The 114,845-nt window shown below is 70.8% G+C and carries 111 protein-coding genes, 2 pseudogenes and 1 riboswitch (2 of these 114 cut by a window edge); of the genes and pseudogenes, 70 read left to right on the forward strand and 43 right to left on the reverse strand.

Annotation, left to right across the window (positions count from 1 at the left end; all coding sequences use genetic code 11):
* Together BLU81_RS10865 and BLU81_RS50480 are read left to right on the forward strand one after the other, a co-directional pair.
* On the forward strand, positions 1-766 hold the end of the coding sequence (locus BLU81_RS10865; RefSeq protein WP_172890524.1) for a sensor histidine kinase. It extends 1,448 nt beyond the left edge of the window; only the last 766 of its 2,214 coding nucleotides appear in the window; its start codon lies off the left edge, out of view; its stop codon occupies positions 764-766.
* A 244-nt stretch (positions 767-1,010) separates the two neighbouring features.
* Positions 1,011-1,852, forward strand: a pseudogene (locus BLU81_RS50480) (recombinase family protein).
* A gap of 40 nt (positions 1,853-1,892) precedes the next feature.
* Here the strand turns inward: BLU81_RS50480 and BLU81_RS10875 are convergent.
* The gene (locus tag BLU81_RS10875) at positions 1,893-2,225 is read right to left on the reverse strand and encodes an MDR/zinc-dependent alcohol dehydrogenase-like family protein (protein ID WP_092543965.1); all 333 of its coding nucleotides are present in this window, start codon (positions 2,223-2,225) and stop codon (positions 1,893-1,895) included.
* 106 nt (positions 2,226-2,331) lie between these two features.
* Here BLU81_RS10875 and BLU81_RS10880 point away from each other — a divergent pair, with 106 nt between their 5' ends.
* Entirely contained in the window at positions 2,332-2,814 is a 483-nt protein-coding gene (locus BLU81_RS10880) for a helix-turn-helix domain-containing protein (protein ID WP_092543967.1), read from the forward strand.
* Between the two features lie 238 nt (positions 2,815-3,052).
* Here BLU81_RS10880 and BLU81_RS10885 read toward each other — a convergent pair whose 3' ends face one another.
* Together BLU81_RS10885 and BLU81_RS10890 are read right to left on the reverse strand one after the other, a co-directional pair.
* Positions 3,053-4,123 carry a hypothetical protein gene (locus BLU81_RS10885; protein WP_092543969.1) on the reverse strand — a complete coding sequence of 357 codons (1,071 nt, stop codon included), beginning with the start codon at positions 4,121-4,123 and terminating at the stop codon, positions 3,053-3,055.
* A gap of 109 nt (positions 4,124-4,232) precedes the next feature.
* Positions 4,233-5,456 (reverse strand): MFS transporter, encoded by a 1,224-nt coding sequence (locus BLU81_RS10890; protein ID WP_157751463.1) that lies wholly within the window; start codon positions 5,454-5,456, stop codon positions 4,233-4,235.
* 67 nt (positions 5,457-5,523) lie between these two features.
* Here BLU81_RS10890 and BLU81_RS10895 point away from each other — a divergent pair, with 67 nt between their 5' ends.
* Positions 5,524-6,465: an ArsR/SmtB family transcription factor gene (locus BLU81_RS10895; RefSeq protein ID WP_157751464.1), complete on the forward strand. Its 942-nt coding sequence runs from the start codon at positions 5,524-5,526 to the stop codon at positions 6,463-6,465.
* A gap of 11 nt (positions 6,466-6,476) precedes the next feature.
* Positions 6,477-7,469, forward strand: coding sequence for a hypothetical protein (locus BLU81_RS10900; protein WP_092543973.1), 993 nt, complete (start codon positions 6,477-6,479; stop codon positions 7,467-7,469).
* Here the strand turns inward: BLU81_RS10900 and BLU81_RS10905 are convergent.
* Positions 7,456-8,316, reverse strand: coding sequence for a hypothetical protein (locus tag BLU81_RS10905; RefSeq protein WP_092543975.1), 861 nt, complete (start codon positions 8,314-8,316; stop codon positions 7,456-7,458). The genes BLU81_RS10900 and BLU81_RS10905 overlap by 14 nt on opposite strands.
* Before the next feature lie 55 nt (positions 8,317-8,371).
* Here BLU81_RS10905 and BLU81_RS10910 point away from each other — a divergent pair, with 55 nt between their 5' ends.
* A complete protein-coding gene (locus BLU81_RS10910; protein WP_092543977.1) occupies positions 8,372-8,731 on the forward strand; it encodes a DoxX family protein in 360 nt (119 codons plus the stop codon).
* A 31-nt stretch (positions 8,732-8,762) separates the two neighbouring features.
* Here the strand turns inward: BLU81_RS10910 and BLU81_RS49115 are convergent, their stop codons facing one another.
* Complete coding sequence (locus BLU81_RS49115; RefSeq protein ID WP_092543979.1) at positions 8,763-9,395, reverse strand: hypothetical protein; 633 nt, start codon at positions 9,393-9,395, stop codon at positions 8,763-8,765.
* An 89-nt stretch (positions 9,396-9,484) separates the two neighbouring features.
* On the opposite strand from BLU81_RS49115, the gene BLU81_RS10920 reads away from it, so the two are divergent.
* From BLU81_RS10920 to BLU81_RS10930, 3 genes are all read left to right on the forward strand, one after another.
* A complete protein-coding gene (locus BLU81_RS10920) occupies positions 9,485-10,240 on the forward strand; it encodes an intradiol ring-cleavage dioxygenase (protein ID WP_172890525.1) in 756 nt (251 codons plus the stop codon).
* Between the two features lie 94 nt (positions 10,241-10,334).
* On the forward strand, positions 10,335-11,939 hold the full coding sequence (locus BLU81_RS10925) for an IS1182 family transposase (protein ID WP_197686184.1): 1,605 nt from the start codon (positions 10,335-10,337) through the stop codon (positions 11,937-11,939).
* Between the two features lie 143 nt (positions 11,940-12,082).
* A complete protein-coding gene (locus BLU81_RS10930; RefSeq protein ID WP_092543981.1) occupies positions 12,083-12,631 on the forward strand; it encodes a GNAT family N-acetyltransferase in 549 nt (182 codons plus the stop codon).
* Here the strand turns inward: BLU81_RS10930 and BLU81_RS10935 are convergent.
* Entirely contained in the window at positions 12,592-13,359 is a 768-nt protein-coding gene (locus BLU81_RS10935; protein ID WP_092543983.1) for an SDR family NAD(P)-dependent oxidoreductase, read from the reverse strand. The two genes, BLU81_RS10930 and BLU81_RS10935, sit on opposite strands and share 40 nt — an antisense overlap.
* Positions 13,360-13,449: 90 nt before the next feature.
* Between BLU81_RS10935 and BLU81_RS10940 the strand changes: the two genes are divergently transcribed.
* From BLU81_RS10940 to BLU81_RS10980, 9 genes are all read left to right on the forward strand, one after another.
* Positions 13,450-14,307, forward strand: coding sequence for a helix-turn-helix transcriptional regulator (locus tag BLU81_RS10940; RefSeq protein WP_092543985.1), 858 nt, complete (start codon positions 13,450-13,452; stop codon positions 14,305-14,307).
* Positions 14,294-15,082, forward strand: a complete 789-nt coding sequence (locus BLU81_RS10945) for an inositol monophosphatase family protein (protein WP_092543987.1) — start codon at positions 14,294-14,296, stop codon at positions 15,080-15,082. The genes BLU81_RS10940 and BLU81_RS10945 overlap by 14 nt, the downstream gene beginning before the upstream one ends.
* A 240-nt stretch (positions 15,083-15,322) precedes the next feature.
* A complete protein-coding gene (locus tag BLU81_RS10950; protein WP_092543989.1) occupies positions 15,323-15,754 on the forward strand; it encodes a hypothetical protein in 432 nt (143 codons plus the stop codon).
* Between the two features lie 146 nt (positions 15,755-15,900).
* Complete coding sequence (locus tag BLU81_RS10955; protein WP_092543991.1) at positions 15,901-16,332, forward strand: VOC family protein; 432 nt, start codon at positions 15,901-15,903, stop codon at positions 16,330-16,332.
* A gap of 58 nt (positions 16,333-16,390) precedes the next feature.
* Positions 16,391-16,993 (forward strand): DUF6518 family protein, encoded by a 603-nt coding sequence (locus BLU81_RS10960; RefSeq protein WP_092543993.1) that lies wholly within the window; start codon positions 16,391-16,393, stop codon positions 16,991-16,993.
* A gap of 14 nt (positions 16,994-17,007) precedes the next feature.
* On the forward strand, positions 17,008-17,832 hold the full coding sequence (locus tag BLU81_RS10965) for an SDR family oxidoreductase (protein ID WP_092543995.1): 825 nt from the start codon (positions 17,008-17,010) through the stop codon (positions 17,830-17,832).
* The gene (locus BLU81_RS10970) at positions 17,813-18,958 is read left to right on the forward strand and encodes a molybdopterin molybdotransferase MoeA (protein ID WP_092543997.1); all 1,146 of its coding nucleotides are present in this window, start codon (positions 17,813-17,815) and stop codon (positions 18,956-18,958) included. Before BLU81_RS10965 ends, BLU81_RS10970 begins: the two co-directional genes overlap by 20 nt.
* Entirely contained in the window at positions 18,955-19,494 is a 540-nt protein-coding gene (locus tag BLU81_RS10975) for a uridine kinase family protein (RefSeq protein WP_092556899.1), read from the forward strand. The genes BLU81_RS10970 and BLU81_RS10975 overlap by 4 nt, the downstream gene beginning before the upstream one ends.
* Positions 19,495-19,604: 110 nt before the next feature.
* Complete coding sequence (locus BLU81_RS10980; protein ID WP_092543999.1) at positions 19,605-22,439, forward strand: MXAN_6230/SCO0854 family RING domain-containing protein; 2,835 nt, start codon at positions 19,605-19,607, stop codon at positions 22,437-22,439.
* 3 nt (positions 22,440-22,442) lie between these two features.
* Here BLU81_RS10980 and BLU81_RS49585 read toward each other — a convergent pair whose 3' ends face one another.
* The 4 genes from BLU81_RS49585 to BLU81_RS10995 are packed head-to-tail and all read right to left on the reverse strand — an operon-like array spanning position 22,443 to position 24,970.
* A complete protein-coding gene (locus BLU81_RS49585) occupies positions 22,443-23,192 on the reverse strand; it encodes a DUF4303 domain-containing protein (protein ID WP_197686185.1) in 750 nt (249 codons plus the stop codon).
* A gap of 17 nt (positions 23,193-23,209) precedes the next feature.
* Positions 23,210-23,824, reverse strand: coding sequence for a lipoprotein (locus tag BLU81_RS47870; RefSeq protein WP_157751466.1), 615 nt, complete (start codon positions 23,822-23,824; stop codon positions 23,210-23,212).
* A 24-nt stretch (positions 23,825-23,848) separates the two neighbouring features.
* Positions 23,849-24,331 carry a hypothetical protein gene (locus BLU81_RS10990; RefSeq protein WP_157751467.1) on the reverse strand — a complete coding sequence of 161 codons (483 nt, stop codon included), beginning with the start codon at positions 24,329-24,331 and terminating at the stop codon, positions 23,849-23,851.
* Between the two features lie 18 nt (positions 24,332-24,349).
* Positions 24,350-24,970 carry a histidine phosphatase family protein gene (locus BLU81_RS10995; protein ID WP_092544003.1) on the reverse strand — a complete coding sequence of 207 codons (621 nt, stop codon included), beginning with the start codon at positions 24,968-24,970 and terminating at the stop codon, positions 24,350-24,352.
* 181 nt (positions 24,971-25,151) lie between these two features.
* Here BLU81_RS10995 and BLU81_RS11000 point away from each other — a divergent pair, with 181 nt between their 5' ends.
* The 8 genes from BLU81_RS11000 to BLU81_RS11035 all read left to right on the forward strand — a co-directional run bounded on the left by BLU81_RS11000 (position 25,152) and on the right by BLU81_RS11035 (position 33,211).
* Positions 25,152-26,927 carry a serine/threonine-protein kinase gene (locus BLU81_RS11000; protein ID WP_157751468.1) on the forward strand — a complete coding sequence of 592 codons (1,776 nt, stop codon included), beginning with the start codon at positions 25,152-25,154 and terminating at the stop codon, positions 26,925-26,927.
* 73 nt (positions 26,928-27,000) lie between these two features.
* Positions 27,001-27,789, forward strand: a complete 789-nt coding sequence (locus BLU81_RS11005) for an FHA domain-containing protein (RefSeq protein WP_092544007.1) — start codon at positions 27,001-27,003, stop codon at positions 27,787-27,789.
* Between the two features lie 297 nt (positions 27,790-28,086).
* Positions 28,087-29,343, forward strand: coding sequence for a family 16 glycosylhydrolase (locus BLU81_RS11010; RefSeq protein ID WP_172890526.1), 1,257 nt, complete (start codon positions 28,087-28,089; stop codon positions 29,341-29,343).
* An 80-nt stretch (positions 29,344-29,423) separates the two neighbouring features.
* Complete coding sequence (locus BLU81_RS11015; protein ID WP_157751469.1) at positions 29,424-29,924, forward strand: RICIN domain-containing protein; 501 nt, start codon at positions 29,424-29,426, stop codon at positions 29,922-29,924.
* 380 nt (positions 29,925-30,304) lie between these two features.
* Positions 30,305-30,682 (forward strand): NUDIX hydrolase, encoded by a 378-nt coding sequence (locus tag BLU81_RS11020; protein ID WP_092544013.1) that lies wholly within the window; start codon positions 30,305-30,307, stop codon positions 30,680-30,682.
* A gap of 218 nt (positions 30,683-30,900) precedes the next feature.
* The gene (locus tag BLU81_RS11025) at positions 30,901-31,500 is read left to right on the forward strand and encodes an RNA polymerase sigma factor (RefSeq protein ID WP_197686186.1); all 600 of its coding nucleotides are present in this window, start codon (positions 30,901-30,903) and stop codon (positions 31,498-31,500) included.
* On the forward strand, positions 31,490-31,975 hold the full coding sequence (locus BLU81_RS11030; protein ID WP_092544015.1) for a hypothetical protein: 486 nt from the start codon (positions 31,490-31,492) through the stop codon (positions 31,973-31,975). Before BLU81_RS11025 ends, BLU81_RS11030 begins: the two co-directional genes overlap by 11 nt.
* 18 nt (positions 31,976-31,993) lie before the next feature.
* Complete coding sequence (locus BLU81_RS11035) at positions 31,994-33,211, forward strand: S8 family peptidase (protein ID WP_092544017.1); 1,218 nt, start codon at positions 31,994-31,996, stop codon at positions 33,209-33,211.
* On the opposite strand, the gene BLU81_RS11040 is transcribed toward BLU81_RS11035, so the two are convergent.
* Positions 33,196-35,784, reverse strand: coding sequence for a CHAT domain-containing protein (locus BLU81_RS11040; RefSeq protein ID WP_092544019.1), 2,589 nt, complete (start codon positions 35,782-35,784; stop codon positions 33,196-33,198). The genes BLU81_RS11035 and BLU81_RS11040 overlap by 16 nt on opposite strands.
* A gap of 45 nt (positions 35,785-35,829) precedes the next feature.
* Positions 35,830-36,711, reverse strand: coding sequence for an alpha/beta hydrolase fold domain-containing protein (locus BLU81_RS11045; protein ID WP_092544021.1), 882 nt, complete (start codon positions 36,709-36,711; stop codon positions 35,830-35,832).
* Between the two features lie 146 nt (positions 36,712-36,857).
* Here BLU81_RS11045 and BLU81_RS11050 point away from each other — a divergent pair, with 146 nt between their 5' ends.
* The 8 genes from BLU81_RS11050 to BLU81_RS11080 all read left to right on the forward strand — a co-directional run bounded on the left by BLU81_RS11050 (position 36,858) and on the right by BLU81_RS11080 (position 41,610).
* Complete coding sequence (locus tag BLU81_RS11050; protein ID WP_092544023.1) at positions 36,858-37,604, forward strand: SAM-dependent methyltransferase; 747 nt, start codon at positions 36,858-36,860, stop codon at positions 37,602-37,604.
* Positions 37,605-37,653: 49 nt separating this feature from the next.
* The gene (locus tag BLU81_RS11055; protein WP_092556905.1) at positions 37,654-38,127 is read left to right on the forward strand and encodes a macro domain-containing protein; all 474 of its coding nucleotides are present in this window, start codon (positions 37,654-37,656) and stop codon (positions 38,125-38,127) included.
* A 17-nt stretch (positions 38,128-38,144) separates the two neighbouring features.
* Positions 38,145-38,816 (forward strand): alpha/beta fold hydrolase, encoded by a 672-nt coding sequence (locus BLU81_RS11060; RefSeq protein WP_197686187.1) that lies wholly within the window; start codon positions 38,145-38,147, stop codon positions 38,814-38,816.
* Between the two features lie 39 nt (positions 38,817-38,855).
* Positions 38,856-39,485 (forward strand): DUF2332 family protein, encoded by a 630-nt coding sequence (locus tag BLU81_RS11065; RefSeq protein WP_092544027.1) that lies wholly within the window; start codon positions 38,856-38,858, stop codon positions 39,483-39,485.
* A complete protein-coding gene (locus BLU81_RS11070) occupies positions 39,482-40,126 on the forward strand; it encodes a maleylpyruvate isomerase family mycothiol-dependent enzyme (protein ID WP_092544029.1) in 645 nt (214 codons plus the stop codon). Before BLU81_RS11065 ends, BLU81_RS11070 begins: the two co-directional genes overlap by 4 nt.
* A gap of 7 nt (positions 40,127-40,133) precedes the next feature.
* Complete coding sequence (locus BLU81_RS11075) at positions 40,134-40,679, forward strand: NUDIX domain-containing protein (RefSeq protein ID WP_092544031.1); 546 nt, start codon at positions 40,134-40,136, stop codon at positions 40,677-40,679.
* On the forward strand, positions 40,676-40,843 hold the full coding sequence (locus tag BLU81_RS49120; RefSeq protein ID WP_172890527.1) for a hypothetical protein: 168 nt from the start codon (positions 40,676-40,678) through the stop codon (positions 40,841-40,843). Before BLU81_RS11075 ends, BLU81_RS49120 begins: the two co-directional genes overlap by 4 nt.
* A gap of 71 nt (positions 40,844-40,914) precedes the next feature.
* Positions 40,915-41,610: a GNAT family N-acetyltransferase gene (locus BLU81_RS11080; RefSeq protein WP_157751470.1), complete on the forward strand. Its 696-nt coding sequence runs from the start codon at positions 40,915-40,917 to the stop codon at positions 41,608-41,610.
* Between the two features lie 52 nt (positions 41,611-41,662).
* On the opposite strand, the gene BLU81_RS11085 is transcribed toward BLU81_RS11080, so the two are convergent.
* Together BLU81_RS11085 and BLU81_RS11090 are read right to left on the reverse strand one after the other, a co-directional pair.
* Positions 41,663-42,796, reverse strand: coding sequence for a hypothetical protein (locus BLU81_RS11085; protein WP_092544035.1), 1,134 nt, complete (start codon positions 42,794-42,796; stop codon positions 41,663-41,665).
* 3 nt (positions 42,797-42,799) lie between these two features.
* On the reverse strand, positions 42,800-43,840 hold the full coding sequence (locus tag BLU81_RS11090; protein WP_231954756.1) for an XRE family transcriptional regulator: 1,041 nt from the start codon (positions 43,838-43,840) through the stop codon (positions 42,800-42,802).
* Between the two features lie 367 nt (positions 43,841-44,207).
* On the opposite strand from BLU81_RS11090, the gene BLU81_RS47875 reads away from it, so the two are divergent.
* From BLU81_RS47875 to BLU81_RS47885, 9 genes are all read left to right on the forward strand, one after another.
* Positions 44,208-44,441 (forward strand): hypothetical protein, encoded by a 234-nt coding sequence (locus BLU81_RS47875; protein ID WP_157751471.1) that lies wholly within the window; start codon positions 44,208-44,210, stop codon positions 44,439-44,441.
* Positions 44,442-44,537: 96 nt separating this feature from the next.
* Positions 44,538-45,020 (forward strand): GNAT family N-acetyltransferase, encoded by a 483-nt coding sequence (locus BLU81_RS11095; protein ID WP_157751472.1) that lies wholly within the window; start codon positions 44,538-44,540, stop codon positions 45,018-45,020.
* A 16-nt stretch (positions 45,021-45,036) separates the two neighbouring features.
* Positions 45,037-46,194: a M50 family metallopeptidase gene (locus BLU81_RS11100; protein ID WP_092556907.1), complete on the forward strand. Its 1,158-nt coding sequence runs from the start codon at positions 45,037-45,039 to the stop codon at positions 46,192-46,194.
* Positions 46,191-46,715 (forward strand): GNAT family N-acetyltransferase, encoded by a 525-nt coding sequence (locus BLU81_RS11105; protein WP_092544041.1) that lies wholly within the window; start codon positions 46,191-46,193, stop codon positions 46,713-46,715. The genes BLU81_RS11100 and BLU81_RS11105 overlap by 4 nt, the downstream gene beginning before the upstream one ends.
* 8 nt (positions 46,716-46,723) lie before the next feature.
* Positions 46,724-47,302 (forward strand): IS607 family transposase, encoded by a 579-nt coding sequence (locus BLU81_RS11110; protein WP_092556909.1) that lies wholly within the window; start codon positions 46,724-46,726, stop codon positions 47,300-47,302.
* A complete protein-coding gene (gene tnpB / locus BLU81_RS11115; RefSeq protein WP_092544043.1) occupies positions 47,299-48,678 on the forward strand; it encodes an IS607 family element RNA-guided endonuclease TnpB in 1,380 nt (459 codons plus the stop codon). Before BLU81_RS11110 ends, tnpB begins: the two co-directional genes overlap by 4 nt.
* A gap of 9 nt (positions 48,679-48,687) precedes the next feature.
* On the forward strand, positions 48,688-48,870 hold the full coding sequence (locus BLU81_RS49590) for a hypothetical protein (protein ID WP_092544045.1): 183 nt from the start codon (positions 48,688-48,690) through the stop codon (positions 48,868-48,870).
* A 68-nt stretch (positions 48,871-48,938) separates the two neighbouring features.
* Positions 48,939-50,342 (forward strand): HEAT repeat domain-containing protein, encoded by a 1,404-nt coding sequence (locus BLU81_RS11125; protein WP_092544047.1) that lies wholly within the window; start codon positions 48,939-48,941, stop codon positions 50,340-50,342.
* Between the two features lie 348 nt (positions 50,343-50,690).
* A complete protein-coding gene (locus BLU81_RS47885; protein ID WP_172890528.1) occupies positions 50,691-51,569 on the forward strand; it encodes a hypothetical protein in 879 nt (292 codons plus the stop codon).
* Between the two features lie 3 nt (positions 51,570-51,572).
* Here the strand turns inward: BLU81_RS47885 and BLU81_RS11135 are convergent, their stop codons facing one another.
* Together BLU81_RS11135 and BLU81_RS52035 are read right to left on the reverse strand one after the other, a co-directional pair.
* On the reverse strand, positions 51,573-52,643 hold the full coding sequence (locus tag BLU81_RS11135) for an alkene reductase (protein WP_092544051.1): 1,071 nt from the start codon (positions 52,641-52,643) through the stop codon (positions 51,573-51,575).
* A 10-nt stretch (positions 52,644-52,653) separates the two neighbouring features.
* Positions 52,654-53,261: pseudogene (locus tag BLU81_RS52035) on the reverse strand (MmyB family transcriptional regulator).
* A 42-nt stretch (positions 53,262-53,303) separates the two neighbouring features.
* Between BLU81_RS52035 and BLU81_RS11145 the strand changes: the two are divergent.
* Together BLU81_RS11145 and BLU81_RS11150 are read left to right on the forward strand one after the other, a co-directional pair.
* Positions 53,304-54,098 (forward strand): NAD-dependent epimerase/dehydratase family protein, encoded by a 795-nt coding sequence (locus BLU81_RS11145; RefSeq protein ID WP_197686188.1) that lies wholly within the window; start codon positions 53,304-53,306, stop codon positions 54,096-54,098.
* A gap of 40 nt (positions 54,099-54,138) precedes the next feature.
* On the forward strand, positions 54,139-54,810 hold the full coding sequence (locus tag BLU81_RS11150) for a sensor domain-containing protein (RefSeq protein ID WP_092544055.1): 672 nt from the start codon (positions 54,139-54,141) through the stop codon (positions 54,808-54,810).
* Positions 54,811-54,814: 4 nt separating this feature from the next.
* Here BLU81_RS11150 and BLU81_RS11155 read toward each other — a convergent pair whose 3' ends face one another.
* The 3 genes from BLU81_RS11155 to BLU81_RS11165 all read right to left on the reverse strand — a co-directional run bounded on the left by BLU81_RS11155 (position 54,815) and on the right by BLU81_RS11165 (position 57,166).
* Entirely contained in the window at positions 54,815-55,255 is a 441-nt protein-coding gene (locus BLU81_RS11155) for a hypothetical protein (protein ID WP_092556911.1), read from the reverse strand.
* 9 nt (positions 55,256-55,264) lie between these two features.
* Positions 55,265-56,056 (reverse strand): class I SAM-dependent methyltransferase, encoded by a 792-nt coding sequence (locus BLU81_RS11160; RefSeq protein ID WP_231954405.1) that lies wholly within the window; start codon positions 56,054-56,056, stop codon positions 55,265-55,267.
* Positions 56,057-56,323: 267 nt separating this feature from the next.
* The gene (locus tag BLU81_RS11165) at positions 56,324-57,166 is read right to left on the reverse strand and encodes a transposase family protein (protein ID WP_172890509.1); all 843 of its coding nucleotides are present in this window, start codon (positions 57,164-57,166) and stop codon (positions 56,324-56,326) included.
* Positions 57,167-57,437: 271 nt separating this feature from the next.
* Between BLU81_RS11165 and BLU81_RS11170 the strand changes: the two genes are divergently transcribed.
* A complete protein-coding gene (locus BLU81_RS11170) occupies positions 57,438-58,001 on the forward strand; it encodes a DUF4760 domain-containing protein (protein WP_092544057.1) in 564 nt (187 codons plus the stop codon).
* A gap of 54 nt (positions 58,002-58,055) precedes the next feature.
* Positions 58,056-58,847, forward strand: a complete 792-nt coding sequence (locus tag BLU81_RS11175) for an aminoglycoside N(3)-acetyltransferase (protein ID WP_092544059.1) — start codon at positions 58,056-58,058, stop codon at positions 58,845-58,847.
* 3 nt (positions 58,848-58,850) lie between these two features.
* Here BLU81_RS11175 and BLU81_RS11180 read toward each other — a convergent pair whose 3' ends face one another.
* Together BLU81_RS11180 and BLU81_RS51490 are read right to left on the reverse strand one after the other, a co-directional pair.
* Positions 58,851-59,498, reverse strand: coding sequence for a response regulator (locus BLU81_RS11180; protein WP_092556915.1), 648 nt, complete (start codon positions 59,496-59,498; stop codon positions 58,851-58,853).
* A complete protein-coding gene (locus BLU81_RS51490; protein WP_092556917.1) occupies positions 59,495-60,700 on the reverse strand; it encodes a sensor histidine kinase in 1,206 nt (401 codons plus the stop codon). The genes BLU81_RS11180 and BLU81_RS51490 overlap by 4 nt, the downstream gene beginning before the upstream one ends.
* A gap of 90 nt (positions 60,701-60,790) precedes the next feature.
* Here BLU81_RS51490 and BLU81_RS11190 point away from each other — a divergent pair, with 90 nt between their 5' ends.
* Positions 60,791-61,894: a DUF418 domain-containing protein gene (locus tag BLU81_RS11190; RefSeq protein ID WP_197686189.1), complete on the forward strand. Its 1,104-nt coding sequence runs from the start codon at positions 60,791-60,793 to the stop codon at positions 61,892-61,894.
* On the opposite strand, the gene BLU81_RS11195 is transcribed toward BLU81_RS11190, so the two are convergent.
* Entirely contained in the window at positions 61,891-62,637 is a 747-nt protein-coding gene (locus BLU81_RS11195; protein WP_157751474.1) for a hypothetical protein, read from the reverse strand. The genes BLU81_RS11190 and BLU81_RS11195 overlap by 4 nt on opposite strands.
* A gap of 87 nt (positions 62,638-62,724) precedes the next feature.
* On the reverse strand, positions 62,725-62,901 hold the full coding sequence (locus BLU81_RS47890) for a hypothetical protein (RefSeq protein ID WP_157751475.1): 177 nt from the start codon (positions 62,899-62,901) through the stop codon (positions 62,725-62,727).
* A 239-nt stretch (positions 62,902-63,140) separates the two neighbouring features.
* Here BLU81_RS47890 and fxsT (BLU81_RS11200) point away from each other — a divergent pair, with 239 nt between their 5' ends.
* The 4 genes from fxsT (BLU81_RS11200) to BLU81_RS11215 all read left to right on the forward strand — a co-directional run bounded on the left by fxsT (BLU81_RS11200) (position 63,141) and on the right by BLU81_RS11215 (position 68,841).
* Positions 63,141-66,005, forward strand: a complete 2,865-nt coding sequence (fxsT, locus tag BLU81_RS11200; protein WP_092544065.1) for an FxSxx-COOH system tetratricopeptide repeat protein — start codon at positions 63,141-63,143, stop codon at positions 66,003-66,005.
* A gap of 203 nt (positions 66,006-66,208) precedes the next feature.
* A complete protein-coding gene (locus BLU81_RS11205; RefSeq protein WP_092544067.1) occupies positions 66,209-66,406 on the forward strand; it encodes a hypothetical protein in 198 nt (65 codons plus the stop codon).
* Between the two features lie 3 nt (positions 66,407-66,409).
* Complete coding sequence (locus BLU81_RS11210) at positions 66,410-67,618, forward strand: FxsB family cyclophane-forming radical SAM/SPASM peptide maturase (protein WP_092544069.1); 1,209 nt, start codon at positions 66,410-66,412, stop codon at positions 67,616-67,618.
* Positions 67,615-68,841 (forward strand): HEXXH motif domain-containing protein, encoded by a 1,227-nt coding sequence (locus BLU81_RS11215; RefSeq protein ID WP_092544071.1) that lies wholly within the window; start codon positions 67,615-67,617, stop codon positions 68,839-68,841. The genes BLU81_RS11210 and BLU81_RS11215 overlap by 4 nt, the downstream gene beginning before the upstream one ends.
* Here BLU81_RS11215 and fxsT (BLU81_RS11220) read toward each other — a convergent pair whose 3' ends face one another.
* Positions 68,842-71,706: an FxSxx-COOH system tetratricopeptide repeat protein gene (gene fxsT / locus BLU81_RS11220; RefSeq protein ID WP_269461031.1), complete on the reverse strand. Its 2,865-nt coding sequence runs from the start codon at positions 71,704-71,706 to the stop codon at positions 68,842-68,844.
* A 120-nt stretch (positions 71,707-71,826) separates the two neighbouring features.
* The gene (locus tag BLU81_RS11225; protein WP_092544075.1) at positions 71,827-72,480 is read right to left on the reverse strand and encodes a VOC family protein; all 654 of its coding nucleotides are present in this window, start codon (positions 72,478-72,480) and stop codon (positions 71,827-71,829) included.
* 56 nt (positions 72,481-72,536) lie between these two features.
* On the opposite strand from BLU81_RS11225, the gene BLU81_RS11230 reads away from it, so the two are divergent.
* The 3 genes from BLU81_RS11230 to BLU81_RS11240 all read left to right on the forward strand — a co-directional run bounded on the left by BLU81_RS11230 (position 72,537) and on the right by BLU81_RS11240 (position 74,445).
* Positions 72,537-72,830 carry a hypothetical protein gene (locus tag BLU81_RS11230; protein WP_092544077.1) on the forward strand — a complete coding sequence of 98 codons (294 nt, stop codon included), beginning with the start codon at positions 72,537-72,539 and terminating at the stop codon, positions 72,828-72,830.
* Positions 72,831-72,835: 5 nt separating this feature from the next.
* A complete protein-coding gene (locus BLU81_RS11235; protein ID WP_092556918.1) occupies positions 72,836-73,444 on the forward strand; it encodes a sugar O-acetyltransferase in 609 nt (202 codons plus the stop codon).
* A 44-nt stretch (positions 73,445-73,488) separates the two neighbouring features.
* Positions 73,489-73,565, forward strand: a riboswitch (ZMP/ZTP riboswitch).
* Positions 73,566-73,590: 25 nt separating this feature from the next.
* Positions 73,591-74,445: a metallophosphoesterase gene (locus BLU81_RS11240; RefSeq protein ID WP_092544079.1), complete on the forward strand. Its 855-nt coding sequence runs from the start codon at positions 73,591-73,593 to the stop codon at positions 74,443-74,445.
* A gap of 31 nt (positions 74,446-74,476) precedes the next feature.
* On the opposite strand, the gene BLU81_RS11245 is transcribed toward BLU81_RS11240, so the two are convergent.
* On the reverse strand, positions 74,477-74,863 hold the full coding sequence (locus BLU81_RS11245; RefSeq protein WP_092544081.1) for a VOC family protein: 387 nt from the start codon (positions 74,861-74,863) through the stop codon (positions 74,477-74,479).
* 164 nt (positions 74,864-75,027) lie between these two features.
* Here BLU81_RS11245 and BLU81_RS11250 point away from each other — a divergent pair, with 164 nt between their 5' ends.
* The 7 genes from BLU81_RS11250 (at position 75,028) to BLU81_RS11280 (ending at position 84,370) form a co-directional block, all read left to right on the forward strand.
* Complete coding sequence (locus BLU81_RS11250) at positions 75,028-76,002, forward strand: ABC transporter ATP-binding protein (RefSeq protein ID WP_092544083.1); 975 nt, start codon at positions 75,028-75,030, stop codon at positions 76,000-76,002.
* Between the two features lie 5 nt (positions 76,003-76,007).
* Positions 76,008-76,706 (forward strand): ABC transporter ATP-binding protein, encoded by a 699-nt coding sequence (locus tag BLU81_RS11255; protein WP_373873318.1) that lies wholly within the window; start codon positions 76,008-76,010, stop codon positions 76,704-76,706.
* Entirely contained in the window at positions 76,706-79,690 is a 2,985-nt protein-coding gene (locus BLU81_RS11260; RefSeq protein WP_197686190.1) for an ABC transporter permease, read from the forward strand. The genes BLU81_RS11255 and BLU81_RS11260 overlap by 1 nt, the downstream gene beginning before the upstream one ends.
* Positions 79,687-82,251: an FtsX-like permease family protein gene (locus BLU81_RS11265; protein ID WP_092544087.1), complete on the forward strand. Its 2,565-nt coding sequence runs from the start codon at positions 79,687-79,689 to the stop codon at positions 82,249-82,251. The genes BLU81_RS11260 and BLU81_RS11265 overlap by 4 nt, the downstream gene beginning before the upstream one ends.
* Before the next feature lie 259 nt (positions 82,252-82,510).
* Positions 82,511-82,870 (forward strand): hypothetical protein, encoded by a 360-nt coding sequence (locus BLU81_RS11270; protein ID WP_157751477.1) that lies wholly within the window; start codon positions 82,511-82,513, stop codon positions 82,868-82,870.
* A 312-nt stretch (positions 82,871-83,182) separates the two neighbouring features.
* Positions 83,183-83,833: a WD40 repeat domain-containing protein gene (locus tag BLU81_RS11275; RefSeq protein ID WP_092544091.1), complete on the forward strand. Its 651-nt coding sequence runs from the start codon at positions 83,183-83,185 to the stop codon at positions 83,831-83,833.
* Positions 83,834-83,848: 15 nt separating this feature from the next.
* Positions 83,849-84,370 (forward strand): hypothetical protein, encoded by a 522-nt coding sequence (locus BLU81_RS11280; RefSeq protein WP_157751478.1) that lies wholly within the window; start codon positions 83,849-83,851, stop codon positions 84,368-84,370.
* A 15-nt stretch (positions 84,371-84,385) separates the two neighbouring features.
* Here the strand turns inward: BLU81_RS11280 and BLU81_RS11285 are convergent, their stop codons facing one another.
* Positions 84,386-85,498, reverse strand: a complete 1,113-nt coding sequence (locus tag BLU81_RS11285) for an oxidoreductase (protein ID WP_092544095.1) — start codon at positions 85,496-85,498, stop codon at positions 84,386-84,388.
* Between the two features lie 122 nt (positions 85,499-85,620).
* Between BLU81_RS11285 and BLU81_RS11290 the strand changes: the two genes are divergently transcribed.
* Positions 85,621-87,231 carry a phospholipase D-like domain-containing protein gene (locus BLU81_RS11290; protein ID WP_092544097.1) on the forward strand — a complete coding sequence of 537 codons (1,611 nt, stop codon included), beginning with the start codon at positions 85,621-85,623 and terminating at the stop codon, positions 87,229-87,231.
* A 6-nt stretch (positions 87,232-87,237) separates the two neighbouring features.
* On the opposite strand, the gene BLU81_RS49125 is transcribed toward BLU81_RS11290, so the two are convergent.
* Positions 87,238-89,436 (reverse strand): ATP-binding protein, encoded by a 2,199-nt coding sequence (locus BLU81_RS49125; RefSeq protein ID WP_172890529.1) that lies wholly within the window; start codon positions 89,434-89,436, stop codon positions 87,238-87,240.
* A 147-nt stretch (positions 89,437-89,583) separates the two neighbouring features.
* Here BLU81_RS49125 and BLU81_RS11300 point away from each other — a divergent pair, with 147 nt between their 5' ends.
* Positions 89,584-93,159 carry a S8 family peptidase gene (locus BLU81_RS11300; protein ID WP_197686191.1) on the forward strand — a complete coding sequence of 1,192 codons (3,576 nt, stop codon included), beginning with the start codon at positions 89,584-89,586 and terminating at the stop codon, positions 93,157-93,159.
* Between the two features lie 297 nt (positions 93,160-93,456).
* Here BLU81_RS11300 and BLU81_RS11305 read toward each other — a convergent pair whose 3' ends face one another.
* Positions 93,457-94,185: an alpha/beta fold hydrolase gene (locus BLU81_RS11305; RefSeq protein ID WP_092544101.1), complete on the reverse strand. Its 729-nt coding sequence runs from the start codon at positions 94,183-94,185 to the stop codon at positions 93,457-93,459.
* A gap of 217 nt (positions 94,186-94,402) precedes the next feature.
* Here BLU81_RS11305 and BLU81_RS11310 point away from each other — a divergent pair, with 217 nt between their 5' ends.
* Positions 94,403-95,026 carry an alpha/beta fold hydrolase gene (locus tag BLU81_RS11310; RefSeq protein WP_157751479.1) on the forward strand — a complete coding sequence of 208 codons (624 nt, stop codon included), beginning with the start codon at positions 94,403-94,405 and terminating at the stop codon, positions 95,024-95,026.
* Positions 95,027-95,046: 20 nt separating this feature from the next.
* Here the strand turns inward: BLU81_RS11310 and BLU81_RS11315 are convergent, their stop codons facing one another.
* The 3 genes from BLU81_RS11315 to BLU81_RS47900 form a co-directional block, all read right to left on the reverse strand.
* The gene (locus BLU81_RS11315; protein WP_157751480.1) at positions 95,047-95,670 is read right to left on the reverse strand and encodes a helix-turn-helix transcriptional regulator; all 624 of its coding nucleotides are present in this window, start codon (positions 95,668-95,670) and stop codon (positions 95,047-95,049) included.
* A 127-nt stretch (positions 95,671-95,797) separates the two neighbouring features.
* Positions 95,798-97,321, reverse strand: a complete 1,524-nt coding sequence (locus BLU81_RS11320; protein WP_092544107.1) for a long-chain-fatty-acid--CoA ligase — start codon at positions 97,319-97,321, stop codon at positions 95,798-95,800.
* Between the two features lie 47 nt (positions 97,322-97,368).
* Complete coding sequence (locus BLU81_RS47900) at positions 97,369-97,506, reverse strand: hypothetical protein (protein ID WP_157751481.1); 138 nt, start codon at positions 97,504-97,506, stop codon at positions 97,369-97,371.
* A 357-nt stretch (positions 97,507-97,863) separates the two neighbouring features.
* Here BLU81_RS47900 and BLU81_RS51495 point away from each other — a divergent pair, with 357 nt between their 5' ends.
* The 3 genes from BLU81_RS51495 (at position 97,864) to BLU81_RS11330 (ending at position 100,301) form a co-directional block, all read left to right on the forward strand.
* Positions 97,864-97,995: a hypothetical protein gene (locus tag BLU81_RS51495; RefSeq protein ID WP_269461032.1), complete on the forward strand. Its 132-nt coding sequence runs from the start codon at positions 97,864-97,866 to the stop codon at positions 97,993-97,995.
* Between the two features lie 80 nt (positions 97,996-98,075).
* Positions 98,076-98,516 carry a cupin domain-containing protein gene (locus BLU81_RS11325; protein ID WP_231954407.1) on the forward strand — a complete coding sequence of 147 codons (441 nt, stop codon included), beginning with the start codon at positions 98,076-98,078 and terminating at the stop codon, positions 98,514-98,516.
* Between the two features lie 303 nt (positions 98,517-98,819).
* Positions 98,820-100,301 carry a hypothetical protein gene (locus BLU81_RS11330; RefSeq protein WP_197686192.1) on the forward strand — a complete coding sequence of 494 codons (1,482 nt, stop codon included), beginning with the start codon at positions 98,820-98,822 and terminating at the stop codon, positions 100,299-100,301.
* Positions 100,302-100,431: 130 nt separating this feature from the next.
* Here BLU81_RS11330 and BLU81_RS11335 read toward each other — a convergent pair whose 3' ends face one another.
* From BLU81_RS11335 to BLU81_RS11365, 8 genes are all read right to left on the reverse strand, one after another.
* On the reverse strand, positions 100,432-100,842 hold the full coding sequence (locus BLU81_RS11335) for a hypothetical protein (protein WP_092544109.1): 411 nt from the start codon (positions 100,840-100,842) through the stop codon (positions 100,432-100,434).
* Positions 100,843-100,935: 93 nt separating this feature from the next.
* Complete coding sequence (locus BLU81_RS11340) at positions 100,936-101,553, reverse strand: helix-turn-helix transcriptional regulator (protein ID WP_231954408.1); 618 nt, start codon at positions 101,551-101,553, stop codon at positions 100,936-100,938.
* A gap of 91 nt (positions 101,554-101,644) precedes the next feature.
* A complete protein-coding gene (locus tag BLU81_RS11345) occupies positions 101,645-102,016 on the reverse strand; it encodes a hypothetical protein (RefSeq protein WP_231954409.1) in 372 nt (123 codons plus the stop codon).
* A 49-nt stretch (positions 102,017-102,065) separates the two neighbouring features.
* Entirely contained in the window at positions 102,066-102,230 is a 165-nt protein-coding gene (locus BLU81_RS50500) for a hypothetical protein (RefSeq protein ID WP_231954410.1), read from the reverse strand.
* Complete coding sequence (locus BLU81_RS50505; protein WP_231954411.1) at positions 102,175-102,351, reverse strand: hypothetical protein; 177 nt, start codon at positions 102,349-102,351, stop codon at positions 102,175-102,177. Before BLU81_RS50505 ends, BLU81_RS50500 begins: the two co-directional genes overlap by 56 nt.
* Before the next feature lie 17 nt (positions 102,352-102,368).
* Positions 102,369-102,785 carry a hypothetical protein gene (locus tag BLU81_RS11355; RefSeq protein ID WP_092544114.1) on the reverse strand — a complete coding sequence of 139 codons (417 nt, stop codon included), beginning with the start codon at positions 102,783-102,785 and terminating at the stop codon, positions 102,369-102,371.
* A 139-nt stretch (positions 102,786-102,924) separates the two neighbouring features.
* On the reverse strand, positions 102,925-104,436 hold the full coding sequence (locus tag BLU81_RS11360; RefSeq protein WP_157751482.1) for an alpha/beta fold hydrolase: 1,512 nt from the start codon (positions 104,434-104,436) through the stop codon (positions 102,925-102,927).
* 59 nt (positions 104,437-104,495) lie between these two features.
* Positions 104,496-105,143 carry a pyridoxamine 5'-phosphate oxidase family protein gene (locus tag BLU81_RS11365; protein ID WP_092556930.1) on the reverse strand — a complete coding sequence of 216 codons (648 nt, stop codon included), beginning with the start codon at positions 105,141-105,143 and terminating at the stop codon, positions 104,496-104,498.
* Positions 105,144-105,301: 158 nt separating this feature from the next.
* Between BLU81_RS11365 and BLU81_RS11370 the strand changes: the two genes are divergently transcribed.
* Positions 105,302-105,694 carry a PPOX class F420-dependent oxidoreductase gene (locus tag BLU81_RS11370; RefSeq protein WP_092544118.1) on the forward strand — a complete coding sequence of 131 codons (393 nt, stop codon included), beginning with the start codon at positions 105,302-105,304 and terminating at the stop codon, positions 105,692-105,694.
* A 14-nt stretch (positions 105,695-105,708) separates the two neighbouring features.
* Here BLU81_RS11370 and BLU81_RS11375 read toward each other — a convergent pair whose 3' ends face one another.
* Both BLU81_RS11375 and BLU81_RS11380 read right to left on the reverse strand, forming a co-directional pair.
* A complete protein-coding gene (locus tag BLU81_RS11375; protein WP_231954414.1) occupies positions 105,709-108,576 on the reverse strand; it encodes an AfsR/SARP family transcriptional regulator in 2,868 nt (955 codons plus the stop codon).
* 136 nt (positions 108,577-108,712) lie between these two features.
* On the reverse strand, positions 108,713-111,874 hold the full coding sequence (locus BLU81_RS11380) for an ATP-binding protein (protein WP_231954416.1): 3,162 nt from the start codon (positions 111,872-111,874) through the stop codon (positions 108,713-108,715).
* Between the two features lie 242 nt (positions 111,875-112,116).
* On the opposite strand from BLU81_RS11380, the gene BLU81_RS11385 reads away from it, so the two are divergent.
* Positions 112,117-112,770, forward strand: coding sequence for a helix-turn-helix transcriptional regulator (locus tag BLU81_RS11385; RefSeq protein WP_092544124.1), 654 nt, complete (start codon positions 112,117-112,119; stop codon positions 112,768-112,770).
* A gap of 113 nt (positions 112,771-112,883) precedes the next feature.
* Here the strand turns inward: BLU81_RS11385 and BLU81_RS11390 are convergent, their stop codons facing one another.
* A protein-coding gene (locus BLU81_RS11390) for a BTAD domain-containing putative transcriptional regulator (RefSeq protein ID WP_172890530.1) crosses the window boundary here: on the reverse strand, positions 112,884-114,845 show its 3' portion. Its footprint extends 24 nt past the window's final position; the window shows 1,962 of its 1,986 coding nt (coding positions 25-1,986); its start codon lies off the right edge, out of view — the gene reads right to left on this strand; its stop codon occupies positions 112,884-112,886.

Genomic DNA, 114,845 nt, shown 5'->3' on the forward strand with positions numbered 1-114,845 from the left:
ATTCGCCTACGGCGTGGCCCACGATCTCAAGGGGCCGCTGGCCTCGATCAGCGGGTTCGCGGAGATCATCGGAACCGACCTCGCCGACGGCGTCACCGATCCCGGCGAACTGACGCCGAGCCTGGAACGGATACGCCAGGGTGTGGACCGGATGCAGCGATTCATCGACGACCTGCTCGCCTACGCCACCGCCAGGGACGCAACCCTCAACCTCGAACCGGTCGACCTGCAACCGCTGGTCGAACAGATCGTCGCCGAACGCACCGATCACCTCCGCACGAACCACACCGGCGAGAACCCGGCACGATTCCCCGACATCTACACCCGCCAACTCCCGACCGTGTACGCCGATCGCCTGCTCTGCCGGCAACTGCTGGACAACCTCATCGGCAACGCCCTCAAGTACACGGCGCCCGGACAGCCAGCGCACGTCGAGATCAGCGCGCAGGCGGGACCTCCGGGCTGGGCCGGGATCACCGTCGCGGACCGGGGCATCGGCATCCCCGCCGAACAACACCAGCAGATCTTCCACACCTTCCACCGCGCCACCAACGGCAGCAGCTACCAAGGCACCGGCCTCGGCCTAGCCATCTGCCAACGCGTCGTGGACCGGCACCACGGCACCATCACCGTCACCGACAACCCCGGCGGCGGTAGCCGCTTCACCGCCACACTCCCGCTCAGACCCCCCACACCGAACGACGACCGCACCGATCCGGATCCGACCAAGGACACCGACATCACGCCAGCGAGCGCCCTGGGCTGACGCCGCTTCACCTACATAAGATCCGGGGACCCTGCGATGTCGCATCCCCCGTTTCCCGGACAGAATCCTGCTCGCTTGCGGCGTCCACCTCCCGTGCGCTGTTTCATAGGTGTTCGCTTGTGAAACAGTCGGCGAGGCGCTTGCCGTCCAGGGCATCCTTCGTTTCATAGGTCGTTGCATACGGCCGAGGGAACGAAACGTCATATGAAACACTTTGCGGGTGAGCGACGACGATTTCCTGCGCGTGGAAGAGCGCGACTGCCCGATGTCCGCATGCGCCGCCCCGGCCGGCTCGCCCTGCCGGACCGGCAAGGGCAAGGTCGCCGTCCAGAACCACACCGCACGCTTCCGGCTCGTACCGCACCTGACCAAGACTCTTGGCGTCGCCACCCCCGCCGTCCGCAAACCAGGGCCGGCCTGGACCGAACTGCCCCGACCTCCCGCCCGTGACGCGGAGCCGGCAGGGCAGGTCCGGATCGGCTACGCCCGCGCGTCCACCGTCCGGCAGTCCCTGGACACCCAACTCGACTCGCTGCGCTCCGACGGCGTCACCCGAATCTTCTCCGAGAAGATCTCCACCCGCGCCACCCGCCGGCCCGAACCCGACAAGGCCGTCCACCTCGCCCAGGAGATCCGCGCCTCCGGCGCCGCGGTCACCCTCGTCATCCACGAACACAAACGACTCGGCCGGGCCTGGAACTGGCAGCCCTCGCCGAGCAACTGAAAGCGTCCGGCGTCGGCCTGGAGTTCCTCACCGGAGAACTCCAAGGCTCACACGACCCGTCCGGGATCGTATTCACCGTACTCGCGGCGCTGTCCGGGATGGAACGCGAATACATCCGCAACCGCACCCTGGAAGGCCACGAATCCGCCCGCAGCAGAGGCAAGAACATCGGCGGCGCCAGCGTCACCGACAGCGACATGCTCTCCATGGCCCTGCACCTGCGCAGCCAAGAGCTGAGCCTGCGCGACATCGCCACCCGGCTCGTCATCACCAAAGGCAGAAGAAAGGACAGCACCCATCTCCCGCGACGATCCTGCGCCTGCTCCGCGAGCACGAGGAAACGACCGCCGCGGCGGGGGTGAGCGCCCGACCAGGCGCCGAGGCCACTCACGGCTCTACCCATCAGTAACTTTGGGGCTGGTGACAGCTACTCAAGCGCGGGGCCAACTGGGCGCGGCTGCCGACAGCGATCGCCCGGACGGCCCCGGCGACACCGAACAGCAGGCGCGAGTCCACCGGCCGGGGAGCGCCGATGGATGGGCCCGCGAGTGAACCGACGAGCGCGACGACCGCGAGCGCACGCAGCGACTGTTCGAGGTCTCCGGCGGTGTCGACGATCCGGTCGGCACCCCGGCCACCGCTGACCGCACGGACCGCGGCGGACCAATCAGACCCCGCACGGACCGCGGTGTGCCGGTCCGGCATCGCGTGGACTTCGCCGGGCCGGTCCGGCATCACGGAGCGGTCGACGACGTGCCGGGCGCCCAGGCCCCGAAGCCGCCGCTCTGCGGCAGGTACTCGGCCCGCAACGGCCCGTCGCGCCAGCCGGGAAACAGAACCGATGAACACCGACGGATTCCCGGCCGCGTTGCGTCGGTGGCGTACCCGGCGGCGGGTCAGCCAGCTCGAACTGGCCACCCGGGCCGGGACCACGCAGCGGCACGTCAGCTTTCTGGAGAGCGGCCGGTCCACACCCGGCCGGGCGATGATCGTCCGGTTGGCGGAGTCCATCGAGGCGCCGCTCCAGGAACGCAACGAACTGCTGCTCACCGCCGGTTTCGCGCCGGCCTATCCGCAGACGGATCTGGACGATCCACGCTTGGGACCGATCAAGAGCGCATTGACCACCATCTTGTACGGCCACCAGCCCTACCCCGTCGTGGTCGTCGACCGGCACGGTGACCTGATCATGGCGAACGCCTCGTTCGGCACGCTCGTCGGTGGCGTCGGCACCGCCACCGATGTCGCCGTCGCCGAGTTGCGCCTGGAGGCGTTCCTGCCGGCCGACGAGGCGACCGCAGCAGCGCTGGCCGGGCTGCGCTGACCTCGACGGCTCAGCTCGGCCGACGGGCGGGAAGGGATCAACTTGGCCGGAGGGCGGGGAGCAGCACGCCGTCGAAGATCGCGGTGAAGAACTCCAGGTCGACGGGGCGGCGGCTGGCAGATCACCAACCGCCGGATCCGGGGCATCTGGAGCAACGGCGACCCCGCGGTCCCATCCGTCACGCTGGGGTGACACCTATCGGTCGTTCGCACTGGTCAGGGCGAACAGAAGATCAAACTCAGCCGATGGTACGACGGATGCCGCGTCGCACCCGGGCCAGCATGCCGGGGCGTCCCGCCGGGACCAGGCCCTGCAGGTCCTCAGCGTGACCGATCATGCCGATGATCGTCTCGATGGCCGCGTCCAGGATCTGCCGGTCGTCCAGTTCGTCGGGGCTGTGTGACTGCCGCATCCCGGCCGGGCGCAGTTCGCCCAGGTCACCGACGATGTGGCAGTCGTAGTCGCGCAGTTCGGTGATCTGCTGCTCGGCCAGGCCCATCACCCAGTCGGCACGGTCCAGCCCGACCCCGAAGCGCACCTCGTTGTCGCGTTTCTGCAGCACCGCCCGGACCAAATGCTGCTGCACCACCCGCTGGTACGGCATCCGGTGCGGATAACGGTCCCCGAGCGCGGCGTTGACGCGGCGCAGCACCTCGATCTCGGGCGCGCCGAGTGACGGGTTGGAGGTCGGCGCGGCCGGCTCGCACACGCCGCCGGGGATGCCGAGGACGCCGGCGAACCGCTGCCACAGCAGGTCGTGCGACACCCCGGCCGGTGGGACCGTGACCAGGTGCCGCTGGGCCGGCGGCACCAGGTCGGCCCAGCGCAGGAACATCCGGTTGGCCGTGTAGTGCTCCCAGAACTGCTCGAACTCGCCCTTCTCCACAGCGGCGAGGAAGTCCTCGAACCGCCAGGTGCTGCGGGCCCGGATGCTCTGCTGCCACATCGACGGCAGCGTCCGCCACAGGTCACGGGCGGCCACGACGATGTGCACCTCGGCCGGCTGCAGCGTCTCGACGGCACGTTTCGCCTGTTCAGCGCTGGCCGCGCCAAAACCCTCGCTGGTCAGGATCACGTCACCACCGAAGGCGGCGGCCTTCTCGGCGAGCAGATCCCACGTCCAGTACGCCTGCGGGTCCCGCCACGGCACGGCACGCAGATCGGTCATCGCCTGGTCGTGGGCGGCGAACGTCGCCGGGATCAGGATGCCGGCCTTCTCCAGGCGCTCGGCGTTGTCGAAGAGCACGTTCTGCACATAGGTGCTGCCGGTCTTGGGTGCCCCGATGTGCACGAACACACGCTTCGCCATGCCGTCCCCACTTCTTTCCCCGTTCACCGTCCGTTGAATGATCAACAAAGCAAGTGAAAAGTTGATGACACAGTCCCGTATCAGGTGTTTACGTCGGGTGACGGGTGGCCTACGAACGGCGCGCCTGGGTGCTGAGCAACGGCACCAGGGCCGCGATCACGTAGACCACACCGCACGCCAGCGCCACCGGGCCCGCACCCAGCGCGGCGGCCAGCGGTCCGGCAGCCAGCTGGGACAGCGGGATCGCGATGAACGAGAACAGGTCGTCGAAGGCCGACACCCGCGACAGCGCCTCCCGCGGCACCCGCGTCTGCAGGGCGGTGTTCCAGGTGATGGCCGAGATCGTGAAACCGAGGCCACCCACGAACGCCGCCACGGCCACGATCCACGGTTCACCGGAGAAACCCAGCGCCAGCAGTGGCAACGCCGGAAGGACCCCGAACAACCGGCCGGTACGCAACGGTCGCCGGAACACCAGCCGCACCGCCACGACGCTCATCAGCAGCAGCCCGGCCGCGCGGACCGACAGCACCGCACCCCAGCCGAGCGGGCCACCCCGATCCGACACCAGCATCGGGCCTAGCACGTTCCACGGGCCGACGTTGACCGCGTTGATCACCGCGAAGGACACGCTGGTCAGCACCAGCCAGTGCTGCGACCGGAAGATCCGCCAGCCGGCCACGAGGTCACGCCCCAGCCCGGCGGCGGCCGGCGTCCGGTCCCCGACAGGCGTCCGGATTCTGGGCGGCAGTCGCAGGAACAGCACCGCCGCCAGCAGGTAGCTGCCCGCGTCCACGGCCAGCGCCCAGCCCCCGCCGGCCGTGGCGGTGAGCAGGCCGGCCACGGTCGGCGCGATGATCCGTACGGCGTGGCCACTGCTGGCCAGCAGCGCGTTGGCCCGCTGCAGATCGGTGTCGGCGACGAGTTCGGGCACGATCCCGCGCAGCGCCGGCGACGCGAAGGCACCGGCGGCCCCGGCCACCAGCGCGAGCACCGCGATCGACGGAAGGTGGTAGCGGCCGGTGAGCAGCATGACCGCGACACCACCGATGGCGGCCGCGCTGACCGTGTTGGCGGCGATCAGCAGCAGACGGCGGCTCATCCGGTCGGCCAGCACTCCGCCTGCCAGCAGCAGCACGAGCATCGGCACGATGTTGGCGGCGAGCACGATGCCCAGGTCGGTGGCCTGACCGGAGGATTGAAGCACCGCCAGCGACAACGCGACAGTGGTCATCGAACTGCCGAACATGTCGATGGTACGGCCGGTGAGGAACCACCCGAACCGGCCGCGCAGGAGTCGCCGTACCGGGGTGGTGGAGAGATCGGTGGTCACGGCCGCCATCGTCGTCGCGTACCGCCGCGGGTTTGAACTCTTGCGGCAGATGCCGCAAGGTCGGCGCATGACCTTGATCCGGCTGGGCCCTGACGCCCTGCGCGCCAGTCGTTTCGCGCTCTCCCCACTGGCCGAGACGCTGAGCCGCCTGATCACTCTGCGCTGCGAGATCGACGGCGGCCGGCCCGGTCCGCAGGCCCGGGCGCTGGCGGACTGGCTCGACGGCGACCCGTTCGCCGCGGGCCTGCTACGGCTGGTGTCGGCCACGAAGTTCCTGCCCGACTTCGTGGCCATCCCACCGTCGTCGATGACGACCCGCATCGACGACGAGCTGGCGCAGATGCGTGCCGTCGGCGACATTGCGGCGCGGGCGACGATCGCCGAGGCCCGCCGGTTCGCCTGGAAGTCCGGCAGTTTCGCCTGGGCCGATACCGACGGGGTCGCCGCCTGTGCCGCGGCGGTGTTCGCCCGTGGCTGGCAGTGGTTCACCGAGCCGGACTGGCCGCGCCGGCGGGCGGTGATGGAACGTGACATCCGGCACCGGGCGGGCGTGCTCGCGGCCCACGGTTGGCGGCAGGCCATCAGCGGAATCGGCAAGATCCGGTGGGCGGGGCCGGACGCGATCCAGTTCTCCACCCAGACGCACGCGGACCTGCCCGTCGGTGATCAGGGGCTGGTGCTGGTGCCGCACACCGGGATCACCGGGCAGTGGATGTGTGAGGCGCCGCCCCGGTTCGCCCTGGTCTATCCGGCGCGGGGTGCCCTGGAGCAGGTGCCCGTCGCCGCCGAGGGCATCGCCAGGCTCATCGGGGAAGGCCGCGCGCGCGTCCTGGCCGCGCTGGCCGATCCGACGACGCCGTCTCAGCTCGCGGTGCTGCTCGGGGTGTCGCTCGGCACCGTGTCGGGGCACCTCGCGACGTTGCGTGACGCCGGGGCGGTCGTGGGGCGGCGCAGCGGCCGGGCGGTTTATTACGAGCGAACGGCGCTGGGTGATGCCCTGTCCCGCTGATTGTCATACCCGTGGCCGATGATGATCAGGTGATCTGTTTCGTCTACCGCTCCCCCTATCAGGGTCTGCTCGGCAAGCACGTGCGCTGGCTGCCCGACGCGTCGGTGCTCGACTGGTTCCGCCGGGCCTTCGACGAGTCCCGTCCCGACCCCGCCGCGTGGCTGCACGCCGAGCTGGGTGTCGAGGTCTACGGGCTCCACACGATCTTCGACAAGCCGCGGGCCAAGCCCGAGTCGATGCGTGAGCTGCGCAAACTACTGAAGAAGCATCTGTACGTGGAGGGCAAGGTGATCGTCGGTGACCACAGTGTCCGCGCGCTGACCGACGACGACGAGGTTCCCTTGGCGTATTTCTTCCTCGACCAGAGTGCCGTCGCCGAGCGGCCCGGCCGGCTCGCCTACGCGGTCCACGAACAGTGGCCGCTCCCGGCCGATTCCGCCCGTCCGAGTGACGGCGAGCCGGTGACGACGATCGTCACCTCCCAGATCGGTGACGTCGACTGGGACACCCAGGGCGCCTCGGTGCGGTTGCCCGGCGTGCGGGTCCCGGATCTGGCCGCCTGGTTGCGGCGGTCCGACGTGCACGGTGACTGGCCGTACGAAGTGGTGCTCCTGCGGGCCGCGGTCGGTCCCGATGACGACCTGGCCGCCGCGCTGGACCGGGTCAACCGCTGGGGTGCCTGGCACGACCAGTACCTCGACGTCGACGGCCTCGCCGGGGACCAGGCGAAAGCACACCAGGTCGTCCGGTCGGTGCTGGCGCGGACCGCGGGCCTCGACGAGATCCCCGGGCCGCTCGGCAGCCGCTCTCCGGCCAAGAGCCGGATCGAGGTCGGCGAGCATCTGGCGCAGGCCAGTCTCCACCTGGACGACAACTACGGTCACCAGCAGTTCTTCGTCTTCGACGACGTGTGGGCGGCCAGCCACCCGGCGCTGGCGAAATCGATGCGGCGCTGGTTCGTCAAATCCTGGGACCCGCTGAAGGGAACACTCAAGCCGTCGTAGCCCGCTCCCACAGGTCGTCGAGGACCGTCCCGGCCGGCACGTCGCGGCGTTCGGCCTCGGCGATGACGGCCCGGGTCAGGTGCTGGGCGGCGTAACCGATCAGGTGCGCCGGCTCCAGCTTCGCGGCGAAACCCTTGGCGATCGCGGCGGCCGTGTCGAGGTTCCCGGCAGCGACGTCGGCGGCCAGCGCGTCGAGCGCCGGGTTGCCGTCACCGGACTCGGTGCGGCCGTTCAGCCCGTGCACCAGCCCGAAGTACCAGACCAACAGGTCCGCCGGGTCACCGGTCTCGGCCAGCATCCGCAGCCACTGCCGTTGCGCGTCGGTGTCCCCGGCGACCTGTCCCCACACCAGCCGGAAGGGCGCTTCGGAGATCAGGATCAGTTGGTCGGCCCGGGCGCAGGCCAGCCGGATCATGTCGGTGTTGTTGTCGAACTGCGTCACCATCGCGGCCAGCGCCAGGACCGTGTCCATCGGCGCGTCCAGGGCCAGGTCACCGGCCGCCCCGAGGAGCCGGTGGGCAGCCCGCCGGCAGAGCAGCGCGAAGTTCGGTTCGCCGAACCGGCGCACCGTCTCCACCACCAGGGCGCGCAGCTCCGGCCGGGGCGCGTTCAACCGCCCGATCGACGCGAGCAGCGCCTCGACCAGTTCGTCGCTGGCGGCCTCCTGAACGATCTGCAACACCTGCCCGGAGGCGACCAGGGCGGTCTGCGTCAGGTCGACGGTCCGCTCATCGCCGTTCTGCTCCCGCACCAGCGCCCCGGCCCGCTCCGGATGCCCGGCCAGGAATTCGCCGGCGGCGGCCCGCACGACGGCGGAGGGGGTGAGTTCGTTACCGGTGTCGCTCATGATCGAACATTCTGCCTGATGTCACATTCCAGGGGCCTGCCCCGTCTTCTCGGCTATGAACCTCGCATACATGATCGTCACCGTCGTCGCCGCCTTCTTCACCGGCAGCGCCGCCGTCTTCTACCTGATCGGCCACGAGTACCCGAAGACGCAGGCGGACATGAAAGGCATCCCGCGCCGGTACGTGCCGGTGCTCGGCCTGCTGCTGGCCGCCGGTTCGGTGGGGCTGCTGACCGGTTTCGCCCTCCCCGCGGTGGGCACCGCCGCCGCGGTCGGCCTGGTGCTCTACTTCACCGGGGCCCTGATCGCCCACCTGCGGGTCGGCTCCCGCAACCTGGTCGGCTGGGCGATCTTCTACGTCACGGTCCTGGCGAACCTGGCTCTGAACCTGGCCGAGTCGACCACCTGGTGGTGACCGGCTCCGACCAGGGGCCGATGACCGGCTGTCAGGGGCCGACGACCGGCTCGAAGTCGGCCGGGGCCACCGCGTAACGGGCCGCCAGCGCCGCGTCCAGTCGCGAGGTGTCCGGGAACACCTCGTGGTAGGCGTCCGACAACCGGTCTTCCGCCTCGTCGTCGTCACGGTCACTCGCCGCGGCCGGCAGCTCGTCGATCACCGCGGCCAGGTCGTTCAGGCCGAAGTAGCGAGCACCGGCTGCGGCGGCGGCCAGTTGAGCGGGTTCGCAACTGTCCGCCGCGTGGTTCGGGCCGCCGTTCTGCACCACGTTGTCGACCAGGATCAGGGCGGCCAGGTGCCGGTCGCCGGGGCCGGTGCCCTCGTCGGCACAGGCCCGATTCCAGATGCCACGCAGTGTGTCGAGGTCGGTCATCCGATCATTGTCCGCTTTCGCGAACAGATGCCAGGCCAATGCGTACAGAATCAGGGCCGCACCGACCCCGGACATCGCGCCGATCACCACCGCGCGTAGCGAGGGTTCGGCCAGTTGCAGGCCCGCCCCGACGACGCCGCCGGCCGCCAGGACCAGTAGCGGCCACCAGCGCGCGGGCCGGGCGGGAGCGGCCGGAGGCCGACGGCACAGCGGCAGGATCGCCGCCGGATGACTCAGAGTGAACGGCATAGTCAAATGATCATGTCAGGCGCGCGCACCCGCCCCCGGGGTGGCTGCATTCGCCAGCGGGCCGGGGCTCGGGTGGGTTGAATGAGGCAGTGGCGGACACCGAGCACGATCATGACGGCGGGCTGGCCCGTGACCTTCCGATGCTGCGGCGCCGGCGACTGCTCGGGGTGGTGGGCGGCAGCGCGGTGGCGGCGCTGACCGGCGCCGGCCCGGCCTACGCCAGCATTCCGCGGATCCCCGAGGAGACGGCCGGACCCTATCCTGCCGACGGTTCGAACGGGCCGAACATTCTCACCACGTCGGGACTCGTGCGCCAGAACATCACCCGCAGTGTCGGCAAGGCCAAAGGGGTCGCCAAGGGCATCCCGCTGATCATCAAGTTGCGGCTGGTCCACGCCGCCACCGAGAAGGCCGCCACCGGACTGGCCGTCTACCTGTGGCACTGCAACCGTGACGGGCTGTACTCGCTCTACAGCAAAGGCCTCACCGGGGAGAACTACCTGCGCGGGGTCCAGGCGAGCAACAGCACCGGCTGGGTACGGTTCACCAGTATCTACCCCGCCTGCTATTCGGGCCGCTGGCCGCACATCCACTTCGAGGTCTACCCGAGTGTCGCCAAGGCCACCAGGGCGAAGAACAAGCTGCACACCTCCCAGCTCGCCCTGCCCGCCAAGACCAACGCGCTCGTCTACGCCACCAGCGGTTACGCCTCCAGCAAACGCAACGTGTCGCAGGTCAGTCTGGCCACCGACAACGTGTTCTCCGACGGCTACGCCCAGGAGCTGGCCACCGTCACCGGCTCGGTCACCAAAGGCTTCACCGCGGTCCTCACCATCGGGGTCTGAGCACCAGACGGGGTCTAGGTGACTGGTGTTAAATGGCGGCTTGTCACCCGTACGATGAATATAGCTTTGTTTCGATTTTGGTTATTTTGCTGGGATGACGTTGGGTAGGGCGTCGCAGCAGTCGGACCCCGCGGATCCGGTCAGGCGGTTCTGCGGGGCGGCTCTCGCCCCGAACTCGATCTTTGTGTTCCTCGACCAGCACCGGGACCGGCTGTTCCCCGATGATCTGTTCAGCGACCTGTTCGCGCTGGTAGGACGTCGGTCAGTGCCGCCATCACTGGTCGCGACGGTGATGGTCCTGCAACGCCTGGAAGGGCTGTCGGACCGCGAAGCCGTTGACCGGTTCACCTTCGATGTCCGCTGGCGGTACGCGGCCGGGGCCGGTGGCTTCGACGGCACCGGCCGGGCCGGGTTCGCCCACACGGTGCTGGTCGACATGCGCGAACGGCTGCGCCGCTCCGGCCGTCCGGACCGGATCTTCGAAGTCGCGTTGACCGCGGCGCGGCAGGCCGGGCTGATCGGCCGGCGCCGGGTCCTGGACTCCACACCCTTGTACGACGCGGTCGCCACCATGGACACGATCACCCTGATCCGGTCCGCGGTCCGCGGCCTGCTCACCACTGCCGGCACCGACCAGGCCGCCGCCCTTCGAGGGGTCCTGACCAGCGGAGATGACTACACCGGCACCGCGAAGCCGGTGGTGGACTGGGACGACAAGACCGCTCGCGAAGCGTTGATCGACTCCCGGGCCCGTGACGGCCACGCCCTGCTGGCCGCCCTCGAAGGGTGTGAGGACCTGCCCGAAACCGTCACGCAGGCGATGACGCTACTGGCGACCGTGCTGGGTCAGGACTTGGAGACCGGCGACGACGGAGTGTTACGGATCGCCAGGAAAGTCGCCGCCGACCGGGTGATCTCCACCGTCGACCCGCAGACCCGGCACGGCCACAAAACCCAGCACCGCGGCTTCGACGGCTACAAAGGCCACCTCGCCCTGGACCCGGACAGCGAGATCATCACCGCGGTCCAGGTCACCCCGGGCAACACCGGCGACGCCGCACCCGCCCCGGACCTGATCAGCGACCTCACCGGCCCGCCCGCCGACACCCACGACACCACACCGGCCGACGACCCGGCGGTCTACGGCGACTGCGCTTACGGCGCCGGCGAAGTCCTCGAACTGCTGCACGATGCCGGGATCGACATCAAGACCAAGGTCCAGGCCCCGGTCGCGCCCGGCGGCAGGTTCACCAAGGACCAGTTCACCATCGACCTCGCCGCCGGCACGGTGACCTGCCCGAACCAGGTGACCATCACGATCCGCCCGGTCGCCGGCCACGCCCGGCACGCCGGCCAGGCCGACTTTGGCACCGCCTGCACCACCTGCCCGCTCCGCACCCAGTGCACTACCTCCAAGACCGGGCGGCACATCACCATCAGCCGGTGGGAGACCCACCTCGTCACCGCCCGGACCCGGCAGACCGACCCCGGCTGGAAGGCCGACTACCGGGCCACCCGCCCCAAAGTCGAACACAAGATCGCCCACCTGATGCGCCGCCGCCACGGCGGACGCCGCGCCCGCATGCGCGGCCTGCAACGCATAGCCGCCGACTTCAGCCTCCTCGCAGCCGCCACCAACCTCGCCCGACTCGCCACCATCGGACGCACCCACCAACCCCAAGGATGGACCCTCACCTGACCGGCCGAAAACCCCTCCACCAGGCACTACCCAAATCAACGACCGCCACTATCCCTCACTGGCAGCAACCCTCAAAGCCCAACGCGGGCCGATCAAGGACTCTGATCAACCCGCGTTTAACACCAGTCATCTAGGGTGGCGCGGTGAGCGAACTGTGGACCACCCGCCTGCGTCTGCGACCCTTCCGTCCCGGGGACGTTCCGGCGGTCCACGGTTACGCCGGGGACCCCGAGGTGGTCCGGTACATGGACTGGGGACCGAACGAACTCGCCGACACCGAGGCCTTCGTCGCGGCGGCCGTGGACCCGCCGGACGGCGTCCACCCGTTCGCCGTCGAACACTCCGGCACTCTGATCGGCGCCGTCGAGCTCCGGGTCACCGCCGCCGCACACCGCCGCGGCGAGTTCGGTTACGTCCTGACCAGATCCGCCTGGGGCCGGGGGTACGCCACCGAGGCGGCCGCGGCGGTGCTCGCCTTCGCCTTCGACCAGGTGGACCTGCACCGGGTCGCCGCCACGTGCGACCCGGCCAACGCCGGTTCCCGCCGCGTGCTGGAGAAGATCGGCCTGACGTACGAGGGTCACCTCCGCGGCTACCTGCAGATCCGGGGCGAGAAGCGCGACCGCCTGCTCTTCGCCGCCCTCCGCCAGGATCAGCCCAGCCGGGTGGCGGAGATCCCACCGTCAACGTAGAGCGTGGTCCCGTGGATCATGGCCGCGTCGTCGGACGCCAGGAACAGCACGCCGCGGGCGACGTCCTGCGGCCGCACCACGACACCGGCCGGAGTGGCCGCGGTCATCGCGTCGAGGACCGGCCGGTACGCCTCGTTGCCGGGGGTCAGCGTCACACCGGGGGCGACCGTGTTCACCCGTACACCGCGCGGGCCGTACTCGGCGGCCCACGCGCGGGTCAACTGCTCGGCGGCCGCCTTCGTCGCGGTGTACATCGCGCCACCGGCGGTGCCGGTGCTCGCCATCCAGGAACCGATCGTGATGACGACGCCACCACCGGCGGTGACCATCGCCGGGGCCAGGGCGGCGACCAGGACGTGCGGGGCGCGGACGTTGACCGCGAGCATCCGGTCGAGGTCGGCGTCGGCCAGGTCCTCGGTCGCCGAGACGGGATAGACACCGGCGTTGTTGACCAGGATGTCGACCCGGCCGCCGAGCAACGACGTCGCGTCGGCGGCGAAACCGCGCAACCGGCCGTAGTCGCCGGCTAGATCGGAGGCGAGGAAGTCGGCGTGCCCGCCGGTGGCGCGGATCCGCTCGACGACGCCCTTGCCCCGGTCGGCGTCGCGGCCGCTGACCAGGACATGCGCGCCCGCCTCGGCGAGAGCGACGGCGGTGGCGGCCCCGATGCCGCTGGTGGATCCGGTGACGAGTGCGGTGCGGCCGGTGAGCCGGGAAGAAGAAGTCATGACCTCTTTCTAGGCTCGGGCTCCAGCCCGCACCAGGTCACACCGAACCTGGTCACGGCATGACCACCCATTGCCCCTTACTCTCGGGACATGTCACAAGAGCGCGCCGCGCTGGGTGCCTTCCTGCGGTCCCGCCGCGACCGGCTGAGCCCCGCCGAAGCAGGCATGCGGGCGTTCCCCGGCCCGCGCCGGGTTCCCGGACTGCGCAAGGAGGAACTCGCCATGCTGGCCGGGCTCAGCGCCGACTACTACAGCCGGCTGGAGCAGGGCCGGCAGGCCACCGTCTCGGCCGAAGTGCTCGACGCGCTGGCCCGCGCGCTGCGCCTGGACGAGGTCGAACACGCCCACCTGCACGACCTGGCCGCCCCCGGCCCGGCGCGCGGGGCCCGCGGCGCGACCGCGGTTCAGCGCCCGGACCAGGGGCTGATCCGGCTGATGGGCACCCTCGATCACGTCCCGGTCCTGCTGCTGGGCAACCGGGGGGACGTGCTGGCCCGCAACCTGCTGTTGACTGCGGTGCTCGGCCGTCCACTGCCGCCCGGCAGCTCGTTCGTCCGCTATCTGTTCCAGGATCCGGTGGCCCGCGAGCGCATCGTCAACTGGGCCGTTTTCGCGGCGGCGGCGGTGGCGTCGTTGCGGCGCGAGACCGCTCGTCACCCGTACGACAGGCAATTGACGCTTTTGATCGAAGAATTGCGCTCCGCGGACGAGGACGTCACGCGATGGTGGGACGACCACACCGTCCGTGACTACGCCTCGGTGACCAAACGCATCGAGCATCCCACCGCCGGGCGCCTGGACTTCGGGATCGAGTTCGTCGCCCCGCCCCAGGAGCCGGACCAGCGGCTGGTGATCTACACGACCGAGCCGCACTCCCGCACCGCCGCCATGCTGCCGTTGCTGGCCAGTTGGAGCGCTGATCTACCTTTTCAGGATGCCGAGCACTGATCTGGAACTGGCCATCGACGCGGCGCGGGCCGGAGCGGAGGTGGTGCGCTCCTACTTCGGGACCGAGCTGACCCACTTCGAGAAGCTCGCCGGTGACTTCGCGACCACCGCCGACATCGACGCGGAGCAGGCGATCCTCAATGTTCTGCGGGCGGCGCGACCCGGCGATCAGGTTCAGGGCGAAGAGAGCGGGCGTACGGGTACCGGCTCGCCGGATCGGCTCTGGCTGGTCGATCCGTTGTGCGGCACGCTGAACTACGCCGTGCGCAACATGCTGGTCGCGGTGAACGTGGCTCTACGAACCGGCGACCGGGTGCGTGTGGCCGCGGTGGCCGACCCGTTCGCCGGCGAGGTCTTCTGGACCGACGGCAGTTCGGCCGGGCTGCGTCACGAAGACGGCACCGGCCACCCGCTGGTGCCGTCGGCCGAGTCGAACCTGGTCGACCTGAACCTCGATCCGCCGTTCCCGAACCGGGGCACCTTCCTGGCCGCCCGGATGCTCGCCGACGACCGTTTCATCACCCGGTTCCGCCCACGGGTCGTCTCCACCACGCTCGCTGTCGCCTGGGTCGCGGCCGGCCGGCGCGCCGCCTACGTCACCGACGGTCACCTGGCGGACAGCGTCCACTTCGCTGCCGGAATCGCCCTCTGCCAGGCCGCGGGTTGCGTGGTCACCGGCATCGACGGCCAGCCCGTCCACACCGGCCGCGGCGGCCTGGTGGTCGCCGCCGACGCCCGAACACACGCCGACCTGCTGTCCCTCATCAATTCTTGACGACCAGCAGGCGCCATCCCTGCCGTTCCGGGCTGTCGGCGGCCCACTCGTGCGTGCCGAATCCGGGTGCGAACCGAACCGCAAGTCGGCACACACACGCCATGGCACGCCCGCGTCGCGATTCGGGGGACCGCTCAGTTCGGTGGCGGGCCCGGATGCCGTTCTCGCCGCGGACTACTCCGATGTTCGGCAGGCGATCAGGGGACGGCGAGTGTGAACCGGCGTTGGTAGGTTCGGGGCGTGGAGCGCGGTGAGCTGTGGTGGGCGCGGATCGACGAGATGCGGCCCGTTGTGCTGCTGACCGGCGGGGCCGGGCCCGAGTTCTGCGCGGTTCAGGTGGTGGAACCGGCCACAGCGGTGCAGCGACTGGGGTTCGTGCTGCTCACCGGGGCACAGGCGATCGATGCCGGGGAACGGCGGCGGATCGTCGCGGCGGCCGGGCCGGAGGCGCTCCCCGTCGGTGTCGAGGTATTTCTCGGAGTCGCCGAAGGCCTCGCGGCGCCCGGTGTGGTGCGGGTGGCGCTGCCGCGGGCGGACATGGTCTTCTGCACCTGGCAGACGACCGTCGGGCGGGAGCACCTGGTCGAGCGGATCGGCGTTCTCGGCCCGGCGAAGATCCGCGAACTCGACGTCGCCCTGGAACTCGCGGGCGGCGGCACAGGCCCGGTGTAAGAGGTGGCGGCACGGACCTGGCGTCAGAACACGCGATCGGGCGCGTACCGGAAGGCGGTCCGGGAGCGTGGTGAGTTCGGGTGCGATTCGCACCTTAAGTGACCACGCAACCCACGGCGGGCGTTACGGTCATTAGCATCGACGGCATGGCGTCGATGGCACAGATCTCGCTCGGGGTGGCGGATGCCGAGCGGGCCGGCCGGTTCTGGATGCGGGCGCTGGGCTGGGTGCGGCTGCCGGCCCGGTGGGCCGGTGACGACTGGCTGGTGATCGGGCCGCCGCCGGGGGTGCCGGGGGTGCCGATCGCGATGGACCTCAGTGGGAGCCCGATTCAGGAGCAGCCCCGGATCCATTTCGACCTGGATGCCGGTGCGGTGGATCTGGACACCGAGGTCGAGCGGCTGGTCGGGCTCGGGGCGGCCCGGGTCGACTGGCCGCACTACCCGACGCCGGACGAGATGGGTCCGGGTGAGATGCCGTTCGTTGTGCTCGCCGACCCGGAGGGGAACCGGTTCTGCGTGGCCGGTAGACGCCTGGCGGAGGCATCCCTGGCGGAGAACCCCGGCCGAAAGGCATAGACCGTCTCTGTCCGATGACGGATTCGGGCCGCTGCGATGCTCGTTAGGCTCGGCAACCGTGATCGTCAAAGCGGTGGGTGCCGGTGTCGCCCTGGGGTTCCTCGACTTCGTGTGGATCAAGTTCGTGCCGTTTCCGTTCGGTGGGCTCGGCAACTCGATCGCGGTGTGGGCGGTGGCCGCGTTCCTCCTCACCTACTACGCGCGGTGGAGCATGCTGCGGGGTGCCACGGCGGCGGTGATCATGCAGGTGGTGGCGGTGCCGAGCTACTACGTGGCGGCGTCGCTGATCCAGCGGGACGACTGGGCGAACCTGTGGGCGGCCTCCTCCCTGATCTGGATGGGTCTCGCGGTGGTGGCCGGAGTGGTGTTCGGGATCGGCGGGGTGCTGGCCCGGACCCCGGGCCGGCTCCGCATCCCGGCTCTCGCGCTGCCCGGGGCGGTCCTGCTCGCCGAGCTGATCATCGAGCTGACCCGGCTCGGTAACCCGGACTACCCGACCGCGAGCATCGTCGAGTACTCGGTCCTCCTCGCCGCCCTCGCACTCCTGGTCACGGCCGTCACCGGGCGCACCTGGCGAGACCGGGCACTGGCCCTGGCCGGCGCGATCCCACTGGCCGGAGCCGGATATCGATTGATGATCGCCACCGCGTTCGGCGGGTGAGTTAGCGTGGATCCATGATTCTGGTCCTGGGTGGCACCGGCACCGTCGGCAGCCGGGTGGCCGCACGTCTGCGCGACTCAGGGCGCGACGTGCGGGTCGCCAGCCGGCACACCGGGCAGCGCTTCGACTGGGACGACGAGGGCACGTGGCCGAGCGCGCTGTCCGGCGTAGCGGAGATGTTCCTGCTCCTGCCCGATCGGACCGGGCTGCCGGAGGCTTTCCTTCCGGCCGCGATCGCCGCCGGGGTCCGCCGGGTGGTGCTGCACTCCGACCGCGGTCTCGACGTGATGGGCGACGTTCAACTGCGGAAGACCGAGACTTCGGTAAGCGGGAGCGAGCTCGCCTGGACGATCGTCCGCCCCGACTGGTTCCACCAGGACTTCGAGACGTTCTTCCGCCCGGCGGTGCTCGACGGGCGGCTGTGCGTGCCGGTCGGTGACGCACGGCAGGGTTTCATCGACGCCGATGACATCGCGGCGGTGGAGGTGGCCGCGTTCGGCGACGACACGCTGATCGGGCAGGTGATCGAGGTGACCGGGCCGCGGGCGCTGTCGTTCGGCGCAGCGGTCGCGGAGATCGCGCGGGTCACCGGCCGGGTGATCGTTTTCGACGGTTCGGCCGTCGCGTACCGTTCAGCCATGCACGCCGATGGAATGCCCGATGAGGTGATCGAGGCGCTCGTGACCGGTTACTCCGCCCTGGCGGCGCGCGGTGACACCGAGCCGACCGGCGTGGTGGAGCGGATCCTCGGCCGGCCGGGCCGTGACTTCGCCGATTACGCGGCCGACGCTGCCGCTCGTGGGGTGTGGAAGGCGACCGGTGGCCCTGCCGCCGGCTGAGATGCGGTGGCAGCAGGCTCGGGCGATCGCCCGGGACAGTGCGAAACCCCTGGCCGGGCAGCAGATCCCGATCGCTGAGGCCGGTGGGCGGGTGCTCGCCGAGGCGGTGCGCTGCGCACGGCCGGTGCCGGCGTTCGACAACGCGGCCATGGACGGGTTCGCGGTCGCCGGGCCGGGTCCGTGGACGATCCGCGGTCGGGTGCTGGCCGGAGCCGTGACCGGCGGGATGCTGCTGCCGGGCACGGCCGTCGAGATCGCCACCGGGGCGCTGGTGCCGGACGGGGCGGAGGCGGTGCTGCCGTACGAGGACTGTGCCGTCGACGGCGACACCGTGCTCGGGGCCGTCGGGTCGCGCCGGCACATCCGCCGGGCCGGGGACAGTCTCGCCGCCGGGGCGCTGGTCGTGCCGGCCGGGCGGATCGTGACCGCGACCGTGGCGGCGGCGATCGTGCAGGCCGGAACCGAGCAGGTGGTGGCCCACCGGCCGCCGGCGGTGACCCTGCTGGTCACCGGCGACGAAGTGATCTCCGAGGGGGTGCCGGGGCCGGGGCAGGTGCGGGACACGTTCACCGGGCTCGTCACCGCCGTCACCGGGCGGGCCGGTGGCGCGCTGACCGAACGGCACCGGCTGCCGGATGATCGGGCGCTTCTGAAGGCGGCTCTGGACCGGGCGTCCGGTGACGTGATCGTGGTCAGTGGTTCGTCGTCCGCCGGAGCCGCCGACCACCTGCACGAACTGCTCGGTGCCGACGGCGCGACCTGGCTGGTCCGGGGGGTGGCCTGCCGGCCCGGACATCCGCAGGCCTTGGCGGTGCTGCCGGACGGGCGGTGGGTGGTGAGTCTGCCGGGTAACCCGTACGCCGGGTTGGTCGCCGCCCTGACCCTGCTCGAACCGCTGCTCACCACCCTCGCGGGCCGTCCGGCGACGGGGCTGCCGACGGTGCCGGTCACCGGTGAGACGAGACTGATGCCCGGCGGCGTGCGGATCGTGCCGGTCTCCGCCACCGGTGAACTGGTCGCCGCCGGTGCGGTGGGCCTGCACGCCGCGGCCGTCGCCGACTACCTGGCCGTGCTCGCCGACGACTGGACGCCCGGCGAGCATGCACCACTGTTGTGGGTGCCGTGACGGTACTGCTGACGCTGACCGGCGGTTCCGGCGCCGGTAAGTCCACGCTGGCCGCGGCCTTCGACACGGCGGTGGTGCTGCACGGCGACGACTACTATTTCGCGGTGCCGGGTCGTGGCGTGTGGAGCCCGGACCGGGGCGGCGTTCCGCGGCTGGACGTCGGTGACCCGCGGTCGATGGATCTGGAGCGGCTGAACGCCGATGCCAGCGCGGCTCTTGCACGGTCGCCGCTGGTGATCGTGGAAGGACTGTTCGCGGTGGCGGTCCGGCCCGATGGCGCGTACGAGCGGTTCGACGTGTTCGTGGATCTGGCCGCCGATCTGCGACTGGCCCGCAAGATCCAGCGCAAGTGTGTCGAGGGTGACTTTCCCCTGCACGTGCTGCTGGACAACTATCTCGGGGCGCGGCGGGCGGCGCACGAACGGCATGTGGAACCCGTACGCCATCGATGTGATCTGGTGGTGGACGGCGCCGAACCCGCCGCGCGCAACGTCTCGCGGATAAATGAGTCGCGGGCGATGCGGAGATCCTTCTAGGATCGGCGGCGCGGTGGGCGGCTCCCTACGGTGCTTCCTTCTCCTTCCAACCTCTGAATGATTAGCGCCGTTTCCTCCCGCCCACCGCCTCACGGGGAGGACCACCACTTTTGGATCAGCTGGCGACCGTCGTGCTGCGGCGCACCGGGCGGGTCACCGTCATCGGCGGCGGGCAGGTTCCGGCGGACGGGGCCGGATGGCTGACCGCGCTGGAGGCCGATCTGGCCGGCCGTGGCTGGGTGATGGATGTTCCGCTGCGGCGGGCCGCGACGCGGTTGCCGGTCACGGTGCGGGTGCAGTGGGCCGACTGGTTGCTCGCCGTGCTGGACGAGGAGACCGGGGCGGACCGGCCGCTGGTTCCGCTGTACCGATCGTTTCCGGACACACCCCGCGATCCGGGGGCGGTTTTCGTGCGGCGGCTGCTCACCCATCTGCTCGCCGCGCCGGACGCGCCGTGTGTGTTGTGCGGGCGCGACGAGATCGGGTCGCCGCTCGATCCGTGCGGGCACCTGGTCTGCCCGGCCTGTTTCCCACCGTCTCAGGTCAGTGGCTGCCCGGTCTGCGGCCGTCGGCTGACGGCGGGCAGCTCGTATCTGACGCCGGTCGCGCCGCCGCCCACCGTGGCGCGGGAGAAACCACAGTTCGTGGCGGAGATCCCGCCGGTGCGGGTCGCCGGGCTGGAGACTGATCCGTTCACGGCAGCCGTTCAGCTTCGCGATCAGCTCGTCGCCCGGCCGGGTGCACTCGCCGAGAGCGACCGCAGTGATCTCCGGGCGCTGGTCGCGGTCACCGCTCCGGGGCGTCTCGACTGGCTGCCCGAGACCGTGCCCAGCCGGGAGACGCAGGCGCTGCTCGTCGCGTGGGCGCTGCGGGAGTCCCCCGCGGCCGTCGACGCCGCCCGGGCCCGGTGGGAGACGGTCACCGACGTGGCCCGGACCCTGTGGGCCTATTCGGACGGCGACCCTGGGCTGCTCGTGGCGGGTTCACCACGGGTGCGGCCGGTGCCGAGGCCGTTGCGGCGGGCGGTCCTCGCCCACCTGCAGTCGCGCGGGGCGGTCAACGCGGCTGAGGACATGCTGCGGCACGGCACGGTCTGGAAACGACTCGGTGAGCGGCTCCACCCGTACGAGAAGGTGACCAGCCATCCGGCCGCCGCCGTCGCGTTCGCGGCCCTGCGGGGCACCCGCGCCGCGCGGTCCGGCGACCTGGGCCGGGCCATCCTCGCGCACGCCGGTGACCAGCTCGAACTCTCGTCCTACCCGGACGGCACCGTCGCGGTCCGGCTGCGCAGTCACGCCTCTCTGGTGGAGCGGGCGCTGGCCGGCGGGGACGTGCCCGCGGCCGCCCGGCTGCTCACCCAGCGTCCCGGTGACCTGTGGCGACGGCTCGACCATCTGCTGCGCAGTGCCGGGGATTCGCCGTCCGCGTTGTCGGCGGTGACGGCGGCGGTGCGGACGACCGCGACGCGGGTGGCGCCCGGTGTTCTCAGCGCGGCGGCGGCCCAGCTCAACCACCGTGATGCGACGGTACGGGCGTCGCCCGCCGACGTGGCGGTGCTGCGACGGTCTCGCGTCGACGCCCTGGCGGCGCGCCGGGCCCGCGCCCATGCGCGGGACGCGGTGCCGCTGGTGACCGCCTTCGGTTCCGTTCTCGGTTCAGCCCTCGGTTCCGCCGTCGACTACCCGGGCTCCGCCCCCGCACCAGCGCCGTCGGTGGATTCGTCTTCGGCCGGGTCGGCTGCTCGTGAGGACGGTTCTCCCGGGGCGGCGACCCTGGTCGGTGGGCGGCCCGGACCCGCCATGCCCCGACGGATCTTCTTTCCCAAGGGCAGCACCGTCACCACCTGGACCGAGCCCGAGAACCGTGCCGCTCTACCCGCCACCGTGATCGAGACCGTGCGGTCGACGGTCGACGGCGAGTTGGTCCGGCGGGCGTCCGGGCTGCTCCGGTTCGACCTGGCGGTGCTCGACGCCCGGCTCGCCGAGGTGCCGGCGCCGGTCCGCGAGCGGGCCGGTTCGGCGCAGCTGGCCGGGTGGCCTCGCGGCAGCATGCGGGAACTGCCCACGGCCGGGGTGCTGCGGCTGTTCCTGCACTGGGAGGAGCCGGAGAAGATCCGTGTCGACCTGGATCTGTCGTGTGCGTTCTTCGGGGCGGAGTGGCAGCGGGCGGGCTGGTGCGACTACACGAACCTGCGTTTCGCCGGTGACGCCGCGATCCACTCCGGTGACCTGACGTCGGCTCCGGCTCCGCTGGGCGCCACCGAATACCTGGACCTGGACGTGGACCGGCTGGTCGCGGCGGGCGCCCGGTACGCCGTACCGATGATCTTCAGTTTCAACGCCGTCCCGTTCGAGACCCTGCCCGCCGCGATCGCCGGCCTGATGCTGCCGTTGCGCGGCGGTGAACAGTTCGACGCCGCCCGGGTCGCCCAGCGTTTCGACCTGCAGGGCGTCGCCCAGATGATGATGCCGTTCGTGGTGGACCTGGAACGCCGCCGCCTGCTCTGGACCGACCTGACCCTGCCCGGCACCGCCGAGTACTACGACGTCGGACAGTTCGGCGACCAGCTCGCCCGAGCCGCCGCCGACCAGCAGGAACACTTCCTCGGCGGCCACCGCACCACCGTCCTGGACGTGCTGGCCTGGCACGCCGCCGCCCGAGCCGACCGCATCGTGATCGTCCACGCCGACGGCACCCGCACCGAGGTCCCCGCGTCCCCGGCCGCGATCCGCGCCGCCGCCGCACTGCCGTCCGGCGAGCCGGCGGCATCCATCGCCCCGGGGACCACGATGCTGGCGGGTGCCGTCGACGCCACCGGCCTGGACGGTCTGACGCCGGGGCCGGGTTCGGTCGCCCTCACGGTGACCGGCCATCCCGGTTCCCGCTGGACCGCGCTGAGCACGATCGACCTGTTCGGCGAGCTGCCACCCGCAGTCACCGGCTGAGTGTCATTCCGCGGCCTCGGTCAGCCATGCGGTCAGGGCCGGGCCGGGCGGGTTGAGGCGGATCGTGCGGGCCGTGTTGGTGTGGTCCGGCGGCATCACCTCAACGGTGACGATCATGTCCTCGCGGGCCAGTGGCGCGGCGCTGAACAGGCCTTCCTCGTCCAGGGTGCGCACCGCCCGCTCGATGGCCGCCAGCCGTGCCTCCGGGTCCCCGCCGGCTTCGAACAATGGTCGCAGCTCAGCGAAATGACGTTCCCCGAAAAACATGAAGGCGCTATCCGCGTACGACCATTTGAGCTCTTCGTCGGTCGACGTCTCATAGGACGAGGCCGACAGGTACGGCGTGAGCACCTCCCCCGGAGTCGTCAGCGTGAGGTAGTAGAACCGGTGGTCCGGATAGCTCGCGAACAGTTCGGTCACCGCCCGCCGGGTCGCCTCCCGAACCGCGTCCTCCAGCGAGAAGACCGCCTCGGCCGGCACCCGGAAGACACCCCGCCCACGCTGGTCCTCGATGTCGAACCACAGCCGGACGTGAACAGCGCCATTCGTGCTCTCTTCCAGGACGTCGCAGGGAATGGCGATCGTCACCGGGAATTCAGCGCCGGCCCCGAGCCGTTCACCGGCGTCCAGCACCGGCGCCTTCTCCACCAGGATCGCCGTGGTGCCGTCCGCCTCCCGGAACCGCACCTCGACCCAACCCGGCGGCTCTTCGTCGAGCCGCCGGGTCGCCTCGGCGCGCAGGTAATGACTCACCGGTCGATCCTGACTGGTCACGTGTCGGTGGAGAGGGTTTTCCGGGCGAGTTCGAAGGCCGGCAGCATCGCCGGGTGTTCCTCCGCACCGAACGGGCTGAGCTGCACGATCACCGCGCCGGCCCGGGTGTTCAGGGCGAACGCCGAATACTTGCCGTGGTGGTCGAGACCCTTGTCGTAGCTCTGCCAGGTCATCTCGGCGCCCTGCACAGTGCCGAACTGAACGTCCTGGTAGGTGGTCCCGGAGATCTCCTGTCCGCGTGTACCGGCTTTCAGGAACGCGGCCAGTTGCTCCCGCGGCTGCCCGCTGAGATCGTCCGCCTGGTAGACCCGCAGGAAGCCGATGTGGCCGGCCGGTTTGGCGTCGATCTCGCAGACCACCGAGAAGTCGCCGACCCGGCCGAGGGCCGCCAGTTCCCCGAAGGCCTCCAGGTCGACGGCGACCGGTTTCCAGTCGGTGGCCACTTCGAACGAGAGCGGCATCTCGCAGGCGCTCCCCACGGCCCCGATCCGGACCGCTTCCCTGTTGGTGACTGCCGGAGCCGCCGACGGGGGCGAACTGACCGGCGCCGACTCGGAACAGCCGCCCACAGCGACGACGACAGCGACCGCGACCGATTTGAAGATCCTCACAGCCCGGGGAGCCTACCGGCATGGCTACAGCGTCTCCCGCGGTAGCTCGCCCTCTCGGATCTGCACCAACCCGTCGTTCTCCCACTCCTCGCGGGAATGTGCGGGAGCCAGTTCGAATCCGGCGCGTCCAGCAGGGGAACGAAAGTCGGCCCGGAGGCGTCCGATCAAGGCCCGGGCCAGCGCTGGAGTCTCCGGTGAGTCGTCCGGGTCGTCGATGCTCAGGCCGAGCACCGCGGACCCTTCGCGAGTGATCGTGATGATCGCTGCGTAGTGGACACGCGCCTCGAGGTAGAGCGAGAAGCCGTCATCCGGAGTGTCGCCACGCCCGAGTTCAGCGAGTGCCGCTCGATCGTCGTCACTGGCGGCGCCCTCGATGTAGGCACGGATGAAGGTTGCGAGCCTGTCGTCTCCCGGCCTCTCGCGGTCGACGTAGCTTTCGATGAACCGGCTGAGCTCGCCCGCGTCACACTTCGGAAGCCAGATGTAGACATCCATGCAAGGCGGCATCAGCGGATCGTACCGGCGCTACGTCCGTTCGTCGGCCGATCCGGGCACGGGATGGAGCGGCCGATCGGCTGTCCCTGACGTTCTCCTCTTCGGTGTGAGACGGTCGGCTGACACGTACTCCCAGCCTTCGCGCCATTCGAAGTCGGCCGTTGCCAGGTCCTCCAAGGGGAAGCCGTCGAGCAGGTGGTCGAAGGCCCAGCGGGTGGCGACGTGCCCGACCACCAGGATTCGCTTGCCGTCCCAGCGCGACGGCAGGTCGGCGAGGAACCCGCCTACCCGGGTGACCGCCTGCCGCCAGCTCTCGCCGTCGGGATACGGCTGGTCCAGGTGGTTCGTCCGTTGCCCGTGCACCTCGGCGGCCGGTCTGCCGTTGAGGGAGCCGTAGTCGCACTCGCGGAGCCGCCAGTCGTGCAGGACCGGCACGGGGCTGCCGTCGAAGGCGATCTCGGTGGTCTCCACGGCCCGGCGCAGGTCCGAAGTGAACACCGCATCGATGCCGTCGTCGCGGCGCCGCTGTCCCAGTTCGATCGCGAGGCTCCGGCCCCGGTCCGACAGCCGTCCGGGTAGCCAGCCGGTGGCGATACCCCGGTCGTTGTCCTCACTCCACGAGTGCGTCTCGAAAACGATCACCGTCGACATCTCTGAGAGCCTACCGGCGTCCTGTGCGGCTGCCTCCCGGCGCTGAAACCATCTTCTTGACAGATCCCTGGCTTTCGGTACACATGAGAGGTGGCGAGGTACGCCGACCGGGGCGCACCACTGCCGTGGAGTTCATCGCGCTCGTCCGACCGGCATTGAGGCGATCACGGGAGAGCGAATCGTGCAGACGGAGCGAGTTGTCGCCAACCGGTACCGGCTGGAGGAGCAGGTCGGCTCCGGGGGCGGCGGAGTCGTGTGGCGGGCCACCGACGAACGCCTCGGCAGAGAGGTCGCGCTGAAGCGAGCCCTGTCCGGGGACGAGGACCCGCGGCGGTTCCGGCAGTTGGAGCACGAGGCGAAACTGCTCGCCCGGTTGAACCACCGGCATGTCGTGACGATCTACGACGTGCTGGACGACAACGGTGAGTGCTGGCTGGTCATGGAGTACGTACCGGCGCGCAGCATGGCCGAGTTGGACGTCATCACGCCTCGGCAGGCGGCGAAGCTGGGCGCGCAGATCGCCGACGCGCTCGCGACGGTGCACGCGAAGGGGATCCTGCACCGCGACATCAAGCCCGGCAACGTCCTCATGATCTCCGACGACGAGGTGAAGCTCGCCGACTTCGGCATCTCCCGCGATGGCGCGGGAGATGCGACGGTGACCTGCCCTGGTCTGCTCACCGGGTCGCCGGGATACGTGGCGCCGGAGGTGGCCAACGGTGCCGCGCCGACAGCGGCGTCCGACGTGTTCTCGCTGGCATCCACGTTGTTCACCGTGGTGGAAGGCGAGTCACCGGTCGGGTCGACGACCGACGACATGCGGCTGCGCCTTCGACGCGCCGCCAACGGCGCCATCGCCGCGCCGCGCCGGAGCGGCACGCTCGCGCCGGTGCTGGAGCGGATGCTGCGGGTCGACGCCGGGCAACGTCCCACCGCGGCCGAGGTGCAGGAGATCCTCGCGGACATCGCCGGCGTGCAGACCACCCGGCGCGTGTCCCACCCGAGGTCGGCCGGGCGCCGTGGGCTTCTCGTCACTGCCGGGGCGCTGGCCGCGGTCGCGGCGGTGACGAGCCGCATCGCGTTCTTCGATGAGCCCGTGACGCCGGCGGGGCCGGTGCTCGGTGCCGACCTACGCACCGCCGATCCGTGCGCGCTGATCCGGGACGCGGCTCTGGAGCCATTCGGCAGACCCAACCTGGTCTCGGACGATTCCGGGTTCAGCCAGTGCAACGTCATCGTCAAGAAGGACCGGAAAGAGGCGAACCTCCTGGCGTTGATCGACAGCACTCCCGGCGAGCAGTCGCCCGTGCAGGCACAGGACAACGGGAGGTACCGGCTCGTAGACGAACCGGCGGGTGAGGGATCCTGCGGGCGCCGGCTGCTGTTACCCGACCGCTACGAAATCCGGATCGAGGTGACCAGGGCCGACCTGATCGACGCCGATGCGTGCGCCATGGCCGACGTCGCCGTCCGGAGTGCCGACGCGGTGATCACCAGAGGACCGATTCCGGAGCGCCGACCCGGCAACCCGACGTTGCGGCCGGACTCCTTCAGCAGGGCGGACGCCTGCAGGGCCAAGGACTCGCCGTCGTTCCCCGATCGGCCCGGGATCGACCGCGGGAACCCGGAGGTCGGCTTCGGTCGCTGGAAGTGCACCTGGACCGGTACCGCCGACGGGATCGTTTACCGGCTGCGCTTCACCAGGGCGAAGCCGTTGGTCAAGTCCGGCGCGACGAGGGTGACGATCGACGGCCGGTATTCGGTGATCTCCTATCCCGGAGACGCACCTGGCGACGACATGTGTGAGGTCGAAGCGCACAACTTCACCTACGTGGACGCGTACGGCTTCGACAAGGACGAGGTGTTGGAAGCCACTGTCGTCGGCGGGGGCCTGTCGCCGGACGAGCGGTGCCTGCTCACGACCCGGTTGGCCACCGCCTTCTTCCCACCACGGTGACGCGGGAACCCTCCCGCGAATCCGGGGCAGGCTGACGGGCGCGCTGCTCACCCTGAGGTGCCAGGAGGCGAACATGCCAGAAGGACGACCGAACGAGCTCCCGGCGAACCATCACAGCCTCGCCCTCGGAGTCCCCGCCGGCGTCGCACCGGGCATGCTGCACGTGCTGGCGGCGGCCGGCGGCATCACCGTCGGACCCAAGGAGGGGCGGACCGTCCTCTTCGGGCGGAGCAGGCCGGATGTGCACGTCTGCTTCGGCGAGGACGACCTGCGCATCAGCAGGGAGCACGGGGCGCTCACCTGCCGCGGTGACCGGTGGTGGATCAGCATGCGGGGTCGCCTCCCGTTACGGCTGCCGGAATCCCGCCTGTTGTTCCGGCAGGACGAGCCGGTCCCGTTGCGGACGGGGTACACCCCGCTGTTCGTCCGCGGCTCCCACGAACGACTGCACCTGCTCGAAGTACACGTACAACCCAGGAACGGCCACCGGCCACCGGCCGACCACCACACACCGACCAGCCCTCCGCGCACGTGGCACCTGACCTCGGTGGAGAAGCGTGTGGTCGTCGTGCTCGCCCAGCGGTACCTCCTGCACGAGGTGCACCCGATCCCGCTGTCCTGGCGTCAGGTCGCGGCACACCTCAACGAGATCCGGCCCACCGACGACTGGAACCACAAGAAGGTCGAGCGCGTCGTGGCCGAGGTGCGGAGCCGGTTGAGCGGCAACGGTGTCCCCGGCCTGACCCGTGAAGAGGTCGGTGAGCCCATCGGGAACACGCTGAACCACAACCTCATCCGCGAACTGATGGAGAGCACCACCCTCGTGCCACCGGACCTGCGCATCCTCGACCACGACGGCTGAGACCTCCACGGTCGGGCGCCCGGGCCTCGCGGAGCTTGCCCGCCGATGGGGCCTCGCACTGCACTTCCGGCTGGAGCGGAGCTCCATTCGGCAGGTGACACAGTCTATTGTGCGGCAGGTGCAGATGGATAGCACGTCACCATAGCACATGTACTCCTGGACCATTCCCGGAGAAATGCGAAATGGTCGTACCCGCAGAAAGGATCGCATTCAAGGCAAGAGAAGGAGGCGCATATGATCGCGAGTCGTACACGATCGCGACCTGTATTGGCAGTTCTCAGCGCGGCAGTGTTCGCCTTGGCCTCGCTCACGGGCGCGGCGGCGGGCGACGGAAAGGACGGTCCGGTTTCGACGACGGTGGCCGGAGTGGCGGTCACGGCCACCGTGCTGAACGACCACCAGGTCAGAGTCGACTGGACGACCACTCTGAACCCATCGCCCAGTTCCTGGACCGTGGGGCGGGACGGCTTCGACACCCTCGGCTCAGGTCCGTGGTCCACTTCTGTCTCCAGCGCCGTCCGGACGTGGACGTTCAACTCCCTGATCACCGGACAGCAGTACACCTTCACGGTCACGCCGGCGGGGAGCACCGACGGATCGACCGCCACCGCGACCCCCGGTGACCCGAATCCGCCGTCCGGAGTGACGGTCACGGCCACCGTGCTGAACGAGAACCAGGTCAAGGTCGACTGGACGAGCACGCTGAGCCCACAGCCCGCGTCCTGGACCGTGGGGCGTGACGGCGTCGACGACAACGGCTCGGGCCCGTGGTCCACCACCGTTTCCGGCGCCACCCGGACGTGGACGTTCAATTCCCTGATCACCGGACAGCAATACACCTTCACGGTCACGCCGGCGGGCAGCGCCCAGGGATTCACCGCCACCGCCACCCCCGGCGGAACGGTTCCGCCGCCCGGCGGCACCGCACAGGAGACCCAGGGCTGGGGTGCGCCCGTCTGGCAGGACGACTTCAACGGCACCGCGGTCGGTTCGCAGTGGGGTGTCTACACCGACCCGGGAAGCCAGCACGGCAATCGTCAGCCGAGCCAGTGCCAGGTTTCCGGCGGATCGCTGAAACTGGTCTCGCTGCCGGACCGGAGGACGTGCGGCATGTCGCACCAGCGCGACCAGACCCACGGGCGCTGGGAGGCGCGCGTCAAGACGTCCGGAGCTGGGTGGAAGAGCCTGTTCATCATCTGGCCGGAGTCCGATGAATGGAATGACGGGGAGTACGACTGGATGGAGCAGACCGCGGGCGGCAACTGCTACGGCGGCTTCATGCACTATCCGGGGGATCCCCGACGTCAAGAAGTCCTCCCGCAGAACTCGGCGAGCTGCGTCGGGTCGACCCAATGGCACCACGTGGCCTTCGAGTGGACCGCCACCAGCCTGAAAGGGTGGGTCGACGGTCGGTTGTGGTACACCATTCCCGCCATGGGCACCCTCACCCGGATGCCGGCCGGCCACGTCACCATTCAGCAGGACGACCAGGGATCCGGCTCCGGCAATTCCGCGCTGCAGGAAGTCGATTGGATCAAGGGCTGGGACCTGTGAACGCAGAGTTCACTTCAGAGGCCCCGGTCCGGGCCGGAGCCTTAGAGGCCGACCACCAGAGCACTCCGGGAGGAGACTTCATGAGATCGAGGTTCGTCAAAGCACTTTCCATGCTCGCCGCGATCTTCACCCTTGTTGCGGTCAGCGCGACTCCGGCAAGCGCGGAAACGGGATATTATTGGGCGTCCAACCGCGCAGGCGGCTGCCTGGACTTCTCGGTCCAGTTCGGCTTCCGAGTCTTCCCCTGCAACGGCGATCAGCGCTACCAACGCCTCGATTACCGGAGGACCGTCGCCAACAATCCCGACATCTACCAGATCAGGGGAAACCCCGGATCGGGACGCCCCAACACCTGCATCACCGCGGATGAAAGCGGCGCCCCGGTCAGAAGCGACGCATGCGCCGTCAACAGCAGTCAGTTCTTCACCATTCGGTACGCGAACGGTTGGGCGTACTTCGACAGCGTCTCCAAACCTGGCCTGTGCCTGACCAAGTCCAGCACGCCCTACAACGGCGGAAACGTTCTGAGAACGGAGCCGTGCGCGGGGAGAACCGAACAATATTGGGTGTTCACCCAGTAGCGACCGCACCGGGGGCGGGCGTCGGCCGGCGTCCGCCCCCGGTCCCTGATGAGTTGAGCGGACAGTTCGGTCGAGATCTCGGCTTCTGCACCCTCCTTGCCGACGCAGACCCGAACGCCGACTCCTCCCTCACATGGGCGCGATGCGCATCGGGACAGCACGTCGACCGCCTTTCGAGTCATTCATTGCCTCGAAAGGGCCTTCTGTCGCTTCCGCCCGGCGGTCGCGGGGTGACCTTGTGCCGGGACCAGGTCGCGCGGTGGGCGCGGGAGGTGTGGGTTCGGCGCTAGCGGTCATGGCGTACCGGCAAGTGGGTTTGATCTTCGGCTTTCGAGGGTGTCGGGGTTCGGGGGTGGCCGGGGCGCTGGGAACATGGGGGGATGAGTGACATCGACAAGGTTGCGTGGGTTCATCTTGTTGACGGGCGGGTGCTCAGTACCCGTAATCGAGGTAAGGACGTCTTCTACTTTCCCGGCGGGAAGCGGGAAGCCGGCGAGAGTGACCTGGACACGCTGGTGCGCGAGATCCGGGAGGAGCTCGATGTGGCGGTCACGGTGGGCAGTGCTGAGTTGTTCGGGGTGTTCACCGCTGCGGCGCACGGGCATCCGGGGCGGCGGGTGCGGATGACCTGTTACACCGCCGACTATGTCGGGCAGTTGCGGGCCAGTAGTGAGATCGAGGAGTTCGCCTGGCTGACCTATGCCGACCGGGGCCGGGTGTCGCCCGTCGATCAGCTGATCTTCGACCGGCTGTGGTGACGCTGTATCCGCCTCTGGGTCCGTGGGTGACGGGCATCGGGTGTACATCGAGGAGTGCGGTGGACCGGTGGTTGGCTGTTGCCGGGCCTTCTCCCGGATGCGCTGGGAGGCGGTCGTCTCGTCGGATGTGATCAAGTCTTCGATGTCGGCTAGGCGACAGAATGTGGTACGGAACGGACGAGGCGGACTACTCAGAGACAACACTGAAGGAGTCCGTGATGGAGCCGTTGGAGACGGCCGCCCTGGTTGCGCGCGCCAGGAGCGGTGACGCGTCCGCCTGGGAGGCGCTGGTCGGGGCGTACGCCGGTCTCGTCTGGTCGGTGGCCCGCGCGCACCGGCTCGGTACCGCCGACGCCGAGGACGTCTGTCAGACGACCTGGGAGAAGTTCGCCCGTTCGCTGGGCACGCTGACCGATCCGGATCGGGCCGGGGCCTGGCTGTCGACGACCGCGCGGCGCGAGTCGTTGCGGGTCCTCGCCGCCCGCAATCGCACGCCGCCGGCCGGGGACATGGCCTGGATCGGGGCGGCCCGCGAAGACGAGTCGCCGGAGGAGATCGTGGTCGCCGCCGACGAGCGGCTGCGCCGTGACGAACTGGCCGGCCGCCTGTGGGAGGGCCTGAACCAGCTCGGTGACGGCTGCCAGCGGCTGTTGCGGGTGATGATGGCCGAACCGGCGCCGTCGTACGCGGAAGCCGCCGCCGCCCTGGATGTGCCGATCGGCTATCTGGGGCCGACCCGGCACCGCTGTCTGGAGAAACTGCGCCGTCTGATGAGACCGGCTGTATCAGGAACCGTGGAGCACGGTCATGACCGGTGACATGCCCCGCGAAGAGGAGACCGGCGATATGGATCTGGACGCAGCGCTGCGAGCACTGATCGGCCGGGTGGATCCGATGCCACCGGCGGTCGGCAGGTACGCGGTGGCAGCGTTCGCGTTCCATGACTCCGGTGAGGACTTCGCCGACCTGGAATGGGATTCGCTCACCGACGACGGCGCGCTGACCCGAGGGCCGGACGACACCCGGATGCTGGTGTTCGGTGCGGCCGGTTCCGGCGGGGTCCAGGTGCATCTGGGGGTGACCCGGGTGGCCGGCGGGTTCGAGGTGGACGGACTGGTCGAACCGGCCGGTCACACTGAGGCCGTGCTGCTCCATGACGGGGGTACCGTGCGCCGCCCGATCGACGGGGAGGGCCGGTTCGACGCCGACCTGCCTCTGGTCCGGTCGGTTCGGCTGCGGCTGCGGGGCGCCGTTTCCCCTCCGATCGTCACCGCCTGGGTGGCGGTCGGCTGACGCGAAAGCGAGACGACCATGCCCGAAGAGACCGCGTTCCCGAACCCGTGGGCGCTCGACCCACGGATCCGCCGGACCGGTGACACCTACTACTTCGCCGGTGAGCTGTTGGTCGCGGACCCGGACATGCGGGAGATGAACACGCTGCTGGGTCCGCTGCGAACGTTGCGGACCGTCGCCGACGACCCGCTCGCCGGGATCGTGACCCGGGTCGCGGTGCCGGCCGGTGACGACGGGGTGGAGACCGACCTGCCGGCGCTGGTGTCGTCGATGCGGGGGCTGGCCCGGGGCGGGCCACGGGTCGGGCTCAACCATGCCTTCGCCGCCAACAGCGGCGCGCCGATCACCGGCCAGCCGAAACTGCACGGCGGTCTGGCCACCGAACCGCTTCCGGTGCCGGAACAGCCGACGGCCGCCGGGGCGACCGAGTGCCGGCCGGTACGGGTCGCGGTCGTCGACACCGGGCTGGACCCGGCGGCGCTGACGATGCCGGTGTTCGGGCGGCCGCTGCGGCACGGGGTGCACGAGCTGGACCAGGTCTACCTGGACTCGGCGACGCGGCGGATCGGGCTGATGGGTGGGCACGGTACCGCCGCCGCCGGGGTGGTGGCCCGGTACGCGCGCCACTGTGTGCTGATGTCGGTGCAGGTCCTGTCGGTGCACGGCATCACCGACGAGGTGAATCTGGCGGCCGGGATCCTGCGGGCCCGTGACGCCGGAGCCGAGATCATCAGCATGTCGCTCGGTGGTGTGTTCGAGGGGGACACACCACCGCTCGCGCTGGAGCTGGTGCTGGACAGTCTGCCGGCCGAGACCGTGGTGGTCGCGGCGGCCGGCAACGTCGAGAGCGCGACGCCGAACTTCTATCCGGCCAGCCGGGACGGGGTGATCTCGGTGGCGGCCGTCGACACGACCGGGGCGGCGGCCGTGCCGGCCGGGTTCAGCAACACCGGCAACTGGATCACGGTCTGCGCGCCGGGGGTGCGGGTGCATCTGCCGTACGTGACCGGTACCTGGGATCACGGGCCGCAGCCGCTCACGTTCGCCGGGCAGGTGGCGTGGAGTGGTACGTCGTTCGCGACACCGTACGTGGCGGCCCGGATCGCGGCCGCCACCTCGGCCGGGCAGAGCTGCCGGGACGCCGCGGACATCCTGCTCAAGGGGCTGCCGGATCCGTTCCCCGGGTACGGGCGCTATCTGGAGGCGCCCGGCGACTTCACCTATCCGGCACCGTGACAGATGAACGCTGACGCGGCCGGATCGCCGCGCGACGCCCACTGAGCCTCGGCGAGCGCCACGGACGGGGACGATCCGGCCCGCAGTCGATCGTGCAGGCGCACCATCACGTCGCGGGCCGCGCCGTCGCGGACCGGGGCGACCGTGGCGATCACCGAGCGGGTGCCCAGCGCCAGCAGTGCGGCGGCGAAACCCATGATCTCGTCGCCGCGGTGCACGGTGGACAGGCCGGAGTCGCAGGCGGACAGCACCACCAGATCGGGCGGGTGGTTCAGGGTCTCCAGGTCGTAGACGGTCAGCGGGCCGTCGGCCAGGCCCAGCGTGGAGAACTGCGGGTTGTCGGCGCGGAAGGTTCCGTGTGCGGCGATGTGGGTGCGGGCTGCGCCGTCCATGGCGTGCAGTACGGCCGGGACGCGTGCCTGGTCACCGGCCAGGGCGTGCGCTGTGCCGTACCGTACGCCCAAGGTCTTGATCTCGTCGGCCGCGCCGGGCAGACCGGGACCGGCGACCAGGACCGTGCCCTCGCCGGACGGCGCCGCGGATGCCGCGCGTAGCCAGGCGACCGCGCTGGGGGCCACCGACACGGTCCGGTCGGCGCAGGTCGGCAGCATCCGCCACGGGACCCCGTGCAGCCGGCCCGATGCCACGATGACCAGGCCGGCGTTCCCGATCAGCGGGCGCAGCGGGGCGAGCAGCATCCGGTCGAGGCGGTCCGCGCCGGACGGCCCGGTCCGGTCGCGCAGCGACATCCGGTGCAGGGCGAACCGCAGCGCGCGGATCTCGGTGTTGACCGCGCCGACCGGTCCCAGTTCGCGGCGGGTCAGCCGGCCCCCGGCCAGCACCACCGCGTGCAGCGTGTCGTCGACGGTGATCAGTTCGATCAGGGCCCGGCCGGCCAGGTGCTCGGTGAGTGTCCGGGTGCGCAGGGCACCGGCGCGGGCCACCGGGGTCGCCGGGTGGGTGCGGCGGACCCGGTCCCGGATGGAGCGTTCCAGGTGGGCCTGCCGCAGCTGGTGGCGTCGCGCGTCACGGCCTTCGGCCAGGGCCTGTTCGCGGACCGCGGCGACCGCCCGCAGTTCGGCGAACTCCTCGGCCAGCCCCGGATCCTGCGGCGGCCCGGCCGGGCGCAGTTGCTGGGCGGCGGCCCGGCCGCGTTCGGCCCAGATCAGCAGCGACCGGGCCGACCCGGCCGACACCGCCAGCCGCAACGCGGTCATCACCAGGTCGAATCCGTGTTCGGCGGCGCGCACCCGCAGTTCGGTGGCGCCCAGGGTGAGCCGGTGTTCGTCCAGGGCGCGCAGCCCCGCCCGCAGCGCGGCCTCGGCGCCCCGGCGGTCGCCGCCCGCGATCCGTAGCAGGGCCATCGCGTGCCAGGCGCTCACCCGCAGTGCCGCCGGATAACCCGGGCGCCGGGCGCGGGCGGTGTGCCGCAGCAGTTCGGTGGCCTCACCGGGCCGGCCGGCGGCGAGGGCGCAGCGGGCCGCGATCAGGGCGGCGTCGGCGGCCGGGGCGGCCCAACCGGCGTCGCGCAGCGCGGCGGCACCGGCGACCGCCGCGCGCAGCAGAGCCGGACGTGGCCGTCCCGCGGTCCAGTCGGTGCGCAGGCGGGTGTAGCCGGCGACGGTGGCCCAGCCGGGGCGGCCCTGCCGGGTGAAGGCGCGTTCGGCGAGGCGGGCGGCGTGCCGGGCGGCGGTCAGGTCGCCGCAGGCCAGGGCGGCGGCGGCCAGCAGCAGGCGGGCTTCGGCCAGGTCGGCGGTCATCCGGCGGCGGGTCAGTTCCCGGACGGCCGCGGTAGCCACGTCCCGGGCCTCCTCGTACAGCCCTGCCGACAGCAGCACGTCACAACGATCCATCATGATCATCGCCGGGGAGAGGTGATGCTGGACGTAGTGGTCCTCGGCGGCGGCCAGATGGGTCAGCGCGGTCACCACCCGGCCGTCGCGGCCGGCCGCGAAACCACGATTCCATCGGACGTCGGCGACCGCCAGGTCCTGGCCCAGCGCGGCGTACAGTTCCTCGGCGCGCCGCAGGTCCGTCTCGGCCGGGCCCGGATGGCCGCGGTAGGCGTGCAGGACACCCCGGTTGTTGCGGACCCGGGCCTCCCAGTGCAGGTCACCTTCGCGGCGGAAGACGGCCAGGGCGCTGCCGTACCCGCGCAGGGCCTCCCGGAACAGGCCGCGCCGCTGCGCGACCAGCGCCAGCTGATGGCCGAGACGGGCGGCTTCGAGCCCTTCCAGGTACGGTGCGGCCGCCTCGCCCAGGCTCATGGCTTCGGCGATGTCGCCCTGGTCGGCGCGCACCAGGGCCAGGGTCATCCGGGCGCGGGCCGCCGCCACCGGCAGGCCCGCCGCGTCGGCCAGGGCGACCGCGCGGCGCAGATGCCGGGCCGCCGACGCGACGTTGTTGCTCTCCCGGCCGGCCAGCCCGAGAACCCGCTCGGCCGCCGACTCGGCCCCGGCGTCACCGGCTCGCCGGGCGGCGGTGCGCACCCGCAGCGCCTCGGCGCGGGCCAGCCGGGGATCGGTCTGGACCAGTCGCATGGCGGCGTCCGCCCGCTCCTGCACCGTCGCCATGTTCGGTCTCCTATGGATCGAGGCTCAGAACATAGCCGGTCGCCTTTACCGGGTCGCCTGCCGGATGTGGTCGGTCACGGCGAGTCTGCCCTGGCGGGCTTCGGGGACCGGGAGCAGCGGGTAGACGTGCACGGCGCCCTCCTGCTCGTGGTAGGTCAGCGGCACCGACTGCGGGATGCGGTCCCGCAGCACCCGGCAGTCGGGCATGGTGATGTCGCGGGTGCCGACCAGGATCTGGGTCGGCGGCAGGATCGCCAGGTCCCCGTAGAGCGGGCTGACCCGTGGATCCGTCAGCGCGACGTCACCGGCCCACGCGGCGGCGAGGGGGCGCAGGCCGGCCCGGCGCAGCCACGGGTCGGACGGTTCCAAGGCGTCGACCTCGGGGTTGGCCATCGACAGGTCGAGCCACGGGGCGATCGCGGTCAGCCCGGCCACTCCCCCGGCCGGGCCGCCGGCGGCCTGGGCGGCCAGCAGCGCCAGCCCGCCGCCGGCCGAGTCGCCGGCCAGGTAGACGCGCCGGCCGCGGGCCACCTCCGCGGTGATCACGGCGGTGACGAACTCCAGCGCCTGCAGAGCGTGGTGGGCCGGGGCCAGGCCGTAGATGGGCACGGCCACCTCGTGGCCGGTGCGGTCGGCGAGGTGGGCGATCAGCGACCAGTGCGGGCCGACGATCTCGTTGGTGTACGCCCCGCCGTGCAGGTACACCACCGTCACGCCGGTGCCGGACGGCCCGGTCCGCACCCGGTGCAGGTCGAAACCGTGGTCGTGGGTGGTGCTCACGTCGTACCTGCGGGTGATGCTCTTCGGGGGTGCGGAGGGGCGTTTGGGGCGGGCGAGGATCCGCCGGCCGGCCTGTTCGGTGGCGAATCCGCGCTGGTAGGCCAGCCGGGTGAAGGCCGCCACCACGTTCATCTGCCAGCTCGCCATGACGGCCTCCTCGTTCGCTGGCGCTGATCTTAGGGTGGTGGCCCGGCTAAATCGATCGCTCGATCATCCGATGGCGGTTAGATTCACGGGCTCCACGACGTGTCCTCTTGTTCGGCTTGTTCCGCGCGACGTGAGGAATCGAAGAAATGGATCTGCCACGTAGTTTCGTCATCCGGGAGCGGGATCACCGCATCCACAACCCGTTCACTGCCGCCAAGCTGGCCACCCTGGGGGCGGCGATCCGGTTGCGGCCGGGGCAGAAGGTGCTCGACCTGGCCTGCGGCAGCGGGGAGATGCTGTGCACCTGGAGCCGTGAGCACGGGGTCGGCGGCACCGGCGTCGACATCAGCACGGTGTTCCTGGCCGCGGCTCGCGCCCGCGCCGTCGAACTGGGGGTGTCCGGCCGGGTGGAGTTCACGCACGCCGACGCGGCCGGTTTCGTGGCGGCCGAGCCGGTGGACGTCGCGGCCTGCATCGGTGCCACCTGGATCGGCGGCGGTGTCGAAGGCACCCTCGAGTTGCTCGGGCGCAGTCTGCGGCCGGGCGGGATCGTGCTGGTCGGCGAGCCGTTCTGGCGTCGGCAGCCGCCGGACCGGGTGGCGGTCGAGGGCAGCGGCGCCCAAACCCGTGAGCAGTTCGAGGATCTGCCCGGTCTGGTGGCGTCGTTCGGGCGGTTCGGGTGGGACCTGGTCGAGATGGTGCTGGCCGACGGCGACAGCTGGGATCGGTACGTCGCCGCTCAGTGGCTCACGGTGCGCACCTGGCTCGCGGAGAACCCGGACGACGAGCTGGCCGGTGCGATGCGCGTCGAACTGGACACCGCGCCGCTGAACTACGTCCGCTATCAGCGCCGCTATCTCGGGTGGGGAGTGTTCGCCCTGATGAGACGCTGACCCCGTATTGACGTCGCGGGACCGGGCCGTCGTACGCGAAGATCTGCCGATGGTGGAATTGAAGATCATCAAGGGTGACGCGACGAGCCCACAGGCCAAGGGGCCGAAGATCATCGCGCATGTCTGCAACGACATCGGCGGATGGGGCAAGGGTTTCGTGGTCGCGGTGTCACGGCGCTGGCCGGAGCCCGAACGGGCGTTCCGGCAGTGGCACCGGGGCCGGGCCGGAAACGACTTCGGGCTCGGCGCCGTCCAGTTGGTGCAGGTCACACCGGATGTGTGGGTGGCGAACATGGTCGGCCAGCGGGGCATCCGGACCGGTAGCGGCGGGCCGCCGGTGCGCTACGACGCGATCGGGACCTGCCTGGGCGCGGTCGCCGGCCACGCGGCGCGGCTGGGGGCATCGGTGCACATGCCGCGGATCGGATGCGGACTGGCCGGCGGCAAATGGGAACGCATCGAACCGATGATCGTGACGGCCCTCTGCGAACGTGGCATTTCTACCACCGTCTACGACTTCTAGCGCCTATTTTGTCTGATGTGACCAACGAACAGATCGTGCTCATCGGCGGGCTGTGGACGGACGTGTCGGTGTGGGCCGACGTCGCCGCCGCGCTGGGCCCGTCAGCCGTGCCGGTGTCGCTGCCCGCCCACGCTTCGGCCACTCTCGACGACCAGGTGGCGGCGGTTCTCGCGGCCGTCGACGCGGCGCCCGGCAAGTCGGTGGTGGTGGGTCATTCGGCGGCGTGCACGCTGGCGTGGCTGGCCGCCGACGCCCGGCCCGACCGGGTCGCGAAGGTGGTGCTGATCGGCGGGTACCCGTCGTCGGATGGTGCGCAGTACGCGGCGTTCTTCGCGGTGCAGGACGGTTTCATGGCGTTCCCCGGGTGGGAGCCGTTCGAGGGTGCCGACGCGGCCGACCTGGACGAGCAGGCGCGGGCGTCGTTCGCCGCGAACGCGGTTCCGGTGCCGGAGGGTGTCGCCACCGGGGTGGTGCGGTGGACCGACGAGCGCCGGTTCGACGTGCCGGTGGTGCTGATCTGCCCCGAGTTCACGCCCGCGCAGGCCCGTGAGTGGATCGACGCCGGCGAACTCCCCGAACTGGCGAAGGCGAAACATCTGACCCTGGTCGACATCGACTCCGGCCACTGGCCGATGCTGACCCGCCCCGCCGAACTGGCCGCCCTTCTTCGGGACAGCGCCGGGCGGTGACCACGCGTCGCCTCGAGATTGGTGTGCCAGGATCACCCGGTGACGACCGCTGAGTTGTACGCCGACTTCGCCACCCGTGAGGCGCGGGGTGTGTCGCCCGTCTACGAGCGGCTGGCGCTGGCAGTCGCGGCGGACACCGTGATCCACCGGCTGCTGGCGGCGGTGCCGGTCGCGAAACGGCAGCCGAACCTGCTGTTCGCGGTGGTGCGGCTGCTCGGCGGGCCGGTCGAGCAGCCGGGCGCGTTCCACGCTTTCACGGTCACTCACTGGGCGGCGATCGAGGCGGACCTACGGGTCCGGGCCACTCAGACCAACGAGGCTCGTCTGCAGGCGGCCGCCGCGGTCGCCGCCGCCGACCCACCCGAGTTGATCACCGGTGATCTGGTCGACGACCTGCCCGCGCTGGCCGCCGAGGCCCCGCCGGATGCGACGCTGGTGGTCTTTCACACCTCGGTGCTGTACCAGGTTCCGGCGGACCGCCGGGCGGCATTCATCGACCTGGCCGGCGCACTGCCCGGTCACTGGATCTCCGCCGAGTCACCGGAGGTGGTGCCGTTCGACGGGCTGCCACCCACACCGGACGACACGTCGTACAACGTTGTCACCCTCGACGGCAGGCCGCTGGCCTGGTCGAAGGCGCACGGCCAGTCGGTGCGGTGGTTCGGGTGAGCGCCCTGCGCGCCGAGGCCTCGGCGTTCGGCGCCGTGCTTGAATCGCTGACGGCTGCCGAGTGGGAGTTGCCCACCCGTTGCGCGCCCTGGCTGGTCCGTGACCTGGCCGGGCATGTGATCACCGTGTTGAGCCGGGTGCCCGTGATGATCGCCGCCCCGGCGCCTTCGGCACCGGACACCACGGCGGCCGGCTATTACCGCGCGGACAAGCGTTTCAGCGAGACCGCCAACACCGAGCGGGTACGAACGGCGCAGGCGCGCGCGGTCTCCCCCGCCGAGTTCGCGGCGACCGTGGCGGCGATGCTGCACGCCGTCGACGGGGCCGCCGCGGATCGGGTGGTGGTGACCCGGCACGGCGACGCCATGCTGCTCACCGACTTCCTCACCACCAGGGTCGTCGAACTCGCCGTGCACGGCCTGGACGTCGCCGACGCGCTCGGCCGGCCCGCCTGGATCACCCCGCAGGCCGCCGCCGTGGTGCTGGACCTGTTGTTCGGCCCTGACCGGCAGTCCGCGATCACCGGCCTCGGAGCAGACCCGGAGACGGTGCTGCGCCGTGCGACCGGTCGCGCCCCGGTGACTCCCGCCGAATCCGGCCGGCTGACCGAAGCCGGGCTCCGCCGGCTGACCCTGGGATAGGTGAATCATGGAACAGGTGAGCACCCGCGTCGTCTACCGCAACCCGTGGATGACGGTCCGGGAGGATGAGGTCCGCCGCCCCGACGGTAGTCCCGGGATCTACGGTGTCGTCGAGAAACCCGATTTCGCCCTGGTCCTGCCGCGCTGGGAGGACGGTTTCTGGTTGGTGGAGCAGTTCCGTTACCCGGTCGGGCGGCGGGCGTGGGAGTTCCCGCAGGGCAGCTGGGGCACCGGCGGGTCCGGCGATCAGCTGGCCCTGGCCCGTCAGGAGCTGGCCGAGGAGACCGGCCTGCGCGCCGGTTCGATGACCCATCTCGGTCACCTGTACGAGGCTTACGGTTACTGCACCCAGGGTTTCGACGTGTACCTGGCCTCCGATCTGGAGTCCGGTGTCCCGGACCGTGAGGTGACCGAACAGGACATGATCCACCGGCGGTTCACCGACTCCGAGGTGACCGGTCTGATCCGCACCGGCGGCATCGTCGACGCCCCGTCGCTGGCCGCCTTGACCCTGTACCGCCTGTCCCAGGAGGCCCCGTCGTGCAGCCGATGACCAAGCCCGAACGCCGAACCCAGACCAGCCGCATCGTCGGTAACCTGGCCATCGGCACCGGCCTGTTGCTCACCGTGACAGGCGAGGTCCAGGTCCTCGCCGCGCTGCTGGTCCTGATCGGTGTGGGCCTGCGGATCGAGGCAGCCGTCACCGCCGGTCACTGATCTTGCCGCGGGTGCTCGGGTCGCGGTGTCGTGAGCGGACGCGGCCGGGATTCTCCAGGAGGGTGTGGATCGTGCGGTCGTGGGTCGAGGACGACGGTGTTCGGATCTACCTCATCGAGACAGCGGCGCTCGACGGGGAAGAGGCTCTCGACGCGGGCACGGCGCTCGACGCGGGTGAGGACGCGGTGCGCCGGATCGTCGCCGAGCAGGGGATCACGGGGCCGGTGACGCTCGGTGGCAATGCCGTCGACGGGGATCATGCTCGGGAGGCGCTGCTGGTCGGCCGGGGGTATCGGCGGGTCTTCACGATGATCGAGATGCGGCGCGACGCGGGGTTCGTACCGGCGAGCTCGCTGCCCGAAGGTTTCCGGGTGCGCACCGCGACCGGCGATGACGCGGGGGCACTGTGGCGGCTGGCGCGGCGGGCGTGGGCCGGGCGGGCGTTCGTGAGCCTGCCCAGTGAGGACCGGCTGCGTGATTGGCTTCGACGATCCGATCTGTCGACCTTCGAAGTGGTCACGGCGGGTGATCGGATCGCCGCGTTCGCCGCGGTGGTCGGCGATGAGATCGACGACCTTGTGGTGGACCCGGACTTTCAGCGTCGCGGTCTCGCGTCCGTCCTGCTCAGCCGGGCTCTGACTCGTCTGGGTGGTACGGCCCGGCTGCGGACCGAAGCCCATGATCCATCAGGGGCCCGGACCCTGTACGAACGTTTTGGCTTCCAGGTGACGGCGGCTCACCACCGCTACCGAAAGCCGCTCCGCTGAAGGCGTGCGGCGAGGCTGGACCGGCTCCGGCCTCGCACAGCGGTCGAGAAGGTCAGCGGCGGGAGTTCAGGTAGGCCTTCGAGAACTGCACGTGGTGGGACATGCGGACCTTGTGCAGGAACTTCTCCGGGCTGTCGCCGATCTGGGCGCGGTCCAGGTGTAGCCGCCAGCGGTCCAGGTCGGACTGCCACAGTTCGACGAAACGGTGGCAGAGCCGGTAGGTGATGTCGGCGCTGCGGCCCCGGGCGGCTTCCAGGGAGCGCCGCATCCGGTGGTGGTCGGGTCCGTCGCCGGATGCGGCGAGGAGCAGGTCGATGAAGTGGCGGCGGCGGTAGAGGGCGTCGCCCCAGTAGGTGCTGCCCGGGTTCGCCGGTTGCTGACCGCCGTCGAGCAGCCAGAACAGGCCTTCGGCGAGAGTGTCGCCGAGTTCTTCGGCGACGGCGCGGGCCGGGTTGGCGAACGGGTCGTAGGGGCGCTGGTGCATCGTCCCGGACCGGGCCGCCCGGAAGGGCACGCCGTCGCCGAGGAGGAAGAACCAGTCCTCGTTGTAGATGTTGGGGAAGAACGAGCGGGTCCGGAAGGTGTCGACGATCATGGCGCCGCCGCCGATGAACGTGCTCTGGGGTCCGTCGACGGCGCGGTTGGCGTGGCAGACGACGGAGTTGTCGGCGAATCCGTGGTTGGCCAGGCCGACGGCGCGGTAGTCGTCGACCAGTGGTGCCACCCGGTGCAGGTGTGCCGGGTCGTCGATGTGGATGTCGTCGTCGAGGAAGAGCACCCGCTGCCAGCCGGAGCCGCGGGCGAAGACCGTCCCGAGGTTGCGTTTGAGGCTGAGGTCGCTGGTGGAGCCGAATCCGTTCTGCTGCAGGAACAGGTCGGTGTCGGATCGGGGCAGGTGTTCGGCCAGGGACGGGTCGACGTCGACGGCGAGGACGGCGGCGGCCTCCTGGTCGGCGATCCGGATGGTCTGAGCGGCGGACGCGGCGCGGCTGCAGAGAGCGACGACCGGGCAGTCGATGGTCTTGGCGACCTGCATGGCGTGGCGCAGCGCGTCGGCCGACCACGCGGTGGGCACGATGATGGCGTCGAGTCCTCGGCCGGCGGGCGCCTCCGCCGGGATCGGCAACTCCTGGAGCAGGTCGGTGTGGGAGCCGTGGTGGAGTTCAGCGGTCTGGTAACTGAGCACCGGTCAGTCCTGCGCCAGGGCGTGCAGCACGGTGCCCGGTGCGGTCCAGTCGGGGGTGACGGCGATACCGTTCAGCACCTGGACGCGAAACAGCAGGCTGAAGGCATCGCCGGTGAAGGTCTGCGCCAGGAAGTCGGCGTTCTTCTCGCGGAAGATGTCATGAGTGAGGGTGCGCACGGCACCGTAGACGCCGCTACCGAACATACCGTTGCATACGGTTATGGTGCGCTCCCGGTTGAGGGGGTTGGGCGCTCGGAAGAAATGGCCGACGTCCTGGATCAGGACATGGGTGTCTTCGCGGATGTCGAACTCGGGTGAGAACGACAGCGACTCCGTCTCGGTAACGACCTGGAAGCAGCCGCGACTCGGGTCGTCGTCGGCGGACAGTTGTGTCACCGGGACGGGTGTCAGCCGCAGGGCGTTCGAGGTGGCCTTGTTCCAGTCGACTCCGCCGAGCAGCACCAGGTGGGCGGTCCAATCCGTTTCAGTCATCTCGCGAGCGCTGACGTAGCCGACGTCGAGGTCCGGGTTGACCGCGCGGAGGTGGCCGTGCAGTTCGAAGAGCGAGTCGAGGTCGGCCAGCCGGGACAGTTTCGCGACGTCCGGGTCCGGGATCGACGGCCAGGCCTCGTTCTCCGGCTCGGAGCAGACGATCAGGATCGGGCCCTCTTTGTAGTGCCAGGGCCCGCGGCCGACGATACTCATCGGGTTCGCCGGATAGCCGGTGGCCGCGTCGGCGACGGCGGCCGCGCGCAGGGCGAACAGTTCGTCGCGCAGCAGGGCCCGGGTGGCACTCTCCTCGCCTGTCAGTTCCTGTTCGGCGACGAGCCGGTAGGGACGGGACTCGATCGAACGCCGGGAGCTGAAGAAGGTCAGGATGGCGTTGAGCCGGTCCTCGGGCGGTGGCGCCGGGCTGGTGCTGCTCTCCCAGGAGGAGATCAGCTGGACGCTGGCTCGTTTCCGCCCGCTGAGCGCTTCGGCCAGCTCCGCCTGGGTGACCGAGACATCCGGCCACCACGACTTGCGCAACTCGCGCAGACGCACGGCCAAGGCTCGTGATGCTGCAGCGACAGGCACTCCCGCACCTCCAGAAAACTTCACTTTACTACAGCATCAGCGCGGCTGGCGAGGCGCCGGTTGCACCGTAGCAGCCTGCCATCGTGATCGTCAGGGCACGTGAGTGAATCGGTGACCCACTTCCTCACGTTCCACCTTTATGCATTCGTTGCAAACATGGACTACAGCAACTTACAGTCTAGATACAGGTACTCCAGGTGGATCTTTTTGAGGTCGGCTGTGAGGGGGCGCCCATGCGATGAGACAGCGAAGCGCCTCCTGCCGTTGCCCCGGCTGGAAGCGCTGCTGGAACAGGGCGGCCCGCTGACGACTGACGCAGAAAGGCCCACCCCTCATGAGCACCATAGTCCCGGCGAGTACTCATGCCATCCCCTCATTTGCCGATGGCGCCTACATGCACGACATCGCCATCGCCCTGGCCGCCGCGACTCCCCTGATCGTCGCCTGGCTGTTCGTGTACGCCACCTTCAAGATCATCCGACTGGTGACCCGGGCGACCACCGTCGCACTCGGCATCACCACGGCACTCGTCGCCGCCTTCGTGATGATCGGCCACCTCCACCGCTGACGACGTCCGCGCTGCTGCCATCCATCGACAGCAGCGCCACGTAGCGGCACGATCACCGGAGGCAGAGCAACCCGGAGGCCATCGGTGGGTGACGACGTGTCGATACGTACAGCCTCGGACGAGGACGTCCGCGAACTCGTCGAGGACCGGCACGACCGGCACCACTTCCTGGAACATCTCGGCAACCAGCGGGGCATCCTGCTGTTCGCGCTGCGCGGCGAGGCCCTGATCGGTCACGTCTTCCTGCGGACCGGCCCGGCCGAGGAACCGGAACTCCGCGACGGCCTGCCCCGGGTTCCGTTGCTGCAGCATCTGAAGGTGACGGCGGAACACCGGGGCCGGGGCATCGCGCAGCGGCTGCTGGCCGAGGCCGAGAACCGGCTGCGGGCGCTGCAGCACCGCCGGGTCGCCCTCGGTGTGCATCCGGACAACCAGCGGGCCATCCGGCTCTACCGGTGGACCGGCTTCGCCGCCTGGCGTGACGAGCCGATCATCACCGACCGCATCGACGTGGCCGAGGACGGGACCACCGTGCGTACCGCCGAACTGTGTCTGGTGTTCGTCAAAAGCCTCGGCTGATTTGTACGATCAGCGCGTGCTGGCCTATCTCACGGGTGTCGTGCTGTTCGTCGTCGGGCTGTGCCTGTCGTTGTCGATTCACGAGGCGGGGCATCTGCTGACCGCCCGGGCGTTCGGGTTGCGGGTGCGGCGTTTCTTCGTGGGGCGCGGGCCGACCGTGTTCTCGTTCCGGCGCGGCCACACCGAGTACGGGCTGAAAGCCCTGCCGATCGGCGGCTTCTGCGAGATCGCCGGCATGACCACCCTGGACGACCTGACACCGGACGAGAACGCGCGGGCGATGTGGCGTCAGCCCTGGTGGAAACGGACCGCGGTGATGGCCGCCGGGCCGCTCACGCACGTGCTGCTGGCCGCGGCGATCCTCTACGCGATGGCGGTCAGCACCGGCCTGCCGAACCTGAACCCGGCCACCGAACCGGTCCTGTCCGCCACCTCCTGCGTCGGCGCGGTCTGCCCGGCCGCCGACGCCGGCCTGCGTCCCGGGGACCGGATCACGGCCGTCGCCGGGACCACCACCCCACTCTGGGCTGATGTGCTGACCGCCGTGCGGGCGGCCGGCGGGCCGACCGCGGTGACCGTGCGGCGAGGAGCCGAGACTCTCACCCTGACGGTGGACGTGGCCCGGGTGACCCACCCCGGCACCACACGAGAGGTCGGCATGATCGGTGCCACGGCCACCCCGCCCCCGGCGTACCAGAAATTCGGTCCTGGCGAAGCCGCCGGCGCGACCGTCACCTTCACCGGCGAACTGCTGCACCGGGCCACCACCCAGCTGATCGCCTTCCCGCAGCGCATCCCGGCACTGCTCGCGACGATCGGGGGCGCCGAACGCACCGCCGACACCCCGATCAGCATGGTCGGAGCGACCCGGCTCGGCGGCGAGGCGGCCGAACGGGGCCTGTGGGAGGTGTTCCTGCTGCTGATGGCCAGCCTCAACCTGTTCATGGCGGTGTTCAACCTGTTGCCGCTGCTGCCACTGGACGGCGGACACCTCATGGTCATCTGGTACGAGCGCCTGCGCGACACCGTCCGCCGTCTGCGCGGCCGCCCGGCGGTGGGCCCGATCGACTTCACCCGGCTGTACCCGGTGACGATGACACTGGTCCTGATCGGCGGCGCGATCATGCTGCTCACCATCACCGCCGACGTGGTCAACCCGGTCCGGCTGTCATGACCCTTCACGATCATTGGCCGCTGTACGGGCTGACCCTCACGACCCCACGGCTGCACCTGCGCATCCCCCGTGAGGACGAACTGGCCACGCTGGCCGCAATCGCCGCCGCGGGTGTGCACCGGCTGGGCGAGCGCCCGTTCCTGACCCCGTGGACCGAGGGCTCCCCCGCCGACCGGGCCCGATCGGTGCTGCGCGGGCACTGGCACCGGCTCGCCACCTGGGATCCGCGGTCCTGGGAACTGGGCCTCGCGGTGTTCGCCGACGGCGCTCCGATCGGGATGGTCGCGCTGCGCGCCCGGGACTTCCCGGTCGTACGGCAGGTCGGCACCTGGTCCTGGCTGGGCCTGCCGTACCACGGCCGGGGCTACGGCACCGAGGCCCGGACGGCGCTGCTCACCCTGGCCTTCGACCATCTCGGTGCCACCGCCGCGCTGACCGAGGTCTTCCCGGACAACCACGCGTCGCAGGGTAAGCAACTGCTGGCATCTCGGTCGTCATTAGTGCTCAATAGTCGGCTATAGTGGACATCGTGAACTTGAAGGAATGGGCAGCGGCCACGGGAGTCTCGTACGCGACGGCACGTCGGCGTTACGAGTCCGGGACGATGCCTGTTCCCGCGTACCGCCTCGGCCGCCTCATCATGGTCGGCGAGCCGGTCACCGCGACGGCGGCCGGGGCCGGGCAGACCGTGGTGTACGCCCGGGTGTCGTCGGCCGATCAGAAGGCGGACCTGGACCGGCAGGTGGCCCGGGTGACCATGTGGGCCACCGGGCGCAAGCTCGGTGTGGACCGGGTGGTGACCGAGGTCGGGTCGGCGCTCAACGGTCACCGTAAGGAGTTTCTTGCCTTGCTGCGTGATCCGGCCGTGTCGACGATCGTGGTCGAGCACCGCGACCGGTTCGCCCGCTTCGGTGCCGAGTACGTAGAGGCCGCGCTGACCGCACAGGGCCGACGCCTGATGGTGGTTGATCCGGCTGAGGTGGATGACGACCTGGTCCGCGACGTGACCGAGATCCTGACCTCGTTGTGCGCCCGCCTGTACGGCCGTCGTGCTGCCGCGAACCGCGCCCGCCGGGCTGTCGAGGCCGCGACCGGGGACCCCGTGTGAAGACGATCCAGGCGTACCGGTTCGCCCTTGATCTCACCCCGGTCCAGGAACGCGACGTGCTCGCGCATGCCGGAGCAGCCCGTGTCGCCCACAACTGGGCACTTGCCCGGGTCAAGGCCGTCATGGGTCAGCGCACCGCCGAACGCTCGTACGGTGTGCCGGACGAGCTGCTCACGCCGTCGCTGTCGTGGTCGCTGGCCGGGCTGCGTAAGGCGTGGAACGCCGCGAAGCCCGGGGTTGCGCCGTGGTGGGGCGAGGTGTCCAAGGAGGCGTTCAATACCGGCCTGGACGCCCTGGCCCGCGCGCTGAGGAACTGGGCCGACTCCCGCACGGGCAAACGCGCCGGCAGGCCGGTCGGGTTCCCCCGGTTCAAGTCCCGCCGCCGCACCACACCATCGGTGCGGTTCACGACCGGGGCGATCCGTATCGAGCCGGACCGGATGCATGTCGTGCTCCCGAGGCTGGGCCGCCTGAAGCTGCACGAGTCCGCCCGTAAGCTGGCCCGCCGCGTGGACGACGGCACGGCGCGGATCATGTCCGCCACGGTGCGCCGCGACGGCAGGCGGTGGCATGTCTCGTTCACCGCCGAGGTCGAACGCACCGAACGTACCCCCGCCCGGCCCGGCAGCGTGGTCGGTGTGGACGTCGGGATCAAGCACCTCGCCGTGCTGTCCACCGGGGAGCTGGTCGACAACCCTCGGCACCTGGCCGCCGCGCGGCAGCGGATGCGGGCACTCGGCCGGGCACTGTCACGCAAGACCGGCCCCGACCGCCGCACCGGGCGACGGGCCTCGAAACGCTGGGAACGCACTGCCGCCCGGCTCGGCCGCACGCACGCCCGCGTGGCGAACCTTCGCCGGGACGGGCTGCACAAGCTGACCACCCGCCTGGCCACCACGTACGCCACGGTCGTGGTGGAAGACCTCAACGTCACCGGCATGCTGGCAAACCGCAGGCTCGCCCGGCACATCGCCGACGCCGGGTTCGCGGATATCCGCCGTCAGCTCGCTTACAAAACCTCATGGAACGGCGGCCGGCTGCTAGTGGCCGACCGCTGGTATCCGTCCTCGAAGACATGCTCAGACTGCGGCACGGTGAAAACCAAGCTGGCCCTGTCTGAACGCGAGTTCAACTGTGAAGCGTGCGGCCTGGTCATCGACCGCGACCGCAACGCCGCACTCAACCTGGCCGCTCTCGCGGCCGAGTTCGACACCGCCGGGAGTGGCCCGGTGGCAGCACGTGGAGCCAACCAGAAGACCCGCGCACGCGGGCAGGTGGCCGTGAAACGTGAATCCGGCACCACGCCCGTGGGTCAGACCGGGACCGTCCCGCCGCAAGGCAGGACTATCGATCGTGTGCTCACTAAAGCGCACTGAAAGGTAACGGTGTCGCGGAGACTGGGCTACGAACCGGACGGTGTCTCGGTCGACGCCCGCGGCGATGAAGCCCTGACCTCCGACCGGCTGCGCCTGAGCGTGGATCGCTGGAACAGCCGCCCGTCCCCGCTGCCCGTGACGGTCACCGGCCTGACCGACTGCCGTCCAGACTGGCTTGTCGACGGTCGCTGAGCTGCGCGGATCCGAAAATGTCGGAGGGTGGCGATAGGTTCCGGGGCGTGTTGGAGAAGCTTTCACAAGTGCCATGGGCCCGGCTGGGGCACGCATACGGTTCGGCGTCCGACGTTCCGGATCAGATCCGGGCGCTGCGATCCGGCGACGCCGCGGTCCGCGAGGCCGCCCGGCGGGCACTCAACGGCAACATCTTCCATCAGGGTACGCGGTATGAGGCCAGCGCCTTCGCCGTGCCGTTCCTGCTGGAGCTGCTCGCCGACCCGGTCACGCCGGAGCGGGCCGACCTGCTGGCGCTGCTGACGTCACTGGCGATCGGCGTCGACGAGTCGTGGCTGCCGGGCCCGTTCCCGGTCGCGTCCTATCGGGAGCAGGCGGCCGGCGGTGAGCCGATCCTGCGGGCCGCGCCGCTGCCGTCCTACGACGACGACAGCGTCTTCCGCTATGTGGAGGCGCTCGATGATCGCGGCCGGGAGAGCATGTTCGCGTTCATCGAGCTGAGCGCGTACGACGCGGTCCGCACCGGCGTGCCCCTCTTCCGCGACCTGCTGTCCGCCGGGGAGCCACGCCTGCGGGTCGCCGCCGCCTACGCTCTCGCCTGGTTCCCCGAGGACGCCAGCGCCATCCGTCCCGCACTGATCGCCGGCACATCCGACCCGAACCCCGCGGTCGCCGCGACGGCCCTGGTCTCCTTGGGCCTGCTCATCGCCCCCACCTCCACATCGACCGACCTCGCAACGGCGGACGTGACCCTGGTCGCTGCCACCCGGACGCCGGCCGACACCACGGAGACGACCCTCGCCCGTTTCACCCGGTCCTCGCCCTGTACCGCTGAACCGAACCCCGACCCTGCCACACAGGCAATCCCGGCTCGTCTTGACCGGACGGAAGTCGTCCCAGCTGGGACGACGGTGGTAGCAGTCGCGTTCGGCGCGGCCGGTGACGATGGCGCGGCGATCATCCGGGCTGCCCTCGGTGACGGCCGGGAGCTGGTGCGATGGGGTGCGGCGGTGGCTCTGGCCGGGCTCGACGGCCCGGCCACCGGGCGGGCGGTCGCGGAGGAGCTGTTGAAATGGGCCGGGCGAAGTGGGTCCCGGGTTCCGGAGGTGCCCTTTCTCGACGGTGACCTGTCCGGCCTGGCGGGGCTGGCGCTGCGGCAGCTCGGTGACGAGCACGCGGACGCGGCGTTCGAGGCGCTGCTGGTGCGGATTCCGGCGGTGAGCGGCCCCGACGCACTGCCGGTGGTGGGTGAGGCGCTGCGCCGGGCCTTTCCCGGCGGGCGCGTCGGGGAGACGGCGTGTTTCGCCGACCTGGACCAGCTCCAGCAACGGCTGTTGAGGAAGCTGGCGGAATCCCCCACCACCTGGCAGTGGGGTGAGTCCGGGCTGTTCGCCAACTTCACCCTGCTGGTGAACGCCTACGGCCTGCCGAGAAACGCGGAGGACATGCGTGCTTTCGTCACCACGAACTGAGGGCCGTTCAGGAGGCAGACTTCGCCGGGTTGACCGGCACCGCTGCGACCTCTGTCGCCGCGGTCGGGGCGCGCGGCCGTGACGATCCCGGGGCCGGCCGGCAGCGATCCGCTGGCCGGAAACGAACGCGATCGGTCGCGGGCCGGCGGGCGCGGGCGGTTCGGGGCCGTGTCTTTGTGGGCTTTCGACAGTTAGAGGGGAGAAAAACGCGACGAAAGTCACATAACGTGCAGGACGAGAGGACGCGCCGTGGCGGATGATTCTGTCGGGCTTGCGGAAAGTGCTGATTCGCGACAGCAGACGTTTCGCCTTCTTCGGGACCACCCCTATTGGACGGCTATCGGTGGGGTGGCGACGGTTGCCGGGGTGGCGGTCTCCCTCTACTTCGGCGTCAACCCCACGCCCCCGTCGACGGCCGAGATCATCCCGGCGGCCCCGGATCAGCTCACCGGGTGTGGCTTTCAAGGCAGCAACAATCAGGTGGGCGACCTGAACTGTGGTTCCACGTTCACCGTGAACGTCCCGGAAGCCGGGTCGAAGACGGCGGCCGTGGTAGCGGCCCAGGCGAAGGCGCAGGCGCGGGCCCAAGCGCAGGCGCGGGCCCAAGCGCAGGGGAACGCGCATGGGCAGACCCAAGCGCTGAGGGTGATCGGTGGGCCAGCGAACGGACCAACAGGCGGGACGGGAGAAGGACCAGCAGGAACACCGGCTGGCGGGCCGGCAACGGGCCATGTCCCGGCCCGGTACCCCGATCCCGTCGGCACCACGCCGGTGCAGACGCGGACCCCGGCACCGGTGCAGGAACCGGCACGGACGCCCACGTCGGTGGCGACCCGGATTCCGGGCGGGCCGTCGGTGGAGATCGTCGCCGTGCCGCAGCGGGTGCTGTTGAACAGTCTGATCGGGACGCCGGAGCCGAGGCCCTTGTTCGTCGAGGTTCAGGGCGACGGCCGCCTGACGACCAGGCTGGGTCAGAATCCGGCTGATTTCCAGGTAGAGAAGGCGCAGTTGTCGCCGCTGAACGGGTCTTTCGTGGCCGAGGCGGGTGCCGGGCGCAGCTGTGCGCGGGCCACCTTTCATCAGCAGTCGTTCCCGTTCCAGCCGGGCTTCCCCGCGGGGCTGTGTTTCAAGAACCGGCTCGGTGACCTCTTCTACCTCGAGGTGGTGCCGACCCGTGACGGGGCGGCCCGGCCGTACCCGTACACGGTCAAGGCCTTCCGGGGTTGATGGTCAGCCGGCCAGCGTCGGGTAGTCGGTGTAGCCGCGATGGTCGCCGCCGAAGAACGACGGCTTGTCCGGTGTGTTGTAGGGGCCACCGGCGGCGAGGCGGGCCGGCAGGTCCGGGTTGGCCAGGAACAGCGCCCCGAACGACACCAGGTCGGCGGTGCCGTCGGCGATCAGTGCGAGGGCGTCGGGGCCGGTGATGCCGGGGTAGGTGGCCGGGTTCAGCACGAACGTGCCGGGCCAGGCGGCGCGCAGTCGGCGGGTCAGGGCCCGGTCGGGGCTTTCGACCAGGTGCAGGTAGGCCAGTCCGAGCGGGGCCAGACCGGCGAGCAGGGCCGCGTACAGCTCGTCCGTACCGTCTTCGGTGATGTCGTTGTAGGGGTTGGCCGGGGAGATCCGGAAGCCGGTGCGGTGGCCGCCGATCGCGGCGGCGACGGCGGCCGCGACTTCGACGCCGAACCGGATCCGGCCTTCGACGGTGGCGCCCCAGCCGTCGGTGCGCCGGTTGGCGTTGGCGGCCAGGAACTGGTGCACCAGGTAACCGTTGGCGCCGTGGATCTCCGCCCCGTCGAACCCGGCGGCGATCGCGTTGCGGGCGGCGGTGGCGAAGTCGGCGATGGTCGCGGCGATCTGCGGCTCGGTCAGCTCCCGTGGGGTCTCGAACTCCTGCAGGCCGTCGGCGGTGTAGAGCTTGCCGGCCGGTTTGACCGCGGACGGGCCGACCGGGTGCAGGCCGTCGGGCAGCACTCTGGGATGCCCGATCCGGCCGGTGTGCATGAGCTGCGCGAAGATCACCCCGCCGGCGGCGTGGACGGCGTCGGTGACCGTGCGCCACGCCTGCACCTGCTCGGCGGTGTGCAGGCCGGGGGTGCTGGTGTAGCCCTGCCCGGCAGGTGACGGCTGGGTGCCCTCGGTGATGATCAGCCCGGCGCCGGCACGCTGGGCGTAGTAGGTGGCCATCAGCTCGGTCGCGGTGGCGCCCGGCCCGTACGCGCGGCTGCGTGTCATCGGGGCCATCGCGATGCGGTTGGCCAGTGCGGTGCCGGCGAGGTCGTACGAGTCGAATGCGTCAGCCATGAACCCGAACCTAGTTCGCGACTTTTACACCGGTGTCACAAGATCGAGTGACCTGCCGCCACTCGTGAGTGGCCGCGGCGAGCAGCACCAGTTTCTCGGCGGCATCCGTTCCGGCATCCGGGTGATAGATCACCAGCATCATCCCGTCGGTCCCGCTGACCAGTAGTTTCTCCCGATTGAGGACCAGTTCGCCGACCTGCGGATGCTGGAACGCGACGACCGCACCGGACCGGGTGCGCACGTCGTGGCGCGCCCACAACCGCCGGAAAACGGGCTGGCCAGTGACAACTCGCCGACCAGTTCGATGCAGCGCGGATCGCCGGTGTCGGTGCCGACCGAATCCCGGAATCCGGCGACCAGCGCGGCGGCGGCCCGTTCCCAGTCGGGGAACATCGCCTGTTCGGCCGGGTCGAGGAACACGTCCCGCAGCCGGTTGCCGCCGGTCACCAGACGCGGCGACAACGCCCCGGCCAGGGGGTTGGCGGCCAGCACGTCCAGGTAGCGGCCTTCGACGAAAGCCGGCAGCGGCAGGGCCCGCAGGAGTTTCGCGGTCCCGGACGGAACGTTCTCCCGCCGGGGCCGCCGGGCCCGTCGGCGCTGCGGCGCGGCCAAACCCATCAGGTACGCCGTTCCACCGCCCCCGACGACCGCGCCGAGTACGTGCGCGCCGACCTGCTCGACGACGCCGGATGGGCCGCCGCCGCCGACGGCTGCGACTACGTCCTGCACGTCGCCTCCCCGGTGCACCCCGGCCACGTCGCCGACGAGAACGACCTGATCGTCCCAGCTGTGGAAGGGACACTGCGGGTACTGCGGGCCGCCCGGGACGCCGGTGTCAAGCGGGTCGTGCTGACATCGGCGTTCCACACGGTCGGTTTCGGTCACCCGCACACCGGTCACACGTTCACCGAGGACGACTGGTCGGTGATGCACGGCCCGGGAATGGACGCCTACGGCCGCAGCAAGGTTCTCGCCGAACGCGCCGCCTGGGACTTCCCCGGCGTGGAACTGACCGTGCTGCTGCCGGTGGCGGTGATGGGCCCCGCCTTCGGCGGCAAGGTGTCCGGCGCCAACCACATCGTGCAGCGCATGATCACCGGCCAGATGACCGGATTCCCGGACATGTACGTCCCGATCGTCGACGTCCGCGACGTGGCGGCCGCTCACGTGACGGCCATGACCGCACCCGGCGCGGCCGGCGAACGTGTCCTGCTCGCGAACGGCCAGCCGCTGTCGATGGCGCAGATCGCGGCCGTGCTCCAGGTCGAGGGCCGCCGCGTCCCGGACCTCCTGGTCCGGCTCGCCGCCCTGGTCAAACCGGAGTTCCGGTCGGTCGCCGGGGAACTCGGCCACGTCAAGAAGATCTCCGGCGCCAAAGCCCGCCGCGTCCTGGGCTGGCAGCCCCGCCCCGCCGAGGAGGCGATCCTGGCCGCCGCCGCATCCATGAAACGATGAACACCGATTCCGCTCGCTGAGCGGTGAACGGGGAGAAATCGTGCGGCTCGGGATACTGGTACTGACGATGGCCCTACTGACCGGCTGCGGATCCGGCAGCGACGACCGCGGGACCACCCTGCAACCACCCGCACCCACCGCGGAGAGCATCGTCGACCGGGTCTTCGGCGACGATCAGGTCCAGAACGCGCTCCTGACCGTCGCCGACCTCCCGACCGGCTGGAGTGTCAAACCCCGCGAGAGCCGGGCCCCGCGCGACGACTCCGACGAGTACGCGGAATGCTCGGAGTTCGCCGCCGCCCTCATCGAATACGACGACCTCTCCCACGGCGGTGTGGACTTCACCGCACCCAGCGGCGCCACCGTCAACCAGGGCGTCCTGTCCGTGACCGAACCCAAGGCCCGGAGTTTCCTCGCCGACTTCGCCACCGCCGTCACGAAATGCCCGAAAATGACCGGCACCACCCGCGGCGGCCACAGCATCACCATGTACCTGACCGCACTGTCGTTCCCGAAACTCGCCGACGAGACCTTCGCCCTGCGAATGTCCACGACAGCGTCCACCCAGACCATCACCATGGACCTGGTGATGGTCCGCCGCGCCGGCGTCATCACCGGCGTCGTTCAGACCACGATCGGCACCGTCGACACCACCACCACCGAGGACATCGCCCGGCGCGCCCTCGCCAAAGTGGAGAAGACGCTGATCTGAGCGGTCAGCGACGGCCGGTGGCCAGAGCCACCAGGAACTGGCCACCACCCGGCTCGACACTCGCGGTCACCGGCAGCCCCGGCACCAGCCGCGAGAACCGGTCCACCAGCCAGTCCGCCGCCTCCTGCGCGTCGTTCTTGCGCGGGCACCGGGCCACCAGCTCACGACCACCCTTACGGTCGAGACGCTCGGCCACGGTGATCAGCGGAGCCGGCTCGATCACGTTCAACCGGTCCGGCCACGCGATCACCACCTTCACCGCACCCTTACGGGAGTTGCAGGACCGGTGCGCGAGCCGCTCCACGATCTTCGCCTTACGATCGGCGGTCCGCGCGTCCACACTCGGACCACGAGCATCGTTCACCGACGCGTCCGGGTCGACCTTCTCGTCGCACACCCAGCAACGCCAGCCGTCGCGCTCACCCACATCATCAAGAAGACTCACCCGCACAACCTACCGAATCACCCGGAACCGGCTGCACCGCGTCACATACGGCATGACGATCCGATCCCCGAAACCCTGCCGGTCGAGCAGTTCGGTGACATCGTCGAGGATCTCCCGCCGCTCCGGCTCGGGCAGCACGATCACATAGCTGCGCGACGACACCATGTCCAGCAGGTCCCGCCGCGACAGCGTGTGCCGCCAGCGGATCTCGGTACGCTCCGCCGGCCCGAACGGCACCCCCAGAACCGGCGCGGTGTCGATCTCCTGCCGCGTGTGCCGATGCAACACGTCATCCAGCCGCGCCACCCACGGCTCCTCATGATCCCGGACATTCCACACCAGGCTCACCGTGCCACCCGGCCGCAGCACCCGCGCCACCTCCGGCACGGCCCGCACCGGATCCACCCAATGCCACGCCTGCGCACACACCACCGCGTCCACCGAGGCATCCGGAAGCGGAACCTGCTCCCCCGTACCAGCAAGGATCTCCGCACCGACCGCGATCTGCGCCCGCATCTGCGCGGACGGCTCCACCGCGACCACCTCCAACCCGGCCCCCACCAGCAACTCGGTGAACTTCCCGGTCCCCGCCCCCAGATCCAGCACCCGCCGAGCCGCCCGCGGCACCACCCATTGGACCGCCGACACCGGATAGGTAGGCCGCCCCCGGTGATAGGCCCCCGCCGCACTCCCGAACGACGCCGCGTGCACCGACTTCGACCACCGCCGCGTCGCCCCTTGCCGCGTCATCCCACACGCCTGCCCGATCTCGTCCCAGCTCGCGGCCCGCTCAGCCCGCAACCGCCCGACGATCCGATTCCGCTCCGCCTCCCACTCCCGAATCCCCCCGGTAAGCCGCCGCAATTCACCCAGACCGTCATCCCCCACACCTACCATCACCGCAACATATGTTGCCTTTCAAAAGATTTCAACCCGCGTTCCGGTACGCCACACAGGCCCCCACCGCACCACCCCTCCCGCACCCACCCCGCGAGGCCCGCCCCCTCCAGGCCACCCCGCGCCCGCCGGGCCGAATGCGATGGCCACCGCAAACCCACTGAACTGATCTCAGCAAGATCCGGTTAGGTATTTGTATTCGAAATGGGTCAGGTGCAGCGCGGCGGCGACGACATCGCCGGTGCGGCGTGGGCTTATCGTGGTGCGGCGCAGGGCTTTCCAGCGTCCGACGAGGATCGCGAAGCCGCGTTCGCCCTGCCAGCGCAGACCGCGTAGGAGCCGGTTGTAGGCGCGGTTGTCGACGGCGAGGGGTTTACCGTCGGCCGGTTGCTTGATTGGGGTTTTGATGCCCTGACCAGTGCTTTCGTAGCCGGAGTCGGCCAAGGCCGGCAGGTCGAGTTCGGCGGCGGACCAGTTCAGGGCGGCGGTGACGCCGAGGTCGCGGGCGCAGCTGGTGTCGTGCAGATGCCCCGGCATCGCCGCCGATGTCCAGATCGGCAGTCCGTCCGGGCGCATGATCGCCTGAATGTTCGCGCCGAAGTCGCGGTGCTTTCCGGAGAACCAGGCGTCGATCGTCTTTCCCTTGACCGACAGGGTGGTCTCGGTCAGCCGGTCGCAGTCGAACAGTTTGCCGTCGAGGATGACGTACGACCAGCCGTCGGCGGCGACCCGCTTCAGAGCGGTGTGCAGGTCCTGTGCCTGGGCGGCGAGCACCGCGATGCCCTCGTCGCGGTAGCGGTACGCGGTCGCCCGGGAGACCCCGAAACCGGCGCCCAGCAGTGTCAGGTCTTCCTGCTTACGGAACCAGACGAGTACGAGTAACGCCTGGTAGAAGCAGGTCAGCGCACGTGTCTTCTTCCGCGTGCCACGGGCGCGGCGCTCGGCATGGAGCAACCGCGCCACGTACTGCACCAGTTCCCTCGGGACGTCGACCATGGCACGATAAGCCAGCACGTGGAGCCCTCTCGAAGACGTGGATCTGTCGCAAGACCTGTCTATCGATGGCTCCACGTCTTTTTCGAGGACCGTCCGAAACTACCTATTCACCCGTGTCATCCCGAATCGGCTTCAATTCCTTGCTGAGATCAGTTCACTGAGAATCTCAACAACAACTCCATCAACCTCGAACATCGCGAATTGCAAAGAATGCGAACTCCGAGCCGAGCGATAAATGACCATGAAATACCAAGTCGCCCCCGTTGCCAGGCGGTGACACATTGAATTCATGGAAGTGCAGATTCTCCTTGCCGTCATCGCCGTCGCGGTATCACTGGCGGCACTCACCGTCTCCACGCTGGTGTCACTGCGCCAGCTCCGATCGATGCAGACCGCCAACCACGTGCCATTCGCCATCGAGATGCTCACCCGCGACTTCGGCCACCGCGAATTCCAGCGCCTCGAACGACTCACCCTGGACCAACTGCCCCAGCACGACCCCAACGGCGGTGTCTCCGGACTACCCGAACCACTGCAATCACAATGCCGTCAGGTCATCAACTTCTACGACTCGATCGGCATCATGGTCTGCGACGGCGCCATCCGGGAAGAACTCGTACTAGCCACGATCAACTACCGGCTCAGACGCATCTGGAACATCGCCGGACCATTCATCCGGGCAGAACGCGAACACCACCGGAAAGGACCCTTCCTGGACTTCCTCGAACACATCACCGCCCGAGCCCACGACACGGACCCGTCCGAAATCGCCCACCGACTTGGCCTCCACAAAATGCCCACCGACACATCGACGGCAACACCCCAGGAAACCCGCGACACCGAAAACCCATGACATACCGCCCCGGCACAGATCACGCCGCAATCAGCGGCGGCGCACACTGTCCCGGTGACACAAGACCTGCCACACACCACCGCCACCCTCGCCACCGACCTGCGCAACCTCGGCCTGACCGGCGGCGACGTCGTCCTCGTGCACTCCGCGGTCGCCGCCATCGGATTCGTCGCCGGGCACGTCCAAGCCGTCGCCGAAGCCCTCCTCACCGTCCTCGGACCCCACGGCACCCTCATCGTGCCGACCCACACCCCGAACAACACCGACCCCGCCACCTGGGAACGCCCACCCGTCCCCGAAACCTGGTGGCCCGTGATCCGCGAACAATCCCCCGGCTTCGACCCACAACGCACCCCCAGCCGCTGGATGGGAGCCCTCTCCGAAACCATCCGCACCTGGCCCGGAACCCTGCGCAGCACCCACCCGGAAACCTCGTTCGCCGCCATCGGCCCCCTCGCCGCCACCATCACCGCCGACCACCCCCTGCACGACGGACTCGGCGACCGCTCACCCCTCGGCGCCCTCTACCGCGCCGACGGCAAAGTCCTGCTCCTCGGCTGCGACCACGCCAACAACACCTCGCTACACCTCGCCGAATGCCGCCAACCCGACCCACCGGCCGAACCCCACGGCGCCGCCGTCCGCAACCCCGACGGCACCAGCACCTGGCACACCTGGACATCCCCGGTCGCCGACGAAACCGACTTCGACGACATCGGCCGCGCCTACGAGAAAACCGGCCCCGTCACCACCGGCCGCGTCGGCAACGCCACAACCCGCCTGATGCCCCAACGCGCCCTGGTCGACTTCGCCACCACCTGGATCACCCAGAACCGCACCACCTGACACTCACCCCGCCAGCCCGGCCTCCCGGGCCAGCAACCCGGCCTGCGTCCGGTTCGCACAGTCCAACTTCACCAGCAACCGTGACACATGCCCCTTCACCGTCGCCTCGGTGACACCGATCCGCACCCCGATCCCCGCGTTCGGCAACCCCTCACCCAAACAGGTCAACACCTCGACCTCCCGCTGCGTCAACCCACCCAGCGACTGCCGCGCCCGGCTCCGGCCGGCCTCCTCCCGCCCCGCCGCGGCCACCAGCCCACGAGTCGCCTCCGCCGACAACACCGTGTGCCCATCGGCCGCCACCCGCACCAGCCCGATCAGATCCTCCGGCCGCGTCGACTTCACCAGAAACCCGGCCGCCCCCGCCCGCAACGCCCGCAACACATACTCATCCGCGTCGAAAGTGGTCAGCACCACCACCGCCGGCCGATGCACCAGACCAGCGATCCGCCCAAGCGCCGCCAGCCCGTCCACCCCCGGCATCCGCAGATCCAACAACACCACATCCGGCCGATGCCGAATGACCGCCTCCACCGCCTCAGCCCCGTCGAACGCCTGCCCCACCACCCGAATATCCGAAGCCGCACCCAGAATCGTCCGCAGATGAGCACAGACCATCGGCTCGTCGTCCACCACCACAACCCGGATCACCGGCCACACACCACAACCGGAACCACCAACGGCAACGTCACCGCCACCTGAAACCCACCCCCGGGCCGCACACCACAATCCAGCTCACCGTGCACCAACTCCACCCGCTGCCGCAGCCCGATCAACCCACTGCCCGACCCCGCCCCGGCCAGCACCCGATCAACACCGGCAACCGGCCCGCTGTCGGTCACCCACACCCGCACCCGATCAGCGCTCCACTCCACCTCCACCAGCACCGACGCCCCCGGAGCATGCTTGCGCACATTCGTCAGCGCCTCCTGAACCACCCGGTAGGCAGTCCGCCCCACCACCGGCGCCACCACCACCGGATCCCCCCGCACCGCCACCTCCACCGCCACCCCCACCGACCGCGACTCCGCCACCAACTCCGACAGATCCGGCAACACCACCGGCAACGGCTCCCGCCGCACCGGCTCCTGCTCCTGCTCCCCCGCCGGCGACCGCAACACCCCGACCAGTTCCCGCAACTCCTCCAACGCCTGACAACCCGACGCCCGCAACTCCTCCGCCGCCCGCCGCGTCGCCCCGTCCGAAGCCGACACCCCCAGCGCACCCGCCTGCAACACCATCAACGTCACCCGATGCGTCACCACGTCATGCATCTCCCGCGCCAACCGCGCCCGCTCCTGCGCACGCGCCTGCCCCGCGAGCAGAAACCGCTCCCGCTCGGCCCGCTCGGCCCGCTCCGCCAGCGCCGACAGCAACCGCCGCCGGCTCGCCGACCACAACCCGAACAACGCCGGCATCACCGTCATCACCAGCCCCAGCGTCACCACCGTCACATGCGGCTGCCACAGCCGCACCGCCAACAACGTGACCAGGGCGAACAACACCCACCCGAGACGGGTACGCCGCCCGTACACGATGGTCGCGTAGATCGCGAAAGCACTGCCGATCGGCGTCACCACCCACACCGGCTCGACATCCGCCGGCCAGAGGTAACCCGGCACCACCACCTGCGGCACCCACTGCAGCAACGCCACCACACCGAGAGCCCCGAGCAACAGCTCCGGCACCTGCCGCCGCCACACCAGAGCGACCTGCACCAGCGCCTGCACCACCAGCAGCACCCGGCTGTAGCCGTCGTCGAGATGCCAATGCCGGACCACCACGATCGTGTCGACCGCCGCCACCGTCACCGCCAGCACCACATCGAACACAACCTGACGAGAACGCGGCATGACCACACCGTAATACCCACTACTTTCGTCGCTGCCGCACCGACCTTCCGGGCTGTCCACCGGCCACCGCCACCGGATGAGATGGCCGCCATGACCACCACCCACCGGATCCCAGTCCTCGACGTACTCCGCGGAACAGCCATCCTCGGCACCCTCGGCACCAACATCTGGATCTTCACCGACCCCCGAGGACCATCCGGATCACTGATCACCGACACCGCCGGAGTCACCGAAACCCTGCTGCGCACCCTCAGCAACGGCAAGTTCCTCGCCCTGCTCACCCTCCTGTTCGGCATCGGACTGGAACTCCAATACCGCTCCGCCCGCCGACGCGGCCACCGATGGCCCGGCTGGTACCTGTGGCGAGCCGTACTCCTACTCGCCGAAGGAGCACTGCACTACCTACTGATCTTCGAATGGGACGTCCTGATGGCGTACGCCCTGGTCTCGATCCTCGTCGCCGGCATCGTGGGCCGCAGCGACCGCGCGGTCCGCACCTGCATGGCCGCCGCCGCACTCCTGCACCTGACACTCATCGGCCTGCTGACCCTGGCCGGCGTCGACGGCGGCGACACGACCGGCCGATACCCGAGCGGCTACGCCGAACAGGTCACCGGCCGCATCCACGACTTCTGGATCTACCGCTCCGAATCCATCCTGATCATCCCGCTCACCGTCCTGCTGTTCCTGGCCGGTTCCCGCCTGCTGCGCGCCGGAGTCCTCACCACCGACCCGGCCGGCACCCGGCTGCGCCGCCACCTGACCATCACCGGCCTGGGCGTCGGCGTCCCCCTGAACCTGCTCACCGCGTTCGGCGGCCCCCGCTGGTTCTTCGTCGACCGCTACGTGTGCGCACCCCTGGTCGCCCTCGGCCTGCTCGCCGCCCTGACCAGCCTGCTGATGAGAACCTCCGGCAGCCCCCGCCTCGCCGCCGTCGGCCGCACCGCCCTGTCCTGCTATGTCCTGCAGAACCTGATCTGCGCGATCCTCTGCTACGGCTGGGGCCTCGGCCTCGCCGGCCGCTTCGCCGACCTGCGCCCCTGGTGGCCACCGCTGGCCTGGGCCGCGGTGTCGGCGCTACTGATCACGGCAGCCGGCTGGTGGCTGCGCCGCTTCGACCGCGGCCCCCTCGAAACGGCCTGGCACTGGGCCTGGCGACTCCCCCAGCGCACCCCCACACCGGCAAACCCTTAAATCCACCACCCGTTGCCGTACGGGATCCAACGGTCACCAAAAGCCCCGTTGAGTAGGTGCAACGCAACGGTGATCAGCACCCCCAGCAGAACCCCGGTGGCCAGCCCGATGAGCCAGCCGTCCCGCCGCGGCTCCCGAGCCGGCGGCCGAGCAGCCCACGGACGGTCCCGCAGCGTCCAGAACAGCAGCCCCAGCCCGTACGGCATGGTGAACACGATCCAGAACCAGTACCACTTCGTGCCGAGCACCGGCTCCGGCCCCACCAGCAGCACGAGAAGGACCAGCATCGTGAGGAAGAACCCGATCCCACCGACGAGTCCGCCGAGCACGCTGATGTCGCCGTACCGCTGCTCGATGCCAGCGGCCTGCAGGTCCTGCGCGAGCCCGATCGCCCCCGGACCGTCGTAGACCGTCGCGTCCACGGCACCGGTGGCCATCACCTGGTCGAAGTCCCCCGAGTCGATCCAGTGCACCCGCCCGTCCCCGGTGCGCCAGCCGAACAGCGGCCCGAGCGGGTTCGACGAGTACAACGTGTCGTCGGCGAACCAGCGCCGCGTGTCGCCGCCACCCCAGCGGTCACCCCACTGAAAGGCGACCACCTGCCGCCCGGCGATGTCGGCCCGAGCCTGCTCGTAGGTGGACGGCCGGGGCGCGGTCCACCAGCTCACCGCCGCGGCCACCGCCCAGCACCCGATCACCAGCACCCGAAACGCGGCCCACCAGCGCCACCTCGGTCTTCCCATATCGCGGAGGCTACCCAGCCGCCGCCAGCGCCACGGTTTCCGGGTCACACCCTCCAAGGCATCCTAGGAGGGTGGGTAGCTGCCCGGTCAGGCGGCCGGGGACGGGTCGGAGTCGCCGAAGGCGTCGAGGATGCGGCCGGCGGCCCGGTTCCGGCGTTCGTCGCGGGACCAGAACGTGGTGGCCGCCGCGATCATGACCAGGAGCGATTTCGTGACGGGCCAGATGACGAAAGCAATTCCGATCATGGTGACGTGCTCGAACACGGCTACTCCTCGGGCGATTCGTGTCATCGTTATGGGGATATGACGACGATGACCCGCGGATTGGTGCTCGCGCGTATTAGCTGACCAGATCCAGGTCCGCTTCCACGAGGTCGTACATCGCTTGACAGGATTTGGCCGAATACGGACGCCCGGCAGGTGTCTGTTGTTCCTTCGTGGACCTCATGCGATCCTTGGGGATCTGACATCGTGGACCGGCGGCGCAGCTCGGAGCGTGCGGAGTGCCCATCGCCTTGCCAGGCCCGGACGCACTGCCCGAGGGCCCTCGCCGTGACCTGGTGGTCCGGCTGCACACGCTGTACCGGCAGGCGGGCCGCCCGGCCACCCGGAACATCAGCAGGCGCATCGAGACCGACCGGTCACTGGAGACCGTCTCCCACGAGACGATCAATTCGATTCTGCGGGCCAAGAACAAGAATGCGCCGACCTGGAACAAACTGAAACCGATCATCATAACCCTGTGCCGGATGTCGGAGAATCAGGTCGACAGCAGTCGGGAACTCGTCGAATGCCTCGCCCTGTGGAACCAGATCGAGGAACCACAAAGCGAACCGGAAACCGTTCCGGAACGCGACGCCGGCGCACCGGACAACGAACGGCCGGTCGTGGTCCGGCCGGTGCCGCGCCGGTACGCCGTCGTCCCGGTCGAGTCCCGCTTGCACGGTGCCCTGCCGGCCCGGTCGCCGCTGTTCACCGGCCGGGAACAGACCCTCGACGAGATCGAGCACCGGCTGAGCCGGTCTCCGGAGGCCCTGCTGGTGCTGCACGGCCCGATCGGCGCCGGAAAGACCCAGACGGCGGCGGAGTACGTGCGGCAGCACCACAACGCCTACGCGATCACCTGGTGGGTGCCGGCCGGAACCGTGGAGCAGGCCCGGCAGTCCCTGCTGAGACTCGCCGACGCCCTGGAGATCCCGGCTGACGACAGCCCTCGCCGCCGCCTCGACGAACTGTTCGACGAGCTGGCCCGGTCCCGGTCGTACCTGCTGGTCTTCGACGGTGTCCTCAGCGCCGATCTGCGGACCCTGGCCCGCGCGAAGAACGGCCATGTCATCGTGACCGCCCGTAACCCGAACTGGGCGCAGGGCAGCCCGCCCGACGCGCTGGAGATCCCCGATCTCGACGAGGGCGAGGCGGCGCAGCTGCTGCGCAAACGGGACCCGCGCATCACCGTGGCGCAGATCGCCGCGGTTGCCGCGGTGGCCGGGCGGACACCGTTCGGGTTGGCCGAGGCCTGCCGGCTGCACCGTGAGCTGAACTGTGACTGGGCGGAACTGGCGCAACGGCTCGCGGACCCGGAGAACCGGATCCTGACCGGGCCGGGCCGGACCTCGCGACCGGCGATCGAGACGGTGCGGTCGGTTCTGCAGGAGCGGCTGGCCTCCGAACCGTACCTGCTGCCGCTTCTGACCTTGCTCCTCGGTTTCGGCCCGAGCCCGGTCTGGGTGTGGATGCTGCGCCGCGGGATGGACGGTGACATCTCGCCCGGCACCCGGCACCTGCTCGCCGACCCGGCCCGGATCCGGCACGGGATGGCCACGCTGGCCGCGATCGGGCTGGCCCGGCGGCATCCCGACGGCGACTGGGCGCGGATCCCGGAGCTCGTCCGCCTGGTGCTGCGCGAACTGATCGGATCGTCGCGCGAGGACGCCACCCGGCGTGACGTGGTGGAGATCCTGTTGCGCGCGGACCCGGCGCGGCCCGCCGATCGCGGGTCCTGGGAACTCCACCAGGCGATCACCGCGCATCTGGGGCCGGCGGGGCTGCTCGACTCGATGCGCCCGCCCGCATACCGGACCGTCCACCACCAGCTCCGGTTCCTGTACCTGACCGGGAAGCTGCACGACGCCCAGCGCCTCGGCCACGACGCCGAAAAGGCCCTGGCCCGGCCGGGCGCACCGGTGCCCGCCTCCGGGGTGGTACTGCTGATCAAGCGGGACCTGGCGAACGCGTTGCGCGCCGACGGCCGTTACCGGGAGGCGAGCCGGCTGACCGAGGCCGCGACGGCGCTGGTCCGCGACGATCCGGAGGACACCGAGGATCGCGCGATCGTGCTGGATCTGGCCCGCGACCGGGGTCACGATCTGCGGATCGCGGGAGACTACGCGAATGCCTACGACCACGACGAGGACACTCAGGAGCGGCACCGGGCCGCGTTCGCCGACGACGACCCGCGGCTGCTGGCCAGCCGGGACAACCTGTCGGTGAGCCGGCGATTCCTCGGCAAGTATCTGGACGCCGAGGCGGCGGATCGCGCCGATCTCGAACGGCCGGGTGACCATCCGCGCCGGCGGGCGCGCGTGGCGAACGCCCTCGCCGAGGACCTGTACGGGCTGGGCCGGTTCGCGGAGCTGGTGGAGTCGGTCGCCCCGATCACGGTGAGCGAGCCGGGGCGGGAACCGCATCGCGCCCGGCGGATCACCGGGGTCGCCCTGCGCCGGCTGGGCCGGCTGCTGCCGGCCGTCGACCAGCTCGGCGCCTGCTATCAGGCGTGCATGGATCAGTGGGGTGAACGCCACGAGCTGACCCTCGTGGTCTGCATGAGCTTCGCGAACGCGCTGCGCGCCCGGGGTCAGTTCGCCAGCGCCCTGCACTACTGCCTGCTCGCCGAGCAGGGCTACCGGTCGGCGCTGGGCGCGGACCACCCGCTGGTCCACGTGGCACGAGTGAACACGGCCGCGGTGCACCTGATCCGCGACGACCGGGCGGCCGCCGCGCAGATCATCAACCCGGCGTACGACGCCCTGGCCGGACTGGTCGGGGCCGGGCATCCGTTCACGGTGCTGGCCGGGGTGAACCGGGCGTTCGCCGCGTCGATCAGCGAGCCGGAGCCGGTCTGGTCCTGGCCGCGGACCGCGTACGAGCAGGCACGCGACACGTTCGGCGCGGATCACCTCGACACCCTGCTGGCAGGGGCCGGTTTCGCCGCGACACGGGCGGCCCGGGACGAGGAGGACGGGCTCGCACCGGGGCTCGATCAGATCCTGTCAGCGCTGCGGCGCCGGTTCGGTTCCGGCCATGAGGTGGTGGCCCGGGTGGCGGGTGGGCTGCCGTTGGCGGTCGACATCGAAGTGCCGACGGCCTGACCCGGTACCGCGCCCAAAACTGTCAAATCTTGTCAGGGGCAGGCGTGTAATCGGCAAATCGTGATCGGTCGCGCCTAGTTTTGGCAATTGTCCCCGGTGGGTTGATCATGCCGGGGAGATCTGTTTCAGCTCGTACCACCGACTAGTCATGCGCTTCCTGGCAGGCATTCACGGAACCTGTCCGGTACTGCGGGGAGGTAACCATGAATCTCGATTCCACGCCAGGCCGAGAGGGCTCCGAGAAGTGGGCGCCACTGACCGACCTGTCCGAGGTCCCGCTCGACACCCCGGTCCCGGGCGACGATCGGGTCGTGGATCAGGCGCTGCGCCGGGTGCTGCGCAGCCTGCACGACAGGGACGGGGTGATCAGCTCGTTCGGTTCGTTCATCACCGAGGATTGAGGCGTGCACGAGCGGGCCGCTCCATGGCCGTACCAGCAGCTAGATGTCGGGGCGCTCCGCGCCGCGGGCCGTCAGCCGGTCCCGGTGCGCGAGCTGGTGCTGAAGGTCCACCAGCGCTGCAATCTGGCCTGCGACTACTGCTATGTGTACGAGATGGCCGATCAGAGCTGGCGGGACCGGCCCCGCACGATGCCCGACGAGATCCGGGACGCGGCCCTGTCCCGGTTCGCCGAACATGCCCGGCGGCACGCGCTCACCGACGTCCGCATCGTGCTGCACGGTGGTGAGCCTCTGCTCTACGGTGCCGGCCGTCTCGGGGAACTCGTCGGCGTCGCCCGGCGGGCCTTCGCGCCGGACGTCCGGGTCACGTTCGGGATGCAGACCAACGGGGTGCTGCTGACCGAGGCGGTGGTGGCGACCCTGGTCGAGCACGGTATCGCCGCGGGTGTCAGTGTCGACGGGACCGCCGCCGACCACGACCGGCACCGGAAGACCCCGTCCGGGCGGGGCAGTTTCGCGGCCGTCGCCCGCGGCCTGGCGTTGTTGCGGCGCCCGGAGAACCGGGTGGCGTACGCGGGCCTGCTCTGCACCGTCGACCCGGCCACCGATCCGATCGGCTGCTACGAGCAGTTGATGAGCTTCGCACCGCCGGCGATCGACCTGCTGCTGCCCCATGCGAACTGGGCGAACCCGCCGATGCGCCCGGCCGGCTCGCCGACCCCGTACGCGGACTGGTTGATCGTGATCTTCGATCGTTGGTACGGCGACCAGGCCCCGGCCCGGATCCGGCTGTTCGACGACACGATCAGCCTGGTCCTCGGCGGGGCCAGCCGGTCCGAACAGATCGGGCTCAGTCCCGCCGGGATGCTGGTGATCGAGTCCGACGGGGCGATCGAGCAGGTCGACGCCCTGAAGAGCGCCTACCCGGGGGCCTGCGCCACCGGGCTGCACGTGCTGCGCGACGGGTTCGACGCGGCGCTGGAACATCCCGGCGTGGTGGCCCGGCAGATCGGCCGGGACGCGCTGGCCGGCGAGTGCCTGGCCTGCCCGGCCGTCGCGTTCTGCGGCGGCGGCCACTACGCCCACCGGTACCGCCCCGGCACCGGCTTCCGGGCACCGTCCGTGCACTGCCCCGACCTGCTGAAGTTCATCCGTCACGTCTATGACCGGGTCGCCGCCGAGTTGCGGGCACCGGCCGGGAGCCGTCCATGATCAGCCTTCTGCATCTCACCACCGCGGCGTTCGACCGGCTCGCCACCGGCGACGGCGGACCGGCCGCGATCGGCGAACTCCAGCGGGCGCAGGTCAGCAAACATCTGCTGCTGATCCGCTACCTGCTGGAACAATTCCCGGACGGCGGCGCCGAACTGGCGGGCCTGCTCGAACGGGCGCGGACCGCCGACCCGCACCGGTTCGCCAGGGTCGTCGGGGATCCGCTCGTCGGCGGCTGGACCGCCATCGCCTGCCGGGCCGCCACCCGGGGTGTGCTGGCCGGCACGGACCGCGACCACCTGGCCGCGATCACCATCGTGGCGGCGGCCGCGGCGGGCATCGACGCCACCCTCGACATCCCGGTCCACGGCGGCCTGGCCGTGCTGCCCGGATGGGGCGCCGTCGAAGCCGGTGCCGCGGCCACCATGCCGGTCACCGCCGCGAGCGGCCGGCTGATCACCGCCGGGCCGGTGCTGCCGCTGCGGACCCTGACCGCCGAGGCCGCGGGTGTCCCGGTCCGCCTGACCCTCGACGACCTGCACCCCTACCGGCACGGTTACGAGGATCCGCCGCTCAACCGGCTGGCGGAGGCCGACGTCGCCGTCTGGCGGGACCTGTTCGCGCGGGCTTGGGAACTGCTCGCCGGGCATCTGCCGGAACGGGCCGTGGAGATGACAGCCGGACTGCGCACCCTGGTACCGCTGGCACAACTCGACGCCCGGTCGGCGCGCAGCGCCACACTCCGGCACGCGTTCGGCGTGTTCGGGCTGACCGTGCCGCCCACCCCGCACGACTTCGCGGTCACGCTGGTGCACGAGTTCCAGCACTCCAAACTCAGCGCGCTGCTGGACCTGGCGGTGCTGACCGACCCGGCCGACGACCGCCGCTACTTCGCGCCGTGGCGCACCGACCCGCGGCCCCTGCCCGGACTACTGCAGGGCGTGTACGCGTTCGTCGGGGTCGCCGACACGTGGCGGGCGTTGCGGGGCACGGTCGACGTCGCGACCGCCCGGTTCGCCGAGGCCCGTCTGCAGGTCGACCGGGGGCTGACCGCGATCGAGGAGTCCGGGTCGCTGACCGCCGACGGCGAACGGTTCGCGGCCGGTCTGCGGCAGACCGCCGACCGGCTGCTGGCCACTGTCCTGCCGGCCGCCGCCGACGACGCGGCCCGGGCCCGGCTGGCCCGGACGTTCGCCCTGTGGCGCGAACACAACCGGGTCTGATCAGGTCGGCGGCGGCTCGATGTCACCTTCCAGACGGCGGCCCGCGACCGCGTCGGCGACCTCCGGATGGCCGGGGCCCAGGTGTGCGCGCAGCCGGTCCACCGCGTCGTCGAACATCGCGGCGGCCCGGTCCGTCTGCCCGTCGGCCCGCAGGTCGTGCGCGAGGTTGACGGCCCGCATCAACACGTACGGATGGTCGGCGGCGCCGCTGCTGAACTCCAGCATCCGCTGGGACAGTTCGAGCGCCTCCGTGGTCCGCCCGGTCAGGGCACGATCGGTGGCCAGTGACGTACCCGCGCAGATCGTGTAGGCGTGCCCACGCCGCAACCGCTCCTCCAGCTGCGGGAAGGCGGCCTCGTCGATCTCGGTGGCCCGCTGCACGTCCCCGCGCGCCCGCAGCAGCACCGCCCGGTTGACCTCCGAGGCCAGGGTCAGCGGATGTTCCGCGCCGAAGTCCTTGCGGAACCGCTGCAGCACCTCGTCGAGCAGGGTTTCGGCCTCGTCCAGTTGGCCGGCCTGCCGCAACGCGTTGGACAGGCTCATCGCCGCCAGCACGGCGTGCTCGTGGGTCGCCTTGAACGTGCGCACGGTCCGTTCGTGTGCTTCCCGCAACACCCGGATCGCGTCGTCGATCCTGCCGAGTTTGCGGATCACGATCGCGTACGTCCGCTGGGCCATCAACGCGAGCGGATGGGTGTCCCGGATCAGCCGCTTCTGAACCGGCAGCCACTCCTCGATCCGTTCGAGAGCCTCCTGGTAGCGCCCGAGTCCGTAGTAGTCCCGGGCGACGTTCATGTTCATCCGGAACAGTTCGACGTCGAGGGCGCCGAGCGCGGCGAAGTCCGCGGCGATCTTCTCGTCGAGGCGGGCCGCTTCGGCGAACTGGCCCATCAGCCGGTGCCCGACCGCCACGTTGCTGCGCACCCGCAACGTGTACACCTCGTCCTCGTCGAACACCTCCTGATGCAGGTCCGCGCTTCGCTGGTCGAACTCCAGCGCCTCGTGGTAGCGGCCCTCGATGCGCAGCCCGTGCCCGATCTGGTTGCCGCTGACCAGGGTGGACTCGTGCCGCTGGCCCAGCAGCGGACTGTTCACGAACCGGGAGTACGTGTCCTGGATGATCTCCGCGGCCAGTTTGCTGTCGCCCAGGGCCCGGGTCGCGTTCGCCACCTGCGCGCGGGCCAGCAGGGTCGCCTGCCCGTCCGGGCCGAGCTGCTCCTCGGCCTGGCCGGCTGCCGTCCACACCTTCACCGCGCTCTCGGCCAGCTGGCGGCTGTTCTCGTAACTGCCGGTCAGGTACAGGAACCGGCCGTGGTCCAGGACCGTCTGCCGGCCCTGCGGGGTACCGGAGTGGATCATCTCGGCGGGCAGCAGATGCGGGCCCATCTCGGCCTGCAGGTCCAGCTCCCCGTTCAGGTCCGGGTCGCCCGGGTTCGCCGCGGCCAGCAGGTTCTGCACGTTACGCAACGTCTGGTCACGCTGCTCGGCGTCCATGGTGTCCCGCAGGACCCGCTGCACCAGCCGGTGCACCTGCAGACGCGGCGACTTGTCGGCACTGGCCGGGGCGGCCGACGACGCGGCCCGGCTCACCGTCTTGGCCAGACCGTAACGCCGCAGGTCACGCACGAGCTGCCCGGTCCGGACCGGGCTGGCCAGCGCCTCCTTCAACGGCGACGACAACACGGCGTTACGGCCCCGGTACAGCAGGGACTGCCGGATGCCCTCCCCGCTGAGGAACGCGAACAGGCCGAACAACTGGGCGACCGCCGGATCCTTGTCCTGCAACTTCTCCATCGCGACCGCGACGAACGCGGCAACGGTCAGCGGATAGCCCGGCGGCCGGCCCTCGTTGAGGAGCTTCAGCACCTCGATCCGGTCGTCGAGCAGGTCGATGTAGTCGCCGACCGGCATCGCGGTCGCCAGGTACCACGCCAGGGCCTGCTCCAGCGCCAGCGGCAGGTCACCGAGCTTGTCGGCCAGCTCGTTCGCCTCCGCCTCGGTGATCATCGGGTTGCCGTCCCGGTCGACGGCCCGGTTGGTGAGCAACTGGATGCTCTCGTCCCGGCGGAAGACATCGACCTCGATGGCGATGCCGATCCGGCTCCACTCGTCGTTGCGGGTGGTGACGATGACATGCCCGCCGGTCGACGGCAGCAGCGGCGCCAGCAGCGACGGGTCGTCGGCGTTGTCGTAGACGAGCAGCCACTCACGGTCGCTGCCGGCCAGCCAGTTCAGCACCGTCCGGGCGGTCTCCTGCTGATCGTCGGCGACCGGCAGGTCCAGGCGCTGCGCCAACTGGGTCAGCGCCGACAGCACCGTCGAGGTCTCCTCGGCCGGCATCCACCAGATCAGGTCGTACTGGTCGAGATGGCGGTGCACGTACTCGTTGACCAGCTGGGTCTTGCCGACACCGCCCATTCCGTTGAGCGCCGGCGGCAGCACCGAGGTCGTCGAGTCCTGCTCCAGCGCACGGCTGAGCCGGTCGAGCAGCTCGATGCGGCCGGTGAAGTTGCGGTTACGGATCGGGATGTCACCGACGATCCGCTCCTCCGGCCGGTACACATGCGACCGGGCGTGGCGAGGCCGGGCCGCGACGAGCGCGCCGAACCGCTGGGCCGCCTCACCCCGCTGCCGGACACCGATGATCTCGGCGAAGGCCCGCAGGTCGGCCGGGGCGTCGAGAAGCACGTCGACCAGGGCCGCCAGATCCTCGGCCGGGTCATCGGACCGGGTGAACACCAGATCCCGGTTCAGCGACTCGCTCAACTCGGCGATCCTGGCATCGCGGGCCGCGCGTCCCTCAAGGCCCGGCACCTGGAGAAGAACATCGATGAGACGGCTCCGGGAATTGCGCAAGTCCGACACAGCTTCTCATTTCCGAAGCATGAATGATCCCTTGAACCTCAAAGGATATCGGAACCGTCTCTATACGGGGTATCAGCGGAAAACACCGCATCGTGAAACGGCCCCTTTCCGAGATGTCTTTCAGCGCCCCGAATCGAGCAGGCGGAACCGGTCGCCGTCCGGGTCGAGGAAGACCTCCGGCTCCACCTGCGTGGCACCCAGCGACAGCAGCCGCTCCACCTCGGCCGCACGGTCCACACCGGCCGCGACCGCCACCTCGAAGTGGACCCGGCCGTTCTTCGGATTCAGCGGCGGCCCGCCCCAGGTGATCTTCGGGCCGCCGTCCGGATGCTGGATCGCGGTCTCCTCGCCCTGGTCCCAGACCAGCGGCCAGCCGAGCACCCGGCTCCAGAACAGGCCGACCGCCCGGGTGCCGTCACACGAGACGGCACCGAGAAACCCGCACCCGGCGAGGAACTCGTTGCCCGGCCCGATGACGTCGAACTCGTTGCCACCCGGATCCGCGAGCACCACGTGACCATCGGCCGGGTCCTGACCGATGTCGATGTGCCGCCCACCGAGCCGCAGCACCTTGGCGACCGTCTCGAGCTGATCCGCCGAAGACGTGCTGGTCAACTCCAGGTGCATCAGGTTGAGCCCGATCTTCGGCACCCGGGCGGCCCGAAAGGTCACCCCGAAACGGCTCTCCGCCCCGGCCAGCATCGCCGCCCAGAACACCTCCTGCCCACCCGGATCCTCCGCGTCGAAACAGATCGAGATCAGTTCACTGCTCACTTCACCGACCCTAATTCAAAGACCACCACAGCGCCGGTACGGCTTATCGTGGCGCGGTGACCGATCTCGAACCCTTCGGAGCCCGCCTCACCCGGCTGCTGGATCTCCGGGGCATGTCGGCAGCCGACCTGTCCGGGGCCACGGAGGTGCCGGTGACCCGGCTCGGCCTGGAGATCGCGGAGATTCCGTGGAACGTGTCGCACCCGTGGCCCGTCGACCTCGTCGAACTCGCGTGGGCGGCACGCCACCTCGACGACGGGCAGATCCGGGCCACCATGGACTTCGCCGATACTCTGACCGGCCGGATTACTGGTACACGACCGGTGTCCTCTGACCGCCCGGAGAGGTGACGAACGTGACCGAACGTGAGGACGAGGTGCTGGCGCGGATCCGGCAAGGGGTGTTCTACACCGAGACGGAGGCGGCCTTTCTGGGGCCGGGGCGGCGGGCTGACCTGATCTTCGACTACAACGGCACCCGGCCCGGTGACACCGACCGGAAGCGGGAGCTGCTGGAACGGATTCTGGGGTCGGTCGGGAAGCGGACCGTGCTGCTGGCGCCGTTTCACGCCGGGTTCGGCAGCAACGTGCACATCGGTGACGACTTCTTCGGCAACGTCAACCTCACCTTCGTCGACGACGTCGAGATCCGGATCGGGGACGGCGTGATGATCGCGCCGGGCGTCACGCTGACCACTACCGGACATCCGATCCATCCGGAGCTGCGGGAGGACTTCCGGCGGTTCTCGAAGCCGATCACGATCGAGGACAAGGTGTGGATCGGCAGCAACGTGGTGGTGCTGCCGGGAGTGCGGATCGGGTACGGAGCGGTGATCGGGGCGGGCAGCGTCGTCAGCCGCGACATCCCGGCCATGACCGTCGCCGTCGGAACACCGTGCCGCGTGGTCCGGCACATCACCGACGCCGACCTGCCCACCGCCCGCCCGCCCGGAGACGGCCACTGACCGTGTCAGCCATCGACGCCCGCCCGCATGGATCTCATGTTATTTTCGGGCCACACGACTGGCGCGGGTGGACTGACCACCGGGGAGTGCAGCCGGAGCATCGACCGCCTGGGTGCTCCTCATCACCACGATGAGGAGCATGACCCGTGGCCCATCGCCTTCTGCATCTGTCCGACACGCATCTGCTGCATCCCGCGGTCGACGCCGCCGCGGCTCTCGACCGCATCCTGTTCGACGTGCGCCACGTGCCGGCGATCGACGCCGTGGTGGTGTCCGGGGATCTGGCCGACGACGGTTCCGCGGAAGGCTGTGGGATCCTGCTGCGCAAGGTCGGGGACTTCGCCCGGGAACGCGGCATCCCGCACCTCTACTGCACCGGCAATCACGACTCCCGTGACGCGTTCCGAGCCGTCTTCGGCAGTGGGCACCGCGACTTCAACGGCGACGACATCGGCCGTACGGGCCCGGACTGCGCCGCTGTCAGCGAGGTCGCCGGACTGCGGGTGATCACCCTGGACAGCCTGGTTCCCGGTGAGGTGCACGGACGGGTGAGCGACGACCAGTTGGAGTGGCTGCGGGCATTGCTGGCCGAACCCGCGCCCGCCGGATCGGTGGTCGTCCTGCATCATCCGCCGATCGCCCCGCAGTGGTCGGAGTGGATGCAGACCATCAACCTGCGTGACGCCGACCGGCTTGCCGAGGTGATCGCCGGCCGGGACGTCCAGGCCGTGCTCTGCGGCCACTTCCACCTGCAACTCTCCGGCGTCCTTCGGGGTGTCCCGGTGTGGGCGGGTCCCGGCGTGGTCTCCCGTCTCGACCTGACCGCCCCACCGCACCTGATGCGGGTGGTTCAGGGCGCCGGCGCCACGATCGTCGATCTGGGCGGCCCGTCGTCGCCGATGTTCCACGCGGTACACGCCCGCGATCCGCTGGCCGGCACCGCGATCGCCCTGGTGGACGGCCGGACCGGCATCCCCGCGACCGAACAGGTCACGCCCTGACCTGTCGCCGGGTTCATCCGGCCACCGCTGGTCAGCCGGCGATCTCGGTCTCGCTGCGGAGGATGCAGAACTCGTTGCCCTCCGGGTCGGCCAGGGTCACCCAGCCGGTGCCGTCGGGGTTGCGCAGGTCGTGCACCTCGGTCGCGCCCAGGGCCAGCAGCCGGGCCAGTTCGGCGTCGCGGCCGCCTTCGGTGGGGCGCAGGTCGAAGTGGATGCGGTTCTTGCCCTGTTTGCCGTCGGGTACCTGGATGAACAGGACGCGGTGCCGGCCGTCTCGGGAGAGGATCAGGCATTCCTCGTGGCCGGGTTCGTTGGGGTCGGCCGGGTCGTCGGTCCAGTCCAGGACGGTCTGCCACCAGCGCGACAGGGTGTAGGCGTCGGTGCAGTCCACGGCGGTGTGGGAGATGTAGGAGGTCATCGCATCATCCTCGCCCCATCGATGATCTTGCACAATGGCAGGTGGTTCGCGCTCGGCGAACAAGCCGATCCCGGCGGTTGGCCGGTGTAGGCGGTGGCGACGATCCCGTCAATGTACGAGTCTGTCGTCGGCAATCGTTGACTACCGGCGGGTACACGCGTTGGATGAGCACGCTCAAGATCGGAAACGTCCTCGAAACGAATGAGGTGAGAGCGATCTCCCGGACACCGCTGTCGCTGCCCGAACCGCCCGCGCGGGCGCCGGAGTTCGGGCGGGAGTCGCTGATCGCCTGCGAGAGCCTGGTGCGGATCTACCAGACCGGGTCCATCGAGGTGCAGGCTCTGCAAGGGCTGGATCTGCTGGTCGGCGAGGGTGAGATGGTCGCCGTGGTGGGGGCTTCGGGGTCGGGCAAGTCGACGTTGCTGTCGATTCTCGCCGGGATCGACGCGCCGACGGCAGGGCGGGCCCGCGTCGGCGACCGGGACCTGCTGGGCATGTCACGGGGTGACCGGGTGCGGTACCGGCGGGACACCGTCGGGTTCGTGCGCCAGCAGACCGCCGCGAACCTGGTGCCCTACCTGACGTCGCGGCAGGTGGTGGAGTTGCCGATGACCGCGGCCCGGGTCAAGAGCCGGGTGCGCCGGGAGCGAGCCGAACAGCTGCTGAAAGCCCTCGACGTGGCGGACTGCGCGGACCGGCGGCCGGCGCAGATGTCCGGCGGGCAGCAGCAGCGGGTGGCGATCGCGGTGGCGCTGGCGAACCAGCCGAAGGTGCTGCTGGCCGACGAGCCGACCGGGGAGCTGGACACGGTCACGTCGGCGGGGGTGTTCGAGGCGATGCGGCACGTGAACCGGGAGTTCGGGGTGACCGTCGTGGTCGTCACCCACGACCCCGAGGTGAGCGGGCAGGTGGAACGGACGATCGCGATCCGGGACGGGCGGACCAGCAGTGAGGTGCTGCGGCGGACCGAGACCGGCGAGGACGGGGACACACGAGTGATCGCGGAGGAGTACGCGGTGATGGACCGGGCCGGGCGGATTCAGATCCCCCGCGAGTACCGGGAGGCTCTGGAGCTGACCCGGCGGGTGCGTCTGGCGCTGGAGCCGGACCACGTGACGATCCACTCCGACCCGTCGTGACGGCGCTGGTGAGTGTCCGCGACGTGCACCGGCGTTTCGGAGGTAAGAGCAGCGGAAGCGGTAAGGACAGCGGGGACGGCCCGGCGGTCGTACACGCGCTGCGGGGTGTGTCCTTCGATGTCGAGGCCGGGACCATGGTCGCCCTGGCCGGCCGGTCGGGGTCGGGCAAGACGACGCTGCTGAACGTGATCGGCGGCCTCGACAAACCGGACGAGGGCTCGGTGCTGGTCGACGGTGTCGATGTCACGTCGCTGGACGAGGACGGGCTGGCGCGGCTGCGACGGGAGCGGGTGGCGTACGTGTTCCAGACGTTCGGCCTGATCCCGGTGCTGTCGGCGGCCGAGAACGTGGGTGCCCCGCTGCGTCTCGCGCGGGTCGCGACGGCCGAGCGGGAGAAACGGGTGGCGCTGCTGCTGGAGCTGGTCGGGCTGGCCGATCACGCGGCGCAGCGGCCCGGTGAGATGTCCGGCGGGCAGCAGCAGCGGGTCGCCATCGCGCGGGCCCTGGCGGCGTCGCCACGACTGTTGATCGCCGACGAGCCGACCGGTCAGCTGGACGCGGACACCGGGCGGGCCGTGATGGCGCTGCTGCGTGCGGTGGTCGAGTCCGAAGGTGTCACGGCGATCGTGTCGACCCACGACCCGCTGATGATGGCCTTGGCGGACCGGGTGGTCCGGATCAGCGACGGCCGGGTGGACGGGTAGTGCTGATCCGGCGGGCCCGGGCCCAGTGGCCGCTGTTGGCCGCGCTGCTGCTGGTCGTGACGATCGGGTCGACGCTGCTCGGGGTGTGCGTGCTGCTGGTGACCTCCTCGGCGGACCGGGCGCGGGAGGTGGCGGCGTCGCGGGCGACCGGGACCGAGGTGACCGCCTACACCGTGACGATCGCGGCGGCGGACGCGGCCGCGGTCGCCGCGGACACCGAGAAGGTACTGGTCGAGGCGCTGCAGCCGTTTCCGGCGGTGCTGAACGGGCGGGCCGCGTCGATCGCGCGCACGATGCCGGACGTGCCGGGGACGCCGGCGGTGGCGTACCTGGCCGGGGTCGAGGATCTCTTCGATCGCGCCACGCTGGCCGCCGGGCGCTGGCCGGAGGCCGGCACCGAGACGGTGGTCCTGGAGACCACCGCCCGGCTGTTGGGCCTCTCCCCCGGCAGCCGGGTCCGGCTCGGGCCGGAACTCGGCAACGACCCGGCGCCGGGGATGACGGTGACGGTGGTCGGGGTGGCGCGGGCGCTGCCCGGGTCCGGCTGGGACCGGGATCCGCTCGGCGGGACCGGCTACGCGGCGACCTATCGGGACGGGTCGTCGTTGCAGCCGGCTCGGGCGTTCGGACCGTTTCTGATCGACTACGACGCGCTGCTGGCCGACGGGTCGGCGCTGGCCCGGCTGGAGGTCACCGCCCGGCCGGATCTGTCCGATCCCGATCATCGTGATCTGGTGCGGGTGGCCGCGTCGGTGCGGGCCGCGGACTCGCGTCTGGCGGCGGTGCTGGGCGAGCGGGTGCAGATCGAACGGATCAGTTCCCGGTTACCGGCGCTGCTGGTCACCGACGCGGAGCGGCAGCGGGTGACCACGTCGGCGGTGCTGTCGGTGGCGGTTCTCGGTGCGGTGCTGACCGGGACGGCCCTGGCGCTGGCCGGCCGGCTGACCGCGGGAGTGCGGGCGTCGGAGACGGCGCTGCTGTCCGCGATGGGCACGAGCCGGCCGCAACTGGCGGTGCGGGCGGGCGCGGAGGCGGGTCTGCTCGCGCTGATCGGGGCGGCCCTGGCGGTGCCGTTGTCGGCGCTGGTCCACTCGGCGCTGACCCGGATCGCGCCGTTGGCCGGGGCCGGGCTGGCTGCCGATCCGCAGGTCACCGCGGTGCAAGCGGGTGTGGTGTTCGGTGGGGCGCTCCTGTTCGCGGCCCTGTCGACGCGCACCGGCGCGCAGGAGTGGCCGTCGATCGCGCGGGCCGGCGGTGACCTCGCACTGGCCGTACTGGCCATCGGTGGTTGGTGGCAGTTGCGGTCGACCGAGTCGACCGGCGTCGACGCGGTGCGGGTGCTGGCTCCGGGGCTGCTGCTGGTGGCGGGGTGCGCGCTGGTGTTGCGGCTGGTGCCGCCGGCGCTGAACGCCGCGGACCGGCTGGCCCGGCGGGCCCGGGGCCTGGCGATGCCGCTCGCGGTGTTCGAGGCGGCGCGGCGGCCACGGGCGACGGCGGCGGGGCTGCTGGTCACTCTGGGCTGTGCGGCGGCGACGTTCGCGGTGGCTTTCGGCGGTACGTGGCAGCAGTCCCAAACTGATCAGGCCGACCTGGCCGTCGGCACGGATCTGGCGATCACCCTGTCCACGCCGGCGCTCGCCGGGCAGGGGCAGCAGATCGTCGACGTGGTCGGCGGCCGGATCAGCCCGGCGACCGATCGTGGGGTGGCGGTCGGGCAGTGGCTGGGCGCCGGTGAACCGCCCCGGCTGGTGGCCGTCGACCGGGGGACAGCGGCTCCGGTGGCCGGCATCGCGGTCACCGAGGGTGCGGTCATCCGGATGACCGTGTCGAGGAACCGGGGCGTGTCGATCACCCCGCACCTGGTCCTCGAGGATTCCACCGGACTGCGCACCACGTGTGTCGCCGCCGCGGTGCCGCTCGACGGGCGTACCCATCCGATCTCCGCCTGTGTCCCCGCCGGAGGCCTGCAACTGGTGGCGGTGATGCTGCCGGTGACTCCCGACGAGTTCAGCTTCGAACCGAGGGCCGACATCGACATCGCGGTCGACCTGGCCGTTCCGGGGCGCGGCACCTGGCTCGCGACGTCCGTCGAGCCGTTCGCGAACCAGCTCACCGCACCGACGGTGACCGCCACCGGAACGGCGCTGCGGATGACGGCGACCGTGCAGATCGGCGGTAACCCGGACGCCGCCCGCAATCTGGTGGCGACCGCCTTCGGAGATCCGGGCCGGGTTCCGGTGGCCGTCTCCGAACGGTTCGCCGTCGAGCTGTCACTGCGGCCCGGCGCCGACCTGGACCTCATGGTCGGCACCACGGCACTGCCGGTGACGATCACGGAGGTCGTGCCCGCCGTGCCGTCCGCACCGGGCGCGCCCGCGCTGTTCGCCGACATCGACACGGTGTCGCGGGCGCTGCTGCTGCGCGGCGACCCGCAGTACCCGATCGACGCCTGGTGGATCACCGATCCGGCCGACGCCCCGGCCGCGGCGGGGCTCCATCTCGGCGACAGCGTGACGCGTACCGGTGAGGCCGCCCGCCTGAGCAACGGTCCCACCGCGGCGGCGCTCCCGGCGATGCTGCGGCTGCTGACCCCGGCCGCGCTGCTGCTGGTGCTCGCCGGGCTGATCCTGCACGTGACCTGCGATCTGCAGGCCCGCGCGGTGGAGGTGGCCCGGTTGCGGGGCCTCGGCATGAGCCGCCGGGACATCCGCGTCACGCTGCTCGGGCAGCACGGTCTCGTGCTGGTTCCGCTGCTCACCGCCGGGACCCTGGTCGGCGCGCTGGCGACGTGGACGATCGGGCCGCTGCTCGTCCGCTCGGAATCCGGGGCGGCCCCGTTCCCCGCCGTGGTCCCGGTCTGGCCGTGGGCGGCCGAAGCGTCACTGCTCGCGGTGTTGTTCGCGGCATCGTTACTGGCCGTGACCGTAGTTGTGGTGATCCAGTCGCGGCGGGCCGACGCCGCACATCTGAGGGTGGCGTCGTGAGTCTGCACTGGGCCGGTATTCGCGGGCGGGCGCGGGCCGACGCCGGGCCGCTGCTGCTGGTGGCGGTCGTGGTCACCCTGGTCAGCGCCCTCTCCGGGGCGATCCCGGTGCTGGCGGGCGACACCGCCGACGCCGCCGTCCGGGACGCGGTGCGCCGGGCCGGACCGGCCGCCGACACGACGGTGCAGGCCCGTTGGGAACCCGACTACGGGATGACCGGGCGGCTGCGGATGCCCCGGCTCGCCGACGACATCGCCGATCTGCGGGCCCGGTCCTCCGACGAACTCGGCCCCGCACTACGGCCGGTGATGCTGCCGCCGGTCTCCTCGGTGATCACGCCGACCCTGAAGATCACCGACGGCAGCGTGCTGCGGACCCTCCGGATGGCCTACCTGTCCGGCGACGGCGACGGGCCGCGCGTCGACTGGGTGGCCGGCGCCGAACCCGCGCCGGCCGAGGAGGGCCAGTTCGAGGTCGGCGAGGACCAGCAGCCCTGGCGGGTCCAGGTCGGCGTCTCCGAGACGGTGGCAACCACGATGGGGGTACGGCCGGGCACCGTCCTGAAAGTCGCCGACGACCGCGGCAACCCGAAGAACGTACAGGTCAGTGGCATCTTCCGGGCCGTCGACAGCACCGATCCGGGGTGGCGGACCGCGCCGTGGCTGCTGAACCCGGGCACCGGCCTGGACGGGGCCGGCACCACCCGCTTCGGCGGGCTGCTGTCGGCCGGGTCGCTGCCGGACGCGCGGCTGGCGTTCGACGAGGACCAGTTGCGGCGCACGATCACCTTCTCCCCCGACCCGGCGAGACTCACCTGGGACGGGGCGCGGCGGATCATCGACAGCACGGTGCAGTTGGAGGCCACCTCGGCGTCGTCGAGCAACTTCGACACGTCCTCGACCTGGCAGTCCGGGCTCGACAGTGTCCTCAAGGAGGTGGCCGCGCAGATCGAGGCCGCCACGGTTCAGGCGTCGGTGCTGCTCACCGCGTTGCTGGCCGGGGCGGCGCTGGTCCTGATGCTGGCTGCCGAACTCGTGGTACGGCGCCGGTCGGCGGCCCTGGTGCTCGGGCGGCAGCGGGGCGTGTCGTTGCCGGCGCTCGGGGCGGAGCTGCTGCTGGAGTCACTGACCGTCGCGGTGACCGCCGCCGGGGCGGGGTGCGCGATCGCGTACGCCGTCACGGGCGGTGTCGGCTGGGCGTGGACGATTCCGGTGCTGTTGGTGGCGGCGCTGGCCGTCCCGGCGTACGCCATCGTGGTCGCCGGCCGGGCCACCAGCGACCGGAGGACGCCCGCGAACCGCGCCGCCCGCCGCTGGATCGCCGTCACCGCCTTATTGCGGCGGCTCGCCGCCGAAATGACCGTCCTCGCCGCCGCGGCTCTCGCCCTGGTCGCGCTGCATCAGCGGGGTCTGGAGACCGGGCTGCCCACGGCCGCGCCCACGCTCGCGGTGATCGTCGGTGGCCTGCTGCTGGTTCGGGTGTTGCCGCTGGTCACCGGCGCGGGCCTACGGTTGGCGCTGCGGTCCCGGTGGTCGTTGCCGGTCTTCGGTACGGCCCAGGCCGCGGCCGTGTCCCGGCGGGTCCTGCCGGTGCTGGCGCTGTCCGGATCGGCCGCGTTGGCGACGTTCGCCCTGGTCCTGGGCGCGACGGTGGAACGCGGGCTGGAGGACGGGGCCCGGGTCACGGTCGGGGCGGACGCCCGCGTCGACCTGGACGCCGACGCCGACGCCGCCACGGTCGCCGAGGCGCAGCGGATCGCCGCGGTCCCCGGCGTCACCGCGGTCGTCACCGGTCAGGTTATCGACGGTGCGCGGGTGGTCGCGGACGGCAAGGTCACGCCGGTACGGCTGGTGATCGTGGACCGACCGTCACCCGTACTGGCACGCGGTGCGCTGCGGCCCGGGATGGCCCTGGACATCCCGCAGGACGGGGCGCCCGGCATCCGGGTCGTGGCCACCGGCGTGGCGCCCGCGGTCGGCGGCGCCACCGACGTCCTGATCGTCGGCACCGGATCCGGTGTCCCCAGCGCGCCGAACACCATCTGGGTCGACGGTCCCGGCGCCGCGTCGGCGGTCTCCGGGCTTCCCGCGGTGCTGCGTTCCGCGGTTCTGGCGTCCCGGCAGACCGCGCCGCTGGTGGCCGGGCTCGTCGGGTTGACCTGGGTGACCGCGGTGTTCCTGCTGGTGGCCGGGTTGCTGGGGTTCGCGCTGGCGGCCGCGGCCGGGGCTCCGGAGCGGTGGCAGACGTTGAGCCGGTTGCGGACGCTCGGGCTGACACCCCGCGACGCGCGGCGGGTGGCGGCGGGTTCGCTGCTGCCGTTGGCGCTGCTCGCGGCGGTGGGCGGGCCGCTGCTCGGGGTCGGGGTCGTGCTGCTGGTGGCCGGGCCGCTCGGGTTGTCGCTGCTGACCGGTCAGGTCGACACCCCGGCGCTGGTGCTGCCGTGGGCATGGATCACGGTGGTGGCGGCCGGGTTCCCGGTTCTGGTGGCCGTGGTGGTGCGCGCCGAATCGGTGGTCCGGCGCCGTCTGCGCCTGGCCGACGTGCTGCGGGTCGGCGGCTGAACACGGCTGTGACCTGCCACGACACGTGCCGGGGCGGCGCATGTGCCGCCTCGGCCAGGTCGGTTCGGGGGCGGCGGTACGCTGTCCTCACGGCGCGGCGGTAGTCGCCTCGCTGTAGCCGGGCCGTGCGGGCTCGGGCTGACGCCGTTGGTTCGCCAGAGCAAGCCGACTCACAGGCTGCGGGTGGTAGGCACCTCGGACAGTCGAACGTAACGGTCGTTACGCTGGATCAACAGCAGAACAAGGAATGTGGCAGCACATGATCGACATGCAGGAATTCGCCCGGAGGCTGAGCACCCTTGGATCCAAGTCGTTCACCAGCGATGACGTCGTAGATCTCGCGATCGCCGCCGATCTGCGGATCAGTTCCGAGCTCGAGATCGACGCGGCTCTGGCGCAGCGCCTGCTCGACCGGGTCTCACCCCCGGTCACGGTCACCGGGGCGCAGATCGCGGCGACGGAGTGGCCACCGCCGATCTCCAGTCGCCCCGCGGCTCCGCCGGTGGCGTTCTCCAGCCCCGGTGCCGTCGACGCGCCCAAGGACATGCCGGCCCGGTCCCGCACCTCGGGTCCGGCGCGTCACGGACGACGGCCGGACTCCCGGCGAAACGGGAGATGACTCCGCTGCCCACTGCACACCGTGGACGGCATGCGTAACGATCGTCTTCGATGACATCGAAGGTCGCACCTGTCGAACGTTCTCGGTCAGCGGTGCGGTCCTGGGTCCGTCCCGCGGGCTCCGGGCTGCGTAAGGCCAGCCCCTACGGCATCCTCGCGTTCCTCACCGCGTCCGCGGTCGCACCGAGCGCCGGCGCCGAGCGCGGCGCCCCGGCGGAATACTCCGCGGCGCTCGGCCAGCTCGGCGGCATGGGCAGCAACTTCATGGCCGACCCGCTTCCGCACCGGGGCGCCGGCTTTCGGCGGGCTCGCGGTGAGCCGGGACGGCACCTACCTGGCAGTGGCCGGTCTGGGCGGCGCCGAGGTCATCCGGCGCGCCGACGGCCGGCGAGTCGCGGCCCTGGGACCGTCGTTCCAGTCGGTCGGATTCGCGGCCGACGGCACCCTGTTTCCGCAGACCGCCGCGATCTGGCGGTTCCGCACACCCGGCCTGACGATGGCCGGACGGCGCGATCTGCCCGGTGGCCCGGTCGAGGAGATCGCCGTCAGCCCGGACAGCGCATCCGTGGCGCCCGCCCAGGGTCAGAAGGCCCCGGTGTTACGCGTCGAGGACCTGGCTCCGGTCCGAACGGTCGGCGAACACCCGGCGCCGTTGTCCCGGGTCGCCTGGTCACCGGACGGCCGCCTGGTGGCGACCGCGACCGACACCGACACCGACACCGACACCGACACCGTACGGCTCGACACCGGTGTCCTGGCCGCGGAGGTGCGCGCGAACAGCAACCAGCGCGGCGAGATCGCGTTCACACCGGACGGTACGACACTGGCCGCCGGTGCCGACGACTGGACCGTGACCCGGTGGCACCTGGAACCGGACGACGCGGTTCGGCGGGTGTGCGCCCTGCTCGTGACCGCGTCCCGCCACGGCGGGGACCCACTGCCGGACACCTGCCCGTCTCGTTGATCGTTCATGCACCTGATGACGACATTGCTCCTGTCCCTCACCGCGACCTGGACACCGGTCACCGCACCGGCGCGGCTCACGCTGGCCGCCGACGCCGTCGGCCGGGTGGCTGTCGGCGGGCCGGCCGCCACGATGAGAGCCGAGGTGACCGCGGTGTTCGGGCGGCCGACCCGGGTGCGGAAGATGACTCCCTGCGAACTCGCCGGGCCGACCGACATCAGGCAACGCGCTTTCGTCTGGAAGAACCTGACCGTCACGGTGGCGTCGAAAGCGGGCGCGCCCGAGACGGTGGCCGCCTGGAGTGTCGTTCCGGGCCGGCTGTCGGCACGGCTGGACATGCCGTACCGGGTGGGCACCGCCACGAGCGTGCGCCGGGCGCTGACCATGATCCCGAGGGCCACCGGCGACTACGACGAGGTGTTCGGGTTCTTCGGGATCCGCACCCCGGCCGCGCCGGATCTGCTGTGGACCGGCACCGAACGCGACGGGTCGGGCCTGGTCACCCGGATCGACAGTCACCCGGCCTTCTGCGAATGACCGCGGTTCGACAGGTCACCAGCCGGCCCGCCAGAGCTGCGGCGCGTGCGGGATCTCGGTGCGGGGCACACCGAGCCGGGCCGCGGCCGACGCGGCCCAGTGCGGGTCACGCAGGGCCGCCCGGCCGATCGACACCGCGTGCGCCTGACCGGTGGCCAGGATCGTCTCGGCCTGGACCGCGTCGACGACGAGCCCCACCGCGCTCACCACCACCGGTCTGCCGGCGAGCTGCCGGGTCAACTCGGCGGCCAACGGCACCTGATAGCCGGGACCGACGGGGATCTCCGCGCCGCCGCCGAGCCCACCGGAGGAGACGTCCACCCAGGTCACACCGTGTTCATCGGCGAGCCGGCGCAGCAGCCGCGCCGTGGCGTGCACGTCCCATCCGCCGTCCACCCAGTCGGTGGCGCTGACCCGGATGCCGAGCGGCTTGTGCGCCGGCCAGACCTCGCGCACCGCGGCGGCCACCTCGCGGGTGAACCGGGTACGGCCGTACTCGTCACCGCCGTACCCGTCGGTACGGGTGTTCGTCAGCGGCGACAGGAACTGGTGCATCAGGTAGCCGTGGGCGGCGTGCAACTGGATCGCGTCGTAACCGGCCGCGTCCGCTCGCCGGGCCGCGGCGGCGAACGCGGCGACGACTTCGGCGATCTCCGGCGTGCTCAGCCCTTTCGCCGCGTCGAGTCCCGGTAGCACCGGGCCGTCGACGGCGCCGACCGCGGTCCAGCCGCCGACCGCGACGGGCACCGTGCCGGACGGCTGGCCGGGCAGCGCCGGATAGGTCGACGCCTTACCGCCGGCGTGGCCGAGTTGCACCGCGGCGGCAACGCCCTGCGAGCGCAGGAAGCTGACGATGCGCTGATGGGCCCGCTGCTGGGCGTCGTCGTAGAGGCCGACGTCGCGCGCGCTGATCCGGCCGCGCGCTTCGACGCCGGTGGCCTCGACGGTGACCAGGCCGAACCCGCCGGCCGCGAAGGCGCCCAGGTGCTGCAGATGCCAGTCGGTGGGCACACCGTCCTCGGCGTCGATGACGTACTGGCACATCGGCGCGATGATCGCCCGGTTACGCAGGGCAAGCCCCGGCCCCTGCGGCGCGGGCAGAGTGAGCGGCGTGAAAAGCAACGGCATGGCGAACCCGGCTCCTAGATACTCTGTTTACCTTCCGCCAGGAAAAGTAATCGCCGGCAGGCGCGCGCCACCAGCTGACCCCGTCGGTACCGGATGGTTTCGGGATCCGGTCTAATCACGGCATGCCGCCTGCACCGTCGTTGACTGATCTGATCGGGCGGTATCTGCCGCCGGCCACTGAGGCGTGCCCGGTCTTCGCGGAGAACTCGCGGTTCGAGCCGATCATCGACGGTGTCACCTACTTCACCGAACTGGCCGGGCACATGGCGGCTCTCGGGCCCGGCGACGCCGTCTACATCGCCGGTTATCAGGCCGATCCGCAGCTGGACCTGACCGGGCGCGTCGCCGGGGAGGCAGGCTACCGGCCGTTCACCGACATACTCGCCGAGAAGGCCGCGGACGGCGCCGACGTGCGGATCGTGTTGAGTGCGGCCGAGTACTCCGGGGGCGTACCGTGGCTTCCGTTCGGTCCTTTCCTGGCCAACACCCTGGCCGCGCGGGTGATCCGGGCGTGGCAGCCGTCGACCCGCGACACCGGGCCGACGTTGCAGAACCGGGTGCTGCTGGACTGGTCCGGGCCGTTACTGGGGTCCAACCATCAGAAGCTGGTGGTGTTCAGCCACAGTGGCGTGCTCACCGCGTACGTCGGCGGTCTCGATCTTTCGCCCAGCCGTTTCGACCATTCGCCGCATCGCCGTCTGAAGCTCGGCGCGCACCGGTGGGGCTGGCATGACGCGGCCGCCCGCCTGCACGGTCCGGCGGCCGTCCGGGTGCGGGAGACGTTCCGGTTCCGCTGGCAGAACACCGCCGCGCTGCCGCCGCGGTTCATCGCGAAGACTCTGCCGCCGGAGTTCTTCCACCGGGCCGGTGGCCCCCGAACGGTGATCAACCCGGCGGGTGCGCCGGGCGACCTGCCGCCGGTGCCGGACCAGCCGCACCAGCCGGCGTCGGGGACCGCGGTGCAGGTGGTGCGGTCCTACCGCCCGTGGAGTCTGTACCGGCATCGTGGCTGGCGCCGGATGCGCCGGGCGAACGTGGTCCGGGCCGGTATCCAGGAGATCTACCACGCGATGGCCACCGCGATCGGCGCGGCCGAGCGGTACATCTACCTGGAGGACCAGTATTTCCACGAGGCGCCCGGCGGCGACCCCCGTTTCCAGCTCTACGACGGACTGCGGTCGGCGGCCCGCCGGGGTGTCAAGGTCATCCTGGTCGGTTCCGGGCGTAAGGACCCGGCCGACGGCGGTGACAGCACGGTACGCCCGGTGATCACCCATGACCTGCGCCGCCGGGTGCTGGATCGGCTGCCGGCCGGGGCTCGCCGCAACGTGGTGATGTACCGGATCGACAACCTGACCGTGCACACCAAACTCATGCTGGTCGACGACGTGTTCGCCAGCATCGGGTCGGCGAACTTCTTCAGCCGCTCGATGGTCGGCACCGACAGCGAGATCACGTCCACGTTCGTCACCACCGGTGACCGCGTCCGCGATCTGCGCGTCACGCTGTGGGCCGAACACCTGCGCACTCCCGTGGACGACCGGCTCAGTCCGGCCCTGGCCGATCTAGACACCGCCCTGGGCATCTGGCGCCGCGAGTGGCTGCCGGCCGGGCATCCGCCGCAGACGTGGCGCCGGTACGGCCTGCCGGCCGGTTTCGCCCCGGCGGAGTGGGCGATGACTCCGGCCCGTTACTCCCCCACCGTGTTGCGGCGGGAACGGTGGGGTCAGTAGGCGGGCTCAGGTCAGCAACCGGGTGGCCTCGTGGCCCCAGGCCGGCAGCCCTTTGGCCCGGACCAGGGCCAGCGCCGTCATGGCCTCGGCCCGGCCCTCGGCGCGGGCGCCACGGGTGAGCAGTAGTTCCGCGAGCGCCGTCCGCGCGGGGATCAACGGCCAGGCCGCTCCGACCCGGTCGGCTTCCGTGATCACCTCGCGCAGGCCCTGTTCGGCGGCGTCGAGGTCGCCCTGCCGGTGCCGCAGCCGGGCGAGGTACAGCCGCGCGTCCGGCATGGCCAGCGGGAGCCGGTGCGGCTGGGCGAGGAACCGCAGCAGCCGCTGTTCCAGGCCGGCCCGCCGGTCGGTGGCCAGGTCGAGCGCGTACGTCGTCAGTTCGACCAGGGGGCGCAGCCGCTCGTAGTCGGCGTCGTCGACCAGTCGCCGGCCGGTCGCCAGCATCGTCGCGGCGAGGGTGGCGTCGCCGACGTGGAGTGCGCCCTGGGCCCAGTTCAGGCAGGCGCGGGCGTGTTCGCGGGGGTGCCCGGCCAGTCCGGCCGCGGCGGCGGTGACGGCGGGCCCGGCGGTGGGGTCGCCGCTCTCCAGCAGCAGCGACAGGCGGGCGATCTCGACCGCGAGGACGGCGGACGGCTCGCCGGATTCGGCGGCGGCGAGGGCGGCCTGTTCGCAGCGGGCCTGGTGTTCGGACAGATGCCGGTCGACCACGGTGTCCGGGGCGGACAGCACGGCCAGCGCCCGTGCCCGGCGCCCGTGCTGTCGCAGGTAGGGCACGGCTCGTTCGATCTGTTCGTATCCGGCGCGGGCCTCGCCCTGCTGGCGCAGCATCCGGCCGAGGGCCAGGCCCAGTTCGCCGCGGGCGCCGGGTGGCAGGCGACGGTCGGCGACCAGGTCACGCAGCACCGGGATGGCGGAGGTCTGCGCCACGCTCTCGATGGCGGAGCGGCCCAGTTTGCCGGCGAGGCGGACCCGGATCGGCCGGGGCAGGCCGGGATGCCCGACGGCGCCGAGCAGGAACCGGGCGGCGGTACCGTCGTCGCCGCGGGCGGTGGCCAGGTCGGCGGCGGCTTCGGCGTTGCGGACGTGGTCGGCCGGGCTGCCGGCTTCGCGGTAGTGGTGGGCGAGCCGGGCGTACGGGCGGGGCTGCTGTTGTTCGAACAGGCGGGCCGTGCGCAGGTGCAGCAGGCGGCGGGTGACCGGGGGCAGCAGCTCGTGGACGACCTGGCGGGCCAGGGTGTGCCGGAACCACAGGCGCCCGTCGCGCTGGTGCAGGAGCCCGGCGGCTTTGGCCTGCTGCAGCGCCGCGGTGATCGTACCCTCGCTGGTCTGCATGATCGTGGCGAGCGGATGCGGGTCGGCGGCCTGGCCCAGGACGGCGGCCGCCCCGAGGATCTCCCGGGTGGCCTCGTCGAGGTGGTGCAGGCGGGCGACCAGGACGTCGCGCAGCAAGGCCGGGACCGCGAGGTCGGCGAGGGCGTCCGGATGCCGGCGGATCGCCTCCACGTCGCCGTCGGTCCGCAGCGACCGCACCACCTCCTCGACGAGGAACGGGATGCCGGCGGTGCGCTCGTAGAGGTGGGTGGCGAACCCGACGGCGCCGGAGTCGGCCAGCAGGGCGGCGGCGAGCCGGCCGACTTCGGCGCGGGTCAGGGGCGGAACCCGGAGCCGTCGTACGGCCGGTCCCGGTTGCCATCCGGCGGGCAGTTCGTTGCCGCGCACGGTGATCACCACCGTCAGGCCGGGTACCGGGTGCGCGGCCAGGTGGTCGAGCAGTTGCAGGGTCGCCGGGTCGGCCATCTGCAGGTCCTCGACGGCCAGGGCCACCGGCGCCAAGGTGGACAGTAGGGCGGCGGCGGCCCGCAGCAGCCGGGCGCGTTCGGCGTCGGGGTCGGGGAGCGGTGCCGTCGGCGGCGGCCACTGGGGCAGGGCCGGGAGTGTGCCGGTGGCCTGCGCGACCCGGAGGCCGTCGATCAGTGGTCCGAGCGGCTGTGGCTCGCGCAGATCGTCGCAGTGGGCGACCACCACCGGCAGCCCGGTGTCCTGCAGCGATTCGACGACCAGGCGGCTCTTGCCGACGCCTGCCTCACCGCTGAGCAGCACCAGCGCGGAGGGACGGCCGAGTTCGGCACGCAGTATGCCGAGCAGCCGGTGCCGCCCGACGAAGGGCCCGGGCGTGGGCAGGGCGAAGAACGCGGTCAGCTGAGACACCAGAAAGGACGATATCGCGCCTTGTTTCGGGCAGCCGCGCGTTCGGTTTCCAAGTCGTCAACGACCACCATCGACGATCTCCACATCGATCGACGTGCTTGTAGCGTCACGGGCACTTCAGACCTCTGATCGAGTCGAGGTATTACGTTGAGGCTCTTCCCCATCGGCGGCGTCGTGGCGGTGTTGACCGCGTTCGCGGTGGTCCCGTCGGCGCCCGCTCAAGCACGCACGACCAGCACGCCACCCGGCCCCACGACGATCACCCTGATCACCGGTGACACGGTGACCGTCCGGCCCGGGGGCACCGCGGTGCAGGCCCCGGAGGGCGCGCACGTCACCACCGTCGGCCCGGACACGTACGTCTATCCGGACGGTGTCCTGCCGTACATCAGCACCGGTCTGCTGGACAAGCGGCTGTTCAACATCACCTACCTGCTGCGCGAGGGGTACGCCGACGACAAGGCCGCCGCGCTTCCGGTCATCCTCGGCTACTCGGGCGACGCCGCCGCGAAGAAGCGGGTCCTGCCGGAGGCCAGCACCGACGTAAGGGCGCTGCCCAGCATCAACGGGCGTGCGGTGACCACCGACCGGTCCCGGGCCGGGGACTTCTGGTCCGACCTGACCGCGGTGCCGGCCACGGGTTTCGCCAACGGCATCAGCAAGGTGTGGCTGGACGGCCGGGTGCACGCATCCCTGGCCGACAGTGTGGCGCAGATCGGCGCCCCGGCGGTGTGGGCGGGCGGGAACACCGGCGGCGGTGTCGACGTCGCCGTCCTGGACACCGGTGTCGACACCGGGCATCCGGATCTGGCCGGCCGGATCGAGTCGACCGCCAGTTTCGTGCCCGGTGAGGACGTCACCGACGGGCACGGGCACGGCACCCACGTGGCCTCGACCATCGCCGGGACCGGGGCCGCTTCCGGCGGCACCGAGCGTGGTGTCGCTCCCGGCGCCGATCTGGAGATCGGCAAGGTGCTGAACAACGGCGGCGAAGGCTACGACTCCTGGATCATCAGCGGCATGGAGTGGGCGGCCCGGGACCGCAAGGCCAAGGTCATCAGCATGAGCCTCGGCGGCGGCCCCACCGACGGCACCGACCCGATGAGTGTCGCCGTCAACGAACTCAGCGCCGAGACCGGCGCCCTGTTCGTGATCGCGGCCGGCAACAGCGGCCCGGCCGAGACGACGGTGGGCTCGCCCGGAGCGGCCGACGCCGCCCTGACCGTGGGCGCGGTGGACGCGAACGATCAGCTGGCCGAGTTCTCCAGCCGGGGCCCGCGCCTGGTCGACGGTGCGCTCAAGCCGGAGATCACCGCGCCCGGTGTGGACATTCTCGCCGCCCGGTCGCAGTACTCGACGGAGGGTGAGGGCTTCTACCGGACGATGAGCGGCACCTCGATGGCCACTCCGCACGTGGCCGGGGCGGCGGCGCTACTGGCCGCGCAGCATCCCGGCTGGACCGGGCCGCAACTCAAGGACGCACTGGTCAGCACGGCCAAGCAGACACCGGACCTCAGCGCGTACGAGGCGGGCAGCGGCCGTCTCGACATCGCCGCGACCACCACGGCGACGGTCTTCGCCACCGCGACCGCCTACCTGGGCATCCACCCGCTCTCCGACGAGCCCACCGGCACGGCCGAGCAGCCGATCACCTACACCAACACCGGCACCGCCGCGGTCGACCTCGATCTGCGGCTGGACGGACCGGAACTGATCAGGCTGTCCGCCGCTCACGTGAGTGTCCCCGCGGGCGGGACCGCCACGGTTACGGTCTCGGCCGAACTCGGTGACGTACCGGCGAAAGGTCGTTTCACCGGCAGTGTCGTCGCCTCCACCGGCGGTGTGCGGGTGGCCGACACGGTCGTCGGGCTCAGCACCGAGGACAAACCCCGGCACCTGACCATCACGCCCACCGGCCGCGGTGGCGAGCCGATGCCCGGTTCGATCATGCTGCTGCGTGACGGCGACCCGGCCGGTTCCTACTACAACTTCGTCACCTTCGACGGTGGCCCGGTCGACGTGCTCGTGCCGCAGGGCCGTTACGCGGTCTGGATGTGGGGCGAGGTCGAAGGCAGTCACGGGCCGAACTCCCGCGGGATGGCCCTGGTCAGCGAGCCCACCGTGGTCGTCGAGCAGGACACCACCGTGGAGCTGAAGGCCGCCGCCACCCGTGAGGTCCAGGCGATCACCCCCAAGCCCACGGCCACCGCCGAACTGCGCCTGGACTACCACCGCGAGCTGGGTGACACGGCTTCGGCCACCGACTCGTTCATGATCCCCCGCTACTACGACAGTGTCTGGGCCACGCCCGGCCAGAAGGCCCGCGACGGCAAGATGTCGGTGACCGCCCGCTGGCGCAAGACCCAGCCGATCCTGACGATCGGCGACACCTTCGACGACCTGATCCTGCTGCCCGGATCCACCCCGCCCGCCGAGGGCACCCAGCAGATCCCCGCTGTCTTCGCCGGCAAGGGCACCGCGTCCGACTTCGCCAAGGTCGACGTCAAGGACAAGATCGCTGTCGTACGGCGGGGCGAACTCGACGATCAGGTCGAGCTGGCCGGGAAGGCCGGTGCGGTGGTGCTCGCCGTGGTCAACGACGAGCCGGGACGCTACTTCGACGCCACCTACCGGACGAAGCTCGCCGTGGTGTCGCTGTCCAAGGACGGCGGTGAACGCCTGATCACGCAGCTCGGCAAGGGCGCCGTCAGCCTGCGCGTGGAATCCCAGCCGACCACCGACTACCTGTACGACCTGGTCCGCTACTGGCCGGACGGGCTGCCGAAGTCGGTCACCTACCGACCGGCCGAACGTGACCTGGCCCGCGTCGACGTCGACTTCCAGAGCACCTCGGACCGGGAGATCTCCGAACGGCGGTACGACTACAACCCGGACATGCCGGTGAAGGTCGGGTCCACCGGGCTGATGCGGTCCGACCGTTTCCGCACCGACTGGGTGACCGCACAACCCGGCGTCCAGTGGTCGAGCGACATGGACGACCTGTACTCGTTCCAGCTCGGCGGCAGCACCACGTACCCGGCCGGCAGCCGGACCAGCGAGACGTGGCTGGGCGCGATCCAGCGCCCGCGGATCAACGACGCGGTCACACTCCCCCGCCGGGACGGCGACCGGATCGTGGCCGAGATCCCCGGCTGGGGCGACTCGGGCGCGAACCACGCGGGCGTGGCGTTCCCGGACGGGGGCGAGATGACCGCGACGCTCACCCAGGGCCGGACCGTCGTCGAGCAGAACGCGTACAACTGGATCGACAGCAACTCCGGGCTGAGCCCGAAGCGCCTGCCGTACCGTCTGGTCGCCACGACGCAACGCGATTCCACCAACTACCCGTACTCGACGCGTACCCGGACGATCTGGGATTTCGTCTCGGACGCGAAGACCAGCCGGCTGCCGCTGATCCAGCTCGACTACCGGGTGGACACCGACCTGGCGCACCGGGCCGCCCGCTCGGCCGCGATCACCGTCAGCCCGTCCCACCTGCCCGGCGCACCGAGCACGAAGTCCATCACGTCAGCCGCCCTGGACGTGTCCTACGACGACGGGGCCACCTGGCAGAGCCAGCGCCTCCGGAGGACGGCCGCCGGCTGGACGGCGAACCTCCGGGCACCCCGGACTGCCCAGCACGTCACGCTCCGGACGTCTGCCAAGGACAAGGACGGCAACCGTGTCGAACAGACGATCACCCGGGCCTTCGGCCTGAAGTGATCCCCGGTGCCGGGCCGCTGCACACCGCGGCCCGGCACCGTACTTCCCGCGGTCGCGTGACGATCAACTAAATCTCCACTCGCCTTCTCTACCCTGATCGGAGTCCCGCAGAGGTCGCACACTCTGCGGCGACCGAGGCCGGACCGCAGTGATCCTGTGCGTCCGGCCGGCCGGCTCACCATTGCCGGTCGACGCGCCCGGCCTGGGCGGTGTCTTCCCGTGGTGGTGCGATCGCGGCGCCCGGCAGGAGTGGGGTCCGGGCGTCGCGATCACTGCTGCGCCGGGCGGCCGGTGGGATCAGGCGCCCACGTGGGCGGCCGCCGCGAGGATCGCCTCGACGGACGCTGCCGGCTGGGACACCAGCGACACGTGCGACGCCGCCACGTCGGAGATCTTCGAACCGGCTCGTTCGGCGAGTGACCGCTGGGTGGCGGCCGGGATCACCAGGTCGTCGGTGCCGACGACGGCCCAGCTCGGCAGGGTGCGCCAGGCCGCCGTGGTGGTCGGGGCGGCGTTGGCGCTGAGCGTGATCGGCCGCTGGCCGGTGACGACGTTCCAGACGTCCGCCTCCGGCAGGTCCTGGGCGAAATAGCGGAACACGGTGTCCGGCTTCAGGAAGGCCTCCGCGTCGCCCTCCGGCGCACCCGGGTAGCCGACGACGTCGAGCACCGTCGTCGGGTCCGGGACGTCGAGAGCCGATCCCGATCCACCCAGAATGCCGAAGATGCTCTCGCCCTCGGCCGGGATGAACGCGTTCACATAGACCAGTGCCCGCACGTCACCGCCGGTGCCGGCCGCGTTGCTGATCACCACGCCGCCGTACGAGTGGCCGGCGAGCACCACCGGGCCGGTCGTGCGCTGGGCGAGGAACGAGGACAGGTATCCGGCGTCGGACTCCACTCCGCGCAGCGCGTTCGGCGGGGCCAGCACGGTGAACCCCTGGCCGCGCAGCTGAGCCGCGACGGCGTTCCAGCTGGACGCGTCGGCCCAGGCGCCGTGCACGAGAACGATGGTCGGCTTGGTCATGGCAGTCTCCCTAGAGTCGTCAGGCGGCCGCGCGCACCGGCGCCCGCGGCACAGACACTGGCACGGTCCAGTGGAGAGTTAGTGAATGATGAGCGGAGGCCGGTCGTAGCCGGCCGGCCCGTACGGCAATGAAGTGGCCTGCTCCTCGTGGTAACACCGAATAAAGTGGCGCCCGGCATCATTGCAGGCAGTAGCCGTTCGGTGCCGAGGAGCGAGTATGAGACGTCCGGGAAGAACGCACGAGGTGCGCGTCGGTGAGCTGACGCTGATCTGTCACGTCCACGGGCGTGGGCCGCTGTGCGTCGTGCATCCGGGCGGCCCGGGGCCGCACGGTGAGTACCTGCGCATCCCGCTGGCCGAGCGCGAGCTGACGATGGCCTATCTCGAACCGGCGGGCAGCGGCTGGTCCGGCACTCTCGGCACGGACGTCGAACACCTGCACACCGTGATCGAGCGGTTGGGTGGCGACCCGGTCTTCGTTCTCGGTCACGGCCACGGCGGCCTCGTCGCGCAGAGTTACGCGATGACCCATCCGGGCCGACCAGCGGGCCTGATCCTGTACGGGACGACACCGGTCGCCGTCCGGGCCGTCAACGGCCGTCCGGTAGGTACTGCCCGGAACCGGCCGATCAGAACCCCCACCCTGATCCTCGCCGGCGCGCACGACGACGTCGCACCGCCCGATGCCGCTGGCGAGTTGCACGCCGGCATAACGGGGTCCCGGCTGGCCGTGTTCGAACGCAGCGGCCACCTCGCCCACGTGGAGGAAGCCGAACGCTTCGCCCATCTGCTGATCGAGTTCACCCGCCGGATCTCCGGCCCCTACCGGGCCGCCGGCTGACTGAGCCGGCCCCGGCTCGGTCAGCCGGTCAGATAGCCCAGTTCGATCGCGCGGGCCACCAGCTGGGTTCGGGTCCCGACGTTCAGTTTCGTCCGGATGTTCCGGGCGTAGGTGTCGGCCGTCGCCACCGCCACTCCCATGCGCTGGCCGATCGCCGGGTTGGTCAGGCCTTCGGCCAGCATCCTCAGTGCCTCCACCTCGCGGGGGCACAGCCGTGCCGCCTCGTCGCCGGAACCGCCGAGCACCCCGCCGACCAGTCCGGCGCTGATGTAGACGCTGTCGCGCACCGCGGTGTCCACGGCGACCCACAGATCGTGAGCGGAACCGTCCGGCAGGATCATCGCGCGTACCCCGGCCCGGATCGCCTCCGGGATCGACGGCGGCTCGTCCGGGCGGCAGACCAGCACAGTGCGAGTACGGGCCGGAACCAGCGACCGCAGACGCCTGTTCAGTACGGCGGTACGCAACGTGGTGACGTCCACGATCGCCAGCGACGGGCCGGCCGGTGGTGGTGGGAGCCGGGCCGGTGCCGCGAGTTGATGGGTCACCTGGAGGGCGGGCGTCTGAGCGGCGAGACGGACCAGCCCGGCACGCATGGTCGCCGACGCCGACACCACGGCGACCGGTACGGGCGTCTTGATCATGCCGGGACCGTATCCGCGGGGACTTGACATCCGGTTGCTCCGCTCTTGACGCCACTCTCGACGGGAGTGGGCCGGATCCGGACCGCGGAATGACCGGACCGCAGCACTACCGGGTCTTCGGGGCCGCTCAGCGCAGCGCGCGCTTCAGCGGCTTCCCGGTCGCGGTGAGCGGGATCTCGGCGACGAACTCGACCGACCGCGGATATTTGTAGCCGGCCATCCGCTGCCGGGCCCACGCCACCAGTTCGTCCTCGGTGACAAGGTGGCCCGGCCCGCGGACGATCACCGCCTTGACCTCTTCGCCGAGTGCCGGGTCGGGCACCCCGATGACCGCGGCGAGCGAGACGGCCTCGTGCTCCATCAGCATCTCCTCGACCTCGCGCGGGTAGACGTTCGCACCGCCGCGAATGATCATGTCGGTGAGCCGGTCGACCACGTAGTACCAGCCGTCGGCGTCCCGTCGGCCCAGGTCACCGGTGTGCATCCAGCCACCGCGCAGGGCCTGCGCGGTCTCCTCCGGCCGTTCGTGATAGCCGAGCATGACGTTGTGCCCGCGGATCAGGATCTCGCCGACCCGGTCCGGGCCCTCGACGGTCGCCCCGTCCTCGTCGACCAGCTTGAGGTCCACGCCCCAGATCGGCACGCCGATCGAGCCGGGCCGTGGCGGATTCCCCGGACGCGTGATGGTGGCCGCCGGTGAGGTCTCGGACAACCCGTACGACTCGAGGATCGTCACCCCGAACCGCTTCGTGAACTCCTCGATGATCGTCACGGGCAGCGCCGACCCGGCCGACACCGCGACCCGCAGGCGCCCCACGGCTGCGGCGTCCAGGCGCTCGGCGGGCACGTTGAGCAGCGCCCAGTACATGGTCGGCACGCCCGCGAAGAAGGTGATCCCACGGGTCATCAGGATGTCGGCGACCGCCGCCGGATCGAACCGGGGCAGCAGCACCAGCGTCGAGGCGCTGGCGAAGCCGGTGTTGAGGTGGATCGTGGTGGCGAACGAATGGAACAACGGCAACGTCACCAGATGCGTGTCACGGCGCGGCGCGTTGCCCAGCAGCATGTCGGCGGCGACCACGTTGAACAGCAGGTTCGTGTGCGAGAGCAGAGCGCCCTTGGGCCGGCCCGACGTACCGCTGGTGTAGAGGATCATCACCGGGTCGGTCTCCCGGCGCAGCACCGTCTCGAAGACCGGCGACCGCCCGGCCAGCGCGGTCACCAGCGTCCCGGCGCCCGGAGCGGCGCTGATCACGAAGAAGTCCCGGCAGGAGTCGACCTGGTCGAACGCGGTCCGGCCCTCGGCCCCGACCGGCAGTGCCGCGCTACCTTCGAAGCAGAAGAACGCTTTCGCTCCCGAGTCCGCCAGATGGTAGGCGATCTCCTGGCTGCGCAACGTCACGTTCAGCGGCACGACCACGGCACCGGCTTTGAGGGCGCCGTAGTAGACGATCGGGTACTCCATCAGGTTCGGGCAGGCCAGCGCGATCCGGTCACCCGGCTCGACACCGCGTTCGACAAGCAGCCCGGCCACCCGATTGGCTTCGGCGTCGACCGCGGCATAGGTCATCTCCCGCTCCCCCGAGACCAGAGCGACATGATCCGGGTACGAACGGGCGCTGTCTTCCAGAACCATCGATAGGTTGAGCACCCCGGAAACGCTATGGCGCTCCACTGGAGAACAAGTTGACGGCGACCTCAGCCCTGAACCGCGAGTGCGTCGGTGATGGCGCGCAGTGCTTGCCGCTGGTCGTCGCCGACCAGCGGCTCGTGGGTAGCGGTGGCGAGGGCGTTCTGTCGCAGCGTGCCACCTGCTTCGTCGAGGTGGGCAAGCACGGTACGTCCATTTCACGTACGGCCTGGCACAGCACCTGCCGGACGGTGTCACCGCGAACGCTTTCGATCCGGGTCTGATGCCCGGCACCAGCCTGACACGCAGTGCCGCCGCCCCGCTGCGCTTCGCGGCCAAGCACGTCATGCCCCGCGTCATTCCGCTGCTGCGTCTGAGCATGGGCGCCAACGTGCACACCCCAAGGAATCGGGTGAGGCACTCGCGCGACTCGTGACAGACCCGCGGTTCGCCGGAGTCACCGGCAAACACTTCGAGCAGAACGAACAAATCCGTTCCTCGGCCGAATCGTACGACGACGCCCGACCGATACCGATGAGACCCGGCTGGTCCACGCTGCCCGGTTGGCGACCATCCTGTCCGGCGTGCAAGACCGGCGCCTGGTCGACGTCACCGGCGGGGAGACCGTGTCCGCCACGTGGCTGTTCGGCGAGATGAACAGCCACGTGTACGAGGTACGCACCGTGCACCACTGAACCGCGACCAGCCGCGATCCACAAATCGTTCAGTCGCCTTCCCTAGCGTGATCGGCGTCCATGGAACGAAGGAGACTTTCGTGAAACAGAGATTGATGCTCGCCGGTGCTCTGGCGGCCACCGTCACCGCCGCGACGCTCACCGTCGGCGTCCCGGCGAGCGCGACGCCGGCCGGTCCGGGGGTGAGCGGCACGATCATCTCGCAGAGGACGATCGGTGACACCGACTACATCCTGCGGGAGATCACCATTCCGGCCGGTCAGGCCACCGGGTGGCACTGGCACACGGGCGAGCTGTACGGCCGGGTCAAGCAGGGCACACTGAGTCACTTCGACGCGACCTGCGAGTCCGACGGGGTGTACCGGCGCGGCAGCTTCATCCAGGAGCCGAGCGGCGACGGCAACGTGCACATCGGCGTCAACCGCGGCAGCGTCGCGGTGGTCCTCGAGGTTCTGTACGTCCTGCCGGCCGGCTCGCCGCTGTCGGTGGACGCTCCCAACCCGGGCTGCGACTTCCAGTAGCGGCCCCCGGAGGCTCGGTCCGGGCCCCGGTCATCACTTGACGGAATCGCTCGCCGGGGAAGTCGACGGACAGTGGTTGTCAACTCGCCCCTGGTTGACTTCGTCCCGGCGGTGACGGCCCGGAGACAACGTGGTCGCTCCGGGCCGGCCGGCCGCCTGTCCAGACCCCCAGTCGCCGGACGGGTGGCCCGCCCGACGACGTCCGGTGGCCCGGTGTCTCCCCCGGCCCTGAGCCACCGGACGTTCGTGGCGCGGGCGGTCTCCCTCGCCCCCGGCGTGCCGATGAACCAGGAGAGATGAAACGTGACGACGAACGATCTGGACTTCCGGACCACCGTCTTCGACAAGGAGTACATCACCCTCGCCGGCACCCGCGAGGGCATCGTGCGGGGTGGGCGGCACCTGTTCGACCGGCTGCCGCAGGCGTTCGAGGGGGTCGATCAGATCGCGGTGATCGGCTGGGGGCCGCAGGGGTCGGCGCAGGCGCAGAACCTCCGTGACTCGCTCGGCGGGCGGCTCAAGGTGGTGGTCGGCCTGCGGGCGGGCTCGTCATCGTTCGCGGCGGCCCGCGCGGCCGGATTCTCCGAGGACGACGGGACACTCGGTGAGATGTTCGCGGTGATCGCCGCCTCCGACATGGTTCTGCTACTGATCTCCGACGCCGCGCAGGCCGAGTTGCACGAGGAGATCTTCGGTGCGCTGCGGCCGGACGCCACCCTCGGGCTGTCGCACGGCTTTCTGCTCGGTTACCTCACGCAGCAGGGCAGCCACTTCCCCACCGGCCTCGACGTGATCGCGGTCTGTCCCAAGGGGATGGGAGCCTCGGTCCGGGCGCTGTACGTGCAGGGCGCCGAGACCAACGGCGCCGGCATCAACGCCAGTTTCGCGGTCGAGCAGAACGTCAGCGGCCGTGCGGTGGAACGCGCGCTGGGCTGGTCGGTCGCCCTCGGCGCTCCCTACACGTTCCGGACGACACTGCGTTCGGAGTACCTGTCCGATCTGACCGGTGAGCGGGCCATCCTGCTCGGCGGCGTGCACGGCATCGTGGAGAGTCTGTACCGCCGGTTCGAGGACCAGGGGATGAGCGCGACCGAGGCGTACCGGCACTCGGTCGACGCCGTCACCGGGCCGATCTCGCGGACCGTCTCCACTGACGGTCTGCTCGGCCTCTACCAGCGGCTCGACGACGCGGACCGGGAGGTGTTCGCACGGGCGTACGTGGCGGCGTACCCGGTCGGCTTGGAACTGACCCACGAGATCTACGACGAGGTCGACGCGGGCAACGAGATCCGCAGTGTCATCCTGGCCGGTAAGCGGCTCGCCAGGTTCCCGATGGGCCGGATCGACCGGGCCGAGATGTGGCGGGCCGGCGAGATCGCCCGCGAGAGCCGCGACGACAAAGCGCTGCCACTCGACCCGTTCACCGCCGGTGTCTTCTGCGGGGTGATGATGGGGCAGATCGACACGTTCATCGAGAAGGGTCACCCGTACTCGGAGATCGCCAACGAGTCGGTCATCGAGGCCACCGACTCGCTCAACCCGTACATGCACGCCCGGGGTGTCGCCTACATGGTGGACAACTGCTCGACCACGGCACGGCTGGGCTCGCGCAAGTGGGCGCCGCGCTTCGACTACCTGCTGACCCAGACCGCCTATCCGGCCGTCGACCACTCGACCAGTGAGCTCGGCGCCGACCTGGTCAAGGCGTTCGAGGAGCATCCGATCCACGAAGTGCTGCGCATCTGCGCGCAGATGCGGCCGCCGGTCGACATCTTCGTACAGTGAACGGCTTCCTACGGTGAACGGCGCGGCCTCCGGAACCATCGGCTCCGGAGGCCCGGAGCGTCTTCGTCAGGCTGCCGCGCATTTCGCGCGGACCGCTCCCCCGGCGATGCGCCGGGCGCGGGTGGCGCTGTCACCGATTGCGCAGGTGGGACCGGTGCCGCGGGACGGGTGGCGGGTGGTGCGACGACCGTGAGTACGCGTACCGGCGCAGGGTCCTCACCGGTGTCGTCGAGCCGGTCCACCAGGTCGCCGGCGACACTGCGCAGACGGGGCAGCAGCACCGGTTCGGAGTCGTCGACCAGCACGTCCGGTCCCCGGCTGCCGGGTACCCGGCGCGGACCGCCGCGCCGGTCAGGCCCCTCTGCGGCTGATAGTGCAGCTCACGGGCGTGGGTCCGGCGGCCGAATCCGCAGTCCGGGGTGACCGCCCGCATGTCGGTGTCGCCGGGGCGCCCGGCCGGCAGGCCGGTGAGGCAGGCGACCGGTGTTCCCAGCGAGCCGGCGAGGGCCTGCCCGAGTGTCGTCGAGTCCGGCAGGCCCACCGGGCCGTATCCGACGAACCGGGCCGTAGAGCCTGCAGCACGAGGGCGTGGCCGATCGTCGGCGCACTGAGCGCCACCGGGTCGCCCATCGGCTCAGATCATGCCGAGACGCATGGCGTACGCCACCGCGTGCGAACGGTTCCGCAGGCGCAGGCGGCTGGTCATGTTGTAGATGACGTTCTTGACCGTGCGCTCGGAATAGCACAACGTGTCGGCGATCTCGTTGGTGTCGAGGCCGTCGGCCATCAGCCGCAGCACGTCCACCTCCCGCGGGGTGAGACCGGACGCGTCCAGGCCCTGCGGCGTCAGGACCTCACGCTGCAGCCGCTCCAGATGTTTGAGCAGCTCGCCGACGAGGTTGGGCGGCAGCACCCCGCCACCGGTGGCCGCCGCGGACACGGCCTGGACCAGCCGCTCCGCGGTGACCGCGGCCCGGGGCAGGACCGCGACCACGCGGCACTCGAGGGCGACGAGCAGATCGGTCTCGGTCAACTCGGCGACCACCAGCACCACCGGCACGCCGGTCTCGGCGGCCGACAGGCGCAACATGACGATCACCTCGGAACTGAGCCGGTCGCAGCAGACGACGAGCACCTGCGCCTGCGCCGCTTCGGTCTCGGGGAGGACGGCCAGGTCCGGGCTTGCTTTCAGCAAGCTGGTGAGGCCTTCCCGGCTCAGTGCATCCGACGAACGTACGACCACCCGAGACACTTTTCGCTGCCACCTTCCGGTTCCGAAACGACCGGAGCCCAGTCTGGCGGGCGTTTGTTGACGGCGACTTGAACGCTTGTGGACAACCGGTTCAGCCGGTTTTGCGGGCGGCGGCGGGACGCCGGGCGAGCCGGAGCGCGGCGATGTACCGGGGCAGTTCGTCAGCGGCCTGGTCGAGCCATCCGGGCGCGATCTGCTCGATGAAGACGCCGTCCACAACGTAGTCGTGGAGAGGCGGGTCACGGTCATGGCCGCAGCCGTTCCATCGCCGGGCGGCCTCCAGGCGGGCGAGCACCGTGCCAAGTGAACGCTCCAACCGCGCGAGCAACTCGTCGGCGGCGTCGGCGTCGAGGACCAGCCGTCCTTCCCTGGCGAGGTTCAGGAACAGCTGACCGGCGAAGGGCGTCTCGTCGGGCACATGGTCGAGTCCACCAGCGTGCCCGCCACCGGTACAGACCGTCACGTCCGAACTGCCCGTGGCTACTTCGTGTTCTGCCCAGTCGGCCACCCGATCAGCTCAGACTGATCTCGATCGGGCCCGTCTTGCTGGCGGCGCGCCGTTCGGCGTTCTTCTCGGCGGCCCGGATGGCCTGCAGGATCGCGTTCTCCAGCGCCGCCGCGTCACGCCCGGCCAGGACCTGGCTCGACCCGGACCGCGAGCGTCCGGCCGAGGCCACTGGCCACCACCGTGACCGTGCCGTCGGTCACGACGGACTGCTCCAGCTCGGTCTGCGCCGTGACCGTCCGTTGCTGCATCTGCCGCGCCTGTTCGGCGAAGGCGGTGAGATCGGGTTGCATGGTGTTCCCTTCCGTTGTCAGCCGACCGCGGCGAGGCCACCGGTCGTCGCGGCCGGGCCGGCGATCCCGCCCAGTTCGGCGACGGTCAAAGTTCTAGATACTGCGGTACGGGTGATCGCGCCGGACAGTTGGTGCGCGGCTCGGACCGTGCGGGCCGGCAGGGTCACCGTGAGCCCGGCGATCGCGTCACGCACGTCCTCGGGCACCTCGTACCCACGTCGCACCAGGTACCGGACGGCCACCTCGGCGAGTTCCTCATCGGAGTAGCCGGGCATCGTCCACTGCTGCCCGCAGACCTCGGCGACCGCCGGCACCGCGGCCCGCAGCGCGCCGATCGCCGCCTTCTCCCCCAGCAGCACCACGACCGGGCTGCCCAGCACCGGCCGCATCAGATCGGCGACCCTCAGCCCGGACTCCACGCTGCTGGGCCACATCCGCGAGCTCCGCCACACGCCTCCGGAGCTGACCCGGGTTGCCGCGCACCGGGCGCTCGCCGCGCTGATGCCCCCTCCACAGTGAGAGGGTCCGGCCCGTCACGTCGCTCGTCGCAGCACCGTGACGGGCAGGCAAGGATTACGCAGCGGGCGCCGGTGTCGCCGGCTCGTCGTCGCAGACGACCCCGTCCGAGGGCAGGGCCGTCCCGATGAGGTAGTCGACCATCACCGCGCTCGCGCAACGGCTGCTGAGGAACGCGACGTGCCGGTTCGCTCGGTAGGTGAGCAGGTGGCCGGAGTCGAGCGTGGCGGCCAGGGCCACCGCGTCCTGGTACGGCACGTCCGGGTCGCCGGTGTTGCCCGCGACCAGGATCGGCGGGGCGCCCGCCGCGGTGAAGGAGCCGGTGAACCGGCTCAGCCGCGGGGCCGTCCACTGGGTGCAGACCGCGCCGTGCGACTGGTCGTAGCCGGGCGGTCCGTAGGCCAGCGCCGGACCGAACCGGCCGGACGCCGCGGCGACGGTGCGCAGGCCCCGCCGCAGGTCGTCGAGGGAGCGCGGGAACCATCGGTCGTTGCACTCCACGGCGACGTTGGCGCTGTACGGTCCGACCCGGCTCTCCAGGTAGGGCCCGCCGCCCTGGTCCGCCTGGGCGAGCGAGCCGGCGATCGTGCGGTACGCGGCACGGCCACCGTTGAGCTTCAACATGAGCTGATAGAGCAGGAGGTAACCGTCGGTCACGTAGGTGGTGACCGACCCGGTCTGCGGGTTGGTGACCGTCCGGGTGACAGGTTCCCGGTCGAGCCGGGCGACCAGCCGATCGAACGCCGCGGCCGGGTCGCCGGCACCGAACGGGCACTGTGCGGCCGGGTCGGCGCACCAGGCGAAGAACCGGTCGGCGGCCCGGTCGACAGCGGTGTTCTGGGGTGCGTCCTGGGCGTACGCCCCGGTCGTGTACCGCACCGGGTCGTAGGCGCCGTCCAGGACGAGCGCCCGGCTGCGCTGCGGGAACAGGTTGGCGTAGACGGTGCCGATGTAGGTGCCGTAGGACGCCCCGAAGTACGTCAGCTTGCTGTCCCCGACGGCGACCCGGAGCCGGTCCAGGTCACGGGCGACGTACTCCGTACCGATGAAGGGCAGTAGTTCGTCGTTCTTCGCCGCGCAGGCCGCGGCGAAGTCGCGGCCGTCCCGCACCGCTCGCGCGAACGCGGCCGTCTCCGGGCCGGGAGTGGCGTCGGCGGCCACGAACCGCCGGTCGGTCTCGGCCGCGTCCCAGCACTCGATCGGCGCGCTCTCGCCGACGCCACGCGGGTCGAACCCGATGATGTCGAAGCTCTCCGCCAGCCGCGCGACCAGCGGATCGGACGCGGCCCGGCCAGCGATGCTGACGGCCATGTTGAGGCCGGACCCACCCGGGCCACCGGGGTTGAGGAACAGCGACCCGATCCGCTTGACCGGGTCGGTGGCGGGATGACGCACCATCGCGATGCCGATCGAGCGGCCTTCGGGCCGCCGGTAGTCGATGGGGACGGGCACGGTCGCGCATTCGAATCCCGCCGGTCGGGCCGGCGGGCACGAACCCCACGTGACCGCGGCGGGAGGGGCGGCCCGGACCGGTACGGCGGAACCCGTGACGGCGACGAGCACCGCCATGATTGCACCGATGTACTTCGATGGTTTCGAGATCATGATTCCTCTGCAGAACGGAACGGTCAGACGGCGGCGCCGCCCCGCAGCTCGGCGAGCTCTCGGCGCAGCCGTCGGTTGGTGTCGCGCAGGTCCGCCAGCTCGCCGTGCAGTTTCGCCAGCACGGGAGTGAGTTCGGCCTGCGTCCATCGGGGGGTGATGTGCTGTGGGCAGTTCCAGTCGTAGCCGTGCACCTCGACCGTGATGACCCGTTCGACGTGCGCGCGGTAGCCCGGCATGCCGACGTCCGCCACCAGAGCCGCCGCGTCCGGGCGCCGGGCGTCGACCACCCGGGCCTCGCCGAGGATCTTGAGTCGCCGCTGCTGCGCGTAATCCATCAGGAACAGCGACACCTTCGCGGACGACCGGAGGTTGCCGACCGACACGTACTGCCGGTTTCCCCGGTAGTCGGCCCAGCCGAGCAGACCGGCGCTCAGCACTTTCAGGAACCCGGGTGGGCCGCCCCGGTGCTGGACGTAGGGCCAGCCGCTCTCGCCGGTGGTGCCGAGGTAGAAGCTGTCGCGTTCGGCGAGGAACGCGACCTCGTCCTCGCCGAGCTCGGCGTCGGTGTCCCACCCGGCGATCAGGCGGCGCATCGCGGTGTGGCTGCCGTACTCCTGTTGCGCGGCCTCCACCGACGGCGTCTCGAGCGCGGTCAGATAACGGTGCGGCACGGCATCCTCCAAGGCTGGTCTCGTCGTGACGCTAGCCAGTCCCACTTGACGATTCGTGGATCGGCTCACACGGTAGGGCGAGGCAGTGGAAGGTCTCTGGATTCCGTATTGACCGGCGGATGCACAAGCTGTCAAGTGCGCCTGGATACGGTCGCGTCATGACTGTCCTCGACGAACTCGGCGCCGCCAGATACGTCCTGCTGACGACGTTCCGCCGCGACGGCCGCGCGGTGCCGACAGCAGTCTGGATCCTGCCCGCTCCCGGCGGCGAGCTGGCGATCTGGACCGGCGAGGACACCGGCAAACTCAAACGGATCCGCCGCGATCACCGGGTCACGCTGGCGCCGTGCACCGTCCGGGGCCGCGTTCTGGGCGAGACTGTGCCGGCGACCGCCCGGATCGGCGACCGCGAACAGACACGCTGGGCGGCCGGGCGGATCCCGCGTAAGTACGGCTTGATCGGCTTGTCGGTCTTCCTCGGGAGCCTGTTGAGGAACCGCCGGATCGGGGGCGTCGCGGTCTTCCTGACCCTCGCCGACGGCCGGCGATGACCGCATCCCGGCTGCTATCCGCTCCCGGTGAGCCTCTTCGCCAGGCCGTCGAGCTGATCGCGCATGTGCGGAGGCCCACCGCCCTGGAAGGAACCGAGTACCTCGCTGGCCCGGTCGAAAGCCTCTCGGGCCCCGGCCTCGTCACCGAGGGTGATCAGCAGCTCGGACAGGCTGCGGAACGCCTGGAAGTGGTAGGGACCCTGGCCCACCGAGCGGGCCGCGTCGGCGGCCCGGCGCAGCTCGGCCACCGCGTCGTCGGTGCGGCCGAGGCCGACGAGGTTGTGCGCGATGGAGACCCGGATCATGGCTTCCTCGTGCCGGCGGCCGACCCGCAGGTTGATCCCCAGGGCCTGCTGCAGCACCCGGGCCGCCTCCTCGTGCTGGCCGAGCCGGTCCAGCGAGCGGCCCTTGCAGTCCAGGCTGCGCATCAGCGACGTCTCGTTGCCGGCCGCCCGGCACAGCGTCACCGCCGTCTCGGCGCTCTCCAGGGCCCGTTTGTGCTCACCGAGCGAGTGGTTCACGGCGTGCACGTTGATGTGGGTGAGCGCCTGTTCGAGGAGCATCCCGTTCTCGACGAACACTTCCAGGGCCGCGGCGAGCAGTGCGAGCGACTCCTCGTTGGCGCCGAAGAACCAGCGGGCCCCGGCCAGGCTGCGCAGCACGTGCGCCTCGCCGATCACGTCACCGCTGCCGCGGGTGGCCCGCAGCGCGAACCACATGACGTCGTCCCAGTCCTGGAAGTAGCCGTACCACTCGAAGTACTGCTGCATGGTGATCGCCAGCTGCCACGGGACGATGCCGTACCCGAGATCGGCGGCGATCCCGACGGTCTCCTTGAGGACCGCCCGGTGCCGGGCGAACCAGGCGATGGCCTCCTGGTAGGTCCGCGGCTGCTCGGGCAGCACGCCGGGCAGTGCGGGATCGGGCCGGATCGGCGTGCGGTTCGGGGCGAACACCACCTGCGCGTTGAAGCTGCTGTGCAGGTAGTACTGCAGCAGCCGGGTGACCGCGGCACGCTGATCAGCCTCGGTGTCGACAGTGCGGAAGAGCTCTTCCGCGTACGCCCGGACCAGCACGTGCGCGGTGAAGCAGCCGCTGTCCTGTTCGTTCACCAGCGCGGCCTCGGCCAGTTCCTCCAGGGCGGCCCGGGTCCCGGCGGGGTCGGCGCCGGTCAGGCTGACGCAGGCCTCGGCGGTGATGCCGGCGGTCGGCGCCTGCGACAGCAGCCGGAACAGCCGGGCCGCGGCCGGGCCGAGCTGGCGATAGGACCAGGAGAAAGCGGTCCGCGGACCGGTCACGCCACGGCCCTCCGGAAACGCCGCCAGCCGTCGCGCGCCGTCGCGCAGCTCGGCGGCGACGGTGGCCATCGACAGTTGCGGGCGCACCCCGAGCCGCGCCGCCAGGACGGCCAGGGCCAGCGGCAGACGGCCGCACAGTTCGATGATCTCGTCGAGAACCGCGTCGCCGCCGCCGAGGTCGCGCAGCCCGGCGAGCCGGGTGGTGAGCAGTCGGCGGGCGTCCTGCAGGTCCGGCAGGTGGGCCCGGTGCAGGCTGGCCCCGTCGGAGACGGCCAGGCCGACCAGCGGCCGGCGGCTGGTGATCAGCACCAGGCTGTCCGCCGAGTTCGGCAGCAGCGGCCGGACCTGTGCGGCGTCGCGGGCGTCGTCGAGAAGCACCAGGAAACGTTTGCCGGCGGTGCGGCTGCGGTACGCCCCGACCAGGGCGTCGAAGGTGTCCGGCACGTCGGCACCGTGCAGGCCCAGGGCGTAGAGCAGGGTGCGCAGCGCGTCGGCGGCCGGGACGCTGCCGTCCTCGTCCTCGTAACCGCGCAGGTCGAGGTAGAGCTGGCCGTCGGTGAAACCGGCGGCGACCTGGTGGGCGAAGTGGGCCACTATCGTCGACTTACCGACACCGCCCATGCCGTCCACGGCGACCACCATGGGGCTGGTCCGGCGGCCGTCGCGCATGGCGTTCAAGTGGTCGTGCAGCACGGTCATCTCGTGCGAGCGGCCGACGAACAGCGGCTGGTCCGGCGGCAGCTGCGCCGGGCGCACCACCGGGACGGACCGGCCTTGCGCTGTGGGCGGGCCGGGGTCGGCGGGCGGCGGCGCGCCACCTTGGGTGAGCACCCGCTGCTGGGCGTCCTGCAGTTCGCGGCCGGGGTCGATGCCGAGTTCGTCGGCGAGCCGTTCCCGCACGATGCGGTAAGCGTCCAGGGCCTCGACCTGGTGCCCGGCCGCGGCCAGCGTGTCCACCAGCGCGGCATGCACCGGCTCGTGCAACCGGCCGATCCTGGCGGCCAGTCGCAACGGCGCGAGCACCCGGGACGGATGGCCGGTGCGCCCGGCGATGCCGGCGGCCGCGACCACGGCGTCGTAGAACTCGCCGTCGATGCCGGCGAAGGTCGCCGAGGCGGCGGCGCTCTCGGCCAGGTTCGCCCCCGCGGCGCCCTGGCACAGGCGCAGGGCCCGGGTGTAATCGTCGAGCGCGGCGTCGAGCCGGCCCCGGGCCTGCTCGTCCTTCGCGCGCACGACCAGCCGGCGGAACGCGACCAGGTCCAGGGTCTCCGGCCCGGCGCTGAAGCGGTACCCGTTGTCGTGGCGCGTCAGGTAGGCGCCGGGTGCGCGCGGCGTCAGCCCGGGTTCCAACAGCCGGCGTAGGACGCCGATGTATTTGTGGATGACGTTCACCGCACTGGCCGGCGGGTCGGCTCCCCACATCAGGTCGATCAGGGCGGCCATACCGATCGGCCGGCCTTCTTGGGCGATCAGCAGCGCCAGCAGGCATCGCTGCTGGTGAGGGCCGGCATCAAGCTCGATGTCGCCTCGCCAGAGGCGTAACGGGCCCATGATCTGCAGGCGGATCGCATCAGCGGCTGTCAATCGATTTTCCTTCTGGTTCGGGACGGGTCATGACCGTAGTGACAACCAGTGGAAGAGTTCTTGACGCTGACTGAACGCCGTGCACACCCCATTGCCAGAGACAGATCATTTCCGGTACGACCGGAGTGAGCGCCCGTCAGCCGCGGGAGTCGCGCAGGTCGTCCAGCATCCGCTCGGCCTGCCCGGCGAACAGGTGTGCCGCACGCCCGGCCGACAGTGCCCGGGCTCGCTCGGCCGCGGCCCGGACCACGTCGGCGGGTTCGCCGCGAGCCTGCAGCAGCCGGGCGCGCATCAGCAGGAGCAGCCCCTCGGAGTGGCGTTCACCGTGGGTGCGCATCTCGCGATCGGCGTGGTCGAGCGCGACGGCGGCCGACCGGGTGTCGCCGGCCTTCAGGTACAGGCCGGCCAGCACGGCCAGCCAGGTGGTGTACGAAGAGCGCGGCGGGTCGAGCAGGTTGGCGGACACCAGCCGGTCCAGTTCGGCCGCGGCCGCCGCCGGGGCCCGGCCGATCATGCCCAGTCCCCAGCAGCGGGCCAGCCGGGCGTAGGTGCCGAGGAAGACGAACGACAGGCCGGGGTCGACGGCGATGCTGCGGTCCGCGATCCGCAGCGCCCACTGCGGGTCTTCGGCCAGTGCTGCCGCGATGACCGCGAACGACGCCCAGAACGTCACCGCGTACCGGTTGTCGCCCGCTTCGGCCTCCATCGTGTCGAACAGGTCCCGCGCCCGCGCGACGTCGCCGTGCAGGGTGGTCATCAGCGCGAGCATGCCGGCGGCGAGCAGTCGCAGGTCGCGTAGCAGCGGAAGGTCCTGCTTCAGCACCCGGTCCTCGGCCGCCGCCTCGGTGCACCGGGTCAGATGGCGGAACGCCTCGCCGATGTCGCCGGACTCCCACCGGTGAATGCCCCAGGCGAGCAGGCCGTAGACCCGTACCACCGGATCGCCGGACGTCTCGCCCTGCTGGCGCAGCCGCTGCGCCAGCGGGCCACTCCGGTCGACCTCGGCACCCTCGGACAGCCCGGTGAACCGGGTGAACAGGAAACTCGTGGCCTCCCGCTCGCGGCCCAGCTCACGGGCCAGGGTCTCGGCTCGTTCGAGGATCTCCGGCGGCGACCCGACGTATCCCTCCAGCATGCCCAGGACCAGGACGAGCTGCGACAGCGCGGCCAGTTCGGACTCCGCGATCCGGGCTTCCCGGGCCAGCCGCGCGGCCATCCGCAGCTGCTGCTCCGCGGTCTCGAAGGCCGACTTGCCGGTGGCCCGGTGGGCCGCGCGGACCAGCGCCGTGACGGTACGACCCGGGTCGGCGAGCGGGCCGGCCGCCCACAGATGGTGGGCGAGCCGCTCGGCCGCCGCCTCACCAGCCGGGACGGTGGACTCCAGCGCGTCGGCGATGTGCAGATGCAACTGGGGCACCAGACGCTGCGGGGTGCTCGCGGCGATCGACTCGCGGACCAGGTCGTGGGCGAAACGGACGGCGAACGGGTTGTCCGGAGCGGCCCCGAGCAGGCCCAGGGACTCCACCGGTTCGAGGTGGTCGAGGGCCGCCTGCACGTCCGTACCCGCGGCGCGCGCCAGCAGGTCGACGTCGGTCTCACGGCCGAACAACGCCGCGACCTGCAGTAACCGGCGCGCCTGGTCGCTCAGCCCGGCGATGCGGTCCTGCACGACGTCGCGGACCGTGGACGGCACGCCGGGCCGGGCGGTGGCCTCGTCGGTGAGCGTGGCACCGCCGACGGTCAGCAGCCGGGACAGTTCCCGGACGAAGAACGGATTCCCGGCGGTACGGGCGTGGATACCACGGGCCACTGCGGGCGACGGTCTACGGCCGGTCTCCCGGCGTACCAGCTCGCTCACGTCGCCCTGACCGAGAGGGCCGAGCCTGATCCGGCGGTGCCCGGCCGCCCGGCTGGCGGCGGCGAGCACCCGGGTCAGCTCGGGGCTGGGCACCGGCGCGTGGGTGCGCACCGCGCCGACCAGTGCCACGCCCGCCGGAAGCCGTGCCGCGAGGTGCCCGAACAGGTGCAACGAGGTCACGTCGGCCCAGTGCAGGTCGTCCAGGATCAGCAGCAGCGGGCGCTGGGCGGCGGCCCGGGCGGCGAGGTCGGCGACCTGCTCGAACAGGCGGAACTGTGCGCCGCCGACAGCTGGTGGCGGCGTCTCTCGGGCGGTCCCGCCGAGCGCCAGCAGCCGGTCGAGCTCACCGGCCGGCTGGTCCCCGCGGTGGGCCTCGGGCCGGGCCGCGAGGATCGCGCCGATCACCTGGATCCACGGCCACATCGACGGGGTGCCGTCACCCTCCATGCACTGGCCCCACACCACCAGCACGCCGCGCTGGCCGGCTTCGGCGGCGCCCTCCTCCACCAGGCGGGTCTTACCGGCACCGGGTTCACCCTCCACGATGACCATCCCGCTGCCGTGACTGATCGCCGGTTCGATCCCGGCCCGCAGCACGGCGAGTTCGGTGGCCCGCCCGACCAGGCCGCCGGGATCGGCGGGCGGGTCGCCTGCGGGATCCGCCGGGGCCGCGCCGAGCACTTTCTGGTACGCGGCCCGCAGGGCCGGTCCCGGGTCGATGCCGAGTTCGTCGGCGAGCCGGGCGCGGACCCGGCCGGCGAGCGCGAGCGCCTCGTCCGGGCGGCCGGACGCGCCGAGGGCGACGACGAGGGCGGCCTGCAGCGGCTCGTTGAGCGGTGCGAGGGAGGCGGCCAGCCGCAGCGGCCGCAGTATCTGCTGGGGACGGCCGAGCGTCACGGCGAGGTCGGCGGCGGCGATGCAGGCGACGAAGAACTCCTCGTCGAGAGCCGCGAAGATCGGTTGCGCGGCCGAGTCGTCGCCGGTCCCGCCGCCGGCCGGGCCGCGCCAGAGCCGCAGGGCAGCCGCGTACGCGTCGAGGGCCGTCTCGCGGGAGGCCGCCTCCGCCGCCGCGATACGCCGGCGGAACACGACCAGGTCGAGGACGCCGTGGTCGTCGACGAAGACGTAGCCGTTGCCGTGGCGGCGCAGGTAGGAGCTGGCGCCACGGGTGGCCGCCGCCGGTTCGAACAGCCGCCGCAGGGCACCGATGTGTTTCTGGATCACGTTGACGGCGCTGGGTGGGGCGTCGTCGGCCCACATCAGGTCGATCAGCTCGCTGACGCTGACCGGCCGTCCGGCCCGGGCCAGAAGTACGGACAGCAGGAACGCCTGCTGTGGCGGACCCGGATCGACGGTGACGTCGCCGCGCCGGACGCGCAGCGAGCCCAGGATGTGCAACCGGAGCTCGCCGCCGGATGCGACCTGATCCGGCGCTGTCACTCTGATCACTCCTGACGAGCCGCTGATGTTGCTCGATCGGGCATCGTTCCCGATCGGCCGGATACTACAGGGAACCCCGCACACCGCGTTCCTGTGCGGGTTCCTCGACATGCCCTTTCGGGCAGATCGGAGTGGCCGCCTCGTGCCCCTTCCCCGGCCTGTCCAGCCGGGCGGAAGTCGAAAGTCAGTCACGCGCCCGATCCTTGGTGGCGCGGGCGGGTCGGGAAGTCAGGAGTCGAACGATGTCGGTAACCGGAACGCCCGAGCGGATCCCGGTCACCGTGCACGGCGACGACCCGCTGGTGCTCGCGGGGTTGACCCACCATCTCCGGGCGAGCCCGCTGATCGAGGTGCGCAATCCCATGGGCGCCGGCCAGGGCCCGACGGGCGTCGCCGTCACCGCCGTCACCGCCGTCGCTGTCCTCGCTACCGAGCGCATCGAGGAGCCGGTGCTGGGTGCGCTGAGCCGTACCGGCCCGGTGGTCCTGGTGGTGCCCCGGCTCAGCGAGTCCGAGCTGCTGACCGTGCTGGACAGCGGTGTCGCGGCCGTCCTCTACCGGCACGAGGTGACGGCCGGGAGCCTGCGCGACGCGGTCCGCACGGCGGCGCGGCACGGCCGGGAACTGCCGAACGCCGCCGTCGGTCAGCTCATCGACACCGTGCTGCGGCTGCGGCGCGAGTCAGCCACCCCGGCCGAGGACATCCGGCCGCCGCGCGGACGCGAACTCGACGTGCTGCGCCTGCTAGCCGACGGCCTGGAGACCCGGGAGATCGCCCAGCTACTCGACTGCTCCGAACGCACCGTCAAGAACGTGCTGCACGGTGTCACGGCCCGCTTCCGGCTGCGGAACCGTACCCACGCGGTCGCGTACGCGCTACGCGCCGGATATCTGTAGCCGGTCAGCCGACTCCACCAGGCCGCACGTATTCTCGGCCCGCTGCGGCTGCGACGTGACGGATCTGGACACGACCCACCCGCGAACCGCTACAGCACCAGTCGCCGGCGAACTCAGCCGGACAGCCCGGCCACCGCCTCGCGGATCAGGTCTTGGGTGAACCGCACCACGAACGGGTTGCCGGGCACCGGCGCGAGCAGACCGAGCGCCGCCACCGGCTCCAGACAGTCCAGGCACGACTGCACGCCGATGCCGGCCTCCCCGGCGAGCAGCCGCAGGTCGATGTCGCGGCCGGCAAGAGCAGCGATCTGCAGCAGACCGCGAACGTTGTCGTCAAGCCCGGCCATCCGGTCGCGGACGACATCGCGCACGGTGGCCGGCACCCCGGCCCGGGCCGCGGCTTCCCGGGTGAGCACGCCGGTCTCGGCCAAATGCCGGGACAGTTCCAAGACGAGAAAGGCATTACCGGCGGTACGGGCGTAGATGTCGCGAACCACGTCACGAGTCCCGTCACGGGCCACCTCATGAGTAGGGTCGTGGCCGGTCTCGCGGCGCACCAGCTCGGCGACATCCTCCGGGGTGAGCGGCCCGAGCCGGATCCGGCGGTGCCCGGGCGCACGGCCCGCCACCGCGAGCACCCGGGTCAAGGCCGGGCTGGGCAGCGGCGCGACCGTGCGCAGCGCGCCGATCAGGACGGTACCGCGCGGCGGCCGGGTGACCAGGTGTGCCAGCAGTTCGAGGGACGTGACGTCGGCCCAGTGCAGATCGTCGAGGACCAGCACGCACGGCCGCTGCGCCGACAACTCGGCAACCAGCCCGGTGACACCCTCGAAGAGCCGGAACCTGGTGTCGTTCTCCAGCACCGTCCCGGCCGGAACGCCGTCGCCCGCCTCCATCAGGCTGCCGATCTCCCCGCCGAGCCACTTCTCGCGTGCGTCCACCGGCAGGCCGGTCAGCATCGTCCCGACGGCCTGCACCCACGGCATGCCGTCGCCTTCCCGGCATCGACCCCAGACCACCCGCACGCCGCGTCGCCGAGCCCCGGCGACGGCCTCCTCGATGAGGCGGGTCTTGCCAGCGCCCGGCTCGCCCTCGATGAACACCAGCCCGGAGCCACCACCCACCGCAGCGCCGATCGCCCGCCGCAGCTCCGCATTCTCCTGAACCCGCCCGACCAGCCCGACCCGCCCGGCGGCAGCGGCCGATGGGACGGTCGCAGACGGCGGGTCAGCCGCGGACGGAGGGTCAGCCGGGGGTCGCGAAACTGCCTTCAGAGGCGGGCCGAGCGCAGCTGGCGCACTGACTGGCTCTCGCCGCCACAGGGTCTGCCGCAGCACCCGCTGATGCGCGGCCCGCAGTTTCGGGCCAGGACCGATACCCAGCTCAGCGGCAAGCCGGGACTGGACCGCGTCGAATGTCGCGAGGGCTTCGGCCTGGCGGCCGACGGCCGCGAGTGCGGTGACGAGGCCGGCGTGCACCGGCTCGTGCAGCGGGTCCATCGCCGTGGCCAGCCGCAGTGCGGCCAGAACTTCCTGCGGCCGGTCGAGGGCCACCGCGAGGTCGGCTGCCTCGACGGCGGCGCCAAGGAACTCTCCGTCGAGCGCGGCGAAGGCCGGGATCCCGGCGGCGCTGTGCCGCATGCCCTTCGCGGCCGGCCCGGACCACAGGCTCAAAGCCTTGGCGTAGGCGTCGAGCGCCGCACCACCACAGGCCTTGGCGTAGGCGTCGAGCGCCACACCACCGTGGGTTGAGCGGGCCGTGGTGACGAGTTGGCGGAACGCGACGACGTCGGCTACCTCGCCGTCACCGGCGAACAGGTAGCCGGTGCCGCGCCGTTGCACGTAGGACCCGGTTCCACGTGGGGGCACCGACGGCTCCAGGAGTCGGCGCAGACCGCCGACGTGCTTCTGGATCAGGTTCACCGCGCTGGGCGGGACGTCGGTCTCCCAGATCAGGTCGACGAGTTCGCTCGTGGTGACCACCTGGCCGGCGTGTGCCAGCAGCAGAGCGAGCAGGTAGGCCTGCTGACGCGGACCGGCGTCCACCTCGACGTGGTCGTGCCAGACACGCAGCGG

Source organism: Actinoplanes derwentensis, assembly GCF_900104725.1.
Classification (GTDB): Bacteria; Actinomycetota; Actinomycetes; order Mycobacteriales; family Micromonosporaceae; genus Actinoplanes; species Actinoplanes derwentensis.

Excerpts from the sequence above, each read along its gene's own strand:
- BLU81_RS11270 (WP_157751477.1), top strand. The coding sequence starts at position 82,511 with ATGATCGACATGCAGGAATTCGCCCGGAGGCTGAGCACCCTTGGATCC.
- BLU81_RS11170 (WP_092544057.1), top strand. The coding sequence starts at position 57,438 with ATGGAAGTGCAGATTCTCCTTGCCGTCATCGCCGTCGCGGTATCACTG.
- BLU81_RS11045 (WP_092544021.1), bottom strand. The coding sequence starts at position 36,711 with ATGGCGAGCTGGCAGATGAACGTGGTGGCGGCCTTCACCCGGCTGGCC.
- BLU81_RS10990 (WP_157751467.1), bottom strand. The coding sequence starts at position 24,331 with ATGCCGCCTTGCATGGATGTCTACATCTGGCTTCCGAAGTGTGACGCG.
- BLU81_RS10965 (WP_092543995.1), top strand. The coding sequence starts at position 17,008 with ATGATTCTGGTCCTGGGTGGCACCGGCACCGTCGGCAGCCGGGTGGCC.
- BLU81_RS11360 (WP_157751482.1), bottom strand. The coding sequence starts at position 104,436 with ATGGCGGTGCTCGTCGCCGTCACGGGTTCCGCCGTACCGGTCCGGGCC.
- BLU81_RS10880 (WP_092543967.1), top strand. The coding sequence starts at position 2,332 with ATGAACACCGACGGATTCCCGGCCGCGTTGCGTCGGTGGCGTACCCGG.
- BLU81_RS10925 (WP_197686184.1), top strand. The coding sequence starts at position 10,335 with ATGACGTTGGGTAGGGCGTCGCAGCAGTCGGACCCCGCGGATCCGGTC.
- BLU81_RS47875 (WP_157751471.1), top strand. The coding sequence starts at position 44,208 with ATGAGCACCATAGTCCCGGCGAGTACTCATGCCATCCCCTCATTTGCC.
- BLU81_RS11315 (WP_157751480.1), bottom strand. The coding sequence starts at position 95,670 with ATGATCAAGACGCCCGTACCGGTCGCCGTGGTGTCGGCGTCGGCGACC.
- BLU81_RS11245 (WP_092544081.1), bottom strand. The coding sequence starts at position 74,863 with ATGACCTCCTACATCTCCCACACCGCCGTGGACTGCACCGACGCCTAC.
- BLU81_RS11020 (WP_092544013.1), top strand. The coding sequence starts at position 30,305 with ATGAGTGACATCGACAAGGTTGCGTGGGTTCATCTTGTTGACGGGCGG.
- BLU81_RS11190 (WP_197686189.1), top strand. The coding sequence starts at position 60,791 with ATGACCACCACCCACCGGATCCCAGTCCTCGACGTACTCCGCGGAACA.
- BLU81_RS11075 (WP_092544031.1), top strand. The coding sequence starts at position 40,134 with ATGGAACAGGTGAGCACCCGCGTCGTCTACCGCAACCCGTGGATGACG.
- BLU81_RS11195 (WP_157751474.1), bottom strand. The coding sequence starts at position 62,637 with ATGGGAAGACCGAGGTGGCGCTGGTGGGCCGCGTTTCGGGTGCTGGTG.
- BLU81_RS11105 (WP_092544041.1), top strand. The coding sequence starts at position 46,191 with ATGACCCTTCACGATCATTGGCCGCTGTACGGGCTGACCCTCACGACC.
- BLU81_RS10875 (WP_092543965.1), bottom strand. The coding sequence starts at position 2,225 with ATGCCGGACCGGCCCGGCGAAGTCCACGCGATGCCGGACCGGCACACC.
- BLU81_RS11310 (WP_157751479.1), top strand. The coding sequence starts at position 94,403 with ATGAGACGTCCGGGAAGAACGCACGAGGTGCGCGTCGGTGAGCTGACG.
- BLU81_RS51490 (WP_092556917.1), bottom strand. The coding sequence starts at position 60,700 with ATGCCGCGTTCTCGTCAGGTTGTGTTCGATGTGGTGCTGGCGGTGACG.
- BLU81_RS49120 (WP_172890527.1), top strand. The coding sequence starts at position 40,676 with ATGACCAAGCCCGAACGCCGAACCCAGACCAGCCGCATCGTCGGTAAC.
- BLU81_RS11355 (WP_092544114.1), bottom strand. The coding sequence starts at position 102,785 with ATGTGGCCCAGCAGCGTGGAGTCCGGGCTGAGGGTCGCCGATCTGATG.
- BLU81_RS11030 (WP_092544015.1), top strand. The coding sequence starts at position 31,490 with ATGACCGGTGACATGCCCCGCGAAGAGGAGACCGGCGATATGGATCTG.
- BLU81_RS11280 (WP_157751478.1), top strand. The coding sequence starts at position 83,849 with ATGACGACATTGCTCCTGTCCCTCACCGCGACCTGGACACCGGTCACC.
- BLU81_RS11305 (WP_092544101.1), bottom strand. The coding sequence starts at position 94,185 with ATGACCAAGCCGACCATCGTTCTCGTGCACGGCGCCTGGGCCGACGCG.
- BLU81_RS10935 (WP_092543983.1), bottom strand. The coding sequence starts at position 13,359 with ATGACTTCTTCTTCCCGGCTCACCGGCCGCACCGCACTCGTCACCGGA.
- BLU81_RS11370 (WP_092544118.1), top strand. The coding sequence starts at position 105,302 with ATGACTGTCCTCGACGAACTCGGCGCCGCCAGATACGTCCTGCTGACG.
- BLU81_RS11205 (WP_092544067.1), top strand. The coding sequence starts at position 66,209 with ATGAATCTCGATTCCACGCCAGGCCGAGAGGGCTCCGAGAAGTGGGCG.
- BLU81_RS11050 (WP_092544023.1), top strand. The coding sequence starts at position 36,858 with ATGGATCTGCCACGTAGTTTCGTCATCCGGGAGCGGGATCACCGCATC.
- BLU81_RS10940 (WP_092543985.1), top strand. The coding sequence starts at position 13,450 with ATGTCACAAGAGCGCGCCGCGCTGGGTGCCTTCCTGCGGTCCCGCCGC.
- BLU81_RS11285 (WP_092544095.1), bottom strand. The coding sequence starts at position 85,498 with ATGCCGTTGCTTTTCACGCCGCTCACTCTGCCCGCGCCGCAGGGGCCG.
- BLU81_RS10905 (WP_092543975.1), bottom strand. The coding sequence starts at position 8,316 with ATGAGCGACACCGGTAACGAACTCACCCCCTCCGCCGTCGTGCGGGCC.
- BLU81_RS50505 (WP_231954411.1), bottom strand. The coding sequence starts at position 102,351 with ATGCAACCCGATCTCACCGCCTTCGCCGAACAGGCGCGGCAGATGCAG.
- BLU81_RS11215 (WP_092544071.1), top strand. The coding sequence starts at position 67,615 with ATGATCAGCCTTCTGCATCTCACCACCGCGGCGTTCGACCGGCTCGCC.
- BLU81_RS10995 (WP_092544003.1), bottom strand. The coding sequence starts at position 24,970 with ATGTCGACGGTGATCGTTTTCGAGACGCACTCGTGGAGTGAGGACAAC.
- BLU81_RS11250 (WP_092544083.1), top strand. The coding sequence starts at position 75,028 with ATGAGCACGCTCAAGATCGGAAACGTCCTCGAAACGAATGAGGTGAGA.
- BLU81_RS10955 (WP_092543991.1), top strand. The coding sequence starts at position 15,901 with ATGGCGTCGATGGCACAGATCTCGCTCGGGGTGGCGGATGCCGAGCGG.
- BLU81_RS11005 (WP_092544007.1), top strand. The coding sequence starts at position 27,001 with ATGCCAGAAGGACGACCGAACGAGCTCCCGGCGAACCATCACAGCCTC.
- BLU81_RS49115 (WP_092543979.1), bottom strand. The coding sequence starts at position 9,395 with ATGCCGTTCACTCTGAGTCATCCGGCGGCGATCCTGCCGCTGTGCCGT.
- BLU81_RS11055 (WP_092556905.1), top strand. The coding sequence starts at position 37,654 with ATGGTGGAATTGAAGATCATCAAGGGTGACGCGACGAGCCCACAGGCC.
- BLU81_RS10945 (WP_092543987.1), top strand. The coding sequence starts at position 14,294 with ATGCCGAGCACTGATCTGGAACTGGCCATCGACGCGGCGCGGGCCGGA.
- BLU81_RS10910 (WP_092543977.1), top strand. The coding sequence starts at position 8,372 with ATGAACCTCGCATACATGATCGTCACCGTCGTCGCCGCCTTCTTCACC.
- BLU81_RS11290 (WP_092544097.1), top strand. The coding sequence starts at position 85,621 with ATGCCGCCTGCACCGTCGTTGACTGATCTGATCGGGCGGTATCTGCCG.
- BLU81_RS11385 (WP_092544124.1), top strand. The coding sequence starts at position 112,117 with ATGTCGGTAACCGGAACGCCCGAGCGGATCCCGGTCACCGTGCACGGC.
- BLU81_RS11025 (WP_197686186.1), top strand. The coding sequence starts at position 30,901 with ATGGAGCCGTTGGAGACGGCCGCCCTGGTTGCGCGCGCCAGGAGCGGT.
- BLU81_RS11035 (WP_092544017.1), top strand. The coding sequence starts at position 31,994 with ATGCCCGAAGAGACCGCGTTCCCGAACCCGTGGGCGCTCGACCCACGG.
- BLU81_RS11135 (WP_092544051.1), bottom strand. The coding sequence starts at position 52,643 with ATGGCTGACGCATTCGACTCGTACGACCTCGCCGGCACCGCACTGGCC.
- BLU81_RS10895 (WP_157751464.1), top strand. The coding sequence starts at position 5,524 with ATGACCTTGATCCGGCTGGGCCCTGACGCCCTGCGCGCCAGTCGTTTC.
- BLU81_RS11040 (WP_092544019.1), bottom strand. The coding sequence starts at position 35,784 with ATGGCGACGGTGCAGGAGCGGGCGGACGCCGCCATGCGACTGGTCCAG.
- BLU81_RS11015 (WP_157751469.1), top strand. The coding sequence starts at position 29,424 with ATGAGATCGAGGTTCGTCAAAGCACTTTCCATGCTCGCCGCGATCTTC.
- BLU81_RS10885 (WP_092543969.1), bottom strand. The coding sequence starts at position 4,123 with ATGGCGAAGCGTGTGTTCGTGCACATCGGGGCACCCAAGACCGGCAGC.